This is a genomic window from Povalibacter uvarum (assembly GCF_014202975.1).
Taxonomy (GTDB): domain Bacteria; phylum Pseudomonadota; class Gammaproteobacteria; order Steroidobacterales; family Steroidobacteraceae; genus Steroidobacter; species Steroidobacter uvarum.
In genome coordinates, this window is the sequence record NZ_JACHHZ010000003.1 from 1 (window position 1) to 115,343 (window position 115,343).

The following is a 115,343-nucleotide window of genomic DNA, read 5'->3' on the forward strand; positions in this document are numbered from 1 at the left end:
TTGAACACCGGCTGCAGCTTCTGCAGATCGGCGAGCGTGGTCTGCGGACGATTGCCCTCATCGAGCTTGATCGTCACTTCCTTCTCGGAGACGGCGCCGGTCTCTTTGTCGGTGATCTGCATGATCGAGGTGAGCGGGGCGATCTCATCGTTGTAGCGGCCCTCAGCCTGCGCCTTGGCGGTACGCTGCTGCGACTGCAGCGAGTACTCATCCTGAGCATCGCGGCTGACGCCGTAACGCTCGGCAACGATCTCGGCGGTTTCGATCATCGTCATGTAGATCTGCGGGACGTTCTTCACGAGCCACGGGTCCGCCACGCGGAAGCGATTCATCTTGTCGTTCTGCACGAGCGAAATCGATTCGATGCCGCCACCGATCGTGACCTGCATGCCATCAGTGATGATCTGTTTCGCCGCCGTGGCAATTGCCATCAGCCCTGAAGAGCACTGGCGGTCGATGGTCTGGGAGGGAACGGTCACGGGAAAGCCGGCCCGCAGCAGACCTTGTCTGCCCACATTGCCGCCTGTGCTGCCTTGCTGAAGTGCGCAGCCCATGACAATGTCTTCGATCTCAGCGCCTTCGATGCCGGCACGCTTCACTGCGTGAGCGATCGCATGGCTGGCGAGTTCCTGGCCCTGGGTGTTGTTGAACGCGCCGCGATACGCCTTGCCGATCGGCGTGCGGGCTGTCGAAACGATTACTGCTTCACGCATGGATGAGTCCTTCAGGAGAGTGGCCGGAATATAGATATCCGTCGGACGTACCGTCAATTCAATTATTGGGGGTCGCATCGGGGAAATACGAGTCGGTTCGTTGCATGAGGTACGCTCCGCCACTAGGAAAGTCAGAAGGATCAATCAGTTGATTGAGCCGGGCCGCTGCCGTCTTGCACGGCCGCGCCGTGGGCCTAATAATCCATACCAATAGTTAAAATATCGTGGGATGCCGGTCCCGCGGATTCACGCCGGGGGATCGATGCAGCTGGCCCAAGACAGCGAACAGACTCTGCTGATCGCCAATCGAGGCGAAATCGCTATCAGGATCGCGCGTGCCGCGGCTGCGGTGGGCATGCGCACCATAGCGATCTATTCCGAGGATGACGCGCGATCGTTGCACGTACGCAGATGCGACGATGCGATCGCGCTGTCTGGCAAAGGTGCGCGCGCCTATCTCGATTCAAAGCAGATCATCGATGCAGCGCTTGCGCGGGGATGCAATGCCATCCATCCCGGTTACGGATTTCTCAGTGAGAGCGCAGCCTTTGCTGCTGCCGTCCGCGACGCCGGTTTGACCTTCGTTGGACCGCGCACCGATCTTCTTGCTCTGTTCGGTGACAAGACTCAGGCCCGATCGCTTGCGCGCTCCCTGGAAGTGCCAGTGCCTCTTGGTACGTTCGCTGCCGCCTCGATAGATGACATCGCGCGATTCCGTTCCTCATTGCCCGCCGGTACCGCGATTGTGATCAAAGCGAGCGGAGGCGGAGGCGGCCGGGGAATGCGTGTCGTAACCCAGGAATCGGAGCTGCAGGAGGCTTATGCGCGGTGCCGATCCGAGGCGAAGTCCGCCTTCGGGGTCGATGAAGTGTATGTCGAGGAGTACTTCCCGTCGGTTCGCCATCTCGAAGTGCAGATCCTTGGTGACGCTGCCGGCAACGTCAGCCATCTCTGGGAGCGTGAATGCACCATTCAGCGGCGACATCAGAAACTCGTTGAGATTGCGCCCAGCCCTGGTGTGCATCCGCGGGTGAGGGATCGTGTCATCGACGCGGCATTGCGCATGGCGCGTCATGTGCGCTACGACAGCCTCGGGACGTTCGAATTTCTGGTCGATGCCGCCGGCGGAGCAGACGCGCGCTTCGTCTTCATCGAGACCAATGCGCGGCTGCAAGTGGAGCACACGGTTACGGAAGAGATCCTCGGCATCGATCTCGTGGAGGCGCAGTTGCGTGTCGCGAGCGGCGCCACGTTGCCGCAACTCGAGTTGACGCAAGAGCAGATTCCGCAACCGCGCGGCGCAAGCATGCAACTGCGCATCAACATGGAGGCGATGCAGCCGGACGGGTCGAGCAAGCCGACGTCCGGCAATCTGGCGGTGTTCGAGCCCCCCAGCGGACGAGGTATCCGCGTGGACACGTTTGGCTACGCGGGTTACGCGGCGCTGCCCGGATTCGACCCGCTGCTCGCAAAGGTCATCGTCCATTCGCAGCAGCCGGGATTCAATGCCCTTGCTGATGCGGCATATCGCGCGCTGTGCGAATTCAGGGTCGAGGGTGTGACCACGAATCTCACTTTCCTGCAGGCACTGCTCCAGCATCCGGAATTCATTGCTGACCGGGTCGACACGCAGTTCATCGCCCGTCACGGCGAAGAGTTGTTGCAGCCAGGGGCGGGGCATCCGCGGAGATTCATCGAAACGCCTGCAACTGCATTGCGCTCACAGCGCGTCGGAGCGCAGGTTGACAGCAATGACCCGCTCGCGGTGCTTGCGCACGGTAAACAAGAAGTACACGCCGCGTCTCAATCGTCGATCGACGACGACTCGCCTGGTGCGATCAAGTCCCCGCTCCAGGGCACGATCGTGTCGATCGACGTGCGTGAAGGTGACCTCGTTCATCGAGGCCAGCAGGTGCTCGTGATCGAGTCCATGAAGATGGAGCATGCGCTCGTCGCCTCTGTTGGTGGTCGCGTCATGACGATCGCCATTACCGTGGGCGACACCGTAGTGGAAGGGGCAACGCTGGTCGCACTCGAACCGCAAGACGTGGATAGAAGCGGTGCCGCCGATGTGGCGGCGGTGGATCTCGATCTCATTCGCCCCGATCTCCTCGAAGTCCTGCAGCGACACGAAGTGACTCTCGATGCGGCAAGGCCGGAGGCGGTAGCGCGGCGGCGCGCGACCAAACAGCGCACTGCGCGCGAGAACATCGACGATCTATGCGATCAGGGAACCTTCGTTGAGTACGGGCCGCTCGTACTCGCAGCACAGCGCGCCCGACGCTCGCTCGAGGAACTGATCGTCAAGAGCCCTGCGGACGGCATGGTCGCCGGTGTCGGTCGCATCAACGGCGCGCTGTTCCCGGAACCGCAAGCCAGCTCGGTCGTGATGTCGTACGACTACACGGTCTTTGCCGGGACGCAGGGGGCACGCAATCACATCAAGACCGATCGCATGATTCAGGTTGCCAAGCGCGGGCGGATGCCAGTCGTGATCTTCACCGAAGGCGGTGGAGGGCGGCCTGGGGACACGGAAACCAGCGGCGACGCTGGCGGAACGCCGACATTTGCAGACTTCGCGGAGCTCAGCGGCACGGTGCCGCTGGTCGGTATCGCGTCTGGGCGCTGCTTTGCCGGCAATGCCTCTCTGCTGGGATGCTGTGACGTGGTGATCGCCACAGCCAACGCCAACATCGGGATGGGCGGACCGGCAATGGTCGAGGGCGGCGGCCTGGGCGTCTTCAAGCCCGAAGAGATCGGGCCGATCTCGGTACAACTCGCCAACGGCGTGGTCGACATCGGTGTGGCGGACGAGGCGCAGGCTGTGCGCGCTGCCCGCCAGTACCTTTCGTACTTCCAGGGAACCGTCAAAGACTTCGAATGCTCCGATCAGCGTCAGCTGCGTCACGTCATTCCGGAGAATCGATTGCGGGCGTACGAAGTTCGCCGCGTCATCGACACGTTGTCGGACACTGCCTGCGTGCTCGAGCTGCGTTCGCAGTTCGCGCGAGGCATGATCACGTCACTCATTCGTATCGAGGGCATGCCTGTCGGTGTGATCGCCAACAATCCGCAGCATCTCGGCGGGGCGATCGATGCCGACGGAGCGGACAAGGCTGCGCGCTTCATGCAGCTTTGCGACAGCTACGACATCCCGATCCTCTTCCTTTGCGATACGCCGGGCATCATGGTCGGGCCCGAGATCGAGAAGACGGCGCTGGTGCGTCACTCGAGCCGCATGTTCGTCATCGGAGCGAACCTCAGCGTGCCGTTCTTCACGATCGTCCTGCGCAAGGCGTACGGGTTGGGTGCGATCGCGATGGCAGGAGGATCGTTCAAACGTCCGATGGCGACGGTTGCGTGGCCGACGGGTGAGTTCGGCGGTATGGGTCTGGAAGGCGCGGTGAAGCTTGCCTACCGCAACGAGCTCGCGCAGATAGCGGATCCCATCCAGCGTCGCAAAAAGTACGACGAGATGGTCGCGAAGCTCTACGAACAGGGCAAAGCACTCAGCATCTCCACCATTTTCGGCGTCGATGACACGATTGATCCGGCGGATTCCCGTCGATGGCTCGTGAGTTTGTTGAAGGCAGCGCGTGCAGCGCCGGGGCGACGACGCCGGAAACGACCCGGTATCGACAGTTGGTAACTCAGCGCGGACTTCCTCGGTACTGATGTACAGTCGCTGTTTCAGCAGAAGGCAGGAGTTCGAACAGTCTCATGGCGCGGCGATCCAAGACTCCGACAGCAACGGCGGATACGCGAGAAAAGCTCATCGAAGTGGCGGCCCGGCATTTCGCCGAGCACGGCTACCGGGGCGCCAGTCAGCGCGAAATCCAGCGAGAGCTCGGAGTGAATCCGGGGGCCGTGCACTACCACTTCGGTTCGAAGGAGGCGCTCTATCGCGGTGTGATCGACGCCTTCATTCACGGCGTCCAGGAGGAACGACTGAAGCTGTTGAAGGAGATGGATCCGGAGCTCGTCGGCCGCGCGAGACTGCGGCGCCTGCTGTACAGCTACTTCTATCCGCACGTCGCTCTCGCCAGCACAGCGGCGGGGCTCCCATATGCGCGCATCCTCGCCGGCGTCCAGCATGAGTACAAAACCGCATCGGCGAAGATCTTCGACGACATCGTGGCGCCGGTCCGGAACCGTTACATCGCTGCGATCCTTGAGCTGTTCCCGGATACGCCCCGCGCTGAGATTCAGCGGCTGCTCGCAATGTCCGTCGCTTTGATGGCAGTAACAGCTACGTGGCACGATTCCGTGCCCAAGGCGGTCGCGAACGAGGAAGCCGTTCGCGAGCTTGCGCGGGAGCTCGCTCGCTTCACGGCGGCGGGGTTCGAGGCGCATCTCGGAGAAAAAACGCGGTCGACCGGCGGGGCGAAGCGCAAGCGGGCCGTGCGGAAGACCGCGAGATAGCTGTCGTCGACTTCCTGGCCTGCCGCAGCAGGCCGATTCCCGAAATCTCCCCTTCGCTGCCGGCACGCAGCCTGGCGACAGGTCCGGCACCTGTCTGTTGCCTTTCGTTTCAGTCATTTGACTGAGAAGCCCTCTTGACCTCTTTCCGCGGCCATCGGTCAAGTTAAGTTGTCTGGAGGGTATGCGGAAAAACAAAGGCATTGATTCTTTTTTTCACTGCGTGGTATGTACTGTCCCCGGCAAGATACAAGCGGCCCGGGCGACTGTCAGTCAGGTGATTGGACGGGCGGCGCCGGGGCTTCCAGGCATTGTTCCAGCACTGCTGGACGATTGGCGGATCGACAGGGGGATTCATGGCTATGTTCAGATATCTGTTGCTGTGCGCGGCTCTCATGCAGGCGCCGCTCACGAGCGCTCAGGCTGCGGAGTCGGGCAGCGAACCAGCGCGTGCGCGCCCGGCGGGATTCGTGGTTCCTGAAGACATTCGTCAGAGACGCGTCGATATCTACAGTGAAGGCAACCGCATGACCGGCTATGTCTTCGTCGCGAAGTCGGTCGCCGCGGATGCAAAGCTGCCGACGATCATCATGGCTCACGGCTGGGGCGGCGTGCAGGCGCAGTTGCGTCAGGACGCCTCGGAGTTTGCGCGTGAGGGATACCTCGTCGTGACGTTCGACTATCGCGGCTGGGGAGAGAGCGATTCACGTGTCGTGCTCAAATCCGCCGCGACAGATGTCACGAAGACCGATTTCACTGCCGAAGTGCATGCGATCAGGGAAGTCGTCGATCCACTCGACATGGCGGCGGACTGGCAGAACGCAATCCACTGGGTTCATGGAGAAGGGCAGGTCGACGCCAACCGGATCGGGCTGTGGGGGAGCAGCATGGGCGGCAGTTATGTCGTCTACGCGGGTGCGCACGATGCCCGCGTAAAAGCTGTCCACAGCCAGGTGACTGGCGGGCTCAAGGGATCGTTGTGGACGCAGTGGATGCCGCAGGGATTCGAAGAGGCGACCAAGCGTGCGCGCGGTGAGCTGGCCTATCCGCCGCCCTCGCAGATGAACGGTGGTTTGCGCGGCGCACCGATCACGAGCCGCTTCGCCAACTACAACCCGCTCGACGACATCACGGACGTGAACACAGTCGCGTTCCAGTTCGTCCTGTCGGAGCACGAGCAGTATCTCAACAACGAAGAGCACGCGATCGCGGCGTACAAGCGCTATCAGGGGCCGAAGAAGCTGGTTGTCATCCCGGGAACCTCGCACTACGACATCTATTCGAAAGCGCGAGAACGCTCTCATGAGCTGGCGCTCGAGTGGTTCGATCTCTACCTGAAGAAGAAATAGGCGCCCTGAACATCAGAGTGGGCGTCACCTGGGCGTGAGCTCACCGAGCGCATTGCCTTACTGCGGTTCGTGAGAGAGGGGGAAACGAAGTGATTTCGAGAGAGGAGGCGGCGCTGAACGCGCCGGCGGCTCGGTCCGCGGAAACTTCGGAGGAATTCCGCGCGTCCGAGGGCTACCGCTATTACGTCGTGTGGCTGCTGTGTGGCGTCTACATGATCAACATGATGGATCGGCAGTTGCTGTCTATCCTGGTGGAGCCCATCCGGACCGAGTTCGGTCTGACCGATACTCACATGGGGTTTCTCACAGGACTCGCATTCGCGGCCGTCTACACGGTGATGGGCGTTCCGCTGGCGCGCTTGGCCGATCGCAGCAGTCGCGTCAATCTGATCGCGATCTCGATCGTCGTGTGGAGTGCTTTCACGGCACTCACTGGTACCGCGAAGACGTATGTGCACCTGCTCGTTGCGCGAGTGGGCGTTGGTATTGGTGAAGCCGGCTGCAATCCGGCGGCTTACTCGCTGATCAGCGACTATTTCGAGTCGAAGCGCCGGGCGACGGCGCTGTCGATCTATCAGTTGGGCGCGTACGCGGGCTCCTTCCTCGGAATGTTGCTGGCTGGTTGGGTCGCTCACACTCACGGCTGGCGCATGGCCTTCTTCGTCGTCGGCCTGCCGGGGCTCGTGATTGCACTGCTCGTCAAGATCACGTTGCGAGAGCCGCCTCGTGGCTTTTCGGACGAGACCAAAGTGGTCTCCGAGCCGCCATCGGCGTGGGTCGTCATTCGATCCCTGCTGTCGAAGCCTTCGTTCCGGCACCTCGCCTTCGCTGCCGCGCTCCACAATTTCGTCATCTATGGCGCCGGCAACTTCTACTCGGCGTTCCTCATGCGATCACACGGAATGAGCGTCGCTGAAGTCGGCTTCCAGCTCGCCATCGTCACGGTGGTCGGCGGCGTCGCGGGCACGTATTTCGGCGGCTGGCTCAGCGACTGGTTCGCGAATCGTCGCGATGACATTCGCTACTATCTGTGGATCCCGGCGCTCTCACTGGTCGTCGGCTTTCCGATCTCCGAGCTGGTCTTCTTCATCGACGATCCGACGATCGTCATGTGGCTGCTCATTCCTTCCATCTTCTGTGCCGCCGCTTATCTTGCGCCAAGCATTACCGCGACCTACCGGCTCGTCGGTGTGAGGGAACGTGCGCTCGCCAGCGCATTGCTCCTGTTCATTCTGAATCTCATCGGCCTGGGCTTCGGGCCGCTGCTGGTCGGGGTGCTGAGCGATTCGCTGCGATCCGGCTATGTTGCTCAGGGGATACCCGAGGCGCAGGCGCTTGCTGATGGGCTGCGCTGGTCGCTTCGCGCTACAGTACTCGTCAATCTCTGGGCTGCCGTGCATTACTTCCTCGCGGCCCGCACGCTTCGGCAGGAGACGCTTCGCGCATGAGAGTCACGGCTGCATCTATCGCCGCGATGAGGGAACGACCCTTCGGGTCGCATCACGAGCTCATTCAGGCGCATGCCTCACTGCGGCCGAAGAAGGTCGCGATGATCCAGGAAGGGCGGCGCATCACTTATGGTGATCTCGATGTCCTGATGGACCGCATCGCCGCGGGTCTGCAGCGTGACGGGATCAAGCCGGGTGATCCGGTTGCGATCTGTGCTTCCGCTTCCATCGAGTACGGCGCGGTATTCATGGCGACGCTGCGTGCGGCCGGAGGCGTCGTACCGCTTGCGCCTTCCTCGACCGCGCAGAGTCTCATGACCATGCTCGAGGATTGCGGGGCTACGATCCTGTTTCTCGATGCAGCGGTTGCGAGTGCGCTCGCGCCCCTGCGCAAGTCGACGGGGCCGACCTGGGTCATGCTCGATGGATCGGACGCCGGCGTGCGTTTTGAAGACTGGCTTCCTTCGAGCGAATCGAAGCCGCAGGCCGTGTCGATGGACCCTAATGCGGCATTCAACATCATCTACTCTTCGGGAACGACGGGCACGCCCAAGGGCATCGTGCAGTCGCATCAGCTGCGATGGTTGCAGCTCATGCGCGACAAGGGGCACGACTACGACGCGGATTCGGCGCAGGTCACGCTGGTCTCGACGCCGCTCTATTCAAATACCACGCTCGTGAGTTTCCTGCCTACGCTCGCGAATGGCGGCACAGTGGTGCTGCAAGCGAAGTTCGATGCCGTGAAGTTCCTGGAGCTTGCGCAGAAGCACCGGGTCACTCACGCGATGCTGGTGCCCGTGCAGTATCGTCGGCTGATGGCGGTGCCGGACTTCGAGCGCTATGACCTGTCGAGCTTCGTGATGAAGTACAGCACCAGCGCGCCTTTCGCGGGTGATCTCAAGGCGGATGTGCTCAAGCGCTGGCCCGGCGGTCTTACGGAGTACTACGGAATGACTGAAGGCGGCGCGTCGTGCGTGCTGCTGGCTCACGAGCGGCCCGACAAGCTGCACACGGTCGGCTGCCCGTTTCCAGGTCACGAGATGCGGGTGATCGACGAGGAGGGTCGAGAGCTGCCGGCCGGTCAGGTGGGAGAGATCGTCGGTCGCTCGCCGGTCATGATGAATGGCTATCTGAATCAGCCGAAGAAGACCAGCGAGGCAGAGTGGTACGACGAGAAGGGCAATCGATTCATCCGCACGGGTGATGTGGGATGCTTCGACGCGGAAGGATTCCTCACGTTGATGGACCGCCGCAAGGACATGATCATCTCCGGCGGCTTCAACGTCTATCCGAGCGATATCGAAGCAGTGCTCGTTCAGCACGAGGGAGTCCTCGAGGCTGCGGTCGTCGGTGTGCCCTCGGAGCGATGGGGTGAAACCCCGGTGGGCTTCGTCGTGCCACGCGATGGATGCTCGCTCGATGCGAGCAGTCTTTGCTCATGGGCGAATGAGCGTCTCGGCAAGACGCAGGCGATCAGCGCGATCGAAGTGGTGTCCGCGCTGCCGCGCAGTGCGATTGGCAAAGTGTTGAAGCGCGAACTGCGGGACCGCTATCGGCCTCGCTCGAGCTGAGTTCAAGCCTTCAGGCCATGTGCCCGGGCTCGATGCCCGGGCGAGTGCGGATTCGGCGTCTACACCGACAGAAAGCCTCGGCCCTGTGATGCGAGTGTCGCAAGCAGCGACGCAGGTTCAAACGCAGTGCCGTGGCTTCGTGCGAAGTCTTGCAATCGGGCTGTAATTTTTTCGAGCCCGACAGAATCCGCGTAGTACATCGGCCCGCCTCGATCCTTCGGCCAGCCGTATCCGTAAAGCCATACGACGTCGATATCCGAAGCGCGCAGCGCTTTGCGCTCCTCGAGCACGCGTGCGCCCTCATTGATCAGCGGATACAGGCAGCGTTCGAGAATCTCACTGTCGGAAACGACGCGCCGTGTCTTGCCTTGTCGCGAGGAGAAGTCGCGCACCGCCTTCTCCGTGATCGGCGAAGGCGTGTGCTTGCGGTTCTCGTCGTAGTCGTAGAAGCCGGCGCGCGTCTTCTGTCCAAGCCGGCCTTGTTCGCACAGAACGTCGCGCAGCGTTTCTCCGCGTGATGTCTCGCGAGTCCAGCCAATGTCGAGGCCGGCGAGATCCGCCATCTGGAAAGGACCCATCGGAAATCCAAACTCGCAAAGTGCGCGATCGACGTCCCAGGGCATCGCGCCCTCGAACAGCAACTGCTCTGCCTGAACCTGTCGCGGGTAGAGCATGCGATTGCCTACGAAGCCGGGGCATACGCCGACGAGGACTGCGATCTTCCCAAGTCGATGCGCCAGGTCCATGCACGTCGCGATCACGCTCTGGCTGGTTTTATCGGCGCGAACGACCTCAACGAGCTTCATCACATTGGCGGGTGAGAAGAAATGAAGCCCGATCACCGCTTCCGGGCGGCGGGTGACCGAGGCGATCTCGTCGATGTTCAGGCCTGACGTGTTGGTCGCAAGAATGGCGCCGTTCTTCGCAATTCCGTCGAGCCGCGTGAAGATCTGCTTCTTCACGGCCATGTCCTCATAAACGGCTTCGATGACGAGGTCGCAGTCGCCCAGGGCGTCAAGAGACAGCGAGCCGCTGAGCAGGCTCATCCGCGCTTCGACGTCCTCCGCCGTGATTCGCCCTTTGCGCGCGCTGTTCTCGTAGTTGCGTCGAACCGTAGCCAGTCCTCGCTCAAGGGCCGGCGCTTGGGTTTCGATCAGCTTTACCGGAATGCCGGCGTTGGCGAAGTTCATGGCGATGCCGCCGCCCATCGTGCCGGCGCCCACGATTCCGACGCGAGCGATCGGGATCAGGGGCACGTGGCCGGGGATATCCGGCACGATCCGGGCCTGAGATTGGGCTCGCGTGATGTACTCAGTGACTGCCGGGTTAGGCGATGCGGTCATATCGGATATCCATGGGGCTGCTTGCTCTGGCCGTCGGGCGCAGACCCTATAGTCAAAAACACTGGTTGGATGCAGGCCAGAGTCGAGTATTTTGGAAACTATAGACACCAACGACACATACCGTCAATTCAATTTATGGGTAACGATCAACGCGATCACGAGTACGGCAATCGCTGATGCGGCTGGTGATGACGGTGGGGAGGGCGTGAGGGGAGTGCCACGCCCTAGGCAGGCGTGAGAATCGAAGCGGCCTGCTACTTGGTGAGCAGCCCTTCGAACAGCGGCCGTGCGTAGATCTCCGCGCCGTTCTGCGCGGTGACACCGGGAGCCCAGAGGTGCAGTTCGGCCGAGGCGTTGATCATCGCGGTGATCATCTGTGCGGCGATAGTCGCGTCCGCTGCCCGCAACGAACCGTCTGCGATGCCGTCGCTGCAAACGAGCGCGAACCTCCCGGAGATCCGGTCGAACTCACCGATCAGCTGGCGGTGAATGTTCTCCGGTACGGACGTCAGTGCCGAGGTTCGCAGGAGCGGGGCGCTGCCGGTGAGTTGGTAATTCAGCAATGCGGCGCAGACGGAGGCGAGATTCTCGTAGCCGGTCTTGCTCGACGATGCGGCCGCGCGCTGTGCATGTCGCATGACCTCGAGGGTGCGCGCGAAACAGGCTTCGACCAGGTCGTCCTTGGCGTCGTTGTGATGATAGAACGCGCCCTTGGTGACATTGAGCTGTTCGGAGATCTTCTGGACCGACGCGCCGAGATAGCCCTGTTCGTTGATGAGTACCGTCGCGGCACGAAGGAACGTCTCGCGACTCTCGCTTGATCGATCGCTCGGAGAGGCCGGCAACGATGGCAGCGTCTGGGGTGACCATTTGCCGCGATTGTGAGCCAGGCCGCTTTCGAGGATATCCAGGGCATGGTCGGCCAGGCGGCCGTAGTCGTCGGCGTCGTAATGGTCGATCCAGACGACCGACCAGAAGAGCTGCGACAGCAGCAGATGGATGCGGGCGTTGCAGTCGACGCGCTCGAGATTGCTGAACTCGCGCGACTTCATCAGCAGGCTGCGCGTGCGCCGGAACATTCCTTCGTAAGCTTTGCCCACGCCAGGATCGTGGACTGCGCGCACGTCATTGAACACCGCCATCTGATCGGCTTCACCAATCGCGATCTTGCGACGGTGCTCGAAGAAGCCGCGCACGAATGCTTCCAGCGCTTCCCGGGCGGTGCGTGCTTGCTCTGCCTGAGTCGCAAGCGTGTCATACACTTCGATGGACCGATGGAAGCAGGAGGCCGCGAGCTCTTCCTTGCTCCGGAAGTAATACATCACGGCGGTCGGCACGAGATCGAGCTTGGAAGCGACATCCGCCAGGGTCATTCCCTTGACGCCCTTCTTGTTCAGAACTTCGACAGCGGCGCGAAGGATCATGTCCTTGCGCTTGTGAAATTTCTTGGTGGGCTCCGGGCGGGATCGCGTGGCCATTTTCGTCGTTGTTGCATCCTGAACGCAGACATACCGTAGCGACAAATTGTGCCCGTGGCGAGCAATTTTTGCACCCCGGTATGCACGCGCTCCTGCGCGGCTTCATGCCGAGGGCTGGAAAACGATTGCCGCCCGAACGCGGGCGGCGTCGTGGTCACGGCCCGATGCGAATCGCGTCGCATCGGGCCGTGCTCCCATTCAGAAGCGATAGCGTGTTTGCAGCGTGTACATCCGGGGTGGAGCAGGGAAGCCGATGCGGGTGCCGATTTGCGAGGGCGCTTCGAACTCGTACCAGTAGTACTCCTCATTGGTCGCGTTCTGCACGAGCAGACCGATGCTCCAGCCGTCCTTGCCGGCCGGTCGCAACGTTGCGCCCAGATCCATGAGCGTTCGTGACCCTTGCTCGATCGTGGGGTCCAACGCATTGCGCTGCTGGCCCGTGTAGACGACGTCGGCGCGCATCAGCAGTTCGAGGGAACTGGTGAGAGACGCGGTGTATCCGACGCCGAAATTACCCGAGAAAGTGGGCGCGAAGCGGTCTCCGGAGTTGTCTTGCAGATAGGAGGCCGGTGTCCCTGCTCCTGGGTTGGCGGGAGTGAACACGCAACCCGGGACCGGATCCGGGAAGTAGCGCTGCGGGATGCTGCAGGCATTGCCCTCGTTCTCGAGGAAGCGGGCGTCGAGCCAGATCATGCTCGCATTGAGTCGCAACGCATCCGTCGCCTGCCAGATCGTCTCCAGCTCGAGGCCTTCTGCGCGGGATTTGCCCGCGTTGCCGACGTCGAACCCATCACCGACCCAGGTCGACGTCTGCAGGTCCTCGAATTCCTGGTGGAAGAGCGCGAAGTTCAGCGCCGCGCTGCCGTCGAGCAAGCGCAGCTTGCCGCCGAGCTCGTAGCCGGTGACGGTTTCGTCGCTGAACGTTCTGTCCGAGGCGTTCTGACCGACGGTAGCTGAGTTGAAGCCGCCGCCTTTGTGGCCCTGAGCGGCCTTGAGGTACAGCATGGTGTCGGCGGTCGGGTCCCACGACAGCGTGAGTTCGGGTGACCAATCCTCCTCGGTGATGGTCTGCGTTATGCCGACGCGCGATGTGTTGATGATCCCGTTCACGTTGGCCGGCAGCGTGGCCAGGATGCGAGTGATCAATGCGACATCGGCGGGATTGCCGACCAGAGTGCCGCCGCTGTCGCGCGAGACGTCCAGGAACCGGGTCGAACCGAATTCGGACAGGGCATAACGATCCGTCGCGGTCTTGTCCTCGCGATTCCAGCGCAATCCGGCGGTCAGATGCCAGGTTGGCGTGAAATCGAACGTTCCCGAAAAATAGGCGGCGACGCTTTCGGTCTCCTGATCGAGATAGCGCAACTGAGCGTAGCGCCAATCGCTCGCCGGCCCGCCAAAAATGAGCGGGTCGGTCGGCTGTACGCCGAACGGCAGCAGGAAGACGCGAATGTCGATGTCGGTGCGACGATCCACGTAGAAGTCGTTCTTGAAGCCATGCAGACCGAGAAGGTACTCGAAGCGGTCGCCGACCTTCGAGAACAGCTGCAGCTCCTGGCTGAACTGATCGAACTCCTGGGTGATCGGCTCATAGAGGAAGTCCGTCGGGCTCCAGTCGACGTCGCGTCCATCCTCGGAGTCGTAACTCGAATAGCCGCTGATTGAAACCAGCCGGGTGTCGGGCGTGAACGAGTACTCCATTCGAACGGCGACATTATTGGCCTCGACGTCCGCTGTTTCCTGCTGCTTCGAAGTCTGGTCGAAGGTCCCAGCCTCGAAGTCCGGGTCGTAGGCGAGGTAGCTGCTCAGCCGGGCCTCAGGGCCCACGTCTGCCGCGGTTGCGGCGCAGGGCCAGCCAGTCGCCATCCCGAAACAGGTCGGACGTCCGACCTGCACGCCGCTCACCGACGAAATATTGAACGCCCGGCCGAAGCGCTCGTACTCGGAATGCTCGAGCTTCGTTCGCATGCTGAAGGAATCCGTGGGCGTCCACAGGAAAGTCGCGCGACCGATCCAGTCGTTGCCCTGTTCCTCGCGTTCATTCGTCAGCGTATTGCGAACGTATCCCTCTTCCTCCGAGTAGCGCAGGGCCACGCGAGCCGCCAGGGTGTCAGTAATGCCCCCATTGACCACGGCTGTGTAGACCTGGCGATCGATCTCCGAGGTGAAATCGGCGCTCAGGTCCGCGGAAAAATCCTGCGTCGGCTGCCCGGTGGTGATCACGACGGCGCCCGCGGTGGTGTTCTTGCCGAAGAGCGTGGCCTGTGGCCCCTTGAGCACTTCGACCGATCCGATGTCGAGGAACGTGCTGCGAAACTGACGCTCGCGCCCCGCATAAATTCCGTCGATGAAGAGACCCACGGACTGGTCGAAGCCGAAATTCAGGCCGGTCGCGAAGCCTCGAATGCTGATCGATGTCTGCTCGCCGCCTTCCCGCACATTGAATCCCGGCACGTACGCGGACAACTGGTCGAGGTTCTGCAATGACAACTCGCGAATGGTCTCCGCGGACACCACGGAGACGGCGACGGGAACGTCCTGCAGGCTTTGCTCTCGTCGTTGCGCTGTGACGAGGACTTCTTCGAGCGTCCGGCCGCTCCCTTCCGCGGCGAGTGCTGATGGCGTTGATAGCGTCAGGGCCGTTGCGGCAATAGCGATTGACGACGCAACGGGGCTGGGTCCGCGCCTCCATGGCAAGTGCGCTGTTGTGTTCGTGTTCATGCATTCCCCCTGGATCAGTTGTCTAATAGTGATTCTGTTTCCGGCATACCGACTATGCAATTACGCCATATGGACCATACCACCGATACAATTGACTAATCCACAGATGATGGAAATGCCATAAAAATGGCATCCACGAAGGAGGTAACGAACGACCGGTCATTCAAGTGATGTTGCCGCGCAAGAACTGGGAGCCGCGATGCAGTCGCCAAAAGGCCTGGGATGGGTAGATCGACCCACTCCTCATTCGCGTGCAAGTTGGCGATTTGTACAACAAAAACCGCTACCTGAAGTTACCGAGGCTCGCACATGCTGGAGCCCAATCAATCAGTTGATGGGTCTTGAACTATTTTTTGAGCGGGTGGTATGGTCAGAGGAGGGGTCAGCACAAGTCACAACGATCCGGCGGCTGCCGCAGCCGCCTCAAGGGGAATCAGTCATGCGATTGAAGGTTGTCGCCGCTGCGATGCTTGCAGCAGCCATGCTTGCCGGCTGCGGAGGGGGAGGGGGTGGTGGCGATTCGCCACCACCGCCTCCAGCCACCGATACCACACCCAATGCTTTCAGTTTCGTCGCGCGCACGAACGTCGCGGTCGATACGCCGATCGCGTCCTCGGCCGTCACCATCTCCGGAATCAATGCAGCGGCCCAGATCAGCGTCACCGGAGGTGAGTACTCGATCAATAACGGGGCCTACACCAGCGCCGCCGGCACAGTAACCAATGGCCAGCAGGTTGCGGTGCGCGTCACGTCGAGCGCGACTGCAAGCACTGCGGTCACAGCCACATTGACCGTGGGTGGCGTGAGTGCCGTATTCAGTGTGACGACGGCTGCGATGACGAGTGGTGACCCTCTGCCGATCGGCTCGCAGAACTGGCCGATGTTCGGTCACGACTACGGGAACACCCGGGCCTCGAAGGACGAAACCATCGGCCCGCAGCATGTCGCGAACTTGCGGGTCGCGCATCGCGTCACAGGCGCGGGCGTCTCGAGCACACCGGCAATAGTGGACGGGGTCGTCTATTTCAGTGACTACGCCGGCTGGCTGAAGGCGGTCAACGCGGAGACCGGCGCGGAGATCTGGAGCAAGCGGCTGCAGAACACGATGCTGACGCCTTCGCCCTTCGTATCCGGGGACAGTGTCTACATCGCCGGTGACAACTCGAACGTCTATTCGGTAAACCGCTCGACCGGCGAGGTGCGCTGGACGGTCAAGATCGAGACGACGCCATACAACCGGATCTGGTCTTCACCCATGGTCGTGGGTGATACGCTGCTCATTGGCGCGGCCTCGTATCAGGTCTTCTTCGCTGCAACTCCGCTGTTCCGCGGCTCTGTCGTCGCACTGGATATCAAGACGGGCGCGGAGAAGTGGCGCTTCTCCGTTTGCCCGCCGGCGTCGTGCGGTGGCGGCGTTTCGGTGTGGTCGAGCGTGGCCGTGGATCCGGATCTGAAGCTTGCGTTCATCGGTACCGGACAGGCCTACTTCACTCCCGCGGGCCCGTACTCCGATGCGTTGCTCGCCATCAACTATGAGACGGGCGCTCTCGTCTGGCATCACCAGATCACGGCTGACGACGTCTACACGATCAATGGCGGCAGTCTCGATCGTGACGTCGGCGCTGCCCCGAACCTGTTCGAGGCGTCGATCAATGGCTCGGTGCGAAAGCTCGTAGGAGTCGGCGACAAGGGTGGACACTACACAGTCGTTGATCGGGAAACCGGTCAGCGAGTGTGGCAGCGGACCGTGGATCCTCGTACCCCCTCGGGCAGCCCGATCGGCGGCGTGATGGGGACGCCCACGGTAGCGGACGGCCGGATCTACTTCACGAACAACACTTCGACTGTGGGAACCGGTCGATTCGATGCGAGGCCGGGTACGAGCACGGCGTTTGCGCTCGATGCTGCAACCGGCGACATCGTGTGGAATCTGAATCTTCCCGCAGGCAGCTTCAGCGGCAACACCGTGGCGAACGGCCTGTTGTACTTCATTACGTGGGACGGCCAGTTGCGCGTAATCGATGCAACGAACGGGACGTTGCTTCACTCGATGCCTGTCGGCGCGCAAGTCGGCAGCTACGATGCGGCCGCCGAAGGCTTCCCCGATGGATCGACGAGCGGACCGGTGGTTTCGAACGGGCGCATCTACGCCGGATACGGTTGGACCTGGGGTGCGAATGTCGCCGGCGGGCTCGCGATTCTCGAATCCGATTCCGTGCCGCCGCCGCTTCGCTGGGCGGCGACGTGTCCGGCGGGCTTCACGCCGCAGGAAGGTCTCAATTCCGGCTTCATGTCGGACGGCTATTCCCGCAGCTTCCGGATTCTCCCGGCTACTACCGGCACCGGCCCGCGGCCGGTCTTCGTGTCGCTTACCGGCACTGCGGAGATGGAAGCGGATTTCATGCGCGCCACCTTCATCGATCAATTGCCCGCTCAGGGATTCACGGTCATTTCGCCAGTGAGAATCTGTGCGGCGAACGGAACCAACTCGGTGTGTGCGTCGGGGACGGTGACCACCCAGGACGGACGCACGTGGGAGCCGTGGTTCGATGGCGTCGGTCAGAGCAACGTCGCGCAGTATCAGGATGCCGGCACGGACGTGCGGTTCTTCGAGCGAGCGGTGAAGTGTGCGGCGACGCGCTATGAGATCGACCAGACGCGTATCTTCATCGGTGGTATCTCCGCCGGCGGCACTGCGACCAATCGTGCGCTGACTTTCAGTTCGGGATTCTTTGCGGGCGGCGCCCCTGCCTCCGGCGAATGGTATCGAACGGATGGCGTTCCCATCTCAGTCGAAAATGTCGGCGATGCGATCATCGAAGGGCGCGCTGCTCCACGGCCGCTCGATCGTTCCGCGGAGGCGTTGCAGCCATCGATCAACATCGTGTTGTGGGGCGGTGCCACCGACAAGTGGTACGCCAATGGCGCGACAGGCCCGCTGATCGCGAACTACAACCCGTCGACGAAGCTCTCAGCCAACTACTTCGCAAGCCAGTCGAATGTAGTAACAGTCTCGTGCACGCACGATCTGAATTACGCGCCGCCGATCGGCGGGCATCTTTGGCCGCGCAGCCAGGCGATGACGAACTGGGTGGCGACGACGCTGGCGGCTCATCCGAAGGGAACGCCACGCGAGGCGTTCGTGTTGCCACCTACGCCGGCTGGGTTGACCTGCGTTCTGGGGAGCTACCAGGACCACTAAGGTCATTCAGATGCGCGGGCGAGGTTAGTCACCTCGCCCGCGCGGATAGGAACTGAACTTGTCATTCCCGCGCAGGCGAGGATCTTTCGACCCCCGATCCGAACCCGCGCGGGGATGGCAGGCCGTGAACGGTTCAGCCGTTCGCGCGCTCGTGGAACTGCCAGATGCGGCCGCCGTCGACGACGAGGTCGTGGCTGTTCACGAAGCTGCCTTCGTCACTGGCGAGGAATAGAGCGGCATTCGCGATGTCGAGGCTCTGTCCCGAGCGCGGCAGCGGCGTGGCACGAGCCAGGTTCTGCTCGAGCTTGGCCTGCTTGCGGCGATTCTCTTCATTGCTCAGCTGGCCCGCGCGTGCTGACCCGCCCCAGAAGATCGGCGTTGCGATCGCGCCAGGGGAAATTGCATTGACGCGGATGTTGAATGCGCCGAGCTCGACGCCCGCAAGGTGAGTGAGTTGTGCCACCGCTGCCTTGGCTGCCGAGTACAGGAGGTCACCCTGGCCGAAGCGATGCGCGGCGACGCTGGCGTTGTTGATGATGCTCCCGCCGTGATCTTTCATGACGCGCGCCGCATGCTTCATACCGAAGATCACGCTGCCCACGAGGAGCTGCAGTCCGTCGCGAACCTCCTGCTCGGTGACGCTTTCGAGCTTGCACGGGGTAACCGCGCCTGCGTTGTTGAACATGCAGTCGAGCCGTCCGAATCGCTTGACCGCGGAATCCACCAGGCGTGCGATGTCCGCTTCGCGCGTCACATCGGCGGGCTCGAACACAACACGTTCGCCCAGTTCCCGCGCGAGCGATTCGCCTTTGGATACGGTCCGTCCAGCAATGAGCAGTCGTGCGCCCTCTTCCGCGAAGCGGCGTGCCGTCGCCTCGCCGATTCCGCTGGTTGCGCCCGTGATGATCACTGCCTTGCCTTCAAGTCTGCCTGCCATCGAAGTTCTCCCGGTGAGTTGTGGGGTGTGAATGGTGATCGTGTGACCGGCACTGGCTTCGGCACATGCGCGGTTCTGGCGCAGCGCGGAGATCGCGGTGCGCGGGAGGCGCAACAATGCGGCAGGCGTCGGTGGAGGCGGGCACTCTATGCAATGGTATTCGGCCCGGTCAATAGACGGCGGCGGCGAGACAATCAACTGATTGATTTGCGGTTGAAGAAATCAATCATTTGATGGAGGAAGCGCCGCGCTCTATGATCCGCGCCGCGCCACAATGTGCCCCTGCAGCGAATGCCCGATGGAATCGTCATGACCGAGACCACGAATCACCCGCAACCCCTTTGGCGACCCGACGACGTCCGTATCGGCAGAGCGGGTATCACCCGGTACCGGCGCTGGCTGAAGCAACGCTACCGGCTCGAATTCGCCGACTACGATGCGCTCTGGCGCTGGTCGGTCACGGAGATCGAGGAGTTCTGGCGTTCGGTCTGGGAGTTCGGCGGCGTCATTTCGCACGAGCCCTATACGCAAGTGCTGGATGCGCGGCGCATGCCGGGGGCCAAGTGGTTTCAGGGTGCAACGCTGAACTACGCGGAGCATGCATTGCGCCACGCGCAGCTCGAAGGAGTTCGCAACGATCCGGCGATCATCTTCCAGTCGGAGGTCCATGAGCGCAGCGAAGTGTCCTGGTCGCAGTTGGCGTCAGGAGTGGGTGCCCTTTCGACGATGCTGAGACGGCTTGGTGTACAGCCGGGCGACCGAGTCGCGGCCTATCTCCCGAACATCCCGGAGACCATCGTTGCATTGCTCGCAACTGCCAGTTGTGGAGCCGTCTGGTCGTGCGCTTCACCGGACATGGGAACGACTGGTGTGCTCGATCGGTTCGGCCAGATCGAGCCGACCGTTCTGTTCGCGGTGGATGGCTATCGCTATGGCGGCAAGGACTACGATCGCCGCGCCGTCGTCGCCGACCTCGTGCGTCAGTTGCCGAGCCTGAAAGCTGTGATCTTCGTTCCGTATCTCAATTCGGCGGCAACCCTGGAGATTCCGAGATCGGACGAGCGCGGGATCGTGACAGTGGTTTCCTTCGCGCATGCCACAGCGCTGCGCGCGACGACGGAGTTCACTCCCGTTCCCTTCGATCATCCGTTGTGGATCGTGTATTCCTCGGGAACGACGGGGATGCCCAAGCCGATCGTGCATACCCACGGCGGTACGGTGCTGGAGACTTTGAAGGCGTGCGCGTTGCATACGGATGTCGACAGCCGCGACCGGATGTTCTGGTACACGTCCACGAGCTGGATCATGTGGAACTTCGTGGCAAATACGTTGCTCTGCGGCGCAACGGTCCTGCTGTTCGACGGTAACCCTAGCCATCCTGATCTAGCGACGTTGTGGCGTTTTGCTGCGCGCGAGCGCGCGACGTTCATCGGCGTGAGCCCGGCATTCATCGGGATGTGCATGAAGGCGGACCTGCGACCCGCGCAGCAGTTCGATCTGCGTGCGTTGCGGTCGGTCGGTGCGACCGGCTCTCCGCTGTCGGCCGAGGGATACCGCTGGGTCTACGAGCACGTCAAAGCGGACGTCATGCTTGCCGTGATCTCGGGCGGAACAGATCCGGGAGCGTGCTTCCTGACCTGCTGCCCGGTGCTGCCGGTCTATGCGGGCGAGATGCAGTGCCGTGAGCTTGGTGTGGCGACGTTTGCCTACGACGATGCCGGCAACGAGGTCATGGACGAAGTGGGCGAGCTGGTGATGACGCAGCCGATTCCCTGCATGCCGATCAAGTTCTGGAACGACCATGACGGTTCTCGGTACTACGAGAGCTATTTCGACGTGTACCCGGGTGTCTGGCGGCACGGCGACTGGTTGAGGCTGATTCCGCGACCCGATGCCGTCACTGGCGTCATCTACGGTCGGTCGGATGCGACGATCAACCGGCATGGCATCCGCATGGGGACGAGCGAGATCTACAGGGTCATCGAGGCTGCGCCGGAGGTTGCGGATTCGCTGGTGGTCGATCTCGAGTACCTGGGTGGCGAATCGTTTCTCGCGCTGTTCGTGGTGTTGCGGGATGCGTCAGCGGCCGATCCGCGATTGGCAGGGGCGGCGTCCGCGTCTGGAGTCACGGATGCGCAGGCGCGCGGCGTCTCCGATGATCTGCGATCCCAGCTGTTCGCCGCTGTGCGTACGCAGCTCTCCGGGCGCCATGTTCCCAATGACGTCTTTGCGGTACCCGAGGTGCCACGCACGCTTTCAGGGAAGAAGCTCGAGGTTCCCGTTCGCAAGATTCTTCTCGATCACCCGATCGAGAAGGCGGTCAATCGATCATCGATGGCGAATGCCGCAGCGCTTGATTGGTTCGTTGCGTTCGCGGCGGCGCGCCGAACTGCGTTGCAGGCACGGCGTACGGGCTAGCTGCCAGTCCTCGTGCTACCTGAGCCGAACGACTTTGAACTTCGCACCTTCGACCTCCATCCAGTAGCTCGCGATCGTCTCACTGCCGAGGACCTGCGACTGGGTGATGGAGACCGCGTGACCCGATTCGAAGCGGCGCGAGCCGTTGCGGTTCTCCTGCCACACTGTGCCATCGTCGAGATGGAAGATCTGACGGTTGTCTATCGTCCTGCTGATGCGGGTGATTTGGCTGGTCTTCGGAGATCCATCGACTGCGGTGCTATGCGCGGATACGCGTTCCGTTGTACCTGCTGGGGCGGATTGCTTCACGGGATGGGGCAGTGCGTCGAAGCATGCCAATCGCGCATGCCGATCTTCAATCGTCTGACACTGCGCTACCGTATTCTCCAGACCGGCAGCCGTCGCCGCTCCGGCAGCCAACAGCGGCATGAGCAAAGCCGGGAAGATCGTGTGCGGTCGTACTGTCTGCATGTGGTGCTCCGGAATCAGGTATCGACTCAGCGGCAGATCGCCGCCCCGGAGGGCGGCGATCGCCGACACGTCAGAAGGACTGTGTGAATCGCGCGTACCAGGTGCGACCGATCGGATCTTCAAGCTGCGAGTTGTAGCCGCCGGCGGTGTTGTACGGCGTGGCCAGCTGGTCGAACGCATTGAATGCGCCCACCGTGATGCTTCCCTCGCTGTTGTCGGACAGGAAGTCGTTGAAGCGGAAGCTGTACGCAAGATTGAAGCGTGAGTACGCAGGCAGCGTCAGTTCATTCGGCCCCACCATTCGAACGAAGACGCTCGTGTGGTACTCGCCCAGCAGCGTCACATTGTGCGCCCCGAGCGTCCAGCTGACCTGCGGAGCCACGCGCCACTCGGGCAGCGCCGGATAGGCGGTGCCTTCGTTCACCTTGCCCTTCGCATCCGTGATCGGTCCGTTCTGAACCGACTGATACTCGAACTGCTGGATGTTGGTGGCGCTCGCGCCGAGGCGCAGCTGGCCTGCGCCGCCGAGATCCAGCGCGTAGTCCACGCTCATGTCGATCTGCGTGGTCTCCACTGAGGCCGCGTTGATGTAGCTCGTGATGATGCGCGACAGATCGAAGCCCGCATGCTCGATCAGCGGGCTGTTCAGTCCGCCTACCCACGCGGCATGAGCCGTCGAGAGACACGCCTGAGTCGGCGTCGCGCCGCACTGAGCTGTGAAGTAGGTGCGGTAGTTGGCCGCATCGGCGTTCAGGATGGCATCGCCGGGAAACTGTGTGATGCGATCCGTGAAGTCGATGTTGACCCAGTCCGCCTGCAGGATCAGATCGCCATCGAGCAGACGGACTGTGAAGCCCACGTTGAAGCTTTCCGCGGTCTCCGGTTCCAGCAGTGGATCTCCGGCGACCGAGTTCACGACGAAGTTGCGGGTGGCGGGGCTGCAATTGCCGCCCGAGTTGGCGCAGGTCGGGTCCGCTGTTTCACGCGTCACGTTGACGATCGATTTCTGTTCGCGCAACGAGGGGGCCTGGAAAGATGTGCCCCAGGACGCGCGCAGCGAGAGCATGTCGAGCGGCGAGTAGACGATGCCGACCTTGGGATCGAAGCTCTCCAGTTCCTCCACTTCGGTGTAGCGACCGGCCAGATTGACGCTGAGGTTGCCCGCCTTGTTGTCCATCAGCGGCAGGTCGATCTCGGCAAAGTAACTGTTGGTCACCCGGCCTTCGTTGAAGTCGGAGTCACAGCCGAGAGACCAGGAGTCGCAACCGGCGCGATGGCTGTCAGCGTAGTAATCCTCTTCGTAGTCGAGCCACTGATAGCCGACTGCCAGCCCTGCTTCACCGCCGGGCAGGGAGAACAGTTTGCCGCTGCTCATCACGAGATCGAAGATCTGCATCGTCGTATCGGAGTTCCAGGTCGACCGGTATGCGACCTGATCCATTACGAACTGGCTGTTGTACGCGGCGCTGGTCGATGAGGTGATGGTGCTGCCGCACACCCTGTTCTGGCACTCGATCTGTGATGTGCCGAAGGGGTTGAACCACATGTTCTGATTGGGTCCGAGCCGGCCTTCGAGTCCCAGCGCGATGGCGTTGGGCGAAGCGTCCGCGCGAGTCTGCAGATCCTTGTACTGGTTGTAGGTGTAGTCGGCGTCCAGGAACCAGTTGTCGGTCACCTTGACTTCCAGGCCGCCGTTGTAGCGGCTGAATGTCGGCTTGTTGATCAGCGGCGACGAGTTGTCGTCGTTCGACACGCCCGGCAGCCCCTGGAAATCCTTGCCCAGCGGACGCCAGCCGGAGATTCTCACATCTTCGTTGAATGCGACGCCAGAGCTCGGATCCGTCGGCGCGCCGGAGAGAATCACTTCGTTGGTTGCGGGGTTGCGATCAGGAACGCCATCGCCATTCGCGTCCTGCGCGAAGAGCGGCTGTCCGGCACTGTTCATCGCGCGGAAGGGATTGCCTGGATGCTCGCCGGGAATGACGCCGTTGCTCAGAATGTTGTGAACGATGTTGGCGTTGGCGCCGAAGTCCACCGGCGAGCCGCGGCGGGTATCCGTGGCCTGGTCGAAGATCGCCTCGAAGTTCATGCGCAGGCGATCGTTGAATTCATGATCGTAATGCGCGTAGAACTTCATCGCTTCGAGATCGGGGATGTAGTCCCAGAACTCGCCGAAGTAGAAGCTGCACGTCGTCCCGTTGACGACACCGAAGCGGCGATTGCCTGGAATGGAGTTGACGTTGCCCGGGTTGTTGGTCTGGTTGCCGCAAGTCGGGTCTGGCGTGGCAGGCGTTACGACCGCGCCGGTGGTCGGGTTCCTGTTGAGAACTCCATTGGCGTCTCGCGTTGGCACGAAGTACGTGCCCGGATGACCTGCGCCGGACGCGGATGCGGCGACGTTCGTGAAATAGGGGATGTCGTACGTGAGGATCGCATCGCGATCCTGCAGCTCGAATGCGAACACGAAGTTGTCGGTTTCAGAGCTGAAGCCGCCCATGACGCCAAAGAGCGTTTCCGCACCGCCACCATCTTCGCGCTGGCGATAGTCCGCCATCACCTCGAGGCCGTTGTAGCGAGTGTAAGGAACGAAGTTCTGGACGCCGCCGATCGCGTTGCTGCCATAGAGCGCGGAAGCGCCGTCGAGCAGCGTTTCGATTCTCTCGATGGCCATCTGCGGATAACCGAAGTTCGCGTTGGTCAGCGTCCGCTTGCCGTTCATCAGGTTGAGCGTTGCGCCCACGCCCAGGCCGCGCAGATTGCTGTTGGTGGCGGTGCCGTCGGTCAACTGCGTGCCGCCGAGAAAGTTCTGCACCCGGCTGACGCCGAAGTTGAACGTCTGGTTGTACAGCGTCTCGCCGATCTTCGCGGCGCCGGTCTGCGCGATGTCCACGTTCGATACGACGTCGAGCGGTGAAGTCAGGTCGAAGTTGTCGCGCCGGATATGCGATCCCGTCACGACAACCTCTTCGAGGCCAGTGGCGGCTGTCTGCGCGAGCGCTGTCGTCGCGAGACAAGGCATCAACAGGAATGCCGGGTAGCCGGAATATCTGCGCGAACGCGCCTTCGTGTATCTGTTCACAATCCCCCCAGGATGGTTTTGGTCGTCGCCCTGCTTGAAGTGCAGGTGTCGCCGTATTCTGTGTACGCAGTGCGCCGCGCCGCTCGTCTATCGAGGAATATCGCGAATCGTTTATTCACATACCGCCGAAGGGGGATTCCGGCGGCGCTCGACCGGCTCGCTGCTTCGTAACGACGCGCCGTGCCGAGCTGAAAGCACGGCGCGCCGGATTGGTTGCTACTTCTGCGACTTAGGCCGCCAGCCTTGAGCTGTGCGTCCGCCGACCAGGCCCGCGCGTACGCGTTGCTTCAGCAATGGACGCGGGCGGAAGCGCTCGCCATAGGCTTCCTGCAGAATCTCCTGCACCTGCAGGCAGAGACTCGATGTGGTCGCATCCATGAGCTCGAACGGACCGATGGGATGTCCGAGGCCGAGCTTGCATGCGGTATCGATGTCCTCGGGCGTCGCAACGCCTTCCTCGACGAGCCGGATCGCCTCGATGACAAAAGCATGCAGCACACGGTTGACGGCGAACCCCGTGACATCCTTGACGCGGATCGGCGCCTTGCCCAGGTCACGGGCGAGTTCGAGTGCGGACGCGAGTGTTTCCTCGCTGGTATCGAAAGCCGGGATGACTTCCACCAGTTTCATACGCGTGACCGGTGAGAAGTAGTGCATTCCCAGGAACCGGGAACGGCGCGGTGCGCTCAGGTGTGAAGCCAGCGTGGAGATCGGCAGCGTCGAAGTATTGCTGGCGATCATGCATTGCGGTGCACACACACTGTCGAGCTGCTTCAGCACGGCCGACTTGACCTCCATGCTCTCGAAGACGGCCTCGGTGACGACGCTGCAGTCGGAGAAGCGTTGCAGGTCGGTCGTCGTTTCGATCCGCGCGAGTGCGGCCTTGTCTTCGGGCTTGTAAAGTCCCCGCGAAATGCCCTTCTCCATGAGCGCCGACAATCGCTGCCGTGCGGCTTCGAGCTTCTCGTCCGTCGTGTCGGCAAGGATCACCGACCTGCCCGACAGTGCGTAGACCAGAGCAATCTCCGCGCCCATCAATCCGGCGCCCACGACGCCTGCCCGCTGATTCATGAATCTCTCCCTTGGACAAACCATTCGTTCAAAACATGAGCGATTGTAAAGCTGAAAAGCGATTAATGCGGCATCTGGTTGCCACGATCGAAAAATACCCTATACTCAAAAACACAATCGAGTGACTGAATCGGCCACTCCGTGGCCGACCGGTTGGCACTGACGTAGGGGGATCCATGAATCAGTCCTTGGGCATTCTGCGCCTGGCGCGTGGCGTGGTCGCGCTGGCCCTGGCTTCTGTCGCATCCGGATGCTCGAGCACCGGCTCCGATCGCACTGCGGCGACATCCGCTTCGACCGGAAGTGTGGCTGCCGGGACAGTCAAATGGGAATGCCCTGCGGGCTACGAGGTCAAGGAAGGCCTCAACGTGGACTTTCCGCACAAGGGAATGAAGCGCGCGTTCATCGTCTATCCGGCCAGGAACGCATCGGGCCCGGCACCCGTGTGGGTGCCGATGACGGGAAGCGTCGAATCCACGAACGACAACCTGACCGTTGCCCGCAGCGGCGCCAATTCGCTCCTCGCCGAGCACGGTTACACGGTGATTGCGCCGGTGCGTGCGTGCGCCAATCAGGATCCGAACATCCGCGGCCAGGTCTGCAATGGTCCCGGCAGCAACGGATGGAACTGGAATCCGTGGTTCGAAGGCCGTGCCGGGGATCCAAGCGGCGATCGCTGGAAGACCGACGAGGGTCCGGACTCCTCGTTCTTCGTCGCGATGGTTCAGTGCGTAGGCACGAAGTACAAGCTCGACGCGCGCCGCTTGTTTCTGGGCGGCATCTCGTCCGGCGGCACGATGACCAACAGGGCGCTGCTGTTTCGCTCGGACTTCTGGGCGGGCGGGCTGCCGATCTCAGGTGAGTGGTACGTAACAGCAGACGACGGTTCACCGCTTTCGTTCGATGACGCGCGTGCCGCTGTCGCAGCCGCACCGACCAAGATCCATCAAGGACGCGTGGGACCCTATCCTCTGCCCGCGAAAGTTGGACCGTTGATCGTCATGACGGTGTGGGGTGGGGAAAAGGATCTATGGAACTGCACCCGTCCCGACGGCACGAAGTTTCTCTGCGCTGACTATCGGCCCAGCACGCAAGCCGGATCCAACTTCTTCAGCGCGCAGCCTGACGTCGTCCACGTCGCGTGCAGTTCGACTCACGGTCACATGTGGCCGCAGGTGAACACTCAGGCATTCAATCGCTGGGCGCTGGACACACTGGCGTCGCATCCCAAGGGCTCTGATCCGCGCGGCTTCAAGCTGACGACACCGCCCGAGGGCTATACGTGCCACGTTGGCGCGTTCGCCGGCCTCTACTGAAAGCGCGAAGGAGAGTCCGTCCATGCGACAGAAAAATCAGCGCAACCATATGCATTCGGCTTCGTCGCGCTTCGTCTGGGGTACGGCCCTTGCGCTCGTCGCAATGGCAAGTGCGTCGGCTGCTGAACTGAATCTGCCTGACGGCGCCAAGCTCTACGGAGCGCGTTGCGCAGCGTGCCACGACAATCCGCAGGATCGAACACCCGGACGCGACGTGCTCGCACGAAATTCTCCCGCGTTCATCATGACGGCGATGAACGGCGTCATGGCGCCAATGGCGGCGGGATTGACCGAGGTCGAGAAGCAGGCGATCGCTCTGCACCTGGGCGCAAAGCCCGCGGGCGGTTCCAAGGAAATCGATCCCCATGCCATCTGGGGACCGCCGTCGGCATCGATGCCGCTCGACGGCCCGAAGTGCAAAGGAAAGGTTCCGCCGATCGACTTGAGTACGCCGGATCAGTGGAACGGCTGGGGCGCGGGCATCACGAATGCGCGTTTCCAGTCCAATCCCGGATTGACGGCCGCTGATGTCCCTCGCCTGAAGGTGAAGTGGGTCTTCAACTATCCCGGTTCGAAGAACGGCCAGGCGACCATCGTCGGTGATCGGTTGTTCGTAACGAGCATGTCCGGTGCGGTCTATGCGCTGAATGCAAAGAGCGGCTGTGTCTATTGGCGCCACGATGCCGCTGCCGCCACGCGCAGCAGCGTCAACGTCGTCCAGTTGCCCGCGGGTGCGCCCGCTAAGCACGCGATCTTCTTCTCCGATTGGACCAAGGCCGCGGTGGCGCTCGATGCCCAGACCGGCAAGCAGTTGTGGAAGACGACGATCGACGATCAGCCGGGCGTGCAGATGACGGGCTCGCCGACGTATCACGAAGGCAAACTCTTTGTGCCGATCTCCTCGGGGAATGAAGCTTTCGCCACCAACGATCAATGGGAATGCTGCAAGTTCCGCGGCGCGCTCGTTGCGCTCGATGCGGTCAGCGGCAAGGTGCTCTGGAAGACCTACACCGCGCAGAAGGAACCGGCGCCGTTTCGCCTGAACAAGATCGGCAAGCAGATGTGGGGGCCGGCCGGCGGTTCCATCTGGTCGGCGCCGACCATCGACCCGAAACGCGGACTCGTCTACGTCTCGACGTCCAACTCGTACACGGAAGTTCCCCATGAAGGCTCCGATGCGGTGATCGCCATGGAGATCGAGACGGGCAAGATCCGCTGGATCAACCAGGTCACGAAGAACGACAACTACATCATCGGCTGCCCGAAGGCGGCGAACTGTCCGGAGAAAGTGGGTCCGGACTTCTCACTCGGCAACTCGCCGATCCTGCACACCCTCCAGGACGGTCGTCAGTACATCGTCGTGGGCCAGAAGTCCGGTGCGGTCTACGCCATGGACCCGGACAACGACGGCGAAACGATCTGGATGCGGCGCATGAGTCCGGGCAGCGAGCTCGGTGGCGTCGAGTTCGGCATGGCGGCTGATTCGCAGAACGTGTATCTCGGCATCTCGGATGTGATCACGCGGAAGGGCGGCAAGCCCGGTGTGTACGCGCTGCGCATTCGTGACGGTGCGGACGTATGGGGTTTCTCCGCTCCTCGTGTGCCGTGTCGCTGGAAGAATATGTTCTGTCATCCGGCGGTCTCGCAGGCGGTGACTGCGATCCCCGGCGCTGTATTCGCAGGCTCGATGGACGGGCACTTCCGCGCCTTCGCGACGAGCGACGGCAAAGTGCTGTGGGACTTCAACACTGCCGCAGAGTCGTACACGACCGTAGCAGGCAAGCCCGCGGATGGCGGCGTCATGGACGGCGCAGGTCCCACGATCGCAGGCGGCATGGTGTACGTGCACTCCGGCTACGCGGGCCGCTCGACACAGAACGCGAGCGATCTGCGCGGTCGCGAGGGAAATGTCCTGATCGCGTTCTCGGTTGATGGAAAATGATGCGGGCACCGCTCGTTCACAGGAGCGAGCGGTGTCTTCGGTTGTCGTGCGACCGGCGAATCCTTCATAGCAGTAACCCCGAAAATTCAGCCGCAGTCGCTGCGTGCGCCGCTATAAAGAATCATGCGCGCAGCTACGAACAGATCGGCCACACCGGGCAGAGACATCATCGTCGTCAACGGTGCGGACGAAGAGGTCGGCCAGGATTTCAAGGCGGCCGTTCATCAGGGCGACGGCATCCTGCATCGCGCCTTCTCGGTGTATCTGTTCGATCAGCAATCTCGTCTGCTCTTGCAGCAGCGCAGTGAGCTGAAGCCTCTGTGGCCAGGCTATTGGTCGAACAGTTGCTGCAGCCATCCGCGCCCCGGAGAAACAACGCGCGAGGCGGCCGCACGCAGACTGCAGGAGGAGCTGGGTCTGGTCCGGATCCAGTCGCTGTCGTTCCTGTTCAAGTTCCAGTATCACGCGCGCTATGGCGAGTCCGCCGCAGAGCACGAAGTGTGCTCGGTGTTTGCAGCTATTGCGGATCAGCCTCAGCGCATTGATCGTCGCGAGGTTGCACAGACCCGGTACGTCACGGCAAGCCTGCTGGACCGGCAACTGCGTGATCGTCCGCAGCGGTATACGCCATGGCTGCAGATGGCGTGGAAGCAGATTCGCGCAGACCACTGGCCAGTGATCAATCGGATGGTCGGCGAGGCTGCCTGACTCAGTCGCCGCGAACGTAGCGCTGCCCCAGTCGGGTCAGTGCCGTCGCGATCACACCGGCGAACAGCCAGATCGGCGATAGCAGGAAGGCGAGTACGGCTCCATCCACAAGCGGCATCAATGCAATCATCCAGGGGATGATGGGCCATCCGTATCGACCGCTGGGCGTGAGATGCTCGGCACGCGCCACGACTGTCAGCACGACGACGTAGATCGTCTGGACGGTGGCGGCGAGCCACACCGCCGCATTGATGTCTCCCGTCAGGCTCAGCGCCGTCACGACGTAAACCATCAATCGCGCAACGCCCATGACGAAGACGGCCGCCCGATGCTGCTTGTGAAAGGCGTTGTAGATCCAGATGACGCCCAGAAGCCCAAGTCCACCCACGAGTCCGGAAGAGGAGGGAGCAGTTGCCAGCAGCGCGTAGCCTGTAAGGAAGAGCAGTCCCATCGCCGCCTGTGCCGCTGCCCTGCTCAGTCGCCCCGCGACGATCGGCCGATACGGCTGATGAACGCGATCGAAGGTGAGATCGCACAGATCGTTCATGGCCATGCCGCCGCAATAGAAGCACGAAAGCGCGAGCGCGAGCGTGACGATCTGTGAGACGGTAGCGCCGGGATCGCTCAGCAGAGCTGCCGCAAGCACATTCATCCACACAGTCGGAAGGTTGCTTGCGCGACAGAGGGCAAGGAGCGGCTTGATGTTCATGGCGTGAATACGTGGGAGAGCAGGGTTTCGCACACGCGCTGCGCCGGCATGGTGTCGTTCGGAACCAGGCGCGATTCGGAGCTGATGAACAGCGGTGCGTCTGCACTATCGGTGACGGCGACGCCGTGTGATCCACGCACCAGGCTCGCATCGAGCGGAATGACGTCCATCACATAGCGCATGCCAAGGGCCTTGCGAGCGAGCACGGAGCCGACCTTCAACAGCGGCCACGGAATGTCAGGATCCATGAACAATTCCACCGGGTCGTAGCCGGGCTTGTTGTGGATGTCGACGAGCCGTGCGTAGTCCGGTGCGCGGTTGTCGTCCATCCAGAAGTAGTAGGTGAACCAGCTATCGGGCTCGGCGAGCAGGACCAGTTCGCCCGAGCGTTCGTGGTCCAGGCCGTAGTGGCGCTTGCCTGCTTCGTCGAGGACGGCGGCGACCCCCGGAATCTCCCCGCACAGCTTGGCGACGGCGGGGATGTCGGCCTTGCTGGACACATATATATGTGCAATCTGGTGGTCGGATACCGCGAACGCCCGGGAGGCGCCCGGATCGAGATACTCCCGACCCAGGTCCCGCTTGATTTCCATCCAACCCCCCGCTCGCAGATGGCGGTTGATGTGGATGGGTCTGTTCACGGATGTGATGCCGTACTCCGAAAGGACCGCGATCCGCACGCCACGTGCCGTGAGGAAATCGATCAGTTCGCCGCAGACCGCATCGATCTCGCGCAGGTCCTTGCCGATGTTGCCGTGAGGACCGACGCGTTGCAGGCAATAGTCCAGATGCGGCAGGTAGATCAGTTGCAACGTAGGTTCGAAACGCTCTTCGACCGCTCGCGCCGCTGACGCAATCCAAGCGCTCGACCGGATGCTCGTTCGCGGTCCCCAGAAATCGAACAAGGGGAACTGACCCAGTCGCTCTCGCAGTTCCTCGCGCAGCGAACCCGGCCACGTGTAGAAATCCGGAAGCTTTCGACCATCGGCGCAGTAGAGCGGGCGCGGCGTCAGCGTCACGTCGGCGCTCGTCGCCATCGCGTACCACCAGAACGTATTGGCACAGGTGAACTTCGGGTCGCGCTGGCGCGCGCGGTCCCAGATGCGAGGCGACTGAATCAGGCGATTGCTCTGGCGCCATAGCCACACCTGGTCGAGCTCGCGGAAGTACCAGCCATTGCCCACGATGCCGTGATCGCGCGGCATCTCGCCTGTCAGGAAGGTGGCCTGCATAGAGCACGTGACCGCAGGCGTGATCGTTTCGATCGTCGCGATGTTCGCTGCGAACGCATTCAGGCGCGGTGTGTCCGGCCCGAGGAGTCGGCGCGTCAGTCCGACGACGTTAATGACGGCGGTGCGGTGCATCGTCGAGCCTTGCATCGTTCAATCTTTGAGTGACCCAGCGAAGCTCCCGCACGATCGATTCGCCGATGGAGCTGCATCGCAGCGACTCGGGCAGAACGCCGAAACTGTAGGTTTCGACCTCCAGCGGAATGCCGGGGTCGAGCTGCGGGAGAATCTCATCGAGAAAGAATCGTGTTGTGCCGACACTGCCCAGGTGGTCGAGGAAGACCGGAACATGGAAGTGGACGCGGACTTCCTCGGCACGCTCGCCGCGCGCCAGCCATCGAGCGAGGTCGGGAAGATCGCAGAAGCGGGCGAGGGTACCGCGTGAAGTCAGCGCCACTGCCTGATGCAGATACGTCGGCTCGTTGAACTGCAGGAGGGAAGTGACTTCGTCTCCCACTGCCCGGAGCGCCGAGGAAACCTGCACCTTGGCAATCGTGACTCCGGCCTCGCGCAGTTGCGCAAGAACCCGATCGGGGCGCTCGAACTCGACCGCCTGGTGACAGCAATCCAGGCAGATGCCGATATGCTCGGCGAATGTGCTGGGGAACTGCATGCGCGAAAAGAACCGGACGACTTCGGGCATCGTCTCGAGGACGCAATGCGGCTCGGGCTCGAGAGCAAGCTGTATCAGCGGTCCACCTCGATCGCGGATGAGCGCGAGATGCGCCAGCGTGTCGAGGAGATTCGCCCGCACCAGCGTCCAGTGCTCATCGAAGAATCGTTCGCGAAAGGCGATCGGTACTGTCGAGATCGATCCCGTCTGATTCGGTGCAAGCCACTGGGACAGAATGTCAGCGAGCCGCATGGTGTAGCGGGCGCGCTCTGCGTGCCGCCAGTCCGGCTCGTAAACCGCGTGCTTCACGGTAGTTCCGTGAAAGACGCCGTAGGGGAAGCCATTCACGGTCGCAACCCGGCATCCGTGATCGCCGAGCCAATCGCGGAAGCCATGGATCGAGTCGGGGGTCATCTCATTCGCGGCCCGGGCCGACAGGCGCAGGCCGAGTGGGAAAATCGTGGCGGGTGAAAGCTGCGCTTTCACCGCCAGCGCATGATCGTTGAGATTGCGCAGGACATCGTCCCAGGACTCGCCCGGGTGGATGTTGCTGCAGTAGGTGAGGACGCGGCGCTGAATCAAGCAAGAATCCGCAGTCCGGCCGCCGTTCTCGCGCTATCCAGTTCGCGCAGTTCTTCGATGCAGCGGCTCATCAGCGGTACGTCTATGGTGTCGACTTCGACGCCTCGGCCGATGCCTCGCAGCAGCGTGATGCACAGCTCGCCTCCAAGGTGCTCGCGGAAGTCGTTCAGCGCCTTCGCAACGTCGAGACGGGCGAAGCCAGCATCGTTCAGTGTGAACCCGATATCGGTAAGGATCGCGTAGACGGCGTGCCACTCGCTTTGACTCAGCATGCCGCTGCGGAACGAGTAGAGGGCGTCGAGGGCAACGCCGATGGCGACGGCTTCCCCGTGCCGCAGTCGCCCCTGCGAGATCTCTTCGAGCCGATGCGCCGACCAGTGACCGAAGTCGAGTGGGCGCTGACTGCCGCGCTCGAACGGATCGCCTCCGTCGCGAATGTGTGCGAGATGCAGGCTGGCGCAGCGGACGATCACTTCTTCGAGGGCGGCAGCATCGAGCCGCGCGAGTTCGCGATGATGTGTCTGCATGTATTCGAAGAAGCCCCGATCCCGGATGAGCGCCACTTTCACTGCTTCGGCGATGCCGGCTCGACGGTCCGCGACCGGCACACTGGCGAGCAATGCGAAGTCGTTGACGACGGCGTAGGGAGGAACGAACGTGCCGAGGAAATTCTTGCGGCCCTGCCAGTTGATCGCATTCTTGACGCCGACACCGGCGTCGTTCTGTCCGAGCACTGTGGAAGGCATGCGAATGAGTCGAATGCCGCGATGGGCAGTTGCCGCTGCGTAACCGACGGCGTCGAGCATGGCTCCGCCGCCCAACGCCACGACGTAGCTGTGACGGCAAAGTCCAAGCGTCCGCGAGTACTCGTAGAGCGCGTTGACTTCGAGCGGGTCGTTCTTGATCACTTCGCCCCCGCGGACGATCCACGGCGATCGCACGAGCTGGATTGCATCCGCATGAGTGCTTGCGTACGACTCCATCGAGCGGACGAGTTGGGGATTGCCGCGCGTCACTCCCTCGTCAACGACCATCAGGACGCGGGCGCTGCGTGCGTTCCGATTGGTGATCAGATCCCTCAGCAGCAGGTTGTCCGGATCGAACGCGCCGCGAGTGAAGCACACCGGATACTCATAGCGAACATCGAAGCGCTGATCGATCTGAAGACGCATCGTCAGCGCGCTCCGAGGTCAATCTGGGAGATGAAGCCCTGGAGCGGCACCACGTTCGCGCCCTGCGGAATCTTGCGACCCGGAGTTCCCATTCCTTCGCTGATCAGCAAGGTGTCGCCCCGGAGGACGATGTTGGTGGGCGCGTCGAGCCCGTTCGCAATGACGACGACGTCGCGGCGATCGCGGTCGATGCGCAGCACCCGACCCGAGAATCGCTTGAAACCGCCGTGACTGGCACGCTGCCACATCTGGTCGCGAGTCTTCAGCGGGTCCAGGAACTCGTCGCAGAACTCGAGCACGTAGATGCGGCCATCCTTGTCGACGACGAGATCGGTAGGCACCGTCAAGCCTGTAACGACGTCGGCCATGGCCGCGTTGTCCGGATTGATGCGAATGAGCTTCGCCGAGCGCGGCTCGATCTCGGTTCCATCGCCGCCTGTTTCACCTTCGGTCGATCCGCTGAACAGGCTGACCAGCGTGTCGCCGGTACGATCGTCGAATCTGACATAGGCGGGAACCGGTTGCTGACCACTTGCCAGCAGCGGCACTTTCGCGATCACGTGGACCTTGCCGTCGCGCTCGACGCGAACGACTTGATCGCGAGAGCTCGAGGCTGCAACCCAGATCCGACGGCGCGGATCGTAGGTGATGGAGTTGAGATTGCCTTCGGCCTCGCCCAACGGCTTGACCGAGTCGCCAGCGATTTCGAACAGCTGGCTCGGGCCGTCGAAGATGGCGTGCGTCGCGAGCACTGCTCCGCCGCCGGTGGCAATCGATGCCATGCCGAAGACCTCGTCCCGGCGAACGTGCTCGAGAATGTTGATCGAGTACTGCTTGTCCAGCAGCACCCGACGCTCTCCCGCCGAGTCGAAGCGGCCGTCGCGGTCGAGGTCAGTCAGCCGCGCCAGCCGGCTCGTGTTTTCGTTGGCCAGGTCACCCAGCCCTGCTTCAGCGACGAGCAGCGATCCATCAGCTAGCACGTGCACGCCGCGGGGGTTGTCGAGATTGTGCGCGATGATCGTGCGCGGCTTCAGCTCTTCACGGATCTTGAGCGGCACAACGATGGCTTCGGGCGTATCGGCGGCAGCGGCCGTTGCGAGTACGCAGCAGACCAGGACGGCAATCGATTTCTTCATGCGATGACTTCCGGGGATTTGCGGGAGGCAAGATGTCGCGCGTAGAGAAAGAGGCCGGCCATCCACGCAACGCAGATGACGGCGCCCCATGCCTCACGTACGAGTTCATCGAGGTCGTTCTTCATGCCCATGGTCTGAAAGGCATGAGTCGACGTGCGCAGCAGGTAGGGGCTGAGCATCAATCCATAGACGATGTGCGGAAGGCTCGCGAGGGCGATCCAACGCGTGGACAATCGGCCGGCGAGCGCCGCCAGGCTGGCAGCTGCGCAGATCCCGTAGAGCGACATCCAGACGATCGGGTCGGGGTCGTTGTACTGCATCGCGACGGCGTATGCGAAGAACACCAGTCCGAGGATCCAGAGAGCTTTCAGCATGACTTCTCCCGGAGTGACGTGAGGCCGCCTTCCACGCGCGGGGCCTGGCCGCGCAAGACGGAGTTGTCCGCGAACAGTTGGCGCTGGTCGATCGACGGCGACGCGTTGAGGGATTCGACATCAATCTGGCCGGACTGCTGATACGCGGCGAGGGCGTTGGACCATGTCGTCGCTTCCACGTCGGATGTGGCGATGCCCGATGTGAGCATCAATGCCGCGGTTCGAGGAACGGAGAGCGCATCACTCACGCCCCAGTCAGCGGAGCTGTCTACGATGATCCGTTCCGAGCCGTAGCGCCGAACGATCTCGACCATGCGCTCGGAATCCATCTTCGTGTGCGGATAGATGGTGAATGCAGCCCACGCTCCCGCGTCGAGCACGTCGCGAACGGTTTCTTCGTTGTTGTGATCGATGACGAGCTTGCGCATGTCGACGCCGGCTTCGCGAGCGACATCGATCGAGCGGCGAATGCCGCGCTTCTTGTCCCGATGCGGCGAATGGACCATCACGACGGTGTCCCAGGCGACGGCCATCTGAAGCTGGGCCTGGTAGGCCCGCTCTTCGGCGGGCGTAATCTCGTCGTAGCCGATCTCGCCGATCGCGACGACCCCCTCCTTGAGCGCGAAGTGAGGGATCAGCTCGAGCACCTCGCGCGCCAGGCCTTCATTGTTCGCTTCCTTCGAATTGAGGCCGATCGCGCAGAAGTGGGCGATCCCGAACTGTCCGCAGCGAAATCGCTCCCAGCCCACCAGGCTCGAGAAATAGTCGACGTAGCTGCCTATCGTCGTGCGCGGCTGGCCGAGCCAGAACGCCGGCTCGATCACCGCCCGGACACCTGCGTTGGCCATCGCCTGCAGGTCGTCCGTCGTTCGCGACGTGATGTGGATGTGCGGGTCGAAAAACTTCATTGCCGGGCCTTCGTGGGAGTGTCCTGCTGGAGATCGCCAAATGCGGCCTGCGTGACATCGCCGTGGTGCGCCTGGGCCAGAGTGGGCTCGAGATCGCCGAGCCAGCCGCCGAGCCATTGATGGACTTTCGGCAGCTGACCGGCGCGTGCTAGAGCGAGCAATGCAGCCCGGCGACCGCGCAAGTCGCCACGACGAAGCTCAGTGCGCAACGCATTGAGCGCGCGCTCCTCTCCATGTGTTCCGAGGCACAGCCACAACTGCGGTGGAACCGGCCGACCGGCGCTGCGTCGTTCATCGACAAAATCGAGCGCCATGCGGGCGAGTTCGGGCGACAGGCGTGCGTCGAGACCATGAACACGCCACAGCGGGGCATTGAGGAATACGGCCTTCATGATGAGCTGGTGCCAGGCGACATCGTCGAAATGCGCCGCCGGAAACTGCGAGTCGCAAGCCACGGCCTCGAAGACCGAGCGCATGTTGCTCCGGCAGCCTTCGCCCGCTCGCCACGCGAAGCGCGCGCCGTCCGGCAGTAGTGGCAGTGCGCGGTACAAGGCGCACAACTCGCCTTCGTCGGCATAGCGGAAGCACTGCTCGAGCGCTTCGACGAAGGCGTCCCGATCGAGGTCGCGATGCGCGAGCACGAGCAGAACGCGCAATGCTTCGAGCTGATTCCAGTAAGGGATGTTGATGTCCATCTGCGCCGCGGCTGCGAGCGCCAGTTCGTCCGGCGTCGGCTCGAAGGCGACGCGACGGCGGGAGTGACGACTTGCGACGGCAATCAGTTGGGAGAATCGGGTTGCATCGATGCCGGCGCCAATCTCGGAGACAGCGCGGGCGACGAAGTCGCTTGCGTCAGCAGCGAGGCGATCCTGCAGCAATTGGCGGAGGATCGTGAAGCGTGCCTGAGGGCTCGACGGCGTTGTAGGAGCGGGCGATGCGTGCATGAGGGGTGAACCGGTGCGGGATCCTTCATCAGCACTGGCACCAGGCGACCGACCTCCATCGGTCGGCCGCCTGTCCTGCGGGTTGAGGTGAACGATCAGAACTGCTGACGCAGACCCAATCGATAGGTGCGGCCGAGGGCATTACCGACGTACGAGTCGTAGCTGAGTTCCGTGCGTGCGAACGCCGGATCTTCATCGAGGACGTTGTCGACCGTCAGGGACACCGTCGTCTTCGATGCGAGCCGGAGCTGGTAGCTGAGATCCCAGATCGTGGTCGCCTCGATCGTCCGTCCGTTCGGATTGGTCGCGAACAGCGCCGTTCTGTTGTCCTCGTAGCTCGAGACGTACGAGACACCGACATTGAAGTTCTGGATGCCGATCTCGTAGTTCACGAACGCAGAGGCTTTCAGTTCCGGCAGCGAGTTCTGCCCACGGTCATAGTTGAGGTAGCCGACTGCATCGAACGCAGCGACCAGCGGCACGCCACGATACGAGAGCGCGTCAACTTCGTAGTTGAGGATGTAGCTGCCGTACGCGGACAGATCGAGTGTTCCGCCGAGCACGTTGTCGAAGGTGTAGCCGAGGTCCAGGTCGACACCCGACGTTTCCACCGGTGCGCCGTTGATGGTATCGACGCGCACACGCAGCAGGTTGGCGCCAGTCGTGACTCCCTGAACGCACGTGTTGCCGCCGTCGAAGGTGACGAGGTCACGCATCGGAGCCGAGCAGTCCGCGAGGCCGCCGGGCGTCGGCACGACGTTGGACGCGATGCCGTTGAAGGGCGGGGCAGTGATCGGATCTTCGAACTTGAACTGCCAGTAGTCCAGCGTCGCCCGGAAGCCGCCGATCTCGGTGATGATGCCGGCATTGAGCGTGTCCGCGGTCTCGGGTTTGAGATTCGGGTTGCCGTAGGAGTCGACTGCGCGCGAAGCGAAGTTCGCGGCAGCGATGGCCTGCAGGCTCGTGCCCGATCCCGGATCGAGATTCATCGGCGTCGGACCCCGGAACGTCGTGCCTACCGATCCGCGCAGAGCGAGCTGCGGAATGATCTGCCAGCGCAGGGCGAGCTTCGGATTCGTCGTCGACCCCACGCCACCGCCGTAGTCCTCGTAGCGAACAGCCAGTTGTGCGTTGAGGGTATCCACGATCGGCACGTTGAGCTCGCCGAAGACTGCCCAGACCTGCTGATCGACATCGAGTGGCGAGTAGCCAGACAGGAACCCGAACGGCCCCTGCGCCGCGAGACACGTTGCAGAAGGATTCGACGGCGAATCGATGCACGGCGTGATCTGCACATTGGCCAGATCGTTGACCGTGGTTTCGTAGCCGTTGTCCCGATACTGCGCGCCAAGCGCCCAGCCGATCTTGTCGCCACCGAGTGCGAACGGCAGTTCGCCGTTGAGCACGGCGTCGACGACCATCAGTTCCGTGGTCGCTTCGAAATCGAGCGGCTGCTGCAACCATGCGTTGAGCTGCTCGGTGTTGCGCACGGCGGGGTTGTACTGCGGGTTCACTTCGCCGGTAACGACGTTGCGTTCGACCGCGTTCGAGAAGGGATTCAGCCACTGGCACCCGTTCATGCCTGGTGTATTCCCGGTGCAGTTCGGGCCGCCAAGGCCGGCAAGCGCGAGCTGCAAGCGATTGACTGTGATGTCGTAGTTGAAGCGCTCGCCGGTGTTCTGCATGTAGGTGACGCTCACGTCCCACGACGTCGAGTCGCCGATGCTGCCGTCCAGTCCGGCGGACACACGCAGGCCTTCGTGCGATCGCTTGTCGATCTGCGAATCGCCGCCTTGCACGAGGTTGCCGCTCTCGCCGAACGGACGCCAAAGCGCAGTGGCGGTGTAGGAGCCGGCGGGCGCGCCCGCGGCATTCACGCAGCCTTCACCGCCGATCGCGGCGGCGAAGGCGGGATTCTTGATGAACATGTCCTGCAGGCCGGGGTTCGTGCACGGCACGATGTACCGAAACGGCACTGCCGGCGCGCCGGCGTTCAAGGTCTGGCCGGTCGGGAAGTTGTTCAGGCTGTAGGAGGGCGACAGCGGCTGGTGCGGCACGTCCGTGTTCGAATACAGCGCCTCCAGGTGCAAGCCAGTGTTCTCGGTGACGTCGTAGTCGAGTGAGCTGAAGACCTGGAATTTGTCTTCCTCTTCCGCGAGTGCATCGAACTTCATGTAGCTCCACGAGCAGCTCGCGGCGGAAGCGGCAAAGCTGCCCAGCGCGGCGCACTGCGGATCAGCAACATTGGCGGTGCCGAGCGCCGCGCCAGTTGCCGTTACTCGTCGGAACGTGCCGGGATTGCCGCTGCCGGACCAGCCACCCTGCGGGTTCTCGGGATTCGGGCGCAATGCCCAGTCACGATCCGTGCTCATCAGCTCGGAGCGATGCTGGTAGCCGGCGGAGAAGAGCACGCTGGCACGATCGGTCGTCCAGCCCCAGGTGGCGCTCGCGCGATAGTCTCCATCGCTGCCGTCGACGTACCTGTAGTCGGCGGCGAGATCGAGGCCGTCGAAATCGCGACGGGTGATGAAGTTCACGACGCCGCCGATCGCATCCGAGCCGTACGTTGCAGCAGCGCCGTCCTTCAGGACTTCGACGCGACTGATGGCGGCAACCGGAATGAGGTTGGTGTCGACGGCGCCGTTGGCGCTGAGTGCGTTCATCGCCATGCGGCGCCCGTTGAGCAGAACGAGCGTACGTGAAGCGCCCAGGCCGCGCAGATTCACGGAGCCCGTTCCTTCCTGGCCTTGCGAAAGCGCGGCGAACTGATTCGTGTCACCGAGAACGACACCGCTGGACGGCAGTTGTTTCAACAGTTCGACGACTGTGGGCGCGCCCTGCTTCTCGATGTCCTCCGCTCGCAATACATCCACGGGCAACGCCGCGGTTTCCGCGGCACCGCCGATGTGTGAGCCGGTCACCACTATGACCTCGATCTCTTCGAGCTGGGCCGCCAGCGTCACTGTCGAGGCCATTCCCAGCGCCACTGCCACGGCCACCGACGATCCGTGGCGCCGTGCATTCTTCATCGCCTGAGTCTTCATCGTCATCGCATTTCCCCGTGTACGGTTGTGTTCCATTCCTTTTTCAAGCTAGCACATACCGAGAAGTGAAAAAAAGAAGATAATAAAATCGCGATCATCGCTGTTGTGTTGCACAAGCAACGAATGGAGGCGTCGGGCGGGCATCGATCAAAGGCTGGAAAAAAGCCAGGGAATAGTGATTTTCTCTGCAATTCCGGCACCTATCGCCGCGACGCTCGTGGCGCGCCGTCATCCTGGGGGATCTGGAAATGGAGAGCATACTTATGACTCAAATATCGCAAATGAGCAAAATGCATATCGAGGGGAAGCGCATAGTGAGGCGCCGCACGAGCGTCGCTGTCTCGGCGCTCGTGCTGGTGTCACTGTGCGGTTGTTCCGGGCCAGCACCCGATGCGGCGCCGGTCGCTGCGCAGCTGAATGAGGAGCAGCAGACGCTCTACGCGCTCGGAGCGGCGCTGGCGAACAATCTGCGGGAGCTCGAGCTGACGGCCGACGAACGTGCATTCGTTCTGGCGGGATTCCAGGAATCGGCAGCGGGAGAAGCTGCGCGCGTCGACGTGACGAGCTTCATGCCCAAGATCCAGTCGCTTCACCTGCAGCGCCAGGCGAAGGCGATCGCACAGCGACGTGAGCAGGGCGCTGTGTTCCTGGATCAGCAGGCTGCGCAGTCGGGTGCAATGAAGACAGCCACCGGGCTCGTCTATCAGGAACTGACGGCAGGCTCGGGTCGCGGAGTCGCCGAACACGATACGGTGACGGTTCACTACGAAGGCAAGCTTCCCGACGGCAAGGTTGTGGACAGCTCGCGCAAGCGGGCCAAGCCGACTCAGTTCCGTGTGAACGGTGTCATCGCGTGTTGGAAGGAGGCGCTACTGCGCATGAACGTCGGCGGCAGGAGTCGTGTCGTATGTCCGGCGGATCTGGCTTATGGCAACGGAGGCTCTCCGCCTGTCATTCCACCGGGCGCCACGCTGGATTTCGACATCGAGCTCATCGAAGTGTCGAAGCCTGACGATCCGCGCGGGTCGTAGGCAGTCATCGGGTACGGAGATTCGTCATGCGCGGTTGCTGAGGCAACCGCGCGTGCACAATGTCCGCAGTGTCGCAGCGACTCGGAAACCTAATATCCGATGCTCGTGAATTGAAGTCGGCGCATGCGGGTGCTGCCGCATACTTGCCGATGCAGTGCGCTTCGTAACAGTTATGCGATCGCACTGTGGCATCGCGGAGCTTCCGGGGGAACGCCTTCTCCGCGAGCGAGCAGGGCACACGCTCGCCCCGTTCGCAGCCAAAACAGTCTGCGAAGAATCTTTGAGGATCAACCATGAAACAGTTGAGGACACTGGCATGTATTGCCGCGGTGGGTCTCAGTGTGGCCGGCATCATGAGCCCGGCTACGGCTGCTGAGAACTGGCCGATGTTCGGCAAGGGATATGAGAACACACGAGCCACGAGCGACACCGGGATATCGACCGCCAACATCGCGACACTCAGTGTCGTGCGGCGTACGACCGACGGCGGTATCACCGGTACGCCGACGGTGGTTGATGGTGTGGCCTACTACTCGGACTTCTCCGGCTATGTGAAAGCGGTGCGCGTCAGCGATGGCGTCGTCCTGTGGCGCGTTCGCCCGCAGACGACGATGTTGTCGCCATCGCCGTTCGTTACCGCTGACACGGTCTATGTCGCCGGCAACAACTCGTACGTGTATGCGTTGAACCGTACCAACGGTGCCGTGCGATGGACGACGCAGATCGAAACTTCGCCGAACAGCCGTATTTCCTCTTCGCCGATCGTGGTCGGCAACATCCTGATCATCGGCACGGGTTCGTATCAGGTGTTCATTCCAGCAACGCCGATGTTCCGGGGTCGCGTCGCATTCCTGAATGCGACGACGGGCGCGATCCTGCCGTACAGCACCAACATGTGCCCGAGCGCATCGTGCGGCGGCGGCATCTCTGTGTGGTCGACCGCTGCCATCGATGAGGCGGCGCGCACCGGCTACATCGGTACCGGTCAGGCCTATCGCGATCCTGCGGGTCCGTACTCCGACGCGCTCGTCGCGTTCAACATCGACACCGGCGCCATTCGCTGGGCGCGGCAGTTCGTTGCCAACGACGTGTATCAGCTGCAGGGAACGCTGCGGTATGACTACGACGTGGGTGCGGCACCGAATCTGTTCGTCGCGAACGGACAGCGCATGGTGGGCGTCGGCGGCAAAGACGGAACCTATCGGGCGTTCAATCGCGATACAGGCGCGCCGATCTGGAGCACTCCCGTTGGTCAGGGTAGTCCGATTGGCGGCGTCATGCAGTCGACGGCCTATGGCGATGGCCGCATCTACGTCACCAGCAATACTTCGACCATCGGCTCGGGTCGCAACGATCCGGTTCCGGCAACATCCGAAGCATTGGCGCTGGATGCCGCAACGGGAACGCCGGTGTGGGTGCGTCAGCTCGACGCCGGTGGTTTCGGCGGTGTCGCTTACGCGAACGGGCTCATGTACAGCTCGACGTGGGACGGCCGCTTGCGCGTGTTCAACGCGGCCAACGGCAATCTCGTAAAGGAAGTGCAGGTATCGCCGGCGCGCGGTGCCTATGTGCCGGCGCCAACGGATGGATTTCCGAACGGCTCCGCGGGCGGCCCGGTCGTGTACGGCAATCGCGTGCTGATGGGCTATGGCTGGACGTGGGTGCTCAACATCAACGGCGGCCTGACGACGATGGAGGCGACTGTTGGCGGCGGTGGCACGCAGACAGTCACGCTGGCGTCCAGCTCAGACACGTATGTTCAAAGCGGCACGCCGACGACCAACTACGCTTACAACGTGAATCTGCTGGCGCGACTGGCGGATGCGGAAGGGCTGACACGCGCCTCGTTCCTGCAGTTCCCGCTGACCGCGATTCCCGCGGGCACGATCACTTCGGCGCGGCTGCGCATCTATGGCCGTCACGATGCTACGACTGGAACGGGGCAGTCCGTCTCCGTCTGGCCGGGTACCAGGACGACGACGTGGAGCGGGCCGAACGTCACCTACGACAACTCCGATACGGAAACCGGCGTCGATTTCTACAACACGAGCTCCATCGCGACTGCGACCGTGGGCATCACGCCGCAGTACTACGAGTGGAACGTCACGGACTACGTGGCATCGCGTCGATCGCTCGGTCACGCGACGTTCGGTTTGGCGGTCGACTCGGCGCATCAGTACCGCGTCACGTTCAATTCCGCTGACAACACGGCGAATCGGCCTGAGCTCGTCGTGACTGTGAGTGGCGGCGGCGGTGGCGGAAATCAGCTTCCCGGCAGCTGTCCCAGCGGCTTCACGGCGCAGGCAGGCGTGAACCAGGGCTTCATGCACAACGGTGTGGCCCGTGGATTCGTGCTGAATGTGCCGGCGAACACCTCGACGCCCCGCCCGGTCTTCGTCTCGCTGACTGGCTCGGTGGAGTCGACGAACGAAAACCTCGGTGCGCGCGGCGGCACAAGTGCGCTCACGAGCGATGGCTTCCTTGTCATCGGTCCGGTGCGTCGCTGTGCGGGTCAGGATCCGAATGGTTCAGGGACCAGCGTCAACGGCGGAACCTGCAATCAGGCGGGCACGGGCGGCTGGACCTGGAATCCGTGGAATGAAGGCCGTGTCTTCGCCACGGCCGGAGATCCCTGGAAGACAGCTGAAGGTCCGGACTCGCAGTTCCTTGAAGCAGTCGTGCGCTGCGTGGCGGGGAGCTACCCAGTCGACTCGACGCGCATGTACCTAGGCGGTATTTCCTCCGGCGGCACCATGACCAACCGTGCATTGTTGTTCAACTCGGACTTCTGGGCCGGCGGTCTGCCGATCTCGGGTGAGTGGTACGTCAGTCAGGACAACGGTACGGCCTATCCGGGTGCCGATGAGTTCGCTGCACGGCGTCAGGCAGTGATCAACAATCCGACCAAGATCTTCCAGGGGCGCGTGGGTCCGCTGCCGCTTCCGGCATCGCAGAGTCCAATGATCGTCATCTCGGTCTGGGGTGGAACCAACGACGTGTGGTATTGCGGCAGCACCTTGTGTGCCGACTACCGGCCGAGCACACAGGCGGCGTCCAACTACTTCAGTTCGCTGTCCAACGTCGTGCACGTCGCGTGTTCGTCGAGCTACGGCCATCAATGGCCAACGCAGAATCGCGCTGCGTTCAACACGTGGGCAGCTACTACACTGGCGTCGCATCCGAAGGGAGCGCCGGCGTCCTCATTCGTACTGCCGCCGCCACCCGCAGGTTATAGCTGCCGGATCGGTCGCTATACGGATCACTACTAGAGTGATGTGATGTGAAGTCGCCGGGCCCGGAGAACACCGGGCCCGGCGATGGATCGGATGTAGTTCCTGACGGTAAAGACGCCCGCGGTTCGCGGGCGTCGTGCTTTCAGATGAGAGCTTTCTCGAGTGCGCGAGCTTGCTCATCCGTCTCGTGAGCCTTCCCGATTGCTGTGCGAACCTTCGTCACGAGCCAATCGATCGCCGGATCAGAGCCTGCCTGGGCGCGGCGCAGTGCAATCACCGAATGTGACCCGTACTCGAAGGGCAGGGTAAGGATCTGAAGCCGCAGGCTGTCCGCGTAGCGGCGTGCCAGACGCAGTGGGACGGTTGCGACCGAGTCGGTTTGTGAGACGACGGTGAATGCAATCAGAAAGCGCGGCACGCTGGCAACGACCCGACGCGTGATGCCCAGCCGCTGAAGCGGGCGTTCACCCATGTCTGTCATTGTGCCGCTCGCGGTCACGATGACGTGGCCGGACGATGTGTACGTGTCGACATCCAGTTCACCCTGGATGCGTGGATGACGTTCTCGCGCGATCACGCAGTAGCGTTCTTCGTACAGTGCATCGGCGTACAGCGCTTCCGGGATCGGGCAGTCGAAACGGCCGATCGCCAGGTCGATCTCGTCGAGGGTCAGTGCCGTCATCGCCTCGTCACCCATCAGCATCCGGAACGAGATGCGCGCCTGCGGTGCCTCGTGCTCGAAAGCTCGCAAGATCCGGGCGGCGGCGAGCGTGCAATCGAAATCCGCTCCGGCAAGACGGAACTGCCTGTAGGTCGTCGCCGGATCGAATCCGCGGCCGATGTCCATCGTCTCCTGCGCGCGCAGGATCAGGTCATCGATCATCGGCGCGATCTCGAGCGCGCGTCGCGTCGGCTCGAGGCCATTCGGGCGGCGAATGAACAGCGGGTCTTCGAAGAGTTGACGCAATCGGCCGAGCACATGGCTCACGGCCGACTGGCTGAGGCCCAGTCGTTCTGCTGCGGCTGTCGTGCGGCGACAGCGCACGAGCTCACGAAATACCAGAAGCAGCGTTCCGTCGAGGCGCTTGATCCTGTTGCGATCGATGTGAGTCACGATGTCCCTGACCCCCTGCGAAGCTCTGCGCTTGCGTGTCGGCGACGATGCCGACGCGCAGCGCAAGATTGTGGATCGGCACCGCGTCGCTCACTTCACGTGACTCGGTGTCGCCGGTGCAGGCGCTCGCCCCGTCGATGGAACGAACATACCTGCATTACAAATTTTCATTTTATTGGAAGATTATCCTTAGGGGTTACCCTTATTGCAATGAGAATGTGCTGTAATCAGGCCTAAAGCATCACATAAGATAAATATCAGTCGGTTGACTGATTACTGAACGTCCATACCATAGAGTCAGAATCTGTGAACGAGCGTCTCGGGCCGATCGCAGCGCTGCCGCAGTGCGGCGATACGCGATCACGAGCCGCGCGGAGCGGGGGGAGGCTTCGATGCGTGAATCGGGGAGGTTCGAGCTGCCGTTGGGGGCGGAGCGGCGCGGCCAGGCGCGATTGCCTGTTCGCGGGTTCGCCATCATCAAGGGCGGGCGAGGACGAGCGCTGGCACAGGCGGTGGACATCTCCGCATCAGGCGTCTGCCTTTCGCTCTCACACCCGCTCGAGGTGGGGGAGGCCTATCGCCTCGATCTGGAGATTCACGGCGATCCGCCCAGAGTGAAGTCGGTGCTGGCCCGCGTGTGCTTCTGCCTCGCGTCGAACGGTGCCTACAGGATCGGGTTCAACTGTTGCCTGGACGATTTCGTCGAATGAGACGATGTGCCCGTGCCGCCCGGCTGTCAGGGTAAGCACCGCAATGTACGGCGAACGATCGCCTTGATTCGTCAGAGGGAAGATTCTTGCGTCTCAACGTCCTGCTCGATCTGGATGGCACGCTCACCGATCCCCGCGTCGGCTTCGTAGCCAGTATCAATCACGCTCTGGTGAAGCTGCGGATGCCGTCCCTGCCGGAGCGGGTGCTCACCCGTCACATCGGTCCGCCGCTGCGCGAGACGCTGTCGAGCCTGCTCGGCGCGTCGCGCAAGCACCGGCTGGCTGCTGCTCTCAAGCATTACCGCGAGCGCTACGCTGGCGGCGGAGTGTTCGAGTGCACCGTTTATCCCCATGTTGCCGAGGCGCTGGCAAGGCTCAGCGAAGGCGGCGTTCGCCTGTTCCTCGCAACGTCGAAACCGAAGGTATTCGCCGAACGCGTGCTGACGCATTTCTCGCTCCATGAGCACTTCGAAGGAATCTACGGCAGCGAGCTCGATGGCATGTACGCCGAGAAGCACGTACTGATCACTCACATCCTCGATCGGGAGCGGCTCGATCCGCGCGCGACAGTTGTCGTAGGAGACCGCTGCCATGATGTGCGAGCTGCCCGCGCTCATGGCTTGTCATCCGTCGGGGTGTTGTGGGGCTATGGTTCGCGGCAGGAACTCGTGGAAGCAGGAGCGACTTTTCTCGTTCCCGATCCGGAGGCGCTCGTCGAGTCGCTATTGCCGGATCCACGCCGCGTTGCGCGGGCGCGCATGGCAGCTTCTCCGCTGCGGGTGGGAAAGGCTGCGGGCAACGAGCGGCGAGCGATGAGCTAGGAGCGTTCGCTGAGGAACGTCGCGCCGAGATTTCACACCGGCGCGATTGCCCGATCGACGCTCGCTCTACAGGTGCTGGTTGAACCAGTCAGCAGCGGCGTTCGAACTGGTCTCGAACGCATCGTCGATGTACATCTGGAAGTGCGTGACACCAGGTACTTCGATCCACTTCTTCGGTCCCTGGATTTCAGCGAAGGCGGCGCGACTTGCGACATTGCCGCCGAGCTCTTCCTTCTCCGCTACGACCATCAGGATCGGACGTTCACCCAGGTACCGCACGTGATAGAACGGGTAGTACTCGCGCACAGCCTGCTGTGTTTCGACGTCAACCATGCGGCGGATGGAGAACCCTGTTTCGTACTCATCGCCCTGCCCGGTACGTGCGCGTTTGATCGCATCCGCAAGCAGCGCGCCGTCGAGCTTGAGAGGCGCCGGCTGTGCATTGCTGCCGCCCGGAATCTGCGACACGATTGCCTTCACGCGTGCGTCCTGACCGGCGACGGTGATGACGTGGCCTCCGGCAAAGCTTGACCCCCAGACGCCGATGCGCTCTGGGTCAACTCCAGCTTCCCCTTGCAGATAGGAGATCGCGTTGCGGAAGTCTTCCACCTGACGTGCTGGAAGAAGTCGCGTGCGTTTCACCACGATATTCGCCTGCGTGCGTGTGACGCGAACGGCATCGTCGTTCTTCAATCGATCGGTGACGGTCGCAAAGCCGTCGCTGCCGCCCCATCCGCGATAGTCGATCACCATCGCGACCAGCCCGCGCTGCGCCAGGCGGGCGCCGTACTTCTCGATCGAGTTGTGATAGCCAGCCCAGCCCTGTCCGAGAACGACTCCCGGAAGTTTCTTGTCGGTGGAGAAGTTCTTCGGGAAGAAGAGCTTCGCGTAACAGGCAACGCCGTCGCTGTAGTAGGTCACTTCGCGAGTGGTCACGCCCTCGGCAAGCTTGTAAGCCCAATCCTGCTGCGTGAGTCCTCGCTTGATCGGCGCATCCGCCGCCATGGCGTTGCCCCCGAGCGCCAGCGCTGCTACCAGCATCGATGCTCTGATCAGCTTCAGTCGCGTCATGTCAGATCCTCTTCGTGGGTGTCACGTTCGAAAGTGCGGTCGCTGGGAGTTTCAACCTTCAGGCGGCGGCATCGCCGGTCCTGCCGATGGTGCACGTGCTGCACTCGGACGCAGTGCCCTGACGACATATTTCGCGACAGCATCGACCTCATTCGCTGAGAGAGCAGCAGCCAGTGCCGGCATCTGCCCCTGGCCTTCCGCAATGATGAGTGCGACGTTCGCGAGATCGCTGCGCCCCGTGAGCGAGGGGCCGACGCCCCCCTGGCCCGTGGCGCCGTGGCAAGCCGAGCAGACGCGACCGAAAACTTGCCCGCCGAGTGCGAGGTCTTCGGCGCTGACGGCCGCAGCCGCAGCGGTGATAGTCGCACTGACAGGCGCAGCTTGAGCAGTTACTCCCGTTACAGGTGGTGTTCCGTTCTCGCTGTTCCCATCGAGCGTGAGAGCAATCATCTCGGCAGGGCGTCCGTTCTGAGAGACGGTAAGGACTACGTATTGGCGACCGCGATGCATGTAGGTCATCGGCGCTCCAGTCACCAGCGCGGGCATGGATTCCTGCCACAACACCGTTCCATCCCGCTTGTCGTAGACGCGAAGGATCGGACCCCCTGTCTGGCCGGGCAGGCTTCCCGACTCCCCCATGAAGATGAGTTCCTTCGTGAGGACGAGACCCGGACGGATGTCGTACTGGCCCATCCGGTCGAAATCGAGCTTCAGATCCTTCAGCGCCGGATGATTGCGGATGAAGTCCGATGCACCGCCGATCGGAATACGCCACAGATGCTCGCCGCGATTCATATCGAGTGCGATGAGCTCGCTGTACGGCGGCTGCAGGATCGGCAATCCCTGCGGGCCCGTCACAACATGATTGCCCGAAGGCAGATAAGAGTAGTTCGTTCGCGCCGGATCGGCCTTTGCCACTGCGGCGGCATAGGGCTTGTGGCGAATCGGTACATAGAGCACGCCGGTGTCCGGATCGAACGCGCCACCGATCCACTCGGCGCCACCGCCGTAGCCGGGATTGATCCACGTGCCGCGCAATCCGTTCTCGCCCGCAACGACCGGCGGCAGGAACAGCGGCCCCTTGGCGTAGCGCTTCATGATTTCCACCGCCTCGGCGCGAAGCTGTGGCGTGAAGTCGATCAGCTGGTTCTCGTCGTAGCCGAGGAAGGAGAGCGGTGCGGGCTTGCTGGGAAAAGGTTGTGTGGGCGAGGTCTTCTCGCCAGGCACGGTGCTTTGCGGCACCGGCCGCTCGTGGATCGGCCAGATGGGCTCGCCTGTGACGCGGTTGAATGTGAAGACGAGGTTCTGTTTCGTCAGCAATGTTGCGACCGGGATGCGCTGACGATCGCGAACGATATCGTGGAGTATCGGCGCTGCGGGATTGTCGTAGTCCCACAGGCCGTGATGCACGGTCTGGAAGTGCCACACGCGCTTGCCGGTTCGGGCATCGAGCACGAGGATGCTTTCGGCGAACAGATTGTCGCCGGGCCGATCGACGCCCGCGAAATCGTTGGCCGGTGTGTCGGTCGGAATGTAGACGTAGCCGAGCTTGGGATCCGCGCTCATCATCGTCCACGTTCCGGCGTTGCCTCCCCAGCGCCAGCTGTCCGATTCCCACGTCTCATTGCCGACTTCACCGGGGCGCGGCACGACATGGAACGTCCACAATTGCTTCCCGGTGCGCACATCGAAGCCGCGGAAGTTGCCTGGCGTGGCTTCTTTCTTGAAGGTTTCGCGTGGCAGCGATTGCGCGACGATCACATCGCCGACCACGATTGCCGGTGAAACGGAGCGCACGTCGACGCGCGGACGCATGTCATCCAGATTGTCGCGCAGGTTGATCCAGCCATTGCGGCCGAAGCGCGGATCGGCACGGCCGGTGCGCGCGTCGATCGATATCAATCGACCGTCGAGTGTGTTGTGGATCAGCCGCTTCTCTCGCCCGTCGCTCCAGAACGCGAGCGCCCGCGAGTTGAGCGAACCGGTCCCGTTGCCGATGTCGGACGGCTGCGGTTCGAAGGTCCATAGCGTCCTGCCCGTCCCGGCGTCGATTGCAGCGACGCCGTGGTTGAGCCATGGCACGTAGAGGACGCCGTCGTCGAGAAGCGGCGTCGACTTGAAGTTGTTGGAGGCGCCTGTGCTGCTGGTATCCGCGCTCCAGCGCCATGCGATCCTGAGCCGCCTGACATTGTCAGCGCTGATCTGGTTCAGCGGCGCATAGCGCGTCTGGCCAGCGTCGCCTCCCCAGTATGACCATCGAGTGGCATCGTACGTCGGCGACGTCGTGGCTGCGTCTTCTCCCGACGATGCAACGCTGTGCAGGGCGCAGCATGCGACAGCGATCGAAAGCGGGCCGATGCGGGAACGGAGTCGGATCGTTTTCTTCATGCGGGATGCGTGAGGGTGAGCTTCGAGCGCGATCGGTGGCGGCTAGAGGCGAGGCGAGCTTTCCGATTCGCGGCCCCGATCGCTGGCCGGCTGACCAGGATCGTGCGGTTGCACGGAGTGCAGGGCCACGCGATGCGTTTCCTCGAGGCCCCATACGCAGGCGATCGTGATCGCGCAGGCAATGGCGATGTAGATCGAGATGGCGAATGTCGATCCTGACTGGGCAAGCAGGGTTGTCGCGATCATCGGCGCGAGAGCTCCGCCGAGGATGGCGCCTGACTGGTAGGCAAGCGAGACACCGGAATACCGAACCTGCGTACCGAAGAGCTCCGAAAGGAACGCTGCCTGCGGGCCATACATCATCGAGACGAGAACCTGGCCGACCGTGATGCCTACCGTGATCCAGAGAAACGAACCCGTCTCGATCAGGGGGAACAACACGAAAGCCCACACGCCGAGAAGGGCGGCGCCCGTCATGTAGATGCCACGGCGGCCGTGTCGGTCGGAGTAGTCGGCCGCCCACAGGACCATTGGAATCATGACCACCGCGGAGATCAGTACGGCGCTCAGCAACGTGCTGCGCGAAAGATTGAGTCCGCCGGGATCGGTGCCGTAGGCGATGACGAATGCGATCAGGATGTAGAAAGTTACCTGGACCGCGAGGAAGGCTCCGGCAGCCAGCGCAATTTGCCGCGGGTAGGTCGCGATCGCTTGCAGCACTGGTGATTTTGTCGTCGCGGGCTGCGTCGCCTTCTTCACGCGCTGATGGCGCTCGAGATCGCGGAATGCAGGCGTGTCTTCGAGTCTGTGTTGGACGAATGCACTCACCGCAATCAGGGCGACGCTCAGCAGGAAGGGAATGCGCCAGCCCCAGGCCATGAAATCGTCGGTTGAAAGCGTGAACGTGCACACGAGGAAGGCGAGGTTTGCAAGAATCACCCCGAGCGGTGCGCCCACCTGCGCGAAGCTGCCGTAGAAGCCGCGCCGTTGCGCCGGCGCATTCTCAGTCACGAGCAGGACGGCACCGCCCCATTGCCCGCCGATCGCGAGTCCTTGTGCGAATCGCAACGCTACCAGCATCAGCGGCGCAGCCGGACCAACGATTGCGTAGGTAGGCAGGCAGCCGATCAGCGTCGTTGCGATGCCCATCAGGAAAAGCGCGGTGACCAACGCTTTCTTGCGACCGGCGCGATCGCCGAAGTGGCCGAACACGATGCCGCCGATGGGGCGGGCAATGAAGCCGACAGCGAAGGTGCTGAACGAAGCGATGAGGGCTACGAGCGGCGGCATGTCCGACGGGAAAAAGACCGTCGGAAAGATCAGCGCCGCAGCGGTGCCGTAGAGGAAGAAGTCATACCACTCGATGCTGGTGCCAGCGAGTGCGGTGAGCGCGATGCGGCGGATCGGATGTTCGCCGCGCCCTTCAATAGAAGCATTCATCATTCTTTGCCATCACGTCAGCGGTGGGCGGCGTCGCGCGCAATTCGTCGGTGTCGAGGCCGGCCGGCATTCAACACGAGTTCGTGCGCTGCAGAACCGCATAAAGTTGCTTTCGGATATTCAGATGCTGAATAGCCCCGTCAGGGGACTCGGTAGTGCTCGCGCATGAAGTCCATGTCGGCCTGCGCCCCGGTGAAGATGCTGACGGTGTCGGTGTACGGGAAGTCGCCGCTCCAGCGTGGCGCCGTGAACGCGGGCGGGGTGTCCAACAGCGCGGCACGCCAGGCATCGTAGTCGTCGAACCACAGTTCGCACATGCGAACCCATGCGTCGGCGCGTGTGAGCGGATCGGCGGACTTGTAGCTCACGAATCGGCGCAATCCAGGCAGCTTGGACAACTGCGGCGCGTGGACCTGCAGGAACCAGCGTTCACCATCGTCCACGGATACGCCCGCCGGATAACGCACGAAATAGACCCAGCGAACGTATGTCGTACGGTCGCGCGGCATCTCGTCGAGAAATTTCTCTGTCGGAATTGCGGGAACGACGATCTGCGCGATCCGGTTCTTCCCGGGAAAGCGCTGCGGATCGGTGGGGGGAGCCGACAGGGGATAGAAGGCGCCGCGCGATTCGTCTCGCGCCTGAATATTCGGATACCACATCTCAGTGAGTCGATAGCTCACGACGTTGAAGCGCTTGGCTACAGGGTCGGGAACACCGTGCGCGCGATAGCTCCAGTAACGCGAGAGCCACGGACCGACGGATTGCAGCGTCTCCTGCGAATGAGTGCGTCGATACCACTGGTCCAGCAACGCGTTGTCGCCCGGCACTTCCCAGATCGCGGTGAACTTCACCATCTGTGCCTGCGCTGGCGCGGTCGCCAGAGCGGACATCAAGGACAGACAGGCGAGCCAGTGTGTCTTTTTCATTCGCGAGTTCCTTGGTTCACTGTTTGCGGCAACGCGAAGACCCAGAGCGTCGCGCCGCCGTTGGGCGTGCCTGTGAGGCCTGCGCTCTTGAGCATGGCGGTGGCGTGGACGAAGCCTTCGTTGGTGGCGACCGCGATGTACTGCTGGCCGTTCACGCTGTAGGTCACGGGATACGAAACGGGAAAGTTGTCGAGACGCGCCTGCCACAAGAGTCGGCCGTCGCGATCGTCGTAGGCGCGGAAGCGACGATCGGCGGAACCGGCGAACAGAACGCCGCCCCCGGTGGCGAGCATTGCGCTCGTGAACGGGGCTGACTGGCGGTGGGTCCATGAAACTTCGCGCGTGTCGAGATTGATTGCCTTGATGAGTCCGAAGCCGTCGCCCGATTCCTTCTGCCAGCGGGGCCCATTCGGAAAAGGATGCCTGCATGTGTCCGTCAATGGGACGTAGAGTGTTCGACGCCCGGCGTCATAGGAACCAGCCATCAGGTTTCGCGCGCCCAGCAGATCCGGGCAGATGCCCGGTATCGTGATGCGATTGAGCACGGCATCGGTCGCGGGAATGGCGGCGGGATTGATCGTCTTCGCGCCGGTCGAAGGATCGATCGAGGCGATGACATTCTGCAATCCCAGGTCGATCGAGAAGAGATACGCCCCGGTGGCGGCATCGAGCGCTTCGAAGATGGCCAGCTTGCCGCCGGTGACGACCGTTTTGCGCCGCTTGCCATTGACCGTCAGCTCCACCACCTGGCGTTCGAAGGCCCAGTCATGATCGAGCTGATCGTTCGCCTGATGCTGGAAGTACCAGACGAGCTTGCCTGTGTCGGCGTTCAGTGCGAGCGTGCTGTTCGTATAGAGCGCCTCGTTGGTGACACCGCGCTGTTGTACGGGCGATCGCAGCGGCTTTGTGTCATACGTCGGTGCCGCGCCGAAGTACAGGAGGTTGAGATCCGCGTCGTAGGTGCCGCCGACCCAGATCGAGCCGCCACTGCGAGCTTCGAGGGGCAGTCCGTTCCAGCTCTCGCCGCCGGGTTCTCCCGGTCGTGCGATCGTGTAGAAGCGCCACACTTCCTTGCCGCTGTCGATGTCGAGTGCGACGATGAAGCTGCCGCCCTTCACTGTGTGAAATCCGTTCAGGCCGACGACGACCTTGTTACCGACGACGAGCGGTGCGCTCTTGATCTGGAAGTCCTTCTGTCCGCGAGTGTCGATCGCATGATCCCAGCGAACGGCGCCTGTGCGGGTATCGAGCGCCAGCACGCGCACGTCGGAGGTCGGCACCAGCAGCGTGTTCCCGTGGATGGCGACGCCTTTCTTGCCCTGATGGACGGCTGTTCCTTCCAGCTTGCGTTCATGACGCCATAGCAGGTCGCCGGTCGTCGCATCCAGTGCCTCGACGATATCGCCGTAGCTGTACGCGAAGAGCACGCCGTCGTGGACGATGGGCGCCATCATGTTGCCGCCCTGTGGCAGAGACCAGCTCCATGCGATTCGCAGGTCTTTCGCGTTGCGTCGATCGATCTGCTTTAGAGGGCTGAAGCCGAAGCCATCGTAAGTACGACGCCACATGAGCCAGTCGGACGAGGACGGCGACCGCAATGAAGCGTCCGTGACTTCGGTGAGGTGATCGAGGCGGCTTGGCCCGATCGGCACAGTACTCGATGTCTGGCTCGCGGGCGGCGTGCCTTGACGAGTCTCCGCAAAGGCGAGCGTCGGAAGCAGCGACGGATCGGTCGGAACCGGATTCTCACTGCTTGCGATGCCGTTCATCTGCAGCAGATACGCGAACAGATCGGCATGCGCTTCCGGTGGCGCCGGCGCGGCTGCGCCCGGAGGCATGCGAACGAGCTGCGCATGCAGCACCGCGCCGCTCTGACCCACCCATTTGCGTTGAAAAGCTGCGCCGCTCAATGCCGGACTCATGCCCGATCCTTCGAGCGATGCGCCATGACAGCTGGCGCATCTTTGCGCGTAGGAGAGTTTGCCTCGATTCGCCTGTTCGACACTAAACGCGAGCGCGGAAGGCTGAGCTGCCATCGCCGGCACGATGACCGAGGAGAGGATGAGGCTGGTCAGCGCCAGCGCGCGGGATCGGATCTGCATGGAGCTCGGATGAACAAAGCCGCTTGTGGAGATCGGTATAGTTAACTACACTGATCTACGAAACTACAATGTCCGTCGATGAGATCTTCATGACCGACCGCGCCTCGGCCTATCCGCTTCGTACTGCGCGAAAGCACAGCACCCGTGCCGCGTTGGTTGACGCTGCCGCGGAACTGTTCGTGCGCAAAGGCATCGACGTTGCAACGCTGGACGAAGTCGCAGCCCATGCGGGCATGCACGTGCAGACGCTCTACCGGCACTTCCCCAACAAGGCCGCTCTCGCGCAGGCCATTGAGCTCAGGTATCTCGAGCGCTTTCGGGAAAGGATCGAGGATCCCGCGCGGACCGAGGACACGCTCACGTTCTGGCGCAACTGGGTAGAGACGGCCGCCCGGGAAGTCACCGAGCGAGATGGTGGTCGTGGCTACCGGGCGGCAATTCAACAGCGGTTTTCCGCGACGGCGGTGCCGGGAAATCTGCTCGCCAGCTGGTTCGAGTACGAAGAGCTGCTGGCCAAATCGCTTGCGCGAGATCTCGGGGTGCATCCCGATGAAGACCCGCGGCCGAGATTGATCGCCTGCGCTTTGTGGGCAGGCAATGTGAATGCCGCGCGGCGCTGGGTCATGAGCGAAAAGCCTGGCCAGAGCCTGAGCGCTGCGTGCGTAGCTGTCGTCGACGGCGTCGTCTCGCTCATGGGCGGGCAAGCGCTGCGGACAGCAAAGAAAACTACATCCTCGCGCGCTTCCGTCGCGCGTCGCCGTCGATAGTTCTCACAAGATCAGATCTGCAAGGAGTCATCACATGCCGTTGCTGCGATTCGGGCTGGGAAGTCTGCTGGCGATGATGGTGGTTCCCGTTGTCGTCGCGAATGGTGGCGGCGCACGCGTGATCGACCCCGTTGCCGACGCCGACATGCTCGCCTCACGTCCGAACATCAATCAGACGCCGGTCGGTACGTCGGGCAAGTGGACCATGGAGAAGCTGAATGCACTTACCCAGGCAGAAGGCGTTGCGCTCTGGCGAACGCTGCCCGCGCCGACGCTCGAGGAAATGAACGGGCATTACACTGGGCTCGGACCGGGCGCGGATGATCCGGCCTACCAGAAGGGCTACGCGGACTACATGTTCAATGAGAAGTCCGTGCGCGGGTACTGGCTGGGCAAGGCTTTCCATCCGGTGACAGCGACTACCGGCGAAGGCTACAACCGCTGGCGGTTCCCTGGTGGGCGTATCGAGCGCAACTTGCGCATGGCCACGGGCATTCGGCCGTCCATCATCGACGGCAAGCCTGCGTATGTCCTCGACTACGGCGCTTTCAATAAGACGACGCTGTTCGATGAAATTCGCAAGCTCGAGGACGGCATCTACATCGGCACGGCTACGGTTGCGCGTCCCGACGGGACACGATCGAAGCTGGATATGTTCATCCTCGTCGGCCCGACGGATGAATGGGTAGGTGCGCCGTACACGCTCGGGGCAACGCCGCTGAAGGAAGGAACGACGCTGCCGACGAAATGAGCTGCGGCCGGCGGGCGGGCCCATACATATATATATGTGTGCGGCCCGGCCCGCCGCAATGCGGGCCAAGCCTAGCGCCACCCCGCCGTATCAGTCAGCACTCCTGCATCGCAGTGGGCGGCGAGCCAGTCGCGATTCAGTCGATGCAGTTCGTTGGTCTCATCGAACCGGTTCAGCAGGATCGTAGTCGGCAATACCGGCAACGCGCCGAGGGTCAGCTGGATCGCGTTGATCGTGCCGAGCGCTGCATCCGCGATGAGCAGGAATTCATCGACGTTCACTCGAACCAGCAGATCGAGACTGTCCCCGTCATGGGCAATCGGCGAGCGCAGACCGCCGACGGTCTCGACAAAACCGATGTCGCATTCGGCGGGCCATGCGATCTCCGCGACCAGATCGTTCACCTTGATCGGGTCTTGCGACAGGCAGTCTGCCGCCATCGGGGGCGCGAGTGCGCGCGGATACCACCGATGAGACGGGCAGACGACGCATCGATCCTCGCCTGATGCAGCGGCCAGGACATCGGCATCGGTCACCGTTGCGTGTGCCTCGAAGGATTGAACAGGTTTGCGGGCGCTGACGCGAAGTCCCTTCGCACGCAATCTCTCGATGAGTCGGCTGGTGGCCCACGTTTTCCCGATGTCGGTGTGTGTGCCGATGACGCCTACCAGTCGTGCAGGTCGCGGATGGCTCATGCGATCTCTGTGGACTTCGTGTCCAGCGCCTCTTTGAGCCTCGACACCATGGCAAGGTTGTGTCGCGCGGACAGCGTGATCCGAAGACGGGCTGTGCCCATCGGAACCGTGGGCGGCCGTATAGCCGGCACGTAAATGCCCTGCGCCAGCAGTCTCTCGGAAGCCGCGACTGCTGCACCGTCCGCGCCCAGGATGACCGGCACGATCGGTGTCGGATGGGCAGGCGCGATCATTTCGATCCATCGACGCAGTTCGGTGCGCAGCGCTTCGCCGCGCGCGCTGTCGCAGATTTGCAGAGCTGCTTTCGCTGCCGCGGTATCGGCGGGTGACAGGCCGGTCGTGAAGATGAACGTCCGCGCGCGATTGATCATCAGGTCGATCAAGGCGGTTGGGCCGGCAACGAAGCCACCGAGCGAGCCGAGTGTCTTCGACAACGTACCGACGCGAATCACCTCGACATCGACAAATGCGTCCTTCGATACGCCGAAGACATCGTGCGCTTCATCGAGGACCAGCAGCGCATTGTGGCGTCGGCAGGCCGCAGCGATCTGGTCGAGCGGAGCGCAATCGCCGTCCATCGAGAACACGGTCTCGGTCACAACCAGCTTTCGTCCATCCGTCTGCGCAAGCAGGCTTTCGAGATGCTCGACGTCGCAGTGCCGGTAAACGCAGGTGCGTGCGCGGGCGAGGCGGCAGCCATCGATGATGGAGGCATGATTCAACGCGTCGCTGAACACGGTTGTGTCGGCCGTCGCGAGTGTCGTCAGTACCCCGAGATTGGCCGCATAGCCGGAGTTGAACGCGAGTGCGCGGGCGGAGGACTTCCAGGCGGCGAGTGCGGCTTCGAGCTCGTCGTGAAGGGAGCGCGTACCAACCACGAGTCGTGAGGCGAGCGCCCCTGTCCCGAATCGGTCGATGGCATTGTGCGCGGCCGCGCGTACTTCAGGTGCAGAGCTGAGCCCGAGATAGTCGTTCGATGCGAAGGAGATGACGGCCCGGCCGTTGACCTGACCCTCGGGGCCATCACAATCGAAAGCGACTGTCCGCCGCAGCCGCTGTGCGCGTGCGAGCTCGTCGAGCTGAGTCGTCGCCCATTCAGTCCAGCTCATGAGGTGGCCTCATCCAGCGCTGCCGCCAGCGTCAGGACGATTCGCTCGATCTCGTCAGCTGTCGTCGTGAGCGGAGGAACGACCGTTACGACGGGTCCCATCGATCGACACAGGACGCCGCGACGGACCATCGCGATGCAGGTGCGCCTTGCCAGGCGTGCGTCGGTGCGCGTATCGAGTTCGACGGCGCCCATCAGCCCGACGAGTCGAATGTCCTTCACCGCCACTTTCGGGCGAACGTGCGTATCGAGCAGTGCGCGCAGCTGGGATGACCGGGCCCTTACGTTGGCCAGCACATTCATCGAGTGCAGCAGTTCCAGATGCCGCAAAGCCACTGCGGCGGCAAGCGCGTTCCCGCCGTAAGAATGTCCGTGGTAGAGCGTGGCCTCGCTCAGGTCTGCTCCGAGGAATGCATCGAAGACCCGCTGACTGGCAACCGTCGCCGACATCGGCAGGTAGCCCCCGGTGATGCCCTTTCCAAGGCACAGGATGTCCGGAGAAAGCCCGCACTGCTCGCTTGCGAACAGGGTACCGGTGCGGCCGAAGCCGGTTGCGACCTCATCGCAGATCAGGAGTACGTCGGCTGCCCGGCAAGCTGCCTGCAGCGCGGCGAACTCCGTCGATGTGGCGATCAGCATGCCGGCCGCGCCCTGAACCAGGGGCTCGACGACGACGGCCGCGAGACGCGCTCGATGCTCTCTGACCATTGCCGCCGCGACTTTCAATGCATCGGGGTTCGAAAAGGAGGGGGCTCGCAGCACTTCAAAGCGCAGCGGATCGAAGATCGCCGTGCCGAAGCCACTGCCGCCGACAGATAGCGAGCCGATCGTGTCGCCGTGGTAGGCATCGCCGAACGCCAGATACGTGTTGCGGCCCGCGACGCCACGATTGACCCAGAACTGGAACGCGATCTTCAACGCCTGCTCGACACCCGATGCTCCGTCCGAGGCAAAGAGGAAGTGAGGCCGATCGACTGGAACGACCCGGGAAAGTGCCTCAGCGAGCTCGATGACGATTCGATTCCCGTTGCCGAGCAAGGTCGAATGCGCAACGCGGTCGAGCTGCGCGCGCAGCGCTTCATCGAGTTCCGGCACGCAGTGACCGAGCGTGGTTACCCAGAGCGATGAAATCGCGTCCAGATAGCGCCTGCCCTCCGTGTCGATGAGTTCGCGCCCGACCCCTCGTTCGACAACGATCGGCGCGTTGTCCGCGTAACACGCCATCTGCGTGAATCCATGCCACACGACGGCTGCATCGCGCTCAACCCAGTTCATGACTTCCGTATCGCTCCGATCGTCCTGGCGGGCGCGCAGTGTACCTGCTTCGAGCTATCAGCCAAGGCCGTCGCATCAGCTGACAAATCAGTGCAGCGAGGCTCTCGCGAGTCTTGCGAGCAGGCGTCAATTGGGTCATGGGCGAGCGGGATCTACCTGCGATCTGGCCCTGTCAGATCGATCGGATCGTGACCCATGTTCCTCGCCGGCGCGGGTGCAGCAATCAGCTGCGGCGACAGCGGACTGCACTCCCGGTGGCGGGTTCCGTGCCGGTGCGCGACGCGCCATCCCCGAAATCAATCAGTTGACGGAATCGGTCACCACTTCATAGACCGCCCGTACAAAAAATAGTGTTTACCCTCACAGGCAAGCTTGCAAAGATCAGGAAAGTCGCTCAATAATGAACATACCGCGTATTAAAAAATGTCTGACGGCGCTGCGAACGCCCTGGACTGCGATTCGGCTACAACGTGTACGAGGGGGAACATGTAATGACTCGAATTCTGGCAAAACGCGCATCCCGGTATTGGCTGACGACAACGCCCGTCCTGCTGGCGAGCCTGTCGGCGGGAGCGATTGCTACGGCAGCGGACGATGACAAGCTGCAGCTTGAGGAGGTCATCGTCACGGCCAACACTTATCAGGAAGACATCGCAGAGCAGCCCGTGTCCGTGACTGAGTTCAACGCCGAGCAGCGCAATCTGACGGCGACAGCCAGCGCGACCGATATGTACCGGCTCACGCCCGGCATCGAACTGTCCGATCGTGGCGTGACGATTCGCGGCGTCGGTCGCACCACACCGACATCGAGCCTGGGAACCACGGAACCTGTCGCCTACTACGTAAACGGTTTCTATCTGCCCGACTCGAGCGTCATCGGCGAGAACACGCTGATCGGCGGCAACGTGCAGATCCTTCGTGGCCCGCAGGGCACGCGCTACGGCACGAACGCCATCGGCGGCGCCGCGAACCTGATCAGCCGTGTTCCAACAGATACCTTCCGCGGTGAAGCCCTGATCGGCTACGGACGGTACGACTGGAATACGCAGGGATTCACGGTTTCCGGACCGCTGAGCGAAAACTACGGTGCGCGCTTCAGCGTACAGCGTTTCGCGCAGCCCGAGCGCTCGCAAAAGAACATCGGCCCCGTCGAAGCCGGCTTCGACTCCGAGAACCTGTACGCCGAATTCCAGCTCGACGGCCAGGTGACCGACGATCTGCATTTCCTGCTGCGCTCGAGCACGTTCTCGTATGACAACGCGCGTGGTTACACGGCTCCCGCGGTCTACAACAACGCAGCGCCTTTCCAGGGTTCGAACATTCCGAACGTCACGTACAACTACGACAAGAATCCGCCGCAGGAACCGCGCGTGATCGACGTAGACGTCGAAGGCTACGACAAGCTCAAGGACAACCAGGTCCATATCCTGAATGCGGACTGGAACCTGGGCCCGGCGACGCTGTACTACGTCGGCGGCTACCAGGCGTACAAGACTGAGGGCAATGGGGACTACGACGCCACATCGCGCATCGGCTACGTCACGGGTCCGGGAAATCCAGGTGGCGCAATCGCCAACGGACTCTTCATCAGCACATCGATCGTCGACTACTACTTCAACGACGACGAGCGCTACTCGCACGAGCTGCGCCTCGAGGGCAATGAGCACGACGACCTGGAGTGGAACGTCGGTCTGTACTACTCGAAGGGCAAGTACGATCGTTCCTACGCGATCGGAAACCCGAACCAGCCGGAGCTGGCGAATCCCGTCTATCGCTACTACAACGGCGCCGTCCAGGCCGCGCCTATTGCGCCGAATCCCAATCGGGATACGTATCGTCAGCACAACCTGCTCGATGTCGAGTCCCGGGCCGTGTTCGCACAGGCGACCTACGCGCTCACTGACAAACTTCAGTTGACGGCGGGCGCGCGGTACACCGAAGACGAAAGCACGGGTACCAACGAGTACTTCAACTTCTACTGGGACACGTTCTTCACGGGTGACGTGACGCCGCTGGTGAACGGCGCGACGACGACCGTGAAAGATGAAGAGATCACCGGCCGGATTGCCGCCGACTTCCAGGCGACGGATTCAGCCAGCTTCTATCTGAGTGTCGCGCGCGGCTCGAAGCCGAGCAGTTTGACGCTCGACAACATCGTTCCGGATCCGGCGCAGGGCGGAAGGAACAACGTGTCCGATCCCGAGGAGTTGATCGCGTACGAGCTGGGCTGGAAGCAGTTGATGGGCAGCGAGTTCTTCGGAACGGTCGCGCTGTTCTTCAATGACTACACGGATATGCAGATTCCTCTGACCGTCTACCTGCCGAACCCGATCGCCGGCCTTCCGAACATTCCGGCGACGCGCTATGACAACGTGGACACGGAGATCTATGGCGCCGAGATCGAGGGCACGTGGACGCCTACGCCGGATGTGTGGGTCAGAGCGAACTACACCTACACCCACGGCGAGTACACCGCGATGGACGGGCTGGTCATCGATCCGACCGATGTCACAGCACAGCAGCAGAGCATCGTGGGGAATCAGCTTTCACGCATCCCGCGTCATAAGGCGAGCCTTGCTGGTTACTACACGTTCGACTTCACGCCGGGGTCGCTCATCCTGGGTGGCTCGGTCTACTACGCGGGTGAGCGCTACTGGTCTTACTTCAACACAGATACCTGGAAGATGAGCGACTACACGGTGGTCAATGCCAGTGCGACGTGGCGTGCACCGGACAACCGCTACGAGGTGAACGCCGCTTGCAGCAACCTCCTCGATGACGACTACGTCACCGCCATCGGCGTCGCTGGCCCGGATCTGGGGTTGGCCCGCACCAACTATCTGGGTGCTGCGCGCTTCTACAGCCTGCAGGTTCGCGTCCGCTTCTGAAGTCATTGGACGGAAGTCAGGCCGGCTCCGGAAACGGGGCCGGCCTTTTTCTTTGGCAATCGCTTCCTGTGCCGCGCCGTCCTTCGGTCTAATCCGGGCCTATAGCGCCGCTGAAATGTAAACGTTTTTTCTTCCAGCGAAACGAAATGTGAGCGAGTAGCCGTTGATCGGCCCGGCCTGAGCGCGTGCCTGGAAACGCCATTCTCGCCAGTTTTCAGGCCAAAAATGCCTTATTTTCGGCTCGCCGAGCGGTCCGGCCACTGCGCCTGCACCGCCGGCCTGTTTCTCATTTAGCTGCCGATCTTGACGCTGGATGTAAAAACGTTTACATCTGCTGCCGCCTGCAAATCGGCAATTGGCTCGCTCTGAGCCGTGAGACAGAAGAACAGGGGGGATCAGATGGGTATCAGCAAGAGAAGGGCAGTGTCGGCCGTGACCGTCGGCGGGCTGGCACTGTGCGGCGTCGTGGGAGCGCAAGAGAGCGGCCGTTCGACGCCGCAACTGGCTGTAGAAGAAGTGATCGTCACCGCGACACGCCGCGAGACGAATCTGATGGAAACGGCAGGCGCGATCAGCGTACTGGGCGGACAGGAACTGGAAGCCCGCGGCATCATCAACATCGCGCGGCTGGATTCGATCGCACCGAACCTCAAGGTGCTCGACCAACAGAACCAGGGCATGGGCGCCGTGCAGATCGCGATGCGCGGTATCGTGAATTCGAGCTTCATCGAGATCGGCGATCCCAACGTCGGGTTCCACGTCGACGGCGTGTACATGTCGCGACCGCAGTCGTCGCTCAACCTGCTGTTCGATGCGCAGCGCATGGAAATCTCGCGTGGCCCGCAGGGCACGCTGTATGGGCGCAACTCGACGGTCGGCTCGATCAACGTCGTCAACAACCGCCCGGACACGGATGACTTCGGCGTGAGCGGCTCACTGGAGTACGGCAACTACGACAACAAGATCGTCAGCGGCGTGTTGAACGTGCCGGTGATCCAGGACGTCCTGGCGATCCGTGCTTCGGGCTTCTGGCAGGAACGCGACACGTACTACAACCTTCATGACGACGACATCCTCGTGCTGCCGGGCGGACTGACGCTCGAGGACAGCCCGTATCGCCAGCAGTGGGGCAACGGAACCGGGGATGATGGCGCGGGTGCTATCGATCAGAACGCCTGGCGCATTTCTGCGTTGCTTACGCCGCTCGAGGACCTGTCGCTGTATGCGTCCTACGAGGTATTCAACAACAAGTCGCCGATTGCGCCGAGCACCGTTCGCGGCAGCGAGTACACCGCATACCTGAGCAATCCGCACGTCACCGATCAGAAGATCGAGTCCCTCCGAGGCGAGCTGAAGTATGAAATCGCCGATGCGGTCGAGCTCAAGGCGACCTACGGCGATCAGACTTACAACCACGAGATCCTGGTCGATCTCGACGCGGGCACTTCGCGGTACTCGCCGGAACGCGCCAATGCACTGCCGGGCGATTCGCTGACGTTCGAGCAGACGTTCTACGATCGCGACTGGACCACGGATTCGACCTCGTACGAACTCGTGGCTTCATCGACGTACGACAGCAGTGTTCAATGGCTCGTCGGCTACTTCAACTTCAAGGAAGACACGTTCCGCGATTTCTGGATCGACCTGCCCACGAACAACTCGGGCATCATCAATTTCAATCAGCCGAGCCGCGAAGCGACATCGGAAGCCGCATTCGGCCGCATCGACTGGAAGATCACCGGCGATGTGAAGCTCGCGGTCGGTCTGCGCCGCACGGAAGACCAGCGCACCGACACGGGCGTCAACCGCTTCAGCTCGTTCCCCGAGCCGGGGCTGATCAACGCCTTCGGGTCGCCGGTTTTCGTTGCGAACGGAGGCGCCACCGATCTGGAATTCCTGTGCAGCCAGAATCTGCCGGTCGGTCCGTGCGCAGGCGTTGGGCCGCTGCCTTCGCCGATCACGGGTGTGAACGGAGTGCCGCTGCGAGTTCCCGGGCTGAACGATGGATTCGCTGCTGCCGTCGGCTCGCCGATCGGCCAGGTGGACGCGGGCATCGCAGCTGCAACGGCGCCGGGCGCATCGGTCTTCACGAATGCGATCACCACCGACGCACAGTTGCGGGAGATCTCCCGCATTCTGTCCGCGGGGCAGGAAGTTGCGCTCGTCGGCGCGGCGGGTTCGTTCCCGCGAGTCTTCTTCACCAATCAGGAATTCAGCTATACGGACTGGAGCGTGGGTCTCGACTGGAGTCCGCGCGACGGCAGCCTGATGTACGGCACGGTGTCGACGGGTCACAAGGCGGGCAGCCAGGAGATTTTCTATCACCCGCGGCTGCACCAGTTCATCAACTCCATCCTGGAACCGGAAGAGCTGATCTCCTATGAGCTGGGCTGGAAAGAGCAGTTCGAGCAGGTCGGTGAAGGCCTCAATGTCTCGGCAGCGCTCTTCTACATGGATTACAAGGACAAGCAGCAGTCCGTCTTCGTGGACGGTGGCGACCTGTTCTGCGCCGATACCTTCGGTGATTTCAACGGCGACGGCTTCCTCGAGAACTTCGTGCAGTTCCTGCAGGGCGTTCCGATCTTTGCGAGCAGCGCGGCCCTGGTGAACAGCGGCAATGCGATCCTGCGGCCCGATGTCATCGGTGTCGACGGCCAGCCCAGCTGGGAATTGAGTCCGGCGCAGATTCAGCAGGCCGTGGCCAATTGTTCGCAGGGTTCCACAGGCACGGATGCTCCGCTCGCCGATCAGCCTGGCATGCCGAACTTCCTGGAGCTGATGCAGATCAACTTCGGCGACGCGACGATTGCCGGTCTCGAGCTCGAGTACGCATGGAACATCACGACGCAGGATCGGCTGTCGGGATTCGCGACGATGAACCTGATCAACGAAGTGAAGGATCCGCGTCCGGATGCATTGCCGTTCAATCTCAACGATTCGCTCGCCTGCAGCGATCGCGTCGGGGGTTGCCCGAACATCCTCGCAACTGACGGCAATGAACTGCCCTTCGCGCCGGACTTCACGTTCCGGGCGGTGTACGAGCACGACTTCCCGATCGGCAACTCGCTGATCACGGCGGCCGTCGACTTCTCGTACAGCGGTGACTATTGGCTGTCGGTCTGGAACACCGATTGCTATCAGTCGGTGCGGCTGGGTACCGAGGTCTGCAACAACGGTGACAAGCAGGAAGCGTACGAACTCGTCGACCTCCGGCTGCGCTATACGGGTCCGGGCGGCAAGTTCTGGATCGAAGGCTTCTCGACCAACGTGACGGGGACCAAGTACGCGACCGGCAGCATCCGGCCGACGAACGAGGACAGCGTCACTCCTTACGCCTTCAATGCACCCCGCATGTATGGCGTGAGGACCGGGTTCAATTTCTTCTGATCGAAAGGAGCACGCAAAGGCGTATCCTTGAGAAAGGCGGCCCCGCAGTTCCCTCAAGCTGACGGGGCCGTCACCTCACGACGGAATTCGATGGCATGAACCACGAGACACTGGTGTCGACGTTCTGGCGCGATGGCTTCCTCGTGCTGCACGACTTCTTCGATCCGGCGCTGATGGATCAGCTCGACGGCATCATCCGGCGCCGCTTCGGTGACGATCCGGCGTTCTGGCATAACGAAGAATTCCTGACCCGAGCCCGTACCGAAGTCATTCCCTGGTTCCCTCAGACTGAAGGCATCAACGAGTTCGACGCGATCGACGACAACGAGGATCTGCGAAAGCTGAGCGACGCGATCCTCGGTCCGCAGTGGCAGCGTCTCTACTGCATGGTGATGTTCTCCAAGCAGGGAACGGCGGGACAGGCCTGGCATCAGGACTGTGCGCCCGAGCAATCGAAGGTTCACAACCTGAACCGGCTCGTCTATACGAGCGACATCAGCGCCGAGAACGGCGGGCAAACAGTCATAGTGAAGGGCTCACATCGTCACGGGTTGTTGCCGCCGGGAGATCCCGAGGGCCACTTCGATGATGAAGTCGTCCTGACGCCGCGAAAGGGTTCCCTCGTCCTGCTGCACGGACATGCATGGCATCGCGTTCTGCCGATCGTCAAAGGCAGTCGCGTGTCGACCAACTACCGCGCCGTGCCATCCGGCACGCCCGCGGATATCACTGATGTTTGCGTGTACCGAAACATGCGGTATCGGTTTTCTACTTCGTCGGTGATTGAAGAGCGCACGGTGGTGCGTTGAGGCCGTCATCCCCGCGAAAGCGGTGATCCATGTTTCAGCTCAGATGGATTCCCGCTTTCGCGGGAATGACGAACCTAGAATCTCGCTCGTATCCGCTCGATGTGGTCCTGAAACCTCAGGCTCGCCTCCCACGGCACGATCTCCGACTCCCGCTTTCCTTGCATGAGATCCGCGCCCACAGCACGCGCCTCGTACTCGAACCCCAGCGTCCGGCGACCGTCGTCGAAATGATCGATGCGCTCGTCGAGGCGATACAGCATGCATTCGCGAGCGCGCCAGAAATCGGGAATTGCGATGTAGCCCTCGTCGCCGATGATGTAAGCCCAGTTCCGCAGTTTCGCGCGAAACGATGTTCCCAACGTTGCTGTACAGGGTGTCGCAGTGCAATCGGCATAGTCGAACAACATCGAGACGTCATCCTCGACGCCGTTCGGCGCGTGCCGGGCGACCACTTGTATCGACGCAGGATCCTGTTTCAGGAACAACCATGCGAACGCGATCGGATAGATTCCCATCTCGAGCAGGCAACCGCCTGCGAGCGTCGAGTCGTATTCGCGCCGCTTGGCGTCGAAGGGCAACAGCGGATAGCCGAAGTCGGCTTTGACGTGTCGGATGCGGCCGATCCGCCCTTCAGCGACCCAACGTTGCGCAACCTGGACAGCAGGCAGGAAGTAGGTCCACATGCCTTCCATCAGGTAGCCGTTCGTACGCTTCGCGACTGCGATCAGAGCCTCCGCATCGGCCGCGCACGTCGTCAACGGCTTCTCGCACAGCACAGCTTTGCCGGCCTCGAGGGCTGCCGTGCTGTGAGCGAGGTGCAGGGTGTGCGGTGTCGCGACGTAGACGGCGTCGACGGCTGGGTCGGCGAAGAGTGCGTCGTAGCCGCAGTGCGCACGAGGGATGCTGTATTGCTTCGCGAATTCGTTCGCTGCGTCGCCGCTGCGTGCAGCGACGCAAACGAGTTCGGCGTTCTCGACATGAAGAAGATCCTGGGCGAACTGGTGCGCGATGCGGCCGGTGCTCAGGATTCCCCAGCGGATTCTCTTCATCGGGGCTCAGCGCGCGGCGAAGTCCGCTTCGAGCTGCTCGAGCGTCCTGCCGCGGGTTTCAGGCAGCAGCCAGGCCATCAGTACGAGACTGACCGCGCCCAGGATGGCGTAGATCGAGAACGTCCATGCATTGCCGAGATGGGCGAGCTCCCAGGGGAACAGGAACTGGACGGCGAAGCTTGCGAGGCTGTTGAAGAAGCCGACGAACGCCATGGCGATGCCGCGAATCCGGTTCGGGAAGATTTCCGAGAACAGCACCCACATCACCGGTCCGAGCGACAACGCGAAGGAAGCGACGAATCCCAGGATGCCGGAGAGCACCAGGTAGGGATTGATCTTGATGGACGCCTGAATCAGCTGCGCCTCGTGCTTCTTAAGTTCCGCGGTGCCGATCGCGTTGCCGACCGCCTGCTTGAATGCGATGTCGTTCGAGTACTCGACGCCCACGATCGGCGCCAGCAGCTTGTGATCGATCCGTGCCGAAAGCTGCGTGACGGAGCTTTCGGTGATCTGGTAGCGCGCCTGATTGAATGCGTAGCTGCACAGCGATGTGCTGACGATGACGCCTGCAAGGCCAATCATCAGCAACGGCTTGCGGCCGAGCCGATCGATCAGCAGCATCGCGATCACGGTGAAGATGATGTTGATGATCCCGATGAGAATCGCCTGGGCGAACGCAGCGTTGGTGCCCACGCCCGTCTGTTCAAAGATGCTCGGTGCGTAGAAGTAGACGGCGTTGATGCCCGTGACTTGCTGGGCAATTCCGATGATGAGGCCGATCGCCAGCGGCAACTTCAGTGCAGGCTTGAAGAGCTCATTGAATCGCGATCGCAGCGAGCCGACCGGTTCGGCGGCGCTCTCGGTGATCTCCGCGAGTGCCGCTTCGACACGTGCCGGCGGCCGGATGCGTTCGAGCACTGCGCGTGCTTCGTTCAAGCGGCCCTTCACGACGAGCCAGCGCGGGCTCTCCGGAATGCCGAACAGCAGTACCCACCACACTGCGGCGGGCAGGGCGCCCACTCCGAGCATCCAGCGCCAGGTGTGACGATCGATTCCCAGCGCCTGTACCCACGCCGCGCCGTCCTGGCTCGCATGCAGCAGGAAGTAGTTTGCGAAATAGGCGGCTGAAAAGCCGATCATGATGTTGAACTGGTTGAACGACACCAGCAGCCCGCGTTTCTCGGCCGGCGCGATCTCGGCGATGTACATCGGTGCGATCCCAAGGGACGCGAACGCAAAGCCTCCGACGAAGCGCGCAGCAACGAGTGTTTCGTAGTTGGGCGCAATCGCCGCGGCGATCGACGAAACCGTGTAGAGCGCCGCCAGCGCGATCAGCACTCTCTTGCGGCCGATGTAATCGCTCAGCAGTCCGCTGCCGATGGAGGAAGCAATGCCCGCGAGCGTCGGAGCGCCGACGACCAGGCCGATCTGCCACTCGTTCAGGCCGAACTCCGGCGTGATGAAGCCGATGACGCCGGAGATCACCGAGGCGTCGAGTCCGAACAGAAAGCCACCGAGCGCAACGATGGTCGCCAGGGTGATCGTGCGGCGAGAAGCATCACGGGCGCTGGTGTCGATGGCGTGGCTCATCGGGGATCTCGGGATGAAGTCAGAATCTCGTACAACCGGGGCCCACCGTGCAACCACGCAGGCTTTCGGGTCTCGGTTACCCACGCCTTCTCGATCGACGGGTTCGCCTGAATGCGGGTGTCGCCCCAGTAGCCGCTCGAGTACGGTTTTGCCCACATCGGCTGAACGTCCCAGTTCGCATTGATGTACGCGAATGCCGCGATGACGTCGCGGTTGGCATCGATGAACGAGAGCACGGGTTCATACCATTCGTGCCAGATCTGCTCGGCGCTGAGTTGCACGACGTTGCCGCCCGCGGGTCCATCCCAGAGCGGTGAGATGTTTGCGTGAGTGAGTTTGCCGAGGTCATACCCCTGCGGTGTCGACTCGGCGATCATCACCGGCTTACGCTCTGCTCGAGCGAAATCGATCACCTCGCGTGCCAGTTGCAGCTGGCCCGGCGTCTTCAGCGAATTCGCGCGACCTTTCGCGTGCGGCTTGAGGAACCATGACAGCGCGACCCAATCGACATACGACGCACCTGGAAACCAATCGCGGATGTCTTCGCGCCGGCCCTGTTCGATGATGTCATCGAGTGGTGAAGCCGAGGCCTGCCAGACGAAGGCGACATTGTTCGCGCCGCGCGTTCTGAGTCCGTCGACGATGCGGCGAAAGGCAGTGATGTAGGTCTTGCGGTCGTCGTAGCCGAGATTCCACGTGCCGTCGAATTCGTAGCCGATTCGCAGGTATACGGGTCGCTTCGCCGCCACGAAGAAAGCGGCGAGTCGCGCAATCTTGTCGTCATGCACGCCGCGTGCGATCTCGGCGAGTCCACCGGAGCGTCGTCCGTTCGACATGTCCAACCCGATGACGAGAGCGGAATCCGGATGCTGCGTGAGCATCTTCGCGGCGCTTGTTTTGCCGGCTCCCCAATCCGCATCCGCCGCGGGATTGCCGGCGGCATCTTCGCCCAATCCGCCGAAGCCGTCCTTCGCGCTCAGCAGATCGTAGAAGCCCAGATACGTCGTGACGCCGCCTGGAGTCGCGCAGGACTGGCAATCAGTGACGTAGTCGGCAACGGACTGCAGTTCCTGACCGATGATGAGGAGCGTCTGGCCATCGGGGGGCAGGAAACGCGCGTCGGGCCGCGTCGAAGGCGCGGCGATGCCGATGGACGACGATCCCAGCGCCAATGCACAGACCCACGCTGCCGTATGTCGATACTTCAACAGCCCCCCTGTGTGCCCCCGAACGGGGCCGCCCGACGCGTTCACGATCGCCGGTTTGCGTAATCGTTTACATTCTGGCGATAATGGCGTCGGTCGGCAAGGGGGCCGTACCGGAAATCCCAGCCTGAGGGGGGCGAGGAGGGGTGATGGGGCGACGTAAGCGCCGGGGGGTTGCTACGGCGAATCTGGATGACGTGGCCCGAAGGGCCGGCGTCTCGAAGATGACGGTCTCACGGGTAGTTCGTGGAGGCGCCGACGTTTCTGAGACGACGCGGGAGCACGTTCTCCAGCACATCCGCGCGTTGCGCTATTCGCCAAGCATGCCGGCAAGACAACTGACCGCGGGTGGCGAGCTCACGATCGGGTTGATCTACGGGCCGGAGGTAGCGGCCGAGCTGGCACCGGTGCTGATCGCTGCGCAGGGCGCGACCGAAAGACTGGCAGTGCGTATTCTTCCCCTGCCGTCGGGCAAAGCGCCGATCAGATTCAATCCCGTCTACAAACGATTGGACGCCGCGATCGTTCTTGCCTCGACCTGCAACGCAGCGCGCTCACTGCTCGGACAGATCGACATCCCGCACATCCTCGTCGCCGATGCTTCGCGAGACGGCAATTCAGTAGGGATCGATGAGTCCGCCGCGTTCTGCGAAATGACTCGAAAACTGCTGGCTCTGGGCCATCGATCGTTGGCATTCGTCGGCAGTGAATCGAGCGGTTCCTGTCCGAGGCGCAAAGGATTCCAGATCGCGATCGCTGAGCAGGCACCGCGCGTCACGGCAGATTTCAGCGTATCGAATGGGCGCTCATTCGTCGCGCACCTGCGCGCATGCGAACAGTTGCTGGCGAACAAGCCGGGGATCACCGCGCTCGTTGCTGGCGACGATCTCGTCGCGGCGGCGGCAGTTTCCGCTGCCGAGCGCATCGGACTGGATGTCCCGCAACAGCTCTCCGTTGTCGGCTTCGGTGATACGCACCTTGCGCTGCGAACCTCTCCGGAACTGACCACTGTGCGCTTGCCGGTCGGTGCGATGACCTTGCATGCGCTGGAGCGAATAGCGGCTACGGTGCGCGGAAAGACAGTAGCGACAGGCCCCACTGTGATGCCCTTCGAGATCGTCTGGCGCGACTCCGCTGCTCGCAGTCCCGTACGCCAGGCTGCATTGCGAACCCGAGAGCTTCCCGAGCTCCTCATCGAAACCGCCGTTTGAGGTGTCAACGGGCTCACCGTTGACATGGAAAGCGGAAACGTTTACACATTCGCGTGTAAACGTTTACCAATCACGCGATGCCGACCCAATAACCACGGCACGCCTTTCGGGGGATCAAGCAATGAAGCTGACTGACGATCTTCACCGTGAATCTTCGCCCCGCGCGAAATCCCTGCTCCTCTCGCTCCTGGCCCTGTTCGCTTGCGCACCGTTTGCCGTTCAGGCTGCCCAGGGAATCGAGAAGGTCGGCAGCACGGCCACTTTGTGGTTCGACGATGGCGGCTGGACAGGCAGCTGGAATTACCTGTGTCTCGGCGAATCCTGCATCGCTGGCAGCAAGGTCGGCACGCGCTGGCAGCGGACCATCACCGAACAGACCATCAATGTCGGCAGTACGTACTCGATCCAGCTCAAGATCCAGCACACGCCGACGGGTCAGTACATTTCGCCCGTCTATTCGGTCACTGCCACGGGGAGCGGCGGTGGCGGCGGGGGCGCACCCGCCGTGCCGACCGGCCTTGCGGTCGGGTCTCCAACGTCCTCGAGTCTGACTGTGACCTGGAACGCTTCGAGCGGCACCGATCATTACGATGTCTATCGCGGCGGTTCGCTGGTGGGCTCTCCGACGGGAACATCGCTGGTGAACACCGGCCTCGCCGCAAGCACCACGTACAGCTACGCCGTTCGCGCGTGCAATGCGAGCAACGTCTGTTCTGCGCAGTCGAGTGCTGTGAGCGGAACGACGAGCGCTTCGACGCCGCCCGGCGGCGGTGGCGGAGGTGCTGGCCAGTTCGGCATCGATGGCACCGGCAAGCTGTACCACGTGGATGAAGGCTGGACTGCTTCGTTCAACTACCTCTGCCTCAATGGCGCATGCTCGCCGGGTACACGGGTGAACGGACGCTTCGAGCGTTCGGTTTCGGTCACGGCAGGATCGAGCTACTCGATCGAGTTCAAGGTTCAGGACAACACGGTCGGCCAGTGCCTGACGGGCGCACAACCGATCACGTATGTTGCCGGCGGAGCTTCGATCGCAAGCTCCTGCGCATCGCCGGATACGACTGCTCCGACTGTGCCGACAGGTCTGCAGGCGACGGCACAGAATGGCCACGCAGTGCAGCTCACGTGGACTGCCTCGACGGATGACAAGAGCGTCGCGAAGTACGACGTGTACCGCAACGGCGGCAGCACGCCAGTTGGCTCCCCGACCGGCACGTCCTTCGTGAACACGGGCCTGACGGAACAGAGCGTCTACACGTATCGCGTTCGTGCCTGCGACGCCGCAGGCAATTGCTCGGCGCAGAGCTCGCAGGTGAGTGTCACGACGCCGGTCTTCGTTCCGGATACCACGGCACCTTCAGTGCCGACCGGCCTGCAAACGACTGCCGTCAATCCGACATCGGTTGCGCTCGCATGGACGCCATCGACCGATGCCGGTGGTGTGGTTGCGAAGTACGACGTCTATCGCAATGGGACGCTGGCAACTTCGCCGGCGGGGCCCGCATCAACGATCACCGGGCTCAGCTCGGGCGTGACGTACAGCTTCCGCGTACGTGCATGCGACGACTCGAACAACTGCTCAGCCCAGTCCGGACCGCTCAGCGTCACGACGCCGGTTGTGCCCATCAATGTGAATACGACGTCCAACTCTTACTCGGATCACAACGTCGGACCGCCACCGCGTGCCAATCCGCCTAGTGCGCTGGCGACGCCGATCAACGGCGTTGCGCCAACCTCTCACGGATTTGCGTTCGACATCAACGGCAGCACGCTGGCCTGGCGTTGGGGACCGCAGAACGTCGCCAATGTGGCGGGTGCTGTGCGCGCGCCGGGCGATTCCGGCCTCGAGATGCATTGCTCGATGAACAACAATGCGACGTTCCTGAAAGTCTCGGTCGTGAACTCGACCGCGACGATTCCGTGCACGGGAACGTACACGTACTTCTTCCGCTACCTGCACCCGCAGCCGCTCAACAACAATATGGCAACGCGCTGGATCTACACCGCGCTGTTCACGACGGCAGGCGCGCGAATCAATCCGGCGGCGTACACGCCATTCGTCGACGGTTCCGCCAACTGGATGCGTCCGCGTCATCCCATCTCGCATGACGGCATCACGGCGGCGGTGATCGACAACCAGAGCAACGCGATCCGCATTCGCGACCTCGACCGATACACGCTGTGGGTCAACGACTCGCCGGGCAATGTGGCGTTGAACTACGCCATCTCGGGAAGCGTGCTGCGAGTGGAGTCGCTGCGGAACAATGCCGGCGCGGTCAACGGCCAGAACTTCTTCGCGGTCGAGCAGAACCCTGGCTTCGGCGGCATCTACAGCTATGGCCAGGTGATCCAGTTCGAGATCACCGCGATCGCGGGCCGCGAGAGTTCGCAGACCTACAACGACTTCATGTACTACATCGTGGGCTATGGCTGGAGCAGCTATGGCGACCCGCGCCTGAAGTCGGCCGGTAAAGCAGGCACCACCATGTTCGTATCCGACACGGGTGCCTACAGTGCGCTCGAGAAGAACGCTGTCTTCACGCAGCCAATGGTCACGGTGCATACGGAAGATCAGATCGACGACTTCCTGGTCGGCCATCACATCTTCCACGGCATCGATCCGAACAAGCGTGGCTCGACGCTCTTCGACGATCCAGACGTTCGCATCGGCGATCGCACCTGCGGCGGCTGTCATTTCCGCGACGGACGCGGCTCGGAGATCATCCAGACGTCCAAGGGCCCGCGCCTGCCTCCGCCCATCTACGGCCTGAAGCTCCTCGATGTGATGATCGGGCGACAGGCTGGCTTCACGTGGGATGGTTCCGCGACGACGATCCGGCAGCAGGTCGAGAATGCTCTGGTCGATGATCATCACGTGCAGGTCTCGGCTGTGCCGACGCGTGCGATCGATCTGATGACGTCGTATATCGAGCTGCTCACTGTCCCGAATCGAAATCCGGGTTCGTATGACGATCCGGCGGTCGTGCAGGGCGATGTGCTCTTCAGTCAGGTCGGCTGCGCCGGCTGCCATACGCCAGTGCAGTACACGAGCAGCACCGCGGCCACGCACCTGCGGAATCTGGAGATCCGCCCGTACACGGACATGAAGGTGTGGAACGTGAATGGCGGCAGCTTCAGGACGGCTCCGCTGTGGGGACTGGGACACAACATCGACCTGCTGCAGAGAAACGCCCGTGTGCTGCGCTTCATGCACGATGGATCGGCGACGTCAGTCGATGGTGCGATTCAGGAACATGATGGAGCGGCGGCGACATCGAGGACGCAATACAACGCGTTGAGCGCGACGGATCGCGCTGCTCTCGTCAAGTTCGTCGAGTCGCTCTGAGGCTTCGGCAGCAGGAGTCACCAGGCTCCTGCCGCCCTTCGAGCTCACCCATCTGATCGGGCTCATCAGGGAGAGAGACATGCGCATCCTCGTTCGCGTACGGCAACTGCTGCTGCTTTCCATCGCGGGTCTTGGCTTTGCGGCAGGAGTTGCGAATGCAGCGACCTTTGCACCGCCTGCCGGCCAGCGTCTGCTTGTCATCGGCCAGGACACCGGGAGCATCGCCGACTACGTCAGCAGCGTAGGGGTCGTTCCGGCCGGTGTGACCGGCTACACGGGTATCGACACACTCGGCGGGCTGACGACCAACGGGGAATGGGGCGCGGGAATCAACAACGCCGCGACACTCGCGAGTACATATCCAAACAGCGTTCTCGTGCTCGGCATTTCGCTCAACGGACAGGCCAGTGCCTTCGCCAATGGCGCGTACGACGCGAATCTCGACGTTCTCATCAACACGATCAAGAACTGGAACAGACCCGTACTGCTGCGCTGGGGATACGAGGTCGAAGGCACATGGAACGGCCATCCGCCCGCCGCCTTCAAGACCGGCTGGATCAAGGTCTGGAATCGGATTCGCGCACTGAACGCGCAGAACAACATCGCAATGGTCTGGCAGACCGCGACCTACTGCCCGGACGGCATCAGCGTGCAGCAAACACTCGATTGGTATCCGGGCGACCAGTACGTCGACTGGATGGGCATGTCGTACTTCACGCCGCAGGACTGCAGCTGGACGGAGATCAACGACATGATCTCGTTGGCGCGTGCACGCGCGAAGCCCTTGCTGATCGCGGAGGCAACGCCACAGCGATATGACATCGGCGCTTTGACCTACAGCACTGACGCTGCCTTCGGATCGAACAAGCAGAGTCGTTCGGCGCAGCAGATCTGGAATGAGTGGTTCTCGACGCTGTTCGGCATCATCGACACCAATGCAGACGTGATTCGTGGTCTCGCGTACATCAACGCGGATTGGGACAGCCAGTGGAAGTGGAATCCCGTCGACGGCATCGGACCGGTCGAGGGCTACTGGGGCGATTCGCGCGTCCAGGCGCAGGCATTGATCAGGACGAACTGGCTGGCACAGATCAACGCGAACGGCTGGCTTGCGGGTACTCCTTCGTTGTTCGCTGCTCTTGGCTACGGGTCTGGCGGCGGCGGCGACACGCAAGCGCCGACAGTGCCCGGCAATCTTCGGACTACGAGCACGACTGCCAACCAGATCGCGCTGGCCTGGAATGCTGCGAGCGACAACATCGGCGTTGTGCGCTATGACGTCTATCGCAACAGCGTGTTCCTGGCATCGTCGACCTCCCTGAGCTATTCGGCGACAGGGCTTGCTCCATCGACGACGTACAGCTTCACCGTTCGTGCGTGCGATGCAGCCGGCAATTGCTCGGCGCAGAGCCCCGTGCTGAGTGCGACGACGAGCGCCGGGGGAGGAGGCAGCTCGCAAGGGATCGAGGTCGCCGGCGGCGTTGCGACGCTCTATTTCAACGATGCGGGATGGACCGGTGGCTGGAACTATCTCTGCCTCGCCGATCACTGCGTGTCCGGTACGAAGGTCGGCAATCGCTGGCAGCGAACGATTACCGAGCAAACCATCGCTGTGGGCGCGACCTACCAGATTCAGATCAAGATCCAGAACACCTCGAGCAGCGGCGGCCAGTACATTTCGCCGCTGACATCAGTGGTCGCTTCCTCGGCGGGCGGCGGTGGTGGGCCTGACACGACTGCGCCTACTGTGCCCGGCAACCTGCGAGTCACTTCGACGACGAGCAACAGCATCGCGCTGACCTGGAATGCATCGACCGACAATGTCGCGGTGACTCGATACGACGTCTATCGGGCAGGTATGCTGGTGGGATCGCCAGCGACACTTTCTTTCACGAACACAGGGCTCGCTGCCAGCACGACGTACTCCTACACGGTTCGCGCCTGCGATGGCGCGGGCAATTGTTCCGCCCAGAGCGCTGCCGTGAGCGGAACGACGAACGGCACTGGCGGAGGCGGAGGTGGCGCGCAGGGAATCGTGGTGAACTCAGGCATCGCGACGCTCTTCTTCGAAGATGCGGGCTGGAGCGGTGGCTGGAACTATCTGTGTCTCGGCGAGCATTGCGTCGCCGGAACGAAGGTCGGCACGCGCTGGCAGCGGACTATCACCGAGCAGGCGATCAGCGTTGGCAGCAGCTATCAGATCCAGATCAAGATCCAGCACACGGCGGGCAGCGGCGGGCAGTACATCTCGCCGATGACGACGGTTGTGGCGACGGGTGGCGGTGGCTGATTCGTCATCCCCGCGAAAGCGAGGATCCATCTTGGCAGATGGCGATAACAGATGGATTCCCGCCTTCGCGGGAATGACGAAGGGTCTTAGATCGCCTCTGCAGCAGCAACTTGCCGCGCACTATCCAGCGCATCACGCGCATCGCGTTCGCGATAAGCGAAGGAGCTGAAATCCGCCGGCATCCTCTGACCGGTCAAATCCTGGCAGCACATGCCGACGAATGTGCCTGTGAAGCTTGCGCTGTCGCCCTTGCCGGTTTCGTCGGACAGCAGGCTGTGATCGAGGATCACGGGGATCGTGTGCCACGGACCCTCACCGAGCGCCCACGAGAACAGCAGTTCGTGCTCGCGTACGCGGGCGCGCAACCGCAGCGGAGCTCCCGGCTGAACCGGAATCAATGCATCCGCGATCGGAAGGGTGCACGCGAGTGAGGGATCGGCTTCGCAGCTCATGATCCCGATGTGCTTGCCGATGCGCTCATCCCAGCTCACATAGACGTAGTGGAACTTGTGCGAGTTGTAGTAGCAGATGAGCCCCGCGGCCTGCTGGAAGTTGCTCGGTTCGAAGCGAACTTCCGTCTCGGCCTCGAAGCAGTGGTGCGTCTGGCGACGCGCGACCAGCGACTGATTGAAGAGGCTGCCCACGGACTCGCGCCCATACAGGCGCAGGCGTCCCGGTGCTGCATCGAGCGAGAACAGCGACTGCGGGTCCGGGCTCCTCAGCCACTGAAAGTCAGCCGGCAGCGTTGCAGGGGCGAACGCGTAGTCACGCTCGTAGCGCCGGCGCGGGGATTCGGGTTGTGGGACGTGTTCTGACGGATGCAGTCGAAACCAGCCATCCTCGTCGAGCGTGAGTCGGCGCAATGCAGTCTCGCGACCAAGCGTGCTGCGTCGAGTCGAGCGAAGCGGTCGACTGCACAGGTGCGTCATGTAGAAAGAACCATCTGGCGTCTGAACGATATCGCCGTGGCCCACGCGTTGCAGCTCAGCATCGGGGCTGTGGCGCGCAGTCACGATGTGCTGATCGGGATGAAGTTCATAGGGCCCGTACAGCGATTTCGATCGGGCGAGCGTGACGGCGTGGTTGTAGCCCGTGCCGCCCTCCGCGGTCAGCAGGTAGTAGTACTCGCCGAAGCGATAGAGATGAGGGCCTTCGGCCAGACCGAGATCGCTGCCGGTGAAGATCGTGCGGGTCGGGCCGACGAGGCGACGCTCTGTCGGAGAGTATTCCTGCAGCACGATGCCGCCGAACGGGCTGCGGTCCGGGCGATGGTCCCAGATCATGTTCACGAGCCACTTGCGTCCATCGACATCGTGGAACAGCGAAGGATCGAATCCACTGCTGTTCAGGTACACGGGTGCGGACCACGGGCCATCGATATGTGTTGCCGTGGTCAAGTAGTTCGGCGTGTCCTTGAAGTTGCCGTCCAGGCGCTTGACGTCGGTATAGACCAGATGGAACAGGCCGTCATGCCAGGTGAGGCAAGGCGCCCATACGCCACCGGAGTCCGGTGCGCCGCGCATATCGAGCAGTTCCGCGCGATTCAGCGGTCGGGCAATCAACTCCCAGTCGACGAGATTTCTCGAGTGATGAATCTGCACGCCCGGATACCACTCGAAGGTCGATGTCGCGATGTAGTAGTCATCGCCCACGCGACAGATCGACGGATCGGGGTTGAAGCCGGGGAGGATGGGATTGCGAATCACGGATACCCGCCAAGGGAGGTTTGTCGCAGTATTTGTGTAAACGTTTCCAAAGTCAACGCGACCCCGATGAGGATGCTCGGCCGGACAATGGAGGGCATTTTTCCCCGAGTTTTTTGAAAAGGCGGTCTGTTCTCGCTGCGGGGCTCCCGGCGGCGGGTACCCGACTCTTGGGCGTTGATGTAAAATCGTTTACATTAATCCAGGCGCATCACGGCAAGAAGAACGCACATGAGCATCGTGCTGGGTATCGACCTCGGAACACAGGGGCTCAAGGTAGCAGCCTACGACCTCGAGCGGCGATCGATGGTGGAACAGTCCTCTTCGGCGCTGGAGCTGATCAGCCGCGACGACGGCAGTCGTGAACAACTTGCTTCGTGGTGGGTTGACGCGTTGCGATCGTGCGTTGCCGCCCTCTCCTCCGACGTCCGACGACGGGTCCGCGCGATCGGTGTCTCGGGCCAGCAGCATGGATTCGTGCCGGTCGGCCGCGACGGCGACGTTCTGGGGCCGGTCAAGTTGTGGTGCGACACCTCGACGATCGTCGAGTGTGAAGAGATCACCGCAGCCGCAGGCGGCGAGCGCCGCTGCATCGAACTCACCGGCAATCCAGTCCTGCCTGGCTATACCGCATCGAAAGTTCGCTGGATGGCGCGTGCGGACGCAGCGGCGTATGCACGCCTGACAACGATTCTGCTGCCTCACGACTACATCAACTTCCATCTGACCGGCGAGCGGTTCATGGAGTGCGGCGACGCTTCGGGCACAGGCTGGTTCGATGTGCGCCAGCGTCGCTGGAATCCACAGATGCTGGCGGCGATCGATTCGCGGCGCGATCTGTCTGCGTGCCTGCCGCCACTCCTCGGCAGCGGGTCTGTCGTACCGATCTCGGGGGCTGTCGCTGATCGGCTCGATCTTCCCCGTAGCGCGGTCGTTTCCGTCGGCGGCGGAGACAACATGATGGCTGCCATCGGCACGCGCAACGTGAAGGAGGGGAGGCTCACGGTCAGTCTCGGCACTTCCGGCACCCTCTTCGCGTATGCATCACGACCTGTCGTCGATGCGCAGGGCAGAGTCGCGGCCTTCTGCTCGTCCACGGATGGATGGCTGCCACTGATCTGCACGATGAACTGCACGGTTGCGACCGAACAGATCCGCCGTATCGCGAATATCGCGCTGCCCGATACCGACCGGCTGCTCGAGAGAACCTCGGTCGGCGCCGAAGGCATCGTCACGCTGCCTTTTTACAACGGCGAGCGCACACCGAATCTGCCGAAAGCGAAGGCCGCGGTGCTCGGTCTCGATATGCGCAACGCCACGCCCGCGAATCTGCTTCGGTCCGCGATGGAAGGCGCGACCTTCGCATTGCGCCACGGGCGAGATGTCTTCAGCGAGCTCGATCTGAAGTTCGACACTGTATGTGTCACAGGCGGAGGCGCGGCGAGCAGGGTGTGGCGCCAGATGGTGGCCGACGTGTTCGGGATTCCCGTCGTCGGTCTGCGCTACCAGGAAAGCGCGGCTCTCGGCGCCGCGCTGCAGGCGGCGCATGCGTATCAGCAATCGCGCGGCGGCAACCAGTCGCTCGCGGATCTGATCGACGAGCACGTCGCGATCGACCCGGCTCAGTGCTGCGAGCCCGATCCCGAGAACGTCCGTCGATACACCGGCATCTACGGCAGCTACCAGAATCATCTGGACCGGCTGCGCCCTTACTACATTCAACTGGAGCGTGGCGCATGAGTGCTGACTACTATTGCGGCGATATCGAGTTCTTCCCTGGAATCGGCCGCATCCCCTTCGAGGGAATCGGTTCCGACAATCCACTGGCGTTCAAACACTACGATGCGGACAAGCGCGTCGGTGATCGAACGATGCGCGAGCATCTTCGTTTTGCGGTGTGCTACTGGCACACCTTTCTGGGAGCCGGTGCTGATCCGTTCGGCGTGGGCACGAGACTGTTCCCTTGGGACAAAGCAGCCAGTCCTATGGATGCCGCCGCCCTGCGGATGGATGCAGCGTTCGAAATGTTCACGAAACTCGGCGTTCCGTACTACTGCTTCCACGATCGCGACATGGCGCCGGCCGCGGACACAGTGGCGGAGTCGGAGCGCAATCTGTCCCGGATGGTCGAACGTGCGGCGCGCCTGCAGAAGCAGACCGGCGTTCGCTTGCTATGGGGTACGGCGAACCTGTTCTCTCATCCGCGCTACATGTGCGGTGCGGCGACGAATCCGGACTTCCATGTGCTCGCGCATGCCGGAGCGCAAGTGAAGGCGGCGCTCGATGCGACCGTTGCGCTGGGAGGCGAGAACTATGTTTTCTGGGGCGGTCGTGAAGGCTATTCGACCCTGCTGAATACAGATACCGCGCGGGAACTCGATCATATGGCTGCGTTCCTGCGTGCCGCGCGCGATTATGGCCGGAGCATTGGGTTCAAAGGGCGATTCCTGATCGAGCCGAAGCCGATGGAGCCCATGAAGCATCAGTACGACTTCGATGCAGCCAGCGTCGTCGGATTCCTTCGTCAGTACGAGCTCGATGGTGATTTCAGTCTCAACATCGAGGCGAATCACGCGACGCTGGCCGGTCACACGTTCGCCCACGAGCTGCAGATCAGTGCGAACGCCGGTCTGCTCGGCAGCATCGATGCGAACCGGGGGGACATGCAGAACGGGTGGGACACGGACCAGTTTCCTGTCGACCTCTACGACACGACCACTGCGATGCTCGTCGTGCTGGAGCAGGGTGGGCTTGCGCCGGGCGGCCTCAACTTCGATGCGAAGGCGCGTCGCGAATCCGTGGACATGGAGGATCTCTTCATTGGCCACATCGGCGGAATGGATGCGTTCGCACGAGGGCTCGAAGTCGCCCATGCGCTCCTCACGAAGTCACGGCTTGCGGCCGATCGGGATGCCCGCTACTCGAGCTTCGATGCAGGTCCGGGCGCAGCATTCGCGCGTGGGGAGTTCGGACTGGAGAAGCTGCGGGACTTCGCAGCGGCCCACGGCGAGCCAGCACCGGTCAGCGGCAAGCAGGAGCGTTACGAGAATCTCCTGAATCAATACCTGCTGCGATAACGCGGGTCTTCAGTTGCGGCGGGCGACGGTCCGCCGGATGACCAGTTCGTGCGGCACCAGTTCAGGCTCCGAGGTCAGGGTGATGCCTTCCTCGATAGCGTGACTGATGCGGTACATCGCCTTCTCGCCGATCTCCTCCGCCGGCTGCCTGACGGTGGTCAGCGGAGGAAAGACGGCCTGCGAATAGCGAATGTCGTCGAAGCCGATGACGGAGATGTCGTCCGGCACCGTCAAGCCCGTCGACCGGATTTCATGCAAAGCGCCGATGGCCATGTCGTCGTTGGCGCAGAGGATTGCGGTCGGTCGCATGCTGAGGTGAAGCAGGCTGCGGGTGGCTTTGACGGCTCCTTCGATGGTGAGCTTGCCTTCGAGCACCCAACTGTCCTGCACCGGCAGCTTGGCTGCCTTCATTGCGGCGCGATAACCCGCTTCGCGGTCCTTCGTCAGGAGCGATGTGTTCGTGCCCGAGATGAACGCGATCCGCTCGTGTCCATGCGAAATGAGAAATCTCGTCGCTTCCTTGGCGGCCGCAACGTTGTCGATGTGCACACTCGGCAGGTGCCGCACTTCGGGTTGAATGGCCTCGCAGGCGACGACGATCGGCAGCGTGCGGTGACGTTCCCGATTCAGCACTTCGATGCCTGAAGGCGGGACCGTCGCCAGCAGGATCAGGCCATCGGCCTGGCGCGAGACCAGCAGGCTCGTGAACTCGTCGGAGTTCATCTTGGACTCGCAGAAGAGCACGTTGTAGCCCTTCTGCTGCGCGATCGACTGAATGCCCTTGACCACTCCCGCGAAGAACGGATCGCCGATCGACGGCAGCACGACCATTACGAAGTTCGTGCGGCCGCGCCGGAAATTCTGCGCGAGCGTATTCGGCGAAAAGCCGGTCTTCTCGATCGCCTGACGGACGCGCTCACGGGTTTCCTTGTTGACACGATCCTTGTTGTTGATTGTCCGCGAGACGGTTGCAATCGAAACACCGGCGAGTTTTGCAACGTCTTTGATGGAGACCATGGTGACTCTCTGGGGGGCGCTGCTGCGCAGTCTAACCGGTTTCCCCGGGGAGTTTTGCCGCGGCGCGACCCCTGTCGCGAGCGCTGCCATACCCCTTGGATCGCGGCGCATGAAAACGCTAACACCCGCGGTTGCTCGTCATGCCGCCCCGATCGTCGCGGCCGGCAGGCTTGACACGCCCACGTACTGGTTCGTACATTCGCCCGCAATCAGGTCCGTGCCGGCACGCATGGGCGTGTGGGCAGAACAACAGAATCGACACCACAGGGGGCAAGTGAATGCGTAACAGAACATCAGCGGTCACCCGGGCATCGCTGCTCGCGATGCTCGCGAGCAGTGCGGCGGTGGGTCAGGAGGCGCAGCCGCAATCCACGCCATCCGATTCGAAGCTCGAGGAGATCGTCGTTACCGGATCACGCATTTCCCGCGCCGACTTCTCCTCGACGAGTCCGATCGTGACTTTCGGCGAGGACGCCATCACGCAGACGGGTACCGTCAACATCGAGAGCGCGCTCAATCAGTTGCCGCAGTTCGTGCAGGGCCAGACGCAGAGCACCATCGGCGCCGTTGCGCTCGCGGGCCGTGCATCGTTGAACCTCAGAGGCCTCGGAGAGACGCGCAACCTGGTTCTTCTCGACGGTCGCCGTCTGCCGCTGTCGAACGCGAACGCCGTGGTCGATGTGAACCTGATCCCGCAATTCATCCTGCAGGGTGTCGAGACGATCACCGGCGGTGCATCCGCTGTTTACGGTTCAGACGCCATGTCCGGCGTGGTGAACTTCAAGAGCAAGAACGACGTCGATGGAGTTCAGCTCGATATCCGCTCCGGCATCAGCGACCGCGGCGATGCGAACACCACGGATGTCGGAATCACCGCGGGCTTCGCGATCGATGGAGGGCGTGGCAGTGTCCTGCTCTCCGCCGGCTATACGGATCGCGAAGAGCTGTTCGGCAAGGAGCGCGACTTCTATCAGCTCGGCGTGCTGTCGTCGTTCATCGCGCAGGGCACGTTCATTCCGTCGCCGACCAATCTTCCGACGCAAGCCGCTGTCAATGGCGTGTTCTCGACCTACGGCGTCGCTCCAGGCGCAGTGCTCAACTCGCGCAGCCTTGGCATCAACGACGACCGGACACTGTTCGGCCAGATCGGTGCCGTGAACTATCGCGGTCCGACGACCGAGTACTTCAGCACGACGGGCGGTACCGTCCGCCAGCCGGTGACCTATCAGGAGTACATCGTCAATCCGATGGAGCGCAAATCGTTCTTCGGCAAGTTCGACTACGACCTGACGCAGGATCTGACGGCTTACGGCCAGTTCCTCTACAACAAAACGACGGCGACGGGGCAGGTGGGTTGGACGCCGACACTCTACGTCGTTCCCACTGTGCCGGTGACCAATCCCTTCATTCCGGCCGACCTGCGCACGATCCTTGCGTCGCGACCGAATCCCAACGCGGACTTCACCATCAACCAGCGCTTCATGGGCCTGGAGGATCGCAAGTTCCCGTCGGACTTCACGGTCGGCCAGTACATCCTCGGCCTGCGCGGCAACCTGCCATTCAAGGACTGGCGATGGGATGTCTATGGGTCGTACGACTCCACGGACCTCGTCGAAACTCAGGACAAGGCGATCCTGAACTCGCGCATGCGCAATCTCCTGTATGCGGCGGACGGTGGCACATCGATCTGCGCTGGTGGGTTCAACCCATTCAGTCTCGCTGAATCAACGAGCGTGTCCGCGGAATGTCGCTCGTACCTGGAGGCCGAGACTCACGACTACACGCAGCTCACGCAGACGATCTTCGAGGCGAACCTCAACGGTTCGCTGTTCTCGATGCCCGCCGGCGACGTGAAATTCGCCCTTACCCTCAGCACGCGCGACAACCAGTTCGAGTTCGATCCGGATCCGTCCCGCGAGAACCTCGACATCATCGGAACGCTGCAGACGTATCCCGCCGAAGGTTCGAGCGACGTGAAGGAAGCGGCGATCGAGTTTCTGGTTCCGCTTCTTGCGGACAAGCCGTTTGCTCACAAGCTCGATCTGAGTCTGGGCTTCAGAACGTCCGACTACGATGTCTCCGGCCGCGTGGAGACTTACAAGGCTGACGGCATCTGGGAGCCGTTCCGAGGCTTCACCATTCGCGGCGGTTTCGAGCACGCAATCCGTGCCCCGAACATCGGCGAGCTGTACAACCAGCTCGGCGCGCAGGCGCAGATCGGTTCGCCGCCGGGACAGGGTGATCCATGCGACGTCCGGTCATCGGCGCGAAGCGGTGCGAACGCAGCCTCTGTGCGCGCACTGTGTATCGCGACGGGCATTCCGACACCGATCGCGGACACGTATCAGTACACGACGGTCGCGATTGGCGTAATCAACAGCGGCAACATCGAGCTGACGCCCGAAGAGGCCGACACCGTGACTCTCGGTGTGGTGTTCCGGCCAGAGTTCGATGCGGCGCTGGTCCGTGACATGCAGTTCTCCGTCGACTACTACGACATCGACATCACCGACGTCATCGGGCCGATCGCCGGAGGCACGGCACTCAGCAAGTGCTACAACCTCGATGGCAGCAATCCGACGTACGACGCCGGCAATGCCTACTGCCAGATGATCAATCGCAACGGCACGACTGGCGGTGTCGATACTGTCGCGACGCCGTACTTCAATCTCGGTGGGCTGCGTACCAGCGGCATAGATGCCCAGCTCGACTGGAAGATCCCCGCGGGGCCGGGCAGCCTCGATGTGAGCCTGCTGGCGAACTACACGGAGTCGTATGAAGTCCAGCTGCTCGCAGGATCGGCGTGGCAGCAGTTTGCGGGAACCATCGACGGTACACAGAACGGCGGCATTCCGATTCCAGACTGGAAGACGTTGCTGTCGCTCACGTATCGGCTGCCGAATTTCGAAGGCGGCATCCGCTGGCGCCATCTCCCGACCATGGACGACATCACGTCGGTAACGCGGCCGGCGAGCCCGGCGCCCGGCGTGCCTTCCTACGATCTGTATGACGCGACACTGTCGTATCGCCTGAACGACATGTTCCTGTTCCGGGGCGGCGTCAACAATCTGCTCGATGAGGAGCCGCCGATCGTGGGCGGGACGATTGGTCAGACTCAGCCCGGAACGTACGACATCATCGGTCGCTACTACTACTTCGGATTGCAGATGAACTTCTAGCAGGCATTGCGTGCAGCCTCCCTTTGTGGGGAGGCTGCACGGTCGCGCTCAGTCGCGACCCCGCTGCTCTAGGTGGCCTGCCTGGTCCGCATCAGCGAAATCCCATGCATCGCTGCCTTGTTGCGGACCGCTGCGACCGATCGGCGCAGGCTCGCTGCAATCTCTTGCAACTCGACTCCACTTTCCGCCAGCTCTCGCAGGCGACGCACTTCTTCCATCGACCACAGTTTGAGTGCCTGCCGTGTCGTCTCGACGCGCGGCAGAACGAATCGGGAAGGTCGCATCGGTCAGTGATGTGAGGATCGGGACGAGGGACTGCCGGCGGCCGGTGCCTGCAGCCCGGGTATCGACGCCGGATGATGAAGCTCGCGAATGAACTTGCGCGCGGTCACGAGGGCGAGACGTGCACATTCCTGGGCCCCGATAACACGGGCGAGGGCGGTTCTGGGAATTTCCACCGAGTAGGGGAGTTCGGGTGGAAGCGCGCCCAGAATCCCCGACAAGTCGAGGCCGCCTTCGCCCAGAAACAATCGATCGTTGCGCGCTGCGTGGATCAACCCGTCCACGGATTCCGGCGACTGTCTCGGCGCATCGCAGACCTGCGCATACCGGAACCACTCGCGCGGTAGCTCGGCGAGCTGGGCAACGCTGCACCGTGATCTCGAGAAGTGCAGGGTGTCGATCAGAAGTCCTGCGTTCGGGCGCTGAGCTGCGCCCACGATGCGTGACGCGCGATCCAGGTCCGGCGTCTCTGTCCAGGTGACGAACTCGAGACCGATGCTCAATCCTCGCGGTCGCGCCGCGTCGCACAGTTGACCGAGGTGATCCGCCGCCCGAGAAATCTCGACGTCGGCGGCTTGCGCAATGATGTGTCGCGCGCCGAGATCGGCGCTGATGTCGAGCAGGGCATCGAAAGCCGCGACGTCAAAATCCGGAGTCAGGCGGATGAGCTCGACGTCCAGTACTCGAACGCCGCTGTCCTCGAGTCGCTTCTTCGTCTTGCGCAGAAGACTGCGATCGCTTGCCAGCGCGAACACCGGTTCCGCGTCGACGACTGGCTGCAGCCGGAGCCCTACGTAGTCGTATCCGGCGTGCCATGCGACCGTAATCATCTCCGGCGGCGCAAGACCGAAGACGGACAGATATGCCAGAGAGAACTCGTGATGCATTGCGGGGAATTTTCTCGCGGCCCTTCGATTCGATGAACCAGATGGTACATATGGATGGACTAGTTCGTCCATAACCGGCTACTCTTCGCGGACGATTCCGGCGTGGGGGCGCCCGTCATGCCGGCGGGCGAGTGCGCGGATTACGTTCAGCAGGCCACATGAAGCAATACGACCACTACATCGACGGGCGAACCGCGCAGCCATCGAGCGGCGCGTACTTTCCGACGGACAACCCGTATACAGGCGAAGCCTGGGCAGAAGTGGCGCGAGGCAACAGTGAGGATGTGAATGAAGCCGTCAGCGCGGCGAAACGAGCCTTCAGCGAAGGGGCCTGGGGGCGTCTGACTGCGAGCCAGCGCGGTGCATTGATGCGTAGGCTTGCAGACCTGATTGTCGAGCACGCTCCGCGGCTTGCGCAGATCGAGCAGCGCGATAACGGCAAGCTCGTCGCCGAGGTAAACGCGCAGGTGAAGTACATGGCGGAGTACTTCCATTACTACGCTGGTCTCGCCGACAAAGTGGAAAGCCACGTCATCCCGACCGACAAGGCGGGCGTGTTTGCGTATACACGCTACGAGCCGAAGGGTGTGGTTGCGATCATCACACCCTGGAACTCGCCGCTGACGCTGACGAGCTGGAAGCTTGCACCGGCGCTGGCTGCCGGCTGTACGGTCGTGATCAAGCCGTCCGAGTTCACTTCGTGCGCGATTCTGGAGTTCGCGGAGTTGTTCAAGCTCGCGGGCTTCCCGGATGGCGTCGTCAACGTCGTCACTGGATTCGGTGAGGAAGTCGGCAGTCCGCTCGTCAACCACGGCGCCGTGGCGCACATCGGCTTCACGGGAGGCGAAGCCGCGGGCATTCGTGTCTACGAACAGGCCGCCCGCGGTCTCAAGACCGTCACTCTCGAGCTCGGTGGCAAATCGCCCAACATCATCTTCGACGACGCGGATCTCGATCAGGCAATCAAGGGCGTCGTTTCGGGAATCTTTGCAGCGACAGGACAAAGTTGTCAGGCGGGCTCCCGACTACTCATCCAGCGGTCGGTTCACGATGCATTCGTCGCGCGGCTCATAGAGTTCGTAAGGACGATCAAGCTCGGCGACCCCACGCAGCCCGACACCCAGATGGGCCCAGTCGCAACGCGGCCGCAGTTCGAAAAGGTCCTCAAGTACATCGAGATCGCGAAAGCCGAAGGCGCGACATGCGCGTTCGGAGGCAAGCCTCGCTCGGATCTAGGTGGCGGACAGTTCGTCGAACCGACGATCTTCACCAACGTCGACAACCGGATGCGCATCGCGCAGGAAGAAGTCTTCGGTCCGGTGCTCAGTGTCATTCCCTTCGAGAACGAGCAGGATGCCATTCGTATCGGCAATGACGTCCTGTACGGCCTCGCGGCAGCGGTCTGGACGCGCGATCTGCAGCGCGCCCTGCTGATGAGCGAGAAGCTGAAGGCCGGCACCGTCTGGATCAACAACTATCGCGCCACCAGCTTCACTTCGCCGTTCGGCGGCATGAAGCGTTCGGGCATCGGACGCGAATCCGGTATCGACGCCATCCGCGAGTATCTCGACACGAAGTGTGTCTGGATGTCCGCCGGGCTCGATGTCGCCAATCCCTTCATCCGTCGCTGAGCGAAGGAGAGATCGTTCCATGGCAGCTGTCCTTGCCGGCATCCGCGTCATCGACATTACGAATGTGCTCGCGGGTCCGTTCTGCTCGTATCAACTGGCGCTCTCGGGCGCTGAAGTAATCAAGGTCGAAGTGCCCGGTTCCGGCGACCTCGCGCGCCAGCTTGGATCAGATGCCGATCTCAGTCGTCGTTTGATGGGCGCATCGTTCCTCGCGCAGAACGGCGGCAAGAAGTCCCTTACCGTGAATCTCAAGGAGGAGGGTGGCAAGGAGATCTTCCGCCGGCTCGTGAAGAGCGCTGACGTGGTCGTCGAGAACTTCCGCCCGGGTGTGATGGATCGTCTCGGTGTCGGCTACAAAGCGCTGTCGGCGTTTCACCCGAAGCTTGTGTACTGCGCGATCAGCGGTTTCGGCCAGGACGGACCGATGAGCGACGCTCCTGCGTACGACCAGATCGTGCAGGGCATGTCCGGTGCGATGAGCATCACCGGTGACTCCGCGACGGCGCCCTTGCGTGCCGGATACCCGGTGAGCGACAGCGTCGGCGGCATCACCGCTGCGTTCGCAATCTCGAGCGCACTCGTGGGCCGGGAGCGCACAGGCGAAGGCCGCTTCATCGACGTATCGATGCTCGATTCCACGATCGCCGCAATGGGCTGGGTCGTCTCGAACTACCTGATCGCCGGCAAGCATCCGGAGCCGATGGGGAACGAGAACTTCACCGCGGCCCCTTCCGGAACGTTCAGAACAGGCAATGGATTGCTGAACATCGCCGCCAACACGGAAGAGCAGTTCGTGGCGCTCGCGAAGCTGATCGAGCGTCCCGACCTGCTGCGCGATCAGCGATTCCTGACGCGCGAGCTGCGGTTGCGAAATCGCGAGATGCTTACGCTGCAGATCGAGAAGGAGCTGAGCCAGCAATCGGCGAAGTATTGGGAGGACCAGCTCAATCGCGTGAACGTTCCGGCCGGCCGGGTGCTCAGCGTCCCGCAGGCGCTCGACCTGCCGCAGATCCGGCATCGAAAGATGGTTCAAAAGGTTTCTGATGTTCCGGGCCTGCCCAAGGACATCTCTGTCGTGCAGGGCGGCTATCGGTACTCCAATGCGCCACTGCCGGAGGACCTGCGCCCGCCGGCGCTCGGCCAGCACACCGACGAGATTCTCAAAGGTCTGGGCTACAGCGATGCCGAGATCCAGGCCTTTCATGCGAGGAGCGAAGTATGAGCGACGCGCAGTCGCTGCTCGACAGCGCGAAAGCTTGGTGGTCGACGGACATCATCGACATCCATCCCGGCAAGATCGGCATACGCGGCTATCCCATCCAGGACCTCATTGGGAAGCTGACGTTCCCGCAGATGATCTGGCTGATGGTCCGGGGCGATGTGCCTTCGAAGCAGCAGGCGCAGTTGCTGGAAGCAGCGCTGGTTGCTTCAGTGGATCACGGACCGCATGCGCCTTCGATCGCGATCGCGCGCATGGCGGTGACTTGCGGGGTTGATCTCAACAACGCGATGGCATCCGGGATCAATGTTCTCGGCGACATTCACGGCGGACCCGGCCAGCAGTGCATGGAGCTCTACGAGCAGATTGCCGCCGCTCACGATGGGACGAGGGAGCTAGCTGACGTGGCGGACGACGTGCTGGGCGGCTTCATTGGCGCGCACGGGAAGATCGTGCCGGGCTTCGGTCATCGGTTTCATCCCATCGATCCTCGCGTCGAACCGCTCCTTGGACTGGTCGCGAATGCGGCTTCCCAACAGGTCGTGTCAGGGCACTACGCAGCGATTGGCCGCGCGGTGGAAGCGGCCTTGCGACGCCGCACCAACAAGCCGATCCCGATGAACATCGATGGTGTGACCGCGGTGATCTTCTGCGAGCTCGGCTTTCCGCCGCCGATGGGACGCGGACTGTTCATCCTGTCGCGCTCGGTAGGAATTCTCGCGCACGCCTGGGAAGAGATGCAGAACCAGCATCGCATCAAGGGACCGATGCCGAAGGAAATTCCATACACGTACACCGGTCCGCGGGATCGCAAGCTGTCGGATCAATAGTCAGGGGTCAGCCATGAAAGAGTTCGTCGCCCATCTGCTCGTGAAGTACCTCGAGGATCGAGGTGTGGAGCACATCTTCGGTCTTTGCGGACACACGAACATCGCGGTGCTCGCCGCGCTGGAGAAGAGCTCCATCAAGTTCGTGAACACCCGGCACGAGCAGATCGCGGCTCATGCGGCGGACGGTTATGCGCGCGCACGGAAGAAGACCGGTGTCGTGCTGAGCCATCTCGGGCCGGGGCTGACGAATGCAGCGACCGGCGTGGCGAACGCCGCGCTCGATTCGGTCCCGATGGTCGTGATCGCAGGGGATGTGCCGAGTCACTACTACGGTAAGCATCCGCACCAGGAAGTGAACCTGCATGCCGATGCATCGCAGTTCGAGATCTACCGACCCTTCGTCAAGCGCGCGTGGCGAGTCGATCGGCCGGACCTGTTTCCGGAGATCATCGACAAGGCGTTTCATCTGGCGGAGAGCGGCCGGCCCGGGCCGGTGCTCGTATCGGTCCCGATGGATATCTTCTCGGCACAGATCGATCCGCGGCTCTTCGACCGGGTGAAGGTCAATGCGCAGAGCTATCAGAAGCCGTCCATCGACGATGCGACGGCACGCAAGATCGTTGCGCTGCTCACCAGCGCGAAGAAGCCGCTGCTCTACGTCGGCGGCGGCATCCTGCTGGCGGACGCGGCGAAGGAACTGCGCGACTTTGTGGACCACCTCGGCATCCCGGTTGCCCATTCGCTGATGGGGAAGGGCGCGCTCCCGGACGATCATCCGCTGACGCTGGGAATGACCGGCTTCTGGGGTACTCAGTACATCAACGACTCCTGTCGCGGCGCCGACTACATCCTCGCCTTGGGAACACGCTTCTGCGAAGCCGACTGCAGCTCCTGGGAGGGCGTGTACACGTTCAACATGCCGCCGACGAAGCTGATCCACATCGACATCGATCCGGCGGAGATCGGGCGCAACTATCCCGTCGAGCTGGGTGTGATCGCGGATCTGAAGCAGGCACTGTCCGTGCTCAATCGCGTTGCGCGCGCGATGCTGCCTCAGCCGCGTTGCGACGAACGTCTGGTCAACGAGATCGCGGAGTACCGTCGCACGTTCAAGGCGGGCAATGTCGCGGCGGAATCAAGCACTCAGTTCCCGATGCGACCGGAGCGCATCCTCGCGGATGTTCGTGCGGTTCTGCCGCGCGATGCCCTTATCACGACCGATGTTGGCTGGAACAAGAACGGTGTCGGCCAGCAGTTTCCGATCTATGAACCGGGATCGATTCTCACTCCCGGCGGATTCGCGACAATGGGATTCGGCGCGCCAGCGGCACTGGGCGCGAAGATAGCTTGTCCGGATCGCGTAGTCGTTTCACTCGTCGGTGATGGCGGCTTTGGTCAGAACCCGTCGGTGCTGGCGACGGCAGCCGAGCAGGGAACTGCCGTCGTCTGGGTGATCATGAACAATCTTGCGTTCGGCACGATCGCCGGACTGGAGAAGGCTCACTACGGTACGACGTTCGGCACGGTGTTCCAGAAGGACGGCAAGCCGTATTCGCCCAACTTCGCCGCAGTTGCGCAGGCATATGGAGTCGATTCCATTCGCATCGAATCGGCCGCGCAGTTCAAGCCTGCACTCGAGAATGCCGTGCGGTCCGGCAAGCCCTACGTCCTCGATGTGATCATGGAGAACGCGCCGGTGCCGACGACGGGACACTGGAACATCATGGATATCTACTCGCCGGGTCAGAAGCGTACGCACGTGACGGTCTGAGAATAAAAGCAATGAAATCCTGCACGCGACTCGTCTTCTCGTTCCTGGTCGGCTGTGTGTCAATGCTCGCGATGGGGGCTCTCGCACAGATCGTGGAGACGCCGATTCCGGGTGATCCAGTTGCCATCGACAGCGGTGGGATCTCCGGCAAGAAGCTGGCGTCCGGTGTGCGTGCCTACTTCGGCGTGCCGTTCGCGGCACCGCCGACAGGAGATCTGCGTTGGCGCGAACCGCAGCCTGTGACGCCGTGGAAAGGAACGTACAACGCGGATCGTTTCGCTCCGGAGTGCATCCAGATCCTGCGGCCGCACAACATCAACCACTACTTCGGTGAGGAAGCGACGAGCGAGAACTGTCTCTATCTCAATATCTGGGCGCCCGAGAACGCGAATGCAGAGGCGAGTCTGCCGGTCGTGCTGTGGCTCTACGGCGGCGGCTTGTCGATTGGCTCCGCGAGCATGGCGAACTACTCGGGTGAGAATCTCGCGAAGAAGGGCGTCGTCTATATCAGCGCCGGCTATCGGGTGGGAGCCTTCGGATTCATGGCTCATCCCGAACTCACTGCGCAGTCGCCGCATCGCGCTTCCGGCAACTATGGTTACCTCGATCAGGTGGCTGCGTTGCAATGGATTCAGCGCAATGTTCGCCAGTTCGGTGGTGATCCCGGTCGCGTCACGATCATGGGCCAGTCGGCCGGCGCGGGTTCCGTGTTCAGCCTGCAGGCATCGCCGCTTGCAAAGGGGTTGTTTCACCGCGCCATAGGAATGAGCGGAGGTGGGTTGCGTGTCGGATCAGACCCCGTCACTCAAACAGAAGCAGAGAAGTCGGGACTCGAGTTGCAGCAAGCTCTCAAGGTGGCTTCGCTCGCCGATCTGCGTAATGTCCCTGCGGATCGCATTCTCGCCGCACAAGCAGAGTTCCAGCTCGGAGGAACCGCCGGCACGGTGCGATTCCGTCCGAATCTGGACGCGCACTTCATGCCACGAACGCCGCGGGAAATTTTCGCCAATGGCGATCAGAGCGATGTGCCGCTCCTGCTCGGCTTCACGCGCGACGAAAGCTCCAATGAGCTGCGAACCGCTCGCAGCGCTGACGAATTCCGGGCGGCCGCCCAAAAGTACTTTGGTGACCGCAGTCCGGAGTTCCTGCGCCTGTATCCGGTGCATGACGATCTGCCGGCGCTGGGTGCACAAGCCGCCCGTGACGGCGGCATGGCGACGTCCATCCGGTCATGGGCCCTGGGGCAGCAGGCCCGTGGCAGGGCTCCCGTCTACATATATATGTATGCCCATCCGCACTCCTACGCCCCGGGAGCCCGGTTCGCCGACCTGAACCCTGGAACCGCCGGCGCCTATCACTCGAGCGAGATTCCCTTTTTCCTGTTGACGCAGGATGTCTACAACCGGATCCGGGAGACTAGGGCCTGGACGGAATACGACAGGATGCTGGCACAGAGGATGTCGGATGCGATCGTGGCGTTCGCTGCGACGGGCAGTCCGGATACGAAGGAGCTGCGACTGCCGCGCTTTGACGCACGACGTGAGCAGCTGACGGAGTTCGGCAACCCGGTGCGCACCATCGCGTTCGACAAGGCACGAATGGATTTCTTCTCGACCGTCAACGCGCCCGGCGCAGTCGGTCCCTCGGCAACACCACGCAGTCCACGAGACTGATTCGCGATCAGTCTTCGTGCACTTCGACGCGGCGCACTTCACCAACGATGAAGATGTAGGAGAGTGCACCGATCGCTGCGATGACACCGATGTAGGCGAGGGCACCGAAGAAAGAACCGGTCGAGCCAACGATGACTCCGATGACGATCGGCGTCACGATCCCGGCGAGGTTCGCGCAGAGATTGAAGACGCCGCCCGTCAACCCGATGAGATTCTTGGGCGCGACGTCGGTGATGAGCGTCCAGCCCAGATTGACCATGCCCTGTCCGAAGAACGCGACCGACAGGATCGCGATGACTACGTCGTTGCTGTCGACGAAGTTGGCGCCCACGATGGTGGAAGCGAGCAGCAGGCCGGTGAGGATCGGCAGCTTGCGTCCGAGCGTCGCCGAGCCCGTCTTCTTGATGATCATGTCCGAGATCCAGCCGCCGCTCAGTACGCCGATCGACGCAGCGATGAAGGGGAGCACGGCGTAGAAGCCGACTTTGAGAAACTCCATCTGCCGCTCGGTAGCGAGGTAAGTGGGGAACCAGGTGAGGAAGAACACCAGCGTGGAGTTGCCGGCGAACTGGCCGATCGATGCGCCGAGGATCTGACGATGCCGGAGCAGCTTGCCGATGTTGCGCCAGGCGAAGGGTGTGGCGGGTCCCTTGTATCCGAGTCCGCCGCCCGCCTCGATGTAATCGAGCTCCGCTTGATTGACGCTCTTGCTCTCATGCGGTTCGCGATACAGCCGCAGCCAGATGCCGGCGAACACGATGCCCGCGAGTCCGGCAATGATGAACAGTGCGCGCCATCCCATCGTCTGCACGACGAAGAACAGCACGGGGCTCAGGAACGCGAGGCCGAAGTACTGGCCAATCGAGTACACGCCAGTGGCTCGTGCGCGCTCCTGCTGCGGAAACCACGTGCTGAGAATGCGGCTGTTCGAGGGGAAGCAGGGCGCTTCCGCGACGCCGAGGCCCAGGCGGAACGTGAGCAGTGACGCGAGACCGGCCGCGAAGCCCTGGAGCAACGTAAACAGCGACCAGATGGAAACCGACCAGAAGTAGGCGAGGCGGGCGCCTACCCTGTCGAGGAATGCGCCGCCGGGAATCTGCGCTGCGGCATAGGTCCAGGAGAACGCCGAGAACACGATTCCCATCACGACCGCGTCCAGCCCGAGTTCCTGGGTCATGGAAGGGGCGGCGACACCGAGAACGGCCCGGTCCAGGTAGTTGAGCATCGTGCCGACGCTGATCAGGGCCAGAACGGTCAAGCGGGCCCTGGTCCGCCTGGCTGTCTGTGCGACCGGAGTGGCCGCTACCGATGCTGCATTCTCCATCCATCCCCCGGAAACGATCTTCGATGTCATGGCGGCCGGCAGTGCCGGTGCGATTCACTATGTACTAACTAGTACATGAGTGTCAATTTCACGCCCGGTTGCGTACCGGCTTTCTTCACTTGGGACCCGGAATCATTCCGCTCGCGCACGCAGTGGGGCGCAGGTGATACCGGGTGTTCCGGTGTGATATTTTTTGCGCTGCGTCTGACCCGCCAGGGGCTGGGTTGGCCCAAGGCTGGCTTAGCCAGCGGACTGGAGAACGTTCGATGCTGAAGAAAACGACGAAGAAGACGACCGAAGAAGAGTCGTCGACGCCGCGCGATGCGGATCGCTCGATGCAGGACATTCTCGCGATCGCGACCGAGGAGTTCGCCGTCAACGGTCTGAGCGGCGCGCGCGTGGATCAGATCGCGGAACGCACCCGCACGTCCAAGCGGATGATCTACTACTATTTCAACGGCAAGGAAGGCCTGTATCAGGCCGTGCTCGAGAAGGCTTACATGGACATCCGCTCCCTCGAGGAGCGGTCCAAGCTGCTGGACATGGAACCGCTGGCCGCGATGCGCAAGCTGATCGAGCTCACATTCGACTACGACGAGACGCATCCGCAGTTCATCAGCCTGGTGAGCGTCGAGAACATCCACCAGGGCAAGCACATGAAGAACGTCCAGGCGATCAAGGACGTCAATGCCAGCGTCATCCGGACGCTGAGCACGATTCTCGAGCGCGGACGCAAGGAAGGCGTATTCCGGGCTGATCTGGATCCCGTCGACGTGCACCTGCTGATCAGCGCGTTCTGTTTCTTCCGGGTCTCGAACCGCCACACGTTCGGGGCCATCTTCGATCGCGACCTGTCCGATCCGAAGCTGCGCAAGCGGCACAAGAAGCTCATCACCGAAACCATCGAGCGCATGCTCGAAGTCAGGCCGAAGAAAGCCTGACTTCCCGTGTCGGCCATCCGGAGGATGGCGCGGCTCCCGTTCCGCGGGTACAGTATGTACGAACTAGTGCGCACGCACTGCCGCGACGCTGGGCGACATTCGGAGGGGCACGGTGTTCACATCCATTGCGACGGTCTCCATCAGCGGCAGCCTGGACACGAAGCTGCGCGCCATCGCCGAAGCCGGATTCGACGGCGTGGAAATCTTCGAGAACGATCTGCTCACCTATGACGGGGGCGATGCGAGAGACGTCGGCCGTCTGCTGCGAGAGCTCGGACTGACCTGCACTGCGTTTCAGCCGTTCAGGGATTTCGAAGGCATGCCGGAGCCGCTGCGGGCGAGGGTCTTCGATCGCATCGAGCGCAAGTTCGATGTGATGGAAGAGCTTGGCGCAAACCTGCTCCTCGTGTGCTCCAACGTTTCGCCGTCATCCTCGGGAGAGCGGGCGAGGATCATCGAGGACTTCCAGGAATTGGGAACACGGGCCGCAGCGCGCGGACTGCGCGTCGGCTATGAAGCGCTGTCCTGGGGACGTCATGTGTTCGATCATCGCGATGCGTGGTCGATCGTCCGCGACACGCAGCACCCCGCGATCGGCCTGATCCTCGACAGCTTTCATTCCCTGGCGCGCAAGGTACCGATCGAAAGCCTGCCGGATATCGATCCGGCGAAGGTCTTCCTTGTCCAGCTCGCGGATGCACCCCTGCTCGAGATGGACCTGCTCTCATGGAGCCGTCACTTTCGCAGTCTTCCCGGGCAGGGCGACCTGCCGATCGTTCCGTACGTGTCGGCACTGCGCTCACGCGGATTCGACGGCATCTGGTCGCTGGAGATCTTCAACGACCGATTCCGTGCAAGCCCGGCCACGACAACCGCTGTCGATGGCATGCGATCGCTGCGGCTCCTCGAGGATCAGGTCGTCCGCCGGCTGACACCGAACAAGCCGGCACCGTTGCCGCCGCGAGTTCAATGTCGCGGGTTCGAGTTCGTCGAGTTCGCGGCCAACGAAGAGGAAGTCGAGCCGTTGGGGCGCATGTTCGCCGCGCTGGGATTCTCACAGGTCGGGAGGCATCGCTCGAAGGATGTGACGCGCTGGAACCAGCACGGCATCAACTTCGTCATCAACAGCGAACCTGAAAGCTTCGCGCGAGCTTACGACAGCGTGCATGGCGCATCGGTCTGCGCACTCGGTGTCAGTGTCGAGAATGTCGATGCAGCCATGCAGCGCGCGCAGTCGCTGCAGATCGGGAGCTTCACGCAACCTGTAGGTCCGGGTGAGATGCAGATCCCATCCGTACGTGGTGTCGGCGGCAGTCTCGTCTACTTCATGCAAGCAGGGAACGAGCGCAATGTCTGGGAGCACGAGTTCGTCGCGCTGCCTGTGAAGGAGCCACGCGACGCCGGTCTGCTGCGGGTCGACTATGTTGCCCAGACCATGCAGTACGAAGAAATGCTGTCGTGGTTGCTGTACTACCTGTCGCTCTTCGACGTGGCGAAGACCCCGCAGATCGAAATCGCTGATCCTCTGGGGCTCGTCTACAGCCAGGCCGTCGAATCGCCCGATCGCGCGTTCCGCATGACGCTGGCCAGTTCAGCGGCAGCGCAGACACTGTCGTCGCGATTCCTGCAGGGATTCATGGGGGCAGGTGTGCAGCACATTGCCCTGGAGACGAGCGACATCGTCGCCGCCGCACGGCGACTGCGCGAATACGGGCTCGAGATCCTGCCCATTCCGCCGAACTACTACGAGGATCTCCAGGCTCGCTTCGGCCTCGAGCCGGCACTCGCTGATCAGCTCGCCGAATTCAACATCCTCTACGACAGGGATGGGGAAGGGGAATTCTTCCAGCTCTACTCGCGGGCATTCGCCAAGCGCTTCTTCTTCGAGATCGTCGAGCGCCGCAGCTATCGCGCCTACGGCCTGGCAAATGCACCCATTCGACTCGCTGCGCAATCGCGCTACCGGACCGATCGCGCCGTCTAGAAAGTATGCAGGGCTTGCAATCCTCCCGCGGTCGCATGCACTATGTACGAACTAGTACAAACATAGCTGCCGACGTATCGACCAGCGATGCAAATGTCTGACCGGGGGTATCGATGAAGGTTGGGTTCCTGAGCACGGTGCTGATCGGCGCCGCCGTCGCGACGCTCGCCGCGCGAGCAGAAGCGCCCGCGGTGGATGCTGCCGTCGCTGCGGCTCCAGTGCTCGATGATCGCTATCCGCGTGTCGCTGCTGAGTTTGCAGGCGACGTCGAAAGCTTTCCCGATCTGGTCTACTCCGTTCTGCCGGGATACCGGCCTCTGCGACTCGATCTCTACAAGCCGAAGCGCTCAGCCGCGAGCGCTGCCGGCTTTCCGTTGGTGGTCTACATTCACGGTGGTGGCTGGCAGAGCGGACATACGCGTCACTCGGGCGCATTCGCGAACTGGCCGGCGGTGCTGGCGAAACTCTCATCGAAGGGCTATGTCGTCGTTTCCGTGGAGTACCGATTGAGCTCCGAAGCGCGATTTCCGGCGGCGCTGCAGGACGTGAAAACCGCGATTCGCTGGTTGCGCGCCAGGAGCATTGACTACTCGATCGACAGGGCGAAGGCCGTGGTCTGGGGCGGTTCCGCGGGCGGACAACTCGCTGCGCTCGCAGCTACATCATGCGGCATCGAGGAGCTCGCGCCGAAGTTCACGAAGGATGGCAAACCTGACACGACATCGGTGCTGGCGGCGCAGTCAGATTGCGTGCAAGGCCTCGTTGCCTGGTATGGCGTGTTCGACTTCGCTGCACAGCCGCTGGCGAATCAGCGCCCGGAAAGCGCCGACTCGCCGGTTGGCAAGTACCTCGGATGCAATCCCGCGGACTGCGGACCCACTGCGGCACTCGCGAGTCCGATCACTCATGTGGAAGCGCGCGATCCGCCTGCGCTCCTGATTCATGGTGAAATCGACAAGGTCGTACCGGCTGCTCAGTCGAAGGCGTTCAATGCAGCGCTTCGAGCGAGGAATGTGCCCGTGGAGCTGATGATCATTCCCGGCGTCGATCACAGCTTCATTGGATCGAGCGAGGGTCAGACGCGCGAAGCCAGCCTTGCCGCGCTGTCGAAGACCTTTGCGTTCATCGATGCGACGATCGGAGGAAAGCCGTGAGCGCGACGGATCATCGTCGCGTCCTCGCGGGTCTCATCGGCTCGCACATCCAGGCTTCGCTCACGCCTGCCTTGCACATGCACGAAGGCGCGGAGCAGGGCATGCAGTATCGATACGAGCTCTTCGATCTCGATCGGACGACCGGTGGTCCGCTCGCTCTCAGTTCCCTGATCGCGTCCGCCCAGGAGCAGGGCTATGCCGGTCTCAACATCACGCATCCATGCAAGCAGACGGTTCTGCCGTTGCTCGACGAGCTGAGCGTGGATGCGAAGGCGCTCGGTGCGGTGAACACCGTCGTCCTCGCAGGGGGACGAAGGGTGGGCCACAACACCGACTGGTGGGGCTTCGCGGAGAGCTTCAAGCGCGGCCTGCCCGACGTTCCGATGGGTCATGTCGTTCAACTCGGCGCCGGCGGTGCGGGTGCTGCCGTCGGCTACGCAATGCTGAAACTCGGTGCGGCATCACTCAGCATTCTGGATATCGACAAGGACAGGATGCACGCGCTCGTCGAAACGCTGAGCAAGCTTTTTCCCTCTCAGCGCGTGCAGGCAATCAGCGATCTACCCGGCGCGATGGCAACAGCCGATGGCCTCGTGCATGCCACTACCACCGGGATGGCGAAGAATCCAGGACTGCCGCTGCCGCGGGAGCTGCTGGGTGCGCGTCACTGGATCGTCGAAATCGTCTACTTCCCGCTCGAAACAGAGCTGCTGAAGACCGCCCGCGCAATCGGTTGTCGCACGCTCGATGGCGGCGGCATGGCGATCTTCCAGGCTGTGGGTGCATTCCGCCTGTTCACCGGCATCGAGCCTGACGCCGACCGGATGGCACGCCATTTCGATTCGCTCGCGCGGCGACCCGCCGCATTCGCGACCGCTGAATAGCTTCGAAGGAAACCGTATCGCCATTCACGCCTGAAGAATGTACGAACCAGTGCGGGATTGGCGCTGGAGGACGACTGGCCACGGAGGGACGAACGGGCAAAGAACCCGTGAATCGATCGATGTGCACCGAGGGTGCATGCGTAGAACTTTGACTGGGGGATAACATGATCAACTTGCACTACGGGCGTCGCGCCCGCGGCACTTCCAGCGCCGCGCTTGCGATGACGATCGCCGCCATCCTGAATGCTTCCGCTGCCGGCGCACAGGAAGCCAAGCCGGGCACACTCGAAGAGGTGATCGTCACGGGGACGCTCATCTCCGATCCGAACCATGTCGCGCCGAGCCCGATCGTCATCGCCTCGGCCGAGGAGCTGAGGCAGACGGGTGCGGTGACGCTGGAAGCCTCGCTCAATCAGTTGCCGCAATTCTCGCCAGCCGGCACCGCCGGCAACGGCGGACAGGGAACCGGTGGTCATGCGACGGTGAACCTGCGCGGCCTCGGTTCGAACCGCAACCTGGTGCTGCTCGACGGCCGTCGACTCCCACTGGCCGACATTTCCGGCAACGTGGATATCAACCTGATTCCGGATTCCGTGCTTGCCAGCGTGCAAACGATCACGGGCGGCGCCTCCGCCGTGTACGGCTCGGACGCTATGTCGGGCGTGGTGAACTTCATCACGCTCGGTCACTTCGAAGGCATCACCGCCGACGTCCAGTACGGGAACTCCGAGCGGGGCGACTATGAGCAGGTCACGGCCTCGTCGGCTTTCGGCACGAGCTTCGCCGACGGCAAGGGAAACGCGTTGATTGCCGCAGGCTACTCGACACGCGAAGGGTTGTCGGGCGCGAAGCGCGAGTTCTTCGAGTTCGTCACGCCCTCATCCTTCATCGGGCAGGGCACGTTCGTGCCCTCGGCGACCAACTTGCCCAATCAGGCGGCGGTCAACACGCTGTTCGCGAGTTACGGCGCCGTCACACCGGTGAGCAACACCCTGAACCTCGGGTTCAATGACAACGGAACACTGTTTACGCAGACCGGCGCCAAGAACTACCAGGGCCCCACTACGGACGGCTACGCGATCATCGCGGGCAACGTGCGCATGCCCGTCGGTCCGCAGACGATGATCATGAATCCGCTCGACCGGACATCCGTCTTCAGCAAGTTCGACTACGAGTTCAGTCCGGATCTCACACTGTACGGGCAGTTCATGTATGTCGATTCCGAGGTCCACACGAGCAGCGGCGGCAGCCTCACGCAGTTTGGCACGTTGACGACGATTCCAATCACCAATCCCTTCATTCCGAACGACCTGCGCACGTTGCTCGCCTCGCGCCCGAATCCGAACGCGCCCTTCACCTGGAACGGTCGCTACGTCGGGATTCCCGCGAAGGCGTGGGATGAGTCGTACACCACAGCCCAGTACCTGGCGGGACTCAAGGGCTCGCTGCCCTGGAAAAACTGGACCTGGGATGTCTACGGTGCGTATGACACGACTGATCACGTTCAGTCGAACTATCACGCGGTGCTGAAGAGCCGCGTCCAGGCGCTGTTGAATGCACCCGACGGAGGCAATTCCATCTGCGCGGGCGGATTCAATCCATTCTCGCTTGCGAACAGCAGGAACATCTCGGATGCGTGCGAAGCGTACATGACGACGACTGCGACGAGCACGGAAGCCTTGTCGCAAACGAACTTCCAGGGCGTCGTGCAAGGCAGTCTGTTCTCTCTGCCGGCCGGCGACATGAAGCTCGCACTGCTGGGGTCGTATCGCGAGAACACCTATCGCTCGAACCCCGACTCGCAACTCGCCGCGCAGAACATCGAAGCGGTCATCGCCTCACAGGCGTCCATCGGTGAATACGACGTCACCGAGTTCGCCGGGCAGATCGACATCCCGGTCCTCAGTGGATTGCCGCTGATCGAGCAGTTGAATATCGGCGCCGCGTTCCGTCGCTCCGACTACTCGACGTCGGGAAGCGTGGACAGCTACGAGGGGGACATCAAGTGGACACCGGTTCCGGGCCTGCTGATTCGCGGCGGCTATCAACGTGCGGTGCGCGCACCGAACATCGGCGAGTTGTTCGCGGCGGATACGGGCGGCCAGATTGCGTTCGGTACGCCACCGGCAGCGATCGGCGATCCCTGCGATATCCGTTCAACAGCACGCACGGGAGCCGGAGGCAGTGACGTGCGATCGCTGTGTCTTGCGCAGGGTATTCCGGCCAGCGTCATCGACACGTACACGTTCCCAACGACTGCGACCGCCAGCCTGACTCACGGCAATCCAGCGCTCGCTCCCGAGACCGCCAATACCTACAACATCGGGTTCTCGTGGAACTCGCGGGCCGAGTCGCCGTGGCTGAGCAACATGTCCGTTTCGCTCGACTACTACAGCATCGACATCGAAGACGTGATTTCCGTGGTACCGGGGCTCACTGCATTGAGCAAGTGCTATAACCTCGATGGCTCCAATCCTTCGTACGCAGTGAACAACCCGTTCTGCACGCTGCTGACGCGCGATTCGAACGGACTGCTGCAACTCATCGAAACGCCGTATCTGAATCTCGGCGGCTTGCGTACCAGCGGCGTCGACCTGCAGCTCTCGTGGAGTGCGGACGTAGGGCCCGGCAATCTCTACTTCAGCACCGGCGTCGGCTACTCGGAGGAGTTCGCCGTCCAGACGCTGCCCGGAACGCAGTTCCAGGACTACGGCGGCACGAACACGATCGGCTCCAGTCATCCCGAGCTGAAGGCACTGACGACGCTCGGATACGGATTCGGCGGTGCAACGGTCGCTGTTCGCTGGCGTTTCCAGGATGCGATGGCTGATGTGACGTCCGTGACGACGCCGACCAATCCCGGCGTCGGTGTGCCCACCTACAATCTGTACGATCTCGTGGCCACCTACGAGCTGAACGATCAGTGGCAGTTCCGCGCGGGCGTGACGAACCTGACGGATGAGGAATCCGTGTTCGTGTCGAGCTCACAGACGAGCACTGACACGAGTGTGTTCGATCCCGTCGGCCGCTCGTACTATTTCGGCGTGAAGTTCTCGATGTAGATGCAAAGGGGAGGGGCACGAGCCCCTCCCTTCCCGTCATGTCGAAGCCAGTTCGCGCCGCGCTTCTTATCCTGCTGTGCGTCGCGTCGCCGGTCGGCGTGTCACGCAGCATCGCACAGCCCGCGTCGAGTGCCGGTTGTGCCGCTGCAAACGGACTCGAGTTCATCTGCGGCGCGGAGAGACCCGAAGATCTCGCACGCATTCCCAACACGCGCTGGATCATCGCCAGCGGATTCGCCAACGGCGCCGGCCTCAAGCTCATCGATAGCGACGTTCGATCGATGCGGCACTGGTATTCGGGTACAGCTCAACAGCAAGCACTGGATGCTCAACGCTTTCCTGATTGTCATTCCGCACCGGATGCGTCCATCTTCAATGCGCAGGGAGTCAGCCTGCGGCCCGGCAAGGACTCGCGCCATACGCTGTATGTCGTGAATCATGGTGGGCGTGAAGCAATCGAGATATTCACGGTCGACGCAACAGCCGGTGAGCCTGCGCTGATCTGGAATGGCTGTGCGCTGATGCCCGAAGGGTTCGCCGCGAACAGCGTCGCCAGCTACTCGGACGGCACGATTCTCGCGAGTGTGCTCACGCGTCCCGGAAAGACGATCACGGATTTCTGGCGGGGCGAGATCACCGGTGGAGTCTATGAATGGCGACTGGGGCGTCGGGGATTTCAGCTGCTGCCTGGCACCGAGTTGCCGGGGAACAATGGGATCGAGACCTCGCGCGATGACAGGGCGTTCTACGTCGTCGCTTTCGGATGGCGCGCTGTCGTGGTCTTCGACCGTGCGAATCCCGCGAGTTCGGCGCGCCGCCTGCAGGCGCCCGGATTCATGCCTGACAACATTCACTGGGACGGCGATCGATTGTTGCTCGCCGGAATGCAGTACGACGAGCCGGCTTGCGGAGGAATCCGAAAGATCATCGACGGCAAGGCCGACGACATGCGATGTCATCGCGGCTACACGGTTGCGGAGCTCGATCCGACGGCTCTGGCCTTCCGAATCGTCGCGTACTCGGAGCCGAATCCGGCGTTCAACGGCGTCTCCGCAGCCGTCGTCGTCGGAAAATCGCTCTGGCTCGCGTCGTATCAGGCGGATCGAGTCGCCGTCCGAGGACTTCCCCGACCCGAATGACTCGGCCTCCGCGGGCCGGGTCGACAGAAAGTCTTCGACATCCTGCAATTGACGTTGACGCGGGAGTCCCCTCAGCATCCGACCGGAACGGCAGGACGGCGCCGTTGGTCGTGTGAGGGAGGTTGCCATGGGGTTGATCAGGTTCCCGCGTGCTGTTGTGGGAGGGTTGCTTGCGCTGACGTTCAGCGTCACAGCAGCGGGCGCCGGGCAGGAGCGGATCGGGCTCGTGCTCGGCGGCGGCGGTGCCCGGGGCGGGGCGCACATCGGGGTGCTGAAAGTGCTCGAGCGCGAACGCATTCCCATTCACGCGATCGCCGGGACGAGCGTGGGATCGATCATCGGTGGGCTGTACGCGGCGGGGTACTCCCCGGAAGAGATCGAGGTGATCATCCGCTCGATCGACTGGATCGACATCTTCCACGACAACACCGATCGTCGGGACGAGCCGATGCGCCAGAAGGAAACCGATCTCGGCCGGCTCGCAAACCTGGAAATCGGGCTGGCCGAAGATGGCAGCCTCACTATCCCCACCACGCTCATTCGCGGCCAGAAGCTTGGGTTGCTGCTGCGGCGCATGTTCCTTGGCCGGGCCAACATCAGCACGTTCGACCAGCTGCCGATTCCGTTTCGTTGTGTTGCCACGGACATCGGCGTCGTCAAACCGGTAGTGTTCGATTCTGGCGATCTCGCGCTCGCGATACGGGCGAGCATGGCGGTGCCAGGTGCGTTCGCGCCAGTGAAGCACGACGGCAAAGTGCTGGTGGACGGCGGCGTCGTCGACAATGTGCCGATCGATGTCGCGCGCCAGATGGGGGTCGATCGCCTGATCGTCGTCGACGTAGGACAGCCGCTCGCGCCAGCCGAAACGGTGCATTCGGGCTTCAGCATCATGCTGCAGATGATCAGCGGAATGATGCGTGACCGCACCGATGAGCGGCTCGCGACGTTGAACGAGGACGACATATTCATCCGCCCGACGCTTCACGGCATCACCACTGCCAGCTTCCCGCGTGCTGCCGACGGCATCGATCCGGGCGAGCAGGCTGCGCTTGCGGTCGTCGAGAAGTTGCGGTCGTTCTCCGTGTCGGAGGATGAGTACCGGGCGTGGCAGAAGACACAACGATACGAATACCCCTCGCATCCAGAAATTTCGTATGTGCACGTGGATGCCAGCCAGAGTCGCACGTCGGAGTTCGTGCACGATCGGATCAGCCAGCAGCCGGGCGAGAAGTTCGACCCGGACAGGGTCGAAAGCGACATTCGCGGCGCCTACGGCCGCGGAACGTACGATTCGATTTCGTATCACCTCTCGACGAACGAACAAGGTCAGACCGGCCTCGAGGTGCTGCCGGTGGATTCCGCGCTCGGTCGCACCGTGTTCCGGCTCGGGCTGCAGATCAGCGATGACTTCGAAGGCAATGACGACTACCAGCTGAACATCGAGAGTCGCGTGACGAGCCTGAATGAAAAGGGTGCGGAATGGCGGACTTTCGTCGGCCTCGGTCGAGTCACCGCGGCAGAGACGGATTTCTACCTGCCGTTCTCCGAGCGTGGCAACTGGTTCTTCTCGCCGCTCGCTGCGTACTACGCGCTCAATCAGCCTGTTATCGCCGACGATGGCTCGTTCAGCGAGGACCTGGCGCTCGCGCAGTATCGAGTCGAGAGCTGGTACGGAGAGCTCCGGATCGGTCGCGACTTTGGTGATCGCTTGCGGATTTCCGCCGCGGCATTGCGTGGCCAGGATCATGCTGATCTGACGATCGGCCTGCCCAACATATTTCCCACAACTGACCTCGCCGACGTCGGAGGATTCAACGCGACGATTCTCTGGGACAGCCTGGACAACGTGAGATTTCCGAGACGTGGCATGCGGGCCGAAGTCAGCTACACGTCGTATGACACGCACATGGGATCGGACGAAGACGGCAACCTGCTGCGCGTGAGCATCGACAAGGCACTCAGCTTCGGACGCAACACATTCCTGCTCGGCGGCCGCGCTTCATTGGCGAAGGATTCGGTCGATGCACAGCAGTCGGGCGCGACGCTGGGCGGACTCACTTATCTGTCGGGCCTGCGCGATCGCCAGCTCTTCGGCGATCAGATGCTGCTGGTGAGGTCGATCTACTATCACCGACTGACGCAGCAGGGCCTGCTCTTCGACGTCCCGATGTATCTCGCGGGCAGCGTCGAAGGCGGCAATGTGTGGGAAGACTATGATGATGTGTCGTTCAACGACCTGATCGGCGCCGCCAGCATTTTCTTCGGCATCGACCTGCCGATCGGCCCGCTGCAGCTCGGCTACGGCCAGACGTTCGACGGCCGCAGCGCGATCTACCTGACGTTCGGGTCGCTGGTGTTGCCGGACTATAGATGACCAGCCGGCTGTTCTCAGAACATCTGCCCCACCGAAAAATGCACATGCACCTTCTCATCCCCGAAACCGGTCGTCAGCGGATAGCCGAAATCGAGTCGCAGCGGCGCCAGTGGCGTGCGAATGCGAAGGCCAATGCCCGCGCCCACTGCGAGATCGTTGAAGGCGATGTCTTCGAAACGTGCGAACGTGTTGCCGGCATCGACGAACGCGACACCGCTGACCGGCCCCCAGATCGGGAACCGGGCTTCGGTATTGAGCACGACGAGCTGAGTTCCACCGAGCTCGAGCTCTCCGACGCTCACCGCGGAGAGCGAGCCTTCGGAGTAGCCGCGAACCGAATTCGTGCCGCCAGCCGTGAAGAACAGATCGATTGCCGAAAGCGGCGCCGTGCCCGAATAGCCGTGGACGGTACCGAATCGGGTGCCGGCCGCGAACGTCACCGGTCCCCATGAGAAGAGCTGCGATTGCCGCCACAGAAACCGGTAGTAGCCGAGATCGGATCCCAGCCACTCCGTGCCCAGCTGAAGACTCAAGCTGCTGTACCAGCCGCGCGTTGCGTCGAACGCACTGTCGCGATGATCGATGATCGCGGCGATCGACGGGCCGGCGAGGTTGCCCGAGGTATTCAACTCGGTGGTGCCGTCGGAAAAGTGCACGTCGTCGTAGTTGTAGTCATACGCCCAGGTGAGCTCGATGTTCGGTGTCCACTGCCAGCGCTGTTCGATGGAGAAGTCGTGTTGAAGATGATCGAGCGTAATGCCTTGCGAATGCGCGCTCTCATCGCGACCGCTGAGATAGATGCTGGTGCGAATGGGCCAGCCGAACGAGCGGGGAGCGGAGAACAGCGCTGACAACGCACCGAGATCGGGTGTCCATTGGCCACCCAGGCTCGCTTCCATCGCGCGACCCAGGAAGTTCCGATCGGTCAGGTCCGCCGACACACCATAGGACAAGGTGTCGTCGCTGACGCCGGCGATTTCCGCGCCGGTGGACACTTCGAGACCGTATCTGAACTGGTATCGGCGCGGCTCTTCAGTGCGCACCCACGCAAGCACGGATTGCTGGTTGCCTGCGTGATCGACGCTCGACGGTTCGAAGTCGACGCTGACCTGCCGGAACGAGCCGATGTCGTACAGGTTCTGCCGCGTCTTCTCCAGGGCATCCTGTCCGGCGATATCACCCGCTTTCAGAGTCACCGCCTGCGTCACGAGCTTCGACGATGTGGTCTCCGCGCCGACGATGCGGACATCCTCGATGACCTGCTGCGCACCTTCTTTGACGATGACGTTGAGTGCGACCCGCGAGTTCGGCTTGTCGTGTGCCGTCTTTATATCGACAGTCGCGTCGCGATAGCCCAGCCGCATGTAGTAGCGCTTGAGCCGTTGACGGCCTTCGTTCACGGCGGCCGAACCAAACGGAGCACCGACTGGAAGATTCAGCGCCGCCAATGCGGCGTCGCGGCGTGCTGGATCGGCTCCCTTGATTTCAACCCTAGACACGAGCGTCTGCGGGCCTTCCACGATTTCGATCGGCAATACGGCCGAACTGCCGTCGAAAGTCGGTTTGCCCGCTTTCACTTTCGTATCGAGATACCCGAGTCGTGCGTATCGGCCTCGCACGATTCGCAACACCGAGTCGGGATCGACCCAGACGCTCGTCGGACCGGTCTGCGTGTCGGCGAGCGCATTCAGATCGGCGCTGGAAACGGCCTCGTTGCCTTGCCAGTTCAGCCGCAGCTTCGAGGTCTGCGGTCCTCTCTCGATGCGGACGATGGCCTTGGCGAGATCGGGAGTGTCGGAAACGATTTCGACGTCCACCTTCGCCTGAAGGTAGTTGCGCTCGGCGAACTGCTGGCGTGCTGTTCGCGCGAACTGGTCTTTCAGGATCTGCGCGACCGGAATACTGCGCCACACGTTGTTCATGGCTTCCATGCCGGCCTTCGGCAGCTTGTCCGCCGGGAACTCCAGCACCGTCAGTGGACCGCGCTGGATCTGGTAGTCGAGGGCGACATTCGACGCACCATCGCCCGCGACGGTTTCCTTCCGCGTGGGAATGATGCGAACGCGCTGGTAGCTGCGATCGCGATAGAACGTTTCGAGATGCGAACGATCCTCGGTCCAGCGCCGGACGTCGAATGTGCTGCCGGATTTCAGCTTCAGGCCGCGGCTCAGTTCTTCGACGGGAAAGCCGGGAGTGCCGCCGAACGTGACGTCACTGACCTTGCGTTGCCGTGTCGAGGTTCGTGACGCCGTCGCCGTCGGCGCCCGTCCGCCAGGACCGAACAGAACCGTGCGCCGGAATTCGAGGCTGCGTTCCGTGTCTTCGACCGAGGCCGCGCGGAACTGATAGTTGGGCCACGGCTTCCAGTCGAGCACCCACGTCAGTGCGCCGGTCTCGAGATTGTCGGAAAGGATCAGGGTGAATGTGCGCCCGAGCGATTTCGAGACCGTGACATGCTGCGCGGAGTCCAGGTTCTTGGAAACGAGATCGAGGTCCGCCGTGCCGATGCTCACTGAGTCGAGGCCGACGAACTTGCCCGCGAAGCCGAGGATGTCGTTGGATGCTGCCGCGAGCGCGAATTGATTGGAGTCTTCGACACCACCCCGCGTCGATTCCACCGAACCCGTGACGATCAGCGATTTCAGGTCCCGTTCGCTGAGCGGCGGCGATGAGCTGTAGGACGTCTCGATCCGGCCGGCCGTACCGCTGATGCGCAACGTCACGTCGTACTTGTCGATCTTGGTTTCGCCTATGACATCGAGCGTCGGCTGCAGACCCTCCGCGGGCGAGAAGTGCAGGGAGCTGGCGCGCAATTCGTACGAGCGGCCGCCCAGGCGAATGCGTCCGCCATCGAGCGTATCGATTCGCCCTGTCAGCGCTGGCGCCTCGATCGTGCCGACGAGGCGCAGATCGGGAATCAGCTCGATATCGCCAGCGCTGTTGTCGATGACGACCGGATCGGTCGTCTGGACGCCGACGTCCAGTCGCGTGGCTGCGAACCATTCGGGCAGGGTGGATTCGTCGGAGTAGTCTTCGGTGGTGAGCGCGTCGACCATTTCGAGGATGCGCGTGATCGGCTCGGTGTAGCGATTCGCGGTGATCGTCGCATTGCCGGCAATGGTCGATACGCCGTCGACTGGCTGCCAGACCAGGGAGGTCGAGGTCTGGCTGTAGAGTCCGCGCGGATAGTCGAGCATCACATCCTGTGCATCGAGACTGATGCGCCCTTTGGGTGTCTGGCTGGACAGATCGATGCGGCCGTCGATCTTCACTGCACCGCCGTTGAGGTTTCCCGCGAGCTGATCGATCTCCAGGTTCCGGTCGCCCAGGCGCAAATGTCCGGACCAATCGGACAGCATCAGCCGCGATTCGGGAATCGCCCAGTCGGCATCGTCGAGAGCGATGTTGGCCGTCAGGCGCGGATCGGCTGCAGAACCATTGAGCGCGACGCGGCCCGAGACGCGGCCGGTCATTCCGCGGCTCGCGATCGCCTCGAGCAGACTGAGATCCGCCTGCAGATCCAGCGTCAGATCGTGAGTGCCGTCCGGCGTGAGTGCGACGCGGCCGTGACCAGTGACTTCGTTGCCGGTGCCTTGCCATCGAAGCTGTTGCAGTGTCGCTTCGCCACCGGCGATTCGCACGATGGTCGGTTCCGCCTGCACGAGTTCTTCGCTGCGACTCGCGATGCGACCGCTCTCGATCCGGACTTCTCCCTGCAGCGCCTGCAGTGACGGCTGCAATGCAACGAGATGCGCCGCCACGTCCACGTTGGCGCTCGAACGAACCTGCTCTTTGGTCTCGTCGTCGGAAGCGGGCGCCCATGCGAGAGCGGCTCTGGCGTCGAGCGTTGCGGGTTCGTTCGAACCGTCCGCGACGAACTTCCAGCCTGCCGGCAACCAGTCGTTCGCCCAGCTCAGAGGAATGCGGCCCGTGGCATGAGCTTCGCCATCGTTCGTCGTACCGCGAAATTCCGTGATCGCGGCGCGCGATCCAGTGAAGTCCACTCGCAACTCTGCGTCTCTCAGGAGGGCGGCATCTTTGTGCGAGATTGCCAGCTCGGGCGCCGACAGGTTGCCTCGCAAGGCCAGTCCGGACGACGATCGCTGCAATTGCATTGCGCTCGAGATGCGGCCATCGACAGTGAATGGATCGTGCCCTTGCGCGGCCGAGGCGATGGGTCGCAGCGATGCAAGATCACCCTCGAGCGTCAGCGATGCATGGCCGTCCGGCTTGCGTAGCCCGAAATCGGCGGACATGCGCATTGCGACGTCACCGATCTTCGCGGTCGCCTCGTCCAGTTGCAGCCGTGCGTTGTCGAGCCGCGCACGAAGCGGCGATTCGACATGGATCGGAACGCCTTCCAGCGATGCATCCGACAGCGAAGCCTCGACGCCTACGGATGTCGCAAGAAGGTCGTCGGCCGCGCCACGGAATGAGATGTCACCGTCGACCTGACCGGCGACGTCAGCAGGCACACCGGCCGCAGCGAGCATCCCGGCGATCGACGCTCTCCGGACCCGGCCCTGGCCATTGAACGCGTAGGGTTCGCGCGTTGCGATCTGGCCATCGACATTCAATCCAAAGGTGGACTCGCGCAGGTGAAGGTTCACGATGCGATCCGACAGGTCGACGTTCGCATGCAGCGGGCCGACTCGCTGACTGCGCAGCTCGGCGCTGCTGATCGTCAGTGATGCGATTCCTTTCGGGCGATCGAGCGTGCCATCGATATCGATGCGCAGCGACGTGTCGTTGATCCGCGCGACGCCACCGTCGTCCGCGACCCAGCGAGCCGTGAGGTTCTCTCCCGAGCCCCGGAGCGACAGTTCCTTCGAGGCGAACGTGTACCGAGCGGATGCGTCGAGGCGACCTCCCTGCGGCTGCACGAGCTGCAATCGCTCGACATCGATGCTCTCTTTCGAGAAGCGGGCGTCGAAAGATGCGTTTCCGATGGGGTTACCGTCGAAGGCGAGTCGCTGTCCCCGCATCGCAATGCGGCCCTTGGGCGCCGCGATGGGTCCGGCCCAGCTCGCTGATGCAATCAGGTCACCTTGCACGCCAGCCTGTTTCGCAGCGGACAGCGCGGAGTTCAGTCGAAGCGTGCCGGTTGACGTTGCATCGCCCAGATTCGCGGCGAACTGTGCTTCCAGATCGGCGTTTGGCCACGGGTCGACCCGCAGCCCCGGGGCTTTGAGGTGGCCGTCGATCTGCAACGCACCGAGCGTTCCGTTCAGCGTTCCCTCGAGCCTGGCGGTGCCGGACGTTGTCGAGGCATCGACAGGATCGAGCGGAATGCCCCAGGCCTGAATTCGCTCGAGGGCTGCCCCAACATCCGTAACGTTCAACGCCACTCGCCCGTGAACCGGAGCGTCGCGCCACGCATTGGCCTCCGCGCCGAGAGCCTTCATTCCGAGTTCTGCCGTGAGCTTCGCGTTCCAGGCACTCTCGCTGCTCGCCGTCAGCGCGATATCTGTCAGCGAGCCTCGCGGCACGGCATCGATGTCGATGTCGACGACTTCGCCTGCTGCACCGGCTGCGGCGTCCAGCCGCAGGTGTATTTGCGGCGGCTCTCCCGCAGTGGCCGCTGTCCATCGAAGCTCTGCTGTTCCGGTGCTCGGCAACGGGCGGCGTTCGCCGTGCGTTGCGATGAGCTGTCGAAGATCCAGCGTCTTCCATTCGGTACTGACGCGGCTCGTTGCGCCCGTATCGATTGACCCGGTCGCCTGCAACTCGCCTCCTGCGATTCGTACCCGCAGGCGTTCCACCTCAACCGTTCCCGAATGCCATGCGCCGGCGAGTTCCGCCTCGCTCGCCGCGTAATGCGCCCATGTGAGATCGCGACCGGACCCATGGAGCTCGGCAGCGGGGTCGACGAGCGCACCGCGCACCCGGCCAGATAGTGTCAGCACGCCGGCCAGCGGTTCAGGTGTCTTATCTGTCCTCCAGGTCGCAAGATCGCTCGTCCCCTCGAGGCGCAGATCGAGTTCGGGATGATCGCCTGCGACTTCGGCGAAGCCGTTGCCGGTCAGATGAGTCCCCGCGCCGATGGCGCGAAACTGGGCGATCGAAAGCTTCGTACCATCGAATGTCAGGTCGGCTTCGACGGACGTCAGATCCTGGCGCAGAGTCTCGAGATCGACGACCAAGCCACCCCGCGCTTCGATTCGTCCGGTGGCTTCCCGGCCGCCTTCGTGCGCTGTCACAGCGAGCCGGACGCCTCGTACCTCGTAGCGATGAGACTCGCGTTCGATGACAACGTCGAGCCCTTCGATATCGAGCGTGGGAATCCAGAGATCGCCTTTCTCATCCGCGCTCTCCCCGAACCTGGGGAGGTTGGTCGACCCGTTGCGTTCGTGAATCGAAAGCGTCGGTAGTCGCAGCGCGACCTCGCGAATGCGCACTTCGCCGAGAAGGATCTGAGGGCCCAGGCCGACAGAGACGCGTTCAGTGCTGAAGAAGGGCTCGTCGGGCGTAGCAACACCGGCGATGGAGAGGTTTTCCAGAGTCCCTGACAACGTAAGCACGTTGTATGTCAGAGCGCTGGCTCGCAGTATCAGGCCATGGGCGCGCGCGATGTCGACGATCTGCGCGAGAACATATGCACGCATCGGCGGAAGGTGCGCGATGGCGAGTGTTGCCAGAAGGATCGCGCCGATCCCGAGCACGACCCAGCCGACGGTTCGCCGCACAGGTCGCGGCGATCGCGGCAGAGGATCGCGATCGACTCCCTTCATGACTTCGGTCCGCTGAACGATGAGCGGTGGAACTGTTGTCTTATGGGCCAGCCGCCAGCTGAACGGAGGCCTCTCGATCAGTCATATACCGCGTGCGCGGGCCGTGCGCCATTCGCAACGCCCGTGCGGTCGAACTGACTATTCTTCCAGCCCTTCGAGCGGGCGCCGGAGGGCGATCTGGCGCCCAAGGTCTTGCCCGGTCTTGCCCGGGGTCCTGGTCTTATCGATTCAGGCTAGTTGTTTGGGGCAGTGTTTTCTGCCTCTTCCCGGTTCATGCGGGCGAGCCGCTGTTCAGCCTGGCGCGCCGCCTTCAT

73 protein-coding genes (1 of these 73 running past the window's edge) are annotated in these 115,343 nt (G+C 62.4%); 37 read left to right on the forward strand and 36 right to left on the reverse strand.

Annotated elements, in window-relative coordinates; all coding sequences use genetic code 11:
• Positions 1 to 713, reverse strand: a 713-nt coding sequence (locus tag HNQ60_RS11550; RefSeq protein WP_456107244.1) for a thiolase family protein, incomplete at its 3' end; no start/stop codon positions are given.
• 262 nt (positions 714 to 975) lie between these two features.
• Here HNQ60_RS11550 and HNQ60_RS11555 point away from each other — a divergent pair.
• The 5 genes from HNQ60_RS11555 to HNQ60_RS11575 all read left to right on the forward strand — a co-directional run bounded on the left by HNQ60_RS11555 (position 976) and on the right by HNQ60_RS11575 (position 9,500).
• The gene (locus HNQ60_RS11555) at positions 976 to 4,362 is read left to right on the forward strand and encodes an acetyl-CoA carboxylase family protein (RefSeq protein WP_184331898.1); all 3,387 of its coding nucleotides are present in this window, start codon (positions 976 to 978) and stop codon (positions 4,360 to 4,362) included.
• A 71-nt stretch (positions 4,363 to 4,433) separates the two neighbouring features.
• Positions 4,434 to 5,135, forward strand: coding sequence for a TetR/AcrR family transcriptional regulator (locus HNQ60_RS11560; protein ID WP_184331900.1), 702 nt, complete (start codon positions 4,434 to 4,436; stop codon positions 5,133 to 5,135).
• Between the two features lie 353 nt (positions 5,136 to 5,488).
• Positions 5,489 to 6,481, forward strand: a complete 993-nt coding sequence (locus HNQ60_RS11565) for an alpha/beta hydrolase (RefSeq protein WP_184331902.1) — start codon at positions 5,489 to 5,491, stop codon at positions 6,479 to 6,481.
• Positions 6,482 to 6,570: 89 nt separating this feature from the next.
• The gene (locus HNQ60_RS11570; protein ID WP_184331904.1) at positions 6,571 to 7,929 is read left to right on the forward strand and encodes a spinster family MFS transporter; all 1,359 of its coding nucleotides are present in this window, start codon (positions 6,571 to 6,573) and stop codon (positions 7,927 to 7,929) included.
• Complete coding sequence (locus HNQ60_RS11575) at positions 7,926 to 9,500, forward strand: class I adenylate-forming enzyme family protein (protein WP_184331906.1); 1,575 nt, start codon at positions 7,926 to 7,928, stop codon at positions 9,498 to 9,500. Before HNQ60_RS11570 ends, HNQ60_RS11575 begins: the two co-directional genes overlap by 4 nt.
• A 59-nt stretch (positions 9,501 to 9,559) precedes the next feature.
• Here the strand turns inward: HNQ60_RS11575 and HNQ60_RS11580 are convergent, their stop codons facing one another.
• The 3 genes from HNQ60_RS11580 to HNQ60_RS11590 all read right to left on the reverse strand — a co-directional run bounded on the left by HNQ60_RS11580 (position 9,560) and on the right by HNQ60_RS11590 (position 15,042).
• Positions 9,560 to 10,843 carry a 3-hydroxyacyl-CoA dehydrogenase gene (locus tag HNQ60_RS11580; protein WP_184331907.1) on the reverse strand — a complete coding sequence of 428 codons (1,284 nt, stop codon included), beginning with the start codon at positions 10,841 to 10,843 and terminating at the stop codon, positions 9,560 to 9,562.
• 254 nt (positions 10,844 to 11,097) lie between these two features.
• Positions 11,098 to 12,321, reverse strand: a complete 1,224-nt coding sequence (locus tag HNQ60_RS11585; RefSeq protein ID WP_184331909.1) for a TetR/AcrR family transcriptional regulator — start codon at positions 12,319 to 12,321, stop codon at positions 11,098 to 11,100.
• A gap of 198 nt (positions 12,322 to 12,519) precedes the next feature.
• Positions 12,520 to 15,042, reverse strand: a complete 2,523-nt coding sequence (locus HNQ60_RS11590; protein ID WP_184331911.1) for a TonB-dependent receptor — start codon at positions 15,040 to 15,042, stop codon at positions 12,520 to 12,522.
• Between the two features lie 439 nt (positions 15,043 to 15,481).
• Between HNQ60_RS11590 and HNQ60_RS11595 the strand changes: the two genes are divergently transcribed.
• Positions 15,482 to 18,244: an outer membrane protein assembly factor BamB family protein gene (locus tag HNQ60_RS11595; protein WP_184331913.1), complete on the forward strand. Its 2,763-nt coding sequence runs from the start codon at positions 15,482 to 15,484 to the stop codon at positions 18,242 to 18,244.
• 133 nt (positions 18,245 to 18,377) lie between these two features.
• On the opposite strand, the gene HNQ60_RS11600 is transcribed toward HNQ60_RS11595, so the two are convergent.
• Positions 18,378 to 19,181: an SDR family NAD(P)-dependent oxidoreductase gene (locus tag HNQ60_RS11600; RefSeq protein ID WP_184331915.1), complete on the reverse strand. Its 804-nt coding sequence runs from the start codon at positions 19,179 to 19,181 to the stop codon at positions 18,378 to 18,380.
• A 309-nt stretch (positions 19,182 to 19,490) separates the two neighbouring features.
• Here HNQ60_RS11600 and HNQ60_RS11605 point away from each other — a divergent pair, with 309 nt between their 5' ends.
• Positions 19,491 to 21,599 carry an acetoacetate--CoA ligase gene (locus tag HNQ60_RS11605; RefSeq protein ID WP_184331917.1) on the forward strand — a complete coding sequence of 703 codons (2,109 nt, stop codon included), beginning with the start codon at positions 19,491 to 19,493 and terminating at the stop codon, positions 21,597 to 21,599.
• Between the two features lie 15 nt (positions 21,600 to 21,614).
• Here the strand turns inward: HNQ60_RS11605 and HNQ60_RS11610 are convergent, their stop codons facing one another.
• From HNQ60_RS11610 to HNQ60_RS11620, 3 genes are all read right to left on the reverse strand, one after another.
• Positions 21,615 to 22,070, reverse strand: a complete 456-nt coding sequence (locus HNQ60_RS11610; RefSeq protein ID WP_184331919.1) for a hypothetical protein — start codon at positions 22,068 to 22,070, stop codon at positions 21,615 to 21,617.
• Positions 22,071 to 22,140: 70 nt separating this feature from the next.
• On the reverse strand, positions 22,141 to 25,149 hold the full coding sequence (locus HNQ60_RS11615) for a TonB-dependent receptor plug domain-containing protein (protein WP_184331921.1): 3,009 nt from the start codon (positions 25,147 to 25,149) through the stop codon (positions 22,141 to 22,143).
• Positions 25,150 to 25,365: 216 nt separating this feature from the next.
• Complete coding sequence (locus HNQ60_RS11620; RefSeq protein ID WP_184331923.1) at positions 25,366 to 26,220, reverse strand: 3-hydroxyacyl-CoA dehydrogenase family protein; 855 nt, start codon at positions 26,218 to 26,220, stop codon at positions 25,366 to 25,368.
• Positions 26,221 to 26,396: 176 nt separating this feature from the next.
• Here HNQ60_RS11620 and HNQ60_RS11625 point away from each other — a divergent pair, with 176 nt between their 5' ends.
• The 3 genes from HNQ60_RS11625 (at position 26,397) to idi (ending at position 30,186) form a co-directional block, all read left to right on the forward strand.
• Positions 26,397 to 27,536 (forward strand): hypothetical protein, encoded by a 1,140-nt coding sequence (locus HNQ60_RS11625; RefSeq protein WP_184331925.1) that lies wholly within the window; start codon positions 26,397 to 26,399, stop codon positions 27,534 to 27,536.
• Positions 27,537 to 27,558: 22 nt separating this feature from the next.
• Positions 27,559 to 29,478, forward strand: coding sequence for an outer membrane protein assembly factor BamB family protein (locus tag HNQ60_RS11630; protein WP_184331927.1), 1,920 nt, complete (start codon positions 27,559 to 27,561; stop codon positions 29,476 to 29,478).
• Positions 29,479 to 29,601: 123 nt separating this feature from the next.
• Positions 29,602 to 30,186, forward strand: coding sequence for an isopentenyl-diphosphate Delta-isomerase (gene idi, locus HNQ60_RS11635; protein ID WP_184331929.1), 585 nt, complete (start codon positions 29,602 to 29,604; stop codon positions 30,184 to 30,186).
• A 1-nt stretch (position 30,187) separates the two neighbouring features.
• Here the strand turns inward: idi and HNQ60_RS11640 are convergent, their stop codons facing one another.
• The 9 genes from HNQ60_RS11640 to HNQ60_RS11680 all read right to left on the reverse strand — a co-directional run bounded on the left by HNQ60_RS11640 (position 30,188) and on the right by HNQ60_RS11680 (position 40,963).
• Positions 30,188 to 30,895 (reverse strand): UbiA family prenyltransferase, encoded by a 708-nt coding sequence (locus HNQ60_RS11640; protein WP_184331931.1) that lies wholly within the window; start codon positions 30,893 to 30,895, stop codon positions 30,188 to 30,190.
• Positions 30,892 to 32,259: a nucleotide pyrophosphatase/phosphodiesterase family protein gene (locus tag HNQ60_RS11645; RefSeq protein ID WP_184333703.1), complete on the reverse strand. Its 1,368-nt coding sequence runs from the start codon at positions 32,257 to 32,259 to the stop codon at positions 30,892 to 30,894. Before HNQ60_RS11645 ends, HNQ60_RS11640 begins: the two co-directional genes overlap by 4 nt.
• The gene (gene eboE, locus HNQ60_RS11650) at positions 32,237 to 33,379 is read right to left on the reverse strand and encodes a metabolite traffic protein EboE (protein ID WP_221304159.1); all 1,143 of its coding nucleotides are present in this window, start codon (positions 33,377 to 33,379) and stop codon (positions 32,237 to 32,239) included. The genes HNQ60_RS11645 and eboE overlap by 23 nt, the downstream gene beginning before the upstream one ends.
• Positions 33,376 to 34,551 (reverse strand): 3-dehydroquinate synthase, encoded by a 1,176-nt coding sequence (locus HNQ60_RS11655; protein WP_184331933.1) that lies wholly within the window; start codon positions 34,549 to 34,551, stop codon positions 33,376 to 33,378. Before HNQ60_RS11655 ends, eboE begins: the two co-directional genes overlap by 4 nt.
• Before the next feature lie 2 nt (positions 34,552 to 34,553).
• Positions 34,554 to 35,687 carry a hypothetical protein gene (locus HNQ60_RS11660; protein WP_184331935.1) on the reverse strand — a complete coding sequence of 378 codons (1,134 nt, stop codon included), beginning with the start codon at positions 35,685 to 35,687 and terminating at the stop codon, positions 34,554 to 34,556.
• Positions 35,684 to 36,061, reverse strand: coding sequence for a transmembrane 220 family protein (locus HNQ60_RS11665; protein ID WP_184331937.1), 378 nt, complete (start codon positions 36,059 to 36,061; stop codon positions 35,684 to 35,686). The genes HNQ60_RS11660 and HNQ60_RS11665 overlap by 4 nt, the downstream gene beginning before the upstream one ends.
• Complete coding sequence (locus HNQ60_RS11670) at positions 36,055 to 36,969, reverse strand: TatD family hydrolase (RefSeq protein WP_184331940.1); 915 nt, start codon at positions 36,967 to 36,969, stop codon at positions 36,055 to 36,057. The genes HNQ60_RS11665 and HNQ60_RS11670 overlap by 7 nt, the downstream gene beginning before the upstream one ends.
• Complete coding sequence (locus HNQ60_RS11675; protein ID WP_184331942.1) at positions 36,966 to 37,913, reverse strand: EboA domain-containing protein; 948 nt, start codon at positions 37,911 to 37,913, stop codon at positions 36,966 to 36,968. The genes HNQ60_RS11670 and HNQ60_RS11675 overlap by 4 nt, the downstream gene beginning before the upstream one ends.
• A gap of 95 nt (positions 37,914 to 38,008) precedes the next feature.
• Complete coding sequence (locus HNQ60_RS11680; RefSeq protein ID WP_184331944.1) at positions 38,009 to 40,963, reverse strand: TonB-dependent receptor plug domain-containing protein; 2,955 nt, start codon at positions 40,961 to 40,963, stop codon at positions 38,009 to 38,011.
• 275 nt (positions 40,964 to 41,238) lie between these two features.
• Here HNQ60_RS11680 and HNQ60_RS11685 point away from each other — a divergent pair, with 275 nt between their 5' ends.
• Positions 41,239 to 41,988: an FKBP-type peptidyl-prolyl cis-trans isomerase gene (locus tag HNQ60_RS11685; RefSeq protein WP_184331946.1), complete on the forward strand. Its 750-nt coding sequence runs from the start codon at positions 41,239 to 41,241 to the stop codon at positions 41,986 to 41,988.
• Positions 41,989 to 42,281: 293 nt separating this feature from the next.
• The gene (locus tag HNQ60_RS11690; RefSeq protein WP_184331948.1) at positions 42,282 to 45,257 is read left to right on the forward strand and encodes a CBM96 family carbohydrate-binding protein; all 2,976 of its coding nucleotides are present in this window, start codon (positions 42,282 to 42,284) and stop codon (positions 45,255 to 45,257) included.
• Between the two features lie 106 nt (positions 45,258 to 45,363).
• On the opposite strand, the gene HNQ60_RS11695 is transcribed toward HNQ60_RS11690, so the two are convergent.
• On the reverse strand, positions 45,364 to 46,335 hold the full coding sequence (locus tag HNQ60_RS11695; protein ID WP_184331950.1) for a LysR family transcriptional regulator: 972 nt from the start codon (positions 46,333 to 46,335) through the stop codon (positions 45,364 to 45,366).
• Positions 46,336 to 46,727: 392 nt separating this feature from the next.
• On the opposite strand from HNQ60_RS11695, the gene HNQ60_RS11700 reads away from it, so the two are divergent.
• Complete coding sequence (locus HNQ60_RS11700) at positions 46,728 to 47,045, forward strand: PilZ domain-containing protein (RefSeq protein ID WP_184331952.1); 318 nt, start codon at positions 46,728 to 46,730, stop codon at positions 47,043 to 47,045.
• 86 nt (positions 47,046 to 47,131) lie between these two features.
• Positions 47,132 to 47,866, forward strand: a complete 735-nt coding sequence (locus HNQ60_RS11705) for an HAD hydrolase-like protein (protein ID WP_184331954.1) — start codon at positions 47,132 to 47,134, stop codon at positions 47,864 to 47,866.
• 66 nt (positions 47,867 to 47,932) lie between these two features.
• On the opposite strand, the gene HNQ60_RS11710 is transcribed toward HNQ60_RS11705, so the two are convergent.
• The 5 genes from HNQ60_RS11710 to HNQ60_RS11730 all read right to left on the reverse strand — a co-directional run bounded on the left by HNQ60_RS11710 (position 47,933) and on the right by HNQ60_RS11730 (position 55,796).
• On the reverse strand, positions 47,933 to 48,937 hold the full coding sequence (locus HNQ60_RS11710) for an alpha/beta hydrolase (protein ID WP_184331956.1): 1,005 nt from the start codon (positions 48,935 to 48,937) through the stop codon (positions 47,933 to 47,935).
• Positions 48,938 to 48,988: 51 nt separating this feature from the next.
• Complete coding sequence (locus HNQ60_RS11715; RefSeq protein ID WP_184331958.1) at positions 48,989 to 51,325, reverse strand: outer membrane protein assembly factor BamB family protein; 2,337 nt, start codon at positions 51,323 to 51,325, stop codon at positions 48,989 to 48,991.
• Positions 51,326 to 51,367: 42 nt separating this feature from the next.
• On the reverse strand, positions 51,368 to 52,765 hold the full coding sequence (locus HNQ60_RS11720; protein ID WP_184331960.1) for an MFS transporter: 1,398 nt from the start codon (positions 52,763 to 52,765) through the stop codon (positions 51,368 to 51,370).
• Between the two features lie 140 nt (positions 52,766 to 52,905).
• The gene (locus HNQ60_RS11725; protein ID WP_184331962.1) at positions 52,906 to 53,694 is read right to left on the reverse strand and encodes an EthD domain-containing protein; all 789 of its coding nucleotides are present in this window, start codon (positions 53,692 to 53,694) and stop codon (positions 52,906 to 52,908) included.
• Positions 53,691 to 55,796, reverse strand: coding sequence for an outer membrane protein assembly factor BamB family protein (locus tag HNQ60_RS11730; protein WP_184331964.1), 2,106 nt, complete (start codon positions 55,794 to 55,796; stop codon positions 53,691 to 53,693). Before HNQ60_RS11730 ends, HNQ60_RS11725 begins: the two co-directional genes overlap by 4 nt.
• Positions 55,797 to 55,885: 89 nt before the next feature.
• On the opposite strand from HNQ60_RS11730, the gene HNQ60_RS11735 reads away from it, so the two are divergent.
• Both HNQ60_RS11735 and HNQ60_RS11740 read left to right on the forward strand, forming a co-directional pair.
• Complete coding sequence (locus HNQ60_RS11735) at positions 55,886 to 56,563, forward strand: TetR/AcrR family transcriptional regulator (protein ID WP_184331966.1); 678 nt, start codon at positions 55,886 to 55,888, stop codon at positions 56,561 to 56,563.
• Positions 56,564 to 56,597: 34 nt separating this feature from the next.
• Positions 56,598 to 57,314 (forward strand): hypothetical protein, encoded by a 717-nt coding sequence (locus HNQ60_RS11740; protein WP_184331967.1) that lies wholly within the window; start codon positions 56,598 to 56,600, stop codon positions 57,312 to 57,314.
• Positions 57,315 to 57,385: 71 nt separating this feature from the next.
• On the opposite strand, the gene bioD is transcribed toward HNQ60_RS11740, so the two are convergent.
• From bioD to bioA, 3 genes are read right to left on the reverse strand one after another with little or no spacing between them, the layout of a single operon-like run.
• Entirely contained in the window at positions 57,386 to 58,009 is a 624-nt protein-coding gene (gene bioD / locus HNQ60_RS11745; RefSeq protein WP_184331969.1) for an ATP-dependent dethiobiotin synthetase BioD, read from the reverse strand.
• Positions 58,006 to 59,118, reverse strand: coding sequence for an aminotransferase class I/II-fold pyridoxal phosphate-dependent enzyme (locus HNQ60_RS11750; protein ID WP_184331971.1), 1,113 nt, complete (start codon positions 59,116 to 59,118; stop codon positions 58,006 to 58,008). The genes bioD and HNQ60_RS11750 overlap by 4 nt, the downstream gene beginning before the upstream one ends.
• Positions 59,115 to 60,392, reverse strand: a complete 1,278-nt coding sequence (gene bioA / locus HNQ60_RS11755) for an adenosylmethionine--8-amino-7-oxononanoate transaminase (RefSeq protein ID WP_184331974.1) — start codon at positions 60,390 to 60,392, stop codon at positions 59,115 to 59,117. The genes HNQ60_RS11750 and bioA overlap by 4 nt, the downstream gene beginning before the upstream one ends.
• 491 nt (positions 60,393 to 60,883) lie before the next feature.
• On the opposite strand from bioA, the gene HNQ60_RS11760 reads away from it, so the two are divergent.
• The 3 genes from HNQ60_RS11760 to HNQ60_RS11770 all read left to right on the forward strand — a co-directional run bounded on the left by HNQ60_RS11760 (position 60,884) and on the right by HNQ60_RS11770 (position 67,476).
• The gene (locus HNQ60_RS11760) at positions 60,884 to 63,280 is read left to right on the forward strand and encodes a TonB-dependent receptor (RefSeq protein ID WP_184331976.1); all 2,397 of its coding nucleotides are present in this window, start codon (positions 60,884 to 60,886) and stop codon (positions 63,278 to 63,280) included.
• Between the two features lie 399 nt (positions 63,281 to 63,679).
• Positions 63,680 to 66,667 (forward strand): TonB-dependent receptor, encoded by a 2,988-nt coding sequence (locus tag HNQ60_RS11765; protein WP_184331978.1) that lies wholly within the window; start codon positions 63,680 to 63,682, stop codon positions 66,665 to 66,667.
• 95 nt (positions 66,668 to 66,762) lie between these two features.
• The gene (locus tag HNQ60_RS11770; RefSeq protein ID WP_184331980.1) at positions 66,763 to 67,476 is read left to right on the forward strand and encodes a phytanoyl-CoA dioxygenase family protein; all 714 of its coding nucleotides are present in this window, start codon (positions 66,763 to 66,765) and stop codon (positions 67,474 to 67,476) included.
• Between the two features lie 74 nt (positions 67,477 to 67,550).
• On the opposite strand, the gene HNQ60_RS11775 is transcribed toward HNQ60_RS11770, so the two are convergent.
• From HNQ60_RS11775 to HNQ60_RS11785, 3 genes are read right to left on the reverse strand one after another with little or no spacing between them, the layout of a single operon-like run.
• Positions 67,551 to 68,525: a Gfo/Idh/MocA family protein gene (locus tag HNQ60_RS11775; protein WP_184331981.1), complete on the reverse strand. Its 975-nt coding sequence runs from the start codon at positions 68,523 to 68,525 to the stop codon at positions 67,551 to 67,553.
• Positions 68,526 to 68,531: 6 nt separating this feature from the next.
• Positions 68,532 to 70,115, reverse strand: coding sequence for an MFS transporter (locus tag HNQ60_RS11780; RefSeq protein ID WP_184331983.1), 1,584 nt, complete (start codon positions 70,113 to 70,115; stop codon positions 68,532 to 68,534).
• Entirely contained in the window at positions 70,112 to 71,323 is a 1,212-nt protein-coding gene (locus HNQ60_RS11785) for a glycosyl hydrolase (protein WP_184331985.1), read from the reverse strand. The genes HNQ60_RS11780 and HNQ60_RS11785 overlap by 4 nt, the downstream gene beginning before the upstream one ends.
• Before the next feature lie 146 nt (positions 71,324 to 71,469).
• Between HNQ60_RS11785 and HNQ60_RS11790 the strand changes: the two genes are divergently transcribed.
• The 3 genes from HNQ60_RS11790 to HNQ60_RS11800 all read left to right on the forward strand — a co-directional run bounded on the left by HNQ60_RS11790 (position 71,470) and on the right by HNQ60_RS11800 (position 78,167).
• Positions 71,470 to 72,531: a LacI family DNA-binding transcriptional regulator gene (locus HNQ60_RS11790; protein WP_281382732.1), complete on the forward strand. Its 1,062-nt coding sequence runs from the start codon at positions 71,470 to 71,472 to the stop codon at positions 72,529 to 72,531.
• A gap of 121 nt (positions 72,532 to 72,652) precedes the next feature.
• Positions 72,653 to 75,877, forward strand: a complete 3,225-nt coding sequence (locus HNQ60_RS11795; RefSeq protein WP_184331987.1) for a family 31 carbohydrate-binding protein — start codon at positions 72,653 to 72,655, stop codon at positions 75,875 to 75,877.
• A 79-nt stretch (positions 75,878 to 75,956) separates the two neighbouring features.
• On the forward strand, positions 75,957 to 78,167 hold the full coding sequence (locus HNQ60_RS11800; RefSeq protein ID WP_184331990.1) for a family 31 carbohydrate-binding protein: 2,211 nt from the start codon (positions 75,957 to 75,959) through the stop codon (positions 78,165 to 78,167).
• An 86-nt stretch (positions 78,168 to 78,253) separates the two neighbouring features.
• On the opposite strand, the gene HNQ60_RS28090 is transcribed toward HNQ60_RS11800, so the two are convergent.
• Complete coding sequence (locus HNQ60_RS28090; protein ID WP_184331992.1) at positions 78,254 to 79,873, reverse strand: glycoside hydrolase family 43 protein; 1,620 nt, start codon at positions 79,871 to 79,873, stop codon at positions 78,254 to 78,256.
• 228 nt (positions 79,874 to 80,101) lie between these two features.
• Between HNQ60_RS28090 and xylB the strand changes: the two genes are divergently transcribed.
• Positions 80,102 to 81,610 carry a xylulokinase gene (xylB, locus tag HNQ60_RS11810; RefSeq protein WP_184331994.1) on the forward strand — a complete coding sequence of 503 codons (1,509 nt, stop codon included), beginning with the start codon at positions 80,102 to 80,104 and terminating at the stop codon, positions 81,608 to 81,610.
• Positions 81,607 to 82,947, forward strand: coding sequence for a xylose isomerase (gene xylA / locus HNQ60_RS11815; RefSeq protein ID WP_184331996.1), 1,341 nt, complete (start codon positions 81,607 to 81,609; stop codon positions 82,945 to 82,947). The genes xylB and xylA overlap by 4 nt, the downstream gene beginning before the upstream one ends.
• A 9-nt stretch (positions 82,948 to 82,956) precedes the next feature.
• Here the strand turns inward: xylA and HNQ60_RS11820 are convergent, their stop codons facing one another.
• Positions 82,957 to 83,964 carry a LacI family DNA-binding transcriptional regulator gene (locus tag HNQ60_RS11820; protein ID WP_184331998.1) on the reverse strand — a complete coding sequence of 336 codons (1,008 nt, stop codon included), beginning with the start codon at positions 83,962 to 83,964 and terminating at the stop codon, positions 82,957 to 82,959.
• A gap of 278 nt (positions 83,965 to 84,242) precedes the next feature.
• On the opposite strand from HNQ60_RS11820, the gene HNQ60_RS11825 reads away from it, so the two are divergent.
• Positions 84,243 to 87,143: a TonB-dependent receptor domain-containing protein gene (locus HNQ60_RS11825; protein WP_184332000.1), complete on the forward strand. Its 2,901-nt coding sequence runs from the start codon at positions 84,243 to 84,245 to the stop codon at positions 87,141 to 87,143.
• Between the two features lie 68 nt (positions 87,144 to 87,211).
• Here HNQ60_RS11825 and HNQ60_RS11830 read toward each other — a convergent pair whose 3' ends face one another.
• On the reverse strand, positions 87,212 to 87,427 hold the full coding sequence (locus HNQ60_RS11830; protein WP_184332002.1) for a hypothetical protein: 216 nt from the start codon (positions 87,425 to 87,427) through the stop codon (positions 87,212 to 87,214).
• 3 nt (positions 87,428 to 87,430) lie between these two features.
• Positions 87,431 to 88,312 carry a sugar phosphate isomerase/epimerase family protein gene (locus HNQ60_RS11835; protein ID WP_184332003.1) on the reverse strand — a complete coding sequence of 294 codons (882 nt, stop codon included), beginning with the start codon at positions 88,310 to 88,312 and terminating at the stop codon, positions 87,431 to 87,433.
• A gap of 158 nt (positions 88,313 to 88,470) precedes the next feature.
• Between HNQ60_RS11835 and HNQ60_RS11840 the strand changes: the two genes are divergently transcribed.
• From HNQ60_RS11840 to HNQ60_RS11860, 5 genes are read left to right on the forward strand one after another with little or no spacing between them, the layout of a single operon-like run.
• Complete coding sequence (locus HNQ60_RS11840; RefSeq protein ID WP_184332004.1) at positions 88,471 to 89,943, forward strand: aldehyde dehydrogenase; 1,473 nt, start codon at positions 88,471 to 88,473, stop codon at positions 89,941 to 89,943.
• A 19-nt stretch (positions 89,944 to 89,962) separates the two neighbouring features.
• Positions 89,963 to 91,165, forward strand: coding sequence for a CaiB/BaiF CoA transferase family protein (locus tag HNQ60_RS11845; RefSeq protein ID WP_184332006.1), 1,203 nt, complete (start codon positions 89,963 to 89,965; stop codon positions 91,163 to 91,165).
• Positions 91,162 to 91,992, forward strand: a complete 831-nt coding sequence (locus HNQ60_RS11850; RefSeq protein ID WP_184332008.1) for a citryl-CoA lyase — start codon at positions 91,162 to 91,164, stop codon at positions 91,990 to 91,992. Before HNQ60_RS11845 ends, HNQ60_RS11850 begins: the two co-directional genes overlap by 4 nt.
• A 13-nt stretch (positions 91,993 to 92,005) precedes the next feature.
• Positions 92,006 to 93,763 (forward strand): thiamine pyrophosphate-binding protein, encoded by a 1,758-nt coding sequence (locus tag HNQ60_RS11855; protein WP_184332010.1) that lies wholly within the window; start codon positions 92,006 to 92,008, stop codon positions 93,761 to 93,763.
• Between the two features lie 11 nt (positions 93,764 to 93,774).
• Positions 93,775 to 95,436 carry a carboxylesterase/lipase family protein gene (locus tag HNQ60_RS11860; RefSeq protein ID WP_184332012.1) on the forward strand — a complete coding sequence of 554 codons (1,662 nt, stop codon included), beginning with the start codon at positions 93,775 to 93,777 and terminating at the stop codon, positions 95,434 to 95,436.
• A 7-nt stretch (positions 95,437 to 95,443) separates the two neighbouring features.
• Here HNQ60_RS11860 and HNQ60_RS11865 read toward each other — a convergent pair whose 3' ends face one another.
• Positions 95,444 to 96,790, reverse strand: coding sequence for an MFS transporter (locus tag HNQ60_RS11865; protein ID WP_407676442.1), 1,347 nt, complete (start codon positions 96,788 to 96,790; stop codon positions 95,444 to 95,446).
• Between the two features lie 236 nt (positions 96,791 to 97,026).
• Between HNQ60_RS11865 and HNQ60_RS11870 the strand changes: the two genes are divergently transcribed.
• The 7 genes from HNQ60_RS11870 (at position 97,027) to HNQ60_RS11900 (ending at position 108,298) form a co-directional block, all read left to right on the forward strand.
• On the forward strand, positions 97,027 to 97,701 hold the full coding sequence (locus tag HNQ60_RS11870) for a TetR/AcrR family transcriptional regulator (protein ID WP_184332014.1): 675 nt from the start codon (positions 97,027 to 97,029) through the stop codon (positions 97,699 to 97,701).
• 112 nt (positions 97,702 to 97,813) lie between these two features.
• Positions 97,814 to 99,685 (forward strand): bifunctional sugar phosphate isomerase/epimerase/4-hydroxyphenylpyruvate dioxygenase family protein, encoded by a 1,872-nt coding sequence (locus HNQ60_RS11875; protein WP_184332017.1) that lies wholly within the window; start codon positions 97,814 to 97,816, stop codon positions 99,683 to 99,685.
• 113 nt (positions 99,686 to 99,798) lie between these two features.
• Positions 99,799 to 100,839: an alpha/beta hydrolase gene (locus tag HNQ60_RS11880; RefSeq protein ID WP_184332019.1), complete on the forward strand. Its 1,041-nt coding sequence runs from the start codon at positions 99,799 to 99,801 to the stop codon at positions 100,837 to 100,839.
• Positions 100,836 to 101,723: a shikimate dehydrogenase gene (locus tag HNQ60_RS11885; RefSeq protein ID WP_184332021.1), complete on the forward strand. Its 888-nt coding sequence runs from the start codon at positions 100,836 to 100,838 to the stop codon at positions 101,721 to 101,723. Before HNQ60_RS11880 ends, HNQ60_RS11885 begins: the two co-directional genes overlap by 4 nt.
• Before the next feature lie 164 nt (positions 101,724 to 101,887).
• The gene (locus HNQ60_RS11890; protein WP_184332023.1) at positions 101,888 to 104,785 is read left to right on the forward strand and encodes a TonB-dependent receptor plug domain-containing protein; all 2,898 of its coding nucleotides are present in this window, start codon (positions 101,888 to 101,890) and stop codon (positions 104,783 to 104,785) included.
• A 38-nt stretch (positions 104,786 to 104,823) separates the two neighbouring features.
• A complete protein-coding gene (locus HNQ60_RS11895; RefSeq protein ID WP_184332025.1) occupies positions 104,824 to 105,924 on the forward strand; it encodes a hypothetical protein in 1,101 nt (366 codons plus the stop codon).
• 127 nt (positions 105,925 to 106,051) lie between these two features.
• Positions 106,052 to 108,298: a patatin-like phospholipase family protein gene (locus tag HNQ60_RS11900; RefSeq protein ID WP_184332027.1), complete on the forward strand. Its 2,247-nt coding sequence runs from the start codon at positions 106,052 to 106,054 to the stop codon at positions 108,296 to 108,298.
• A 14-nt stretch (positions 108,299 to 108,312) separates the two neighbouring features.
• Here the strand turns inward: HNQ60_RS11900 and HNQ60_RS11905 are convergent, their stop codons facing one another.
• Together HNQ60_RS11905 and HNQ60_RS11910 are read right to left on the reverse strand one after the other, a co-directional pair.
• Complete coding sequence (locus HNQ60_RS11905) at positions 108,313 to 115,029, reverse strand: translocation/assembly module TamB domain-containing protein (protein WP_184332029.1); 6,717 nt, start codon at positions 115,027 to 115,029, stop codon at positions 108,313 to 108,315.
• A gap of 233 nt (positions 115,030 to 115,262) precedes the next feature.
• A protein-coding gene (locus tag HNQ60_RS11910; RefSeq protein WP_184332031.1) for a hypothetical protein crosses the window boundary here: on the reverse strand, positions 115,263 to 115,343 show its 3' end. Its footprint extends 153 nt past the window's final position; 81 of the gene's 234 nt are visible here — the last part of the coding sequence; the start codon falls outside the window, past its right edge — the gene reads right to left on this strand; it ends in the stop codon at positions 115,263 to 115,265.

What these genes read in the sequence shown, in the direction of transcription:
- HNQ60_RS11555 (WP_184331898.1), top strand. Translation starts at nt 976, where the DNA reads ATGCAGCTGGCCCAAGACAGCGAACAGACTCTGCTGATCGCCAATCGA.
- HNQ60_RS11560 (WP_184331900.1), top strand. Translation starts at nt 4,434, where the DNA reads ATGGCGCGGCGATCCAAGACTCCGACAGCAACGGCGGATACGCGAGAA.
- HNQ60_RS11565 (WP_184331902.1), top strand. Translation starts at nt 5,489, where the DNA reads ATGGCTATGTTCAGATATCTGTTGCTGTGCGCGGCTCTCATGCAGGCG.
- HNQ60_RS11575 (WP_184331906.1), top strand. Translation starts at nt 7,926, where the DNA reads ATGAGAGTCACGGCTGCATCTATCGCCGCGATGAGGGAACGACCCTTC.
- HNQ60_RS11580 (WP_184331907.1), bottom strand. Translation starts at nt 10,843, where the DNA reads ATGACCGCATCGCCTAACCCGGCAGTCACTGAGTACATCACGCGAGCC.
- HNQ60_RS11585 (WP_184331909.1), bottom strand. Translation starts at nt 12,321, where the DNA reads ATGGCCACGCGATCCCGCCCGGAGCCCACCAAGAAATTTCACAAGCGC.
- HNQ60_RS11590 (WP_184331911.1), bottom strand. Translation starts at nt 15,042, where the DNA reads ATGAACACGAACACAACAGCGCACTTGCCATGGAGGCGCGGACCCAGC.
- HNQ60_RS11595 (WP_184331913.1), top strand. Translation starts at nt 15,482, where the DNA reads ATGCGATTGAAGGTTGTCGCCGCTGCGATGCTTGCAGCAGCCATGCTT.
- HNQ60_RS11600 (WP_184331915.1), bottom strand. Translation starts at nt 19,181, where the DNA reads ATGGCAGGCAGACTTGAAGGCAAGGCAGTGATCATCACGGGCGCAACC.
- HNQ60_RS11605 (WP_184331917.1), top strand. Translation starts at nt 19,491, where the DNA reads ATGACCGAGACCACGAATCACCCGCAACCCCTTTGGCGACCCGACGAC.
- HNQ60_RS11610 (WP_184331919.1), bottom strand. Translation starts at nt 22,070, where the DNA reads ATGCAGACAGTACGACCGCACACGATCTTCCCGGCTTTGCTCATGCCG.
- HNQ60_RS11620 (WP_184331923.1), bottom strand. Translation starts at nt 26,220, where the DNA reads ATGAATCAGCGGGCAGGCGTCGTGGGCGCCGGATTGATGGGCGCGGAG.
- HNQ60_RS11625 (WP_184331925.1), top strand. Translation starts at nt 26,397, where the DNA reads ATGAATCAGTCCTTGGGCATTCTGCGCCTGGCGCGTGGCGTGGTCGCG.
- HNQ60_RS11630 (WP_184331927.1), top strand. Translation starts at nt 27,559, where the DNA reads ATGCGACAGAAAAATCAGCGCAACCATATGCATTCGGCTTCGTCGCGC.
- idi (WP_184331929.1), top strand. Translation starts at nt 29,602, where the DNA reads ATGCGCGCAGCTACGAACAGATCGGCCACACCGGGCAGAGACATCATC.
- HNQ60_RS11640 (WP_184331931.1), bottom strand. Translation starts at nt 30,895, where the DNA reads ATGAACATCAAGCCGCTCCTTGCCCTCTGTCGCGCAAGCAACCTTCCG.
- HNQ60_RS11645 (WP_184333703.1), bottom strand. Translation starts at nt 32,259, where the DNA reads ATGCACCGCACCGCCGTCATTAACGTCGTCGGACTGACGCGCCGACTC.
- HNQ60_RS11655 (WP_184331933.1), bottom strand. Translation starts at nt 34,551, where the DNA reads ATGCGTCTTCAGATCGATCAGCGCTTCGATGTTCGCTATGAGTATCCG.
- HNQ60_RS11660 (WP_184331935.1), bottom strand. Translation starts at nt 35,687, where the DNA reads ATGAAGAAATCGATTGCCGTCCTGGTCTGCTGCGTACTCGCAACGGCC.
- HNQ60_RS11665 (WP_184331937.1), bottom strand. Translation starts at nt 36,061, where the DNA reads ATGCTGAAAGCTCTCTGGATCCTCGGACTGGTGTTCTTCGCATACGCC.
- HNQ60_RS11670 (WP_184331940.1), bottom strand. Translation starts at nt 36,969, where the DNA reads ATGAAGTTTTTCGACCCGCACATCCACATCACGTCGCGAACGACGGAC.
- HNQ60_RS11675 (WP_184331942.1), bottom strand. Translation starts at nt 37,913, where the DNA reads ATGCACGCATCGCCCGCTCCTACAACGCCGTCGAGCCCTCAGGCACGC.
- HNQ60_RS11680 (WP_184331944.1), bottom strand. Translation starts at nt 40,963, where the DNA reads ATGACGATGAAGACTCAGGCGATGAAGAATGCACGGCGCCACGGATCG.
- HNQ60_RS11685 (WP_184331946.1), top strand. Translation starts at nt 41,239, where the DNA reads ATGAGCAAAATGCATATCGAGGGGAAGCGCATAGTGAGGCGCCGCACG.
- HNQ60_RS11690 (WP_184331948.1), top strand. Translation starts at nt 42,282, where the DNA reads ATGAAACAGTTGAGGACACTGGCATGTATTGCCGCGGTGGGTCTCAGT.
- HNQ60_RS11700 (WP_184331952.1), top strand. Translation starts at nt 46,728, where the DNA reads ATGCGTGAATCGGGGAGGTTCGAGCTGCCGTTGGGGGCGGAGCGGCGC.
- HNQ60_RS11710 (WP_184331956.1), bottom strand. Translation starts at nt 48,937, where the DNA reads ATGACGCGACTGAAGCTGATCAGAGCATCGATGCTGGTAGCAGCGCTG.
- HNQ60_RS11715 (WP_184331958.1), bottom strand. Translation starts at nt 51,325, where the DNA reads ATGAAGAAAACGATCCGACTCCGTTCCCGCATCGGCCCGCTTTCGATC.
- HNQ60_RS11720 (WP_184331960.1), bottom strand. Translation starts at nt 52,765, where the DNA reads ATGAATGCTTCTATTGAAGGGCGCGGCGAACATCCGATCCGCCGCATC.
- HNQ60_RS11725 (WP_184331962.1), bottom strand. Translation starts at nt 53,694, where the DNA reads ATGAAAAAGACACACTGGCTCGCCTGTCTGTCCTTGATGTCCGCTCTG.
- HNQ60_RS11730 (WP_184331964.1), bottom strand. Translation starts at nt 55,796, where the DNA reads ATGCAGATCCGATCCCGCGCGCTGGCGCTGACCAGCCTCATCCTCTCC.
- HNQ60_RS11735 (WP_184331966.1), top strand. Translation starts at nt 55,886, where the DNA reads ATGACCGACCGCGCCTCGGCCTATCCGCTTCGTACTGCGCGAAAGCAC.
- HNQ60_RS11740 (WP_184331967.1), top strand. Translation starts at nt 56,598, where the DNA reads ATGCCGTTGCTGCGATTCGGGCTGGGAAGTCTGCTGGCGATGATGGTG.
- bioD (WP_184331969.1), bottom strand. Translation starts at nt 58,009, where the DNA reads ATGAGCCATCCGCGACCTGCACGACTGGTAGGCGTCATCGGCACACAC.
- HNQ60_RS11750 (WP_184331971.1), bottom strand. Translation starts at nt 59,118, where the DNA reads ATGAGCTGGACTGAATGGGCGACGACTCAGCTCGACGAGCTCGCACGC.
- bioA (WP_184331974.1), bottom strand. Translation starts at nt 60,392, where the DNA reads ATGAACTGGGTTGAGCGCGATGCAGCCGTCGTGTGGCATGGATTCACG.
- HNQ60_RS11760 (WP_184331976.1), top strand. Translation starts at nt 60,884, where the DNA reads ATGACTCGAATTCTGGCAAAACGCGCATCCCGGTATTGGCTGACGACA.
- HNQ60_RS11765 (WP_184331978.1), top strand. Translation starts at nt 63,680, where the DNA reads ATGGGTATCAGCAAGAGAAGGGCAGTGTCGGCCGTGACCGTCGGCGGG.
- HNQ60_RS11770 (WP_184331980.1), top strand. Translation starts at nt 66,763, where the DNA reads ATGAACCACGAGACACTGGTGTCGACGTTCTGGCGCGATGGCTTCCTC.
- HNQ60_RS11775 (WP_184331981.1), bottom strand. Translation starts at nt 68,525, where the DNA reads ATGAAGAGAATCCGCTGGGGAATCCTGAGCACCGGCCGCATCGCGCAC.
- HNQ60_RS11780 (WP_184331983.1), bottom strand. Translation starts at nt 70,115, where the DNA reads ATGAGCCACGCCATCGACACCAGCGCCCGTGATGCTTCTCGCCGCACG.
- HNQ60_RS11790 (WP_281382732.1), top strand. Translation starts at nt 71,470, where the DNA reads ATGGGGCGACGTAAGCGCCGGGGGGTTGCTACGGCGAATCTGGATGAC.
- HNQ60_RS11795 (WP_184331987.1), top strand. Translation starts at nt 72,653, where the DNA reads ATGAAGCTGACTGACGATCTTCACCGTGAATCTTCGCCCCGCGCGAAA.
- HNQ60_RS11800 (WP_184331990.1), top strand. Translation starts at nt 75,957, where the DNA reads ATGCGCATCCTCGTTCGCGTACGGCAACTGCTGCTGCTTTCCATCGCG.
- xylB (WP_184331994.1), top strand. Translation starts at nt 80,102, where the DNA reads ATGAGCATCGTGCTGGGTATCGACCTCGGAACACAGGGGCTCAAGGTA.
- xylA (WP_184331996.1), top strand. Translation starts at nt 81,607, where the DNA reads ATGAGTGCTGACTACTATTGCGGCGATATCGAGTTCTTCCCTGGAATC.
- HNQ60_RS11820 (WP_184331998.1), bottom strand. Translation starts at nt 83,964, where the DNA reads ATGGTCTCCATCAAAGACGTTGCAAAACTCGCCGGTGTTTCGATTGCA.
- HNQ60_RS11825 (WP_184332000.1), top strand. Translation starts at nt 84,243, where the DNA reads ATGCGTAACAGAACATCAGCGGTCACCCGGGCATCGCTGCTCGCGATG.
- HNQ60_RS11830 (WP_184332002.1), bottom strand. Translation starts at nt 87,427, where the DNA reads ATGCGACCTTCCCGATTCGTTCTGCCGCGCGTCGAGACGACACGGCAG.
- HNQ60_RS11835 (WP_184332003.1), bottom strand. Translation starts at nt 88,312, where the DNA reads ATGCATCACGAGTTCTCTCTGGCATATCTGTCCGTCTTCGGTCTTGCG.
- HNQ60_RS11840 (WP_184332004.1), top strand. Translation starts at nt 88,471, where the DNA reads ATGAAGCAATACGACCACTACATCGACGGGCGAACCGCGCAGCCATCG.
- HNQ60_RS11845 (WP_184332006.1), top strand. Translation starts at nt 89,963, where the DNA reads ATGGCAGCTGTCCTTGCCGGCATCCGCGTCATCGACATTACGAATGTG.
- HNQ60_RS11850 (WP_184332008.1), top strand. Translation starts at nt 91,162, where the DNA reads ATGAGCGACGCGCAGTCGCTGCTCGACAGCGCGAAAGCTTGGTGGTCG.
- HNQ60_RS11855 (WP_184332010.1), top strand. Translation starts at nt 92,006, where the DNA reads ATGAAAGAGTTCGTCGCCCATCTGCTCGTGAAGTACCTCGAGGATCGA.
- HNQ60_RS11860 (WP_184332012.1), top strand. Translation starts at nt 93,775, where the DNA reads ATGAAATCCTGCACGCGACTCGTCTTCTCGTTCCTGGTCGGCTGTGTG.
- HNQ60_RS11865 (WP_407676442.1), bottom strand. Translation starts at nt 96,790, where the DNA reads ATGACATCGAAGATCGTTTCCGGGGGATGGATGGAGAATGCAGCATCG.
- HNQ60_RS11870 (WP_184332014.1), top strand. Translation starts at nt 97,027, where the DNA reads ATGCTGAAGAAAACGACGAAGAAGACGACCGAAGAAGAGTCGTCGACG.
- HNQ60_RS11880 (WP_184332019.1), top strand. Translation starts at nt 99,799, where the DNA reads ATGAAGGTTGGGTTCCTGAGCACGGTGCTGATCGGCGCCGCCGTCGCG.
- HNQ60_RS11890 (WP_184332023.1), top strand. Translation starts at nt 101,888, where the DNA reads ATGATCAACTTGCACTACGGGCGTCGCGCCCGCGGCACTTCCAGCGCC.
- HNQ60_RS11895 (WP_184332025.1), top strand. Translation starts at nt 104,824, where the DNA reads ATGTCGAAGCCAGTTCGCGCCGCGCTTCTTATCCTGCTGTGCGTCGCG.
- HNQ60_RS11900 (WP_184332027.1), top strand. Translation starts at nt 106,052, where the DNA reads ATGGGGTTGATCAGGTTCCCGCGTGCTGTTGTGGGAGGGTTGCTTGCG.
- HNQ60_RS11905 (WP_184332029.1), bottom strand. Translation starts at nt 115,029, where the DNA reads ATGAAGGGAGTCGATCGCGATCCTCTGCCGCGATCGCCGCGACCTGTG.